Origin of the sequence: Blastococcus sp. MG754426, from assembly GCF_021699055.1 — a bacterium.
In the GTDB taxonomy this organism is placed as follows: domain Bacteria; phylum Actinomycetota; class Actinomycetes; order Mycobacteriales; family Geodermatophilaceae; genus Blastococcus.
In genome coordinates this window covers 1-113,352 of record NZ_SSXC01000001.1, presented here as the reverse complement: position 1 = coordinate 113,352, position 113,352 = coordinate 1, and the positions used below count along the sequence as shown (strand labels likewise).

Here is a 113,352-nt window from a genome sequence, read left to right as displayed (position 1 = left end):
AGCAGGAGCTGGCGGCCGTGGTGCGCGCGCTGCCCGGCCCCGTGGTCGTGCACTGCTGCGCCCCCCGGATGCCGCTGGGGCTGCTCCGCGCCGCGGGTGCGGCCGGGCTCTCGTTCGACCTGGGCCTGGTGCAGGACCTCGACGCGGTGGGGGAGGCGGTGGACGCGGGGGTCCACCTGCTGCCCGGCGTCGTCCCCGGCACGGACGCCGCGCTGCCGGCGCCCCGGGCGACGGCGACGCGGGTGCAGGCGTGGTGGCGCGAGCTCGGCTTCGCGGCCGACCGGCTGCCGGACGCGGTGACGCTGACCCCCGCCTGCGGGCTGGCCGGGGCCACGCCGGCCTACGCCCGCGCCGCGATGCGCCAGGTGCGCGAGGCTGCGAAGTACCTGCTGCCCGGCTGAGGGCGCGCGCACCGACCGGGTGAGCGTCGGGTTGACCGTCGTACCCGCCGGATACCGTTCGACCGTGAGCACCGACGCCGACCTCGTCGAACCGTCCGTCACCCCGGTGGCCGACCGCGAGGACCTCACCGAGGTCCCCGACGACGTGCGGACCCGGCACCGCGACCTCTCCGAGGAGCTGGACCGGTACGCGTTCGCCTACTACGTGCGCGACGAGCCGCTGATCAGCGACGGGCAGTACGACGAGCTGATGGCGCAGCTCAAGGAGATCGAGGCCGCGCACCCGGCGCTGGTCACGCCCGACTCGCCCAGCCAGAAGGTCAACGGTGGCTTCACCGCCACGTTCGCCCCGGTGCAGCACCTGGAGCGGATGCAGAGCCTGGACAACGCCTTCAGCAGCGACGAGCTGTCGGCCTGGGCGGCGCGGGCGGAGCGGGAGGGTGCGGCGGGGGGCAGCTACCTCTGCGAGCTCAAGGTCGACGGCGTGGCCGTGGACCTGGTCTACGAGCAGGGCCGCCTGGTCCGCGCGGCCACCCGGGGTGACGGCGTGACCGGGGAGGACGTGACGGCCAACGTCCGCACGATGCGGGACGTCCCCCAGCAGCTCGCGGGGGAGGACGTGCCCGAGCTGCTCGAGGTCCGCGGCGAGGTCTACTTCCCGGTGGCGGCGTTCGCCGACGTCAACGCGGCGATGGTCGAGCAGGGGCGGCCGCCGTTCGCCAACCCGCGCAACGCCGCGGCCGGCTCCCTGCGGCAGAAGGACCCGAAGGTGACCGCGACACGACCGCTCCGGCTGGTCGTCCACGGGCTGGGGGCGCGCACCGGGTTCGAGCCGCAGCGCCAGTCGGCGGCCTACGAGGGGCTCCGGGCGCTCGGGCTCCCGGTGAGCGACCGCTTCGAGGTGGTGGCCGACCTCGAGGGCGTCTGGGCCTACATCGAGCGCTACCGGGAGCAGCGGCACTCGGTGGAGCACGAGATCGACGGCGTGGTGGTCAAGGTCGACCAGGTGGCGCTGCAGCGGCGGCTGGGGTCGACCTCGCGGGCGCCGCGCTGGGCGATCGCCTTCAAGTACCCGCCGGAGGAGGCGACGACGAAGCTCGTCGACATCCGGGTCAACGTCGGCCGGACGGGCCGGGTCACGCCGTTCGCGTTCATGGAGCCGGTGAAGGTGGCCGGGTCCACGGTGCAGCTGGCCACGTTGCACAACGCCAGCGAGGTCAAGCGCAAGGGCGTGCTCGTCGGGGACACAGTCGTCATCCGCAAGGCCGGTGACGTGATCCCCGAGGTGCTCGGCCCCGTCGTCGCCGCCCGCACCGGTGACGAGCGCGAGTTCGTGATGCCGAGCCACTGCCCCGAGTGCGGTACGGAGCTGCGGCCGGAGAAGGAGGGTGACGCCGACATCCGCTGCCCCAACGCCCGGTCCTGCCCCGCGCAGCTGCGGGAGCGGGTCTTCCACGTGGCGGGGCGCGGCGCGTTCGACATCGAGAACCTCGGCTACGAGGCGGCGATCGCGCTGCTGCAGAGCCGGTTGCTCACCGACGAGGGCGACCTCTTCTTCCTCGACGAGGAGCAGCTGTGCCGCAGTGCCTTCTTCACGAAGAAGGACGGCGCGCTGTCGGCCAACGGGCGCAAGCTCCTCACCAACCTGCAGACCCGCAAGGACGTCCCGCTGTGGCGGGTGCTGGTCGCGCTCTCCATCCGGCACGTGGGGCCGACCGCCGCACAGGCGCTGGCCCGGGACTTCCGCTCGATGGACCGGATCGTGGCCGCGACGGAGGAGGAGCTCGCCGCCGCCGACGGGGTCGGCCCGACGATCGCCCGCTCCGTGCGCGACTGGTTCGGCGTCGACTGGCACCGCGACGTCGTGGAGAAGTGGCGGCAGGCGGGCGTGCGCATGGCCGATGCGGACGAGGACGCGCCACCCGGTCCGCTCACCGGCGTGACCGTCGTCGTGACCGGTTCGCTGCGGGACTTCAGCCGTGACCAGGCCATCGCGGCGATCCAGGAGCGCGGCGGCAAGGTGACCGGGTCGGTGTCGAAGAAGACCGGCTTCGTGGTGGTGGGCGCCGATCCCGGCAGCAAGTACGACAAGGCCGTGCAGGTGAAGGCGCCGATCCTGGACGACGACGGGTTCCGCGTGCTGCTGGAGCAGGGCCCCGACGCCGCCCGCGAGGTCGCGACCATCGGCGACGGCAGCGAGTAGCCCGGCGGGCGGTGGCGGGAGCGGTCCCCGGGTCAGTAGGGCGGCGGAGTGGTGGTCGCGACCAGGCCCGTCGGGGTGGTCACGGTCAGCCGCCCGTCGGGCGCCAGCTCGTACCGCCAGCCCGGTGCCTGGTGCTTCCCCCGGTGGTGGCCGGTGCAGAACCCGACGAGGTTCTCCGCGCTGGTCGGCCCGTCGGGCCAGGGGCGGTCGTGGTCCAGCTCCCCGCCGAGCGGCACGCGCCGGCGGCAGCCGGGGAAGCGGCAGCGGCGGTCGCGGGCGCGGAGGTACCGGTCGAGGGCGGCGCCGGGGCGGTAGCCGTCGGTCGGGCCGGGAGGGCCGAGGCCCGGGCGCCCGCTGAGGTCGTGCGTGCAGCGGGCCGGCGCTCGGCGGCAGGCGGCGTCGTCGCAGCGGGCCAGGCGGCGGAGCTCACGGCTGTCGGTCAGCGCGAGCAGCGCGCCGGTGAGCTCGTCGACCACCGCGATCCGTGGCCGGTCGACCAGCGCCCCGCCGGTGCTGGCATCGAGCAGCGCGGCGAGGGCTGCCCGGCGGGACTCCCCGGCCGCGGCGCAGGCGTCCAGGTCGCTCGGCGCACGGGTGACCCGACCCGAGGGGCTGCGCAGCCACGCGTTCTCGTCGTCGCGGTCGGCGCGCTGGGCGTCGGCCTGTGCCCGCCGGGCGCGACCGATCGCCCGGTCCAGGTCGAGGAGGGCATCTGCGGCAGCTCGCAGAGACCCATGAGCGCCGGCCCAGCGACCGGAGTCGTCGCCGTCACCGTGATCCGTCGCGGGTGCCGGCTCTGCCACGGGCCGGTGGCCAGGTGCTGGTCCGGGATCGGCAGGGCAGTCGCACCGCGGACCGGTGCGGGGGTCGGTGCGGCCGGAGGAGCCGGGACCGGGGTCGGGGCGACCCGACGAACCGGAGCTGAGATCAGGGTGGCGGCCTGATCCCGAGCCGGCATCGGGGTCAGCGGCGGGCGCGGGATCGTCGAAGGCACCGACGCTCTCGAGCCAGGCCACGTAGGGCGCCTCCTCGGCCCACCGCCGGAGCAGCTCGTCCTCCGGTGTGTACTCGGCGCCGCCCCACTCACCCCGGAGAGCACGCGCTTCGACCTCCGCCCACCACCGCTCGTCGGCCTCCCGCCACTCCGTGGGCCAGGTGTCCATCGGCCAGCCGTCGGTGGGGCAGGCGTCACCCGGCCCGGCGGCAAGGCCAGCAGCGGGCGGTCGATCGTCGGCCTCACCGGCAGCGTCCGGGTTCGTGGCAGCCTCCGCCTCGCCATCCGCCGCCGACCCGGGCAGCAGGCCCAGGGCCCGGGCGAGGGCGCGGACGACCTCGGCCGGCACCGGTTCACCGCCGATCTCGCCGGGTTGGTCGCCACCGAGCAGGCTGCGCACCCCGGCCACCACGGTCAGCTGGGCCTGCACGGCGGGGAGGTCGTGCTCCTCCGGCCGCAGCACCAGGTCGAGCAGGCAGTCGGCCATCTTCTGGCCGCGGGTCCGGGAGTCCCCTGGCTCATCGAGCGCGTCGGCGTACCGCCCCAGCGCATCGAGCAGCGCCTGCGCCTCGGGCACCGTCAGGAGTGCGCCGAAGGCGGCCATCCCCTCACGTCGATCCGACCGCACCGAGACGCCCCGCTCCCGCAGTGACGCGGCCAGCCGAGCGGCCTCGTCGCGCGCGTCCCGGGCCAGGCCGAGGCGGCGTGCCCTGGCGCCGAGCTGCGCAGGGGTGGTGACCCGGCCGGACATCCACGCGAGCAGATCGCGCTCGACGGCGGCTCGCCGCGCCGCGTCGGCGATGGTCGCCACCCGCTCCAGCATCGGCCACAGGTGCCCGGGGTGGATCTCGCCGCGCTCCAACGCGTCCAACGTCGCCGGGAGCCGGTGCACCAGCGTGAGCGACCGGGTGAGCAGTTGATCGGCGGCCTGGGCCGAGAGGGAGAGCGCCACCACGAGTTCCTGCGCCGCCCACTCGCTGACCCCGGCCAGCACCTCCGGCCGGGCGGCTCGCCGCGCCTCGCTCATCGCCCCCGGCTGACCGGCCGGCCGGTCAGCCGACGCGGGACGGGTCGCGGCGAACTCGGCCACCGCCCGCGCGCGCCGGGCCGTCTGGCGGGCGATCTCGCGATCAGCCGCCTGCACGGCACCGAGCGGACCGGCCGCCCACCCGGCTGCCGGTGGCACTGCTGCCGACGACTCGCACAAGCCGCAGCGGGGCCCGGCTGCACTCTGCGCCACCCGGTCCGCCACGTGCACCATGTGTTCGATCATACGTTCGAATACCCGTGGCTGCAACATGGGATGAGGGCAAAGATCCAGGTCAGCCGCTCGGGCGCCCGGTTCGGCGGCGAGCGGCCGGACTCAGCCGGGCGGGAGGTGCGCCACCGTCGTCGCGATGCCGGTGAAGTGGGCCAGCCGGAGCAGCTCCGAGCGGCGGAAGGCCGGGCCCCCCGAGCGCCCGAGCACGATCGCCCGGCCGGCCCCGTAGGGCACCGCCATCATCTCGATGGCCATCTCCTGCCACCGCTCGGGCAGCCACGGCTCGTCGCTGGGCAGCAGCCGCGGCCCCGTCAGCGGCAGCCACGGCAGCGTCAGGTGGGCGAAGGAGGGCGCCGCCTCCGACGCGGCGAGCACCGCGCCGTCGGCCAGCGGCGCCGGCTGCCCCGAGTCGTCGAGGATCACCACCCAGCCGCTGTGGAACACCCGCGGCAGCGACTCGGTGAGCAGCGCGGTCGGCGGGCGGTCACCGCGGGCCAGGGCGTCCAGCAGGTCCAGCTCCCGGTGGGTGTCCAGGGGGCCGGCGAAAGGGCGCAGCGACTCCACCTGCACCCCGGGCACCGTCTGCGCGGCGGTGATCAGGCTGTCGGGCAGCCGGTCGCCCGGCAGGTCCACGACGACGTCGTCCACCGCGATGCCGTTGCCGCGCTCGAGCACGTCGAGCGAGACGATGTCGATGCCCGCGAGGCCGAGCGCCGTCGCGACGGCGCCGAGCACACCGGGGCGGTCGGGCAGGACCAGGCGCAGGAGATAGGACACGGTTCCTCCGGGTCGTGGGCCCCATGGCCCCCTTCCGGGGCCCGCCGCGGGCCTGCGGGCGGTGGGGCGAAGGGGGTCCCTGTTCGATCTCCGTCGATCGCGGTCGGGGGGAGCCTCTCACGCTGACCAGGGCCGGTGGGCCGCCACGTAGAGTGGCCCGGTCACGTCCCGGGCGCCAGAGCGGGCCGCCGGGCACTGCCGAACTGGAGTCCCACCGCAGCATGAGCACCCCCTCCCCGAAGGGCCAACTGACCCGCGACGAGGTGGCCCACCTGGCGCACCTGTCCCGGCTCGCGGTGAGCGACGAGGAGCTCGACCTCTTCGCCGGCCAGCTCGCCGCCGTGCTGGACGCCGTCGCGCAGGTCGGCAAGGCCGACGTCGCCGACGTCCCGCCCACCACGCACGCGGTGCCGATGACCAACGTCATGCGTCCCGACGCCGTCCGGCCCAGCCTGCCCCGCGACGTCGTCCTCGACGGCGCGCCGGCCGCGGAGGACGACCGCTTCCGGGTGCCGCGCATCCTGGGGGAGGAGGCGTGAGCGACGTGACCGCCACGGACATCACCACCACCAGTGCCGCCGCGCTCGCCGAGGCGCTGCGGGCCGGTGAGCTCAGCTCGGTCGAGGTGACCCGCGCCTACCTGGACCGCATCCAGGCCGAGGACCCGACCATCGGCGCCTACCTGCACGTCGACGCCGAGGCCGCGCTGCGCGCCGCCGAGCAGGTCGACACCGCCCGCACGAAGGGGGAGGAGCTCGGCCCGCTGGCCGGCGTCCCGCTCGCGCTCAAGGACGTCGTCGTCACCGAGGGCGTGCCCACGACCAGCGGCTCGAAGATCCTCGAGGGCTGGCGGCCGCCGTACGACGCCACCGTGGCCGCCCGGCTGAAGGTCGCCGGCACGGTGCTGCTGGGCAAGACCAACATGGACGAGTTCGCGATGGGCTCCTCCACCGAGAACTCCGCCTACCGCGTCACCCGCAACCCCTGGGACACCGACCGCATCCCCGGTGGGTCCTCCGGCGGCTCGTCGGCCGCGGTCGCCGCCGGGCTCGCCCCGTGGGCCATCGGCACCGACACCGGCGGGTCGATCCGCCAGCCCGCCGCCGTCACCGGCCTGGTCGGGCACAAGCCCACGTACGGGTCGGTCTCCCGCTCCGGGCTCATCGCCTTCTCCTCCAGCCTCGACCAGGCCGGTCCGATGACGCGCACCGTGCTGGACGCCGCGCTGCTGCACGAGGCCGTCGCGGGGCACGACCCGCTCGACTCCACGAGCATCGACGCGCCCGTCCCCGTGCTCGCCGAGGCCGCCCGCCGCGGTGCCGGGGGCGACCTCTCCGGCCTGCGGGTCGGCGTCGTCACCGAGCTCGGCGGCGAGGGCCACACCGACGGGTACGAGCCCGGGGTGCTGGCGCGCGTCGCCGAGGCGGTCGCGCTGCTGGAGGGCATGGGCGCCGAGGTGCGGCAGGTGTCCTGCCCGGCGTTCGACCTGGCCCTGCCGGCCTACTACCTGATCGCTCCGAGCGAGGCGTCGTCCAACCTGGCGCGCTTCGACGGCGTCCGGTACGGCCTGCGGGTCGGCGACGACGGCAGCCGCGACCTCGACGAGGTGATGGCGCTCACCCGCGAGCAGGGCTTCGGCCCCGAGGTGAAGCGCCGGATCATCCTCGGCACCTATGCGCTGTCCAGCGGCTACTACGACGCCTACTACGGGCAGGCGCAGAAGGTCCGCACGCTGATCACCCGCGATTTCACCCGCGCCTGGGACGACGTCGACGTGCTGGTCAGCCCGACCAGCCCCACCGTGGCCTGGCCGATCGGCGCCCGCGTGGACGACCCGATCGCCATGTACGCCGCCGACCTGTGCACGCTGCCGGCCAGCCTCGCGGGCATCCCGGCCATCTCGGTCCCGTGCGGGCTCTCCGAGGGGCTGCCCGTCGGCCTCCAGGTCATGGCCCCGGCGCTGGCCGACGACCGGTGCTACCGCGTCGCGGCCGCGCTGGAGGCCGCGCAGGACGCCGCCCGCGGGCACGCCCTGCTCGACGCGATCGGGGGCCGGGCGTGAACGGCCCGCTCAAGGCGGCCTGGGCGCTCACCGCGTTCGTCATCGTCGCCGGCGTCGTCGGCTGGGCCGTCACCGGCCGGGCCGTCTTCGCCGTGTTCCTGGTCCTCGGCGTGCTGACCGCCGTCGGCGCCGTGGTGACCGGCCGCCAGCAGCAGGGCCCGGCCGTTCCCAAGGAGGACGACCCCTCATGACCGACACCCTCGTGGACCTCGACGAGGTCCTGACCCGCTACGAGCCGGTCATCGGCCTGGAGACCCACGTCGAGCTGGGCACCGCGTCGAAGATGTTCTGCGGCTGCTCGACGACGTTCGGCGCCGAGCCCAACACCCAGACCTGCCCGGTCTGCCTGGGCCTGCCGGGTTCGCTGCCGGTGGTCAACGCCGCCGCCATCGAGTCGACGATCCGCATCGGCCTGGCGCTCGGCTGCCGGATCGCGTCGTGGTCGCGCTTCGCCCGGAAGAACTACTTCTACCCGGACATCCCCAAGGGCTTCCAGACCAGCCAGTACGACGAGCCGCTCTGCACCGCCGGTCACCTGGACGTCGAGGTCGACGGCGAGACCTACCGCGTCGAGATCGAGCGGGTGCACATCGAGGAGGACACCGGCAAGAACCTCCACGTCGGTGGTGCCACCGGCCGCATCCACGGCGCCGACCACTCCCTCGTCGACTACAACCGCGCCGGGATCCCGCTGGTCGAGATCGTCACCCGCCCCATCCCGGGCACCGGGGCGAAGGCGCCCGAGGTCGCGAAGGCCTACGTCACCGAGCTGCGCGAGATCCTGCTCGCGCTCGGCGTCTCCGAGGTCCGCATGGAGCAGGGCAACCTGCGCAGCGACGTCAACACCTCGCTGGCACCGATCGGCAGCCTCGAGTGGGGCACCCGCACGGAGACCAAGAACGTCAACTCGCTGCGCTCGGTGGAGCGCGCGGTGCGCTACGAGATGCGCCGGCAGGCCGCCGTCCTGGACGCCGGCGAGCGCGTGGTGCAGGAGACCCGGCACTTCCACGAGGACACCGGCTCGACGTCGGAGGGCCGCAGCAAGGAGGAGGCCACCGACTACCGGTACTTCCCCGAGCCCGACCTCGTGCCGATCGCGCCCGACGAGGAGTGGATCGAGAAGCTCCGGGCCGCGCTGCCCGAGCTGCCGGCCGCCCGCCGCGCCCGGCTGCAGGAGGAGTGGGGTCTCTCCGCCACCGAGATGGCGTGGATCGTCAACGCGGGTGCGCTCGGCCTGGTCAGCGAGACCGTCGCCGCCGGTGCCACCCCCGCCGACGCGCGCAAGTGGTGGCTGGGCGAGCTCGCCCGGCGGGCGAACGACTCCGGCGTGGAGCTCGCGGAGCTGCCGGTCACCCCGCGGCAGGTCGCCGAGCTGGCGGGCCTCGTGCAGGCCGGCACGGTCAACGACCAGCTGGCCCGCCAGGCGCTGGACGGCGTGCTCGCCGGCGAGGGCGACCCCGCGGCGGTCGTGGAGTCGCGCGGCCTCGCGGTCATGGGCGAGTCCGACGAGCTGGTCGCCGCCGTCGACGCCGCGATCGAGGGGAACCCCGACGTCGCCGAGAAGGTGCGCGGCGGCAAGGTGCAGGCGATCGGGGCGCTCGTCGGCGCGGTCATGAAGACCACCCGGGGCAAGGCCGACGCCGCCACCGTGAAGCGGATGCTGGAGGAGCGGCTGATCGGCTCCTAGCCTCCCGGGCGTGGAGCTGCCCCAGGTCGAGCTGCGCCCGCTGGAGCGCGCGGACCTGCCGCTGCTGGCGCGGTGGCTGGCCGAACCGCTGGTCCGGCGCTGGTGGAACGACGACCCCGCCGAGGTGGCGGCGCAGTACGGCCCGAGCATCGACGGCGACGACCCCACCGCCGTGTACCTCGGCGTGCACGCCGGTGAGCCGTTCGGCTTCGTCCAGGTCTACCGCTTCGACGACGAGCCCGGGTCGCTGGCCGAGCTGAGCGCGGTGTGCCCGGTACCACCCGGGGCGCTGGGCATCGACTACCTGGTGGGGGAGCCGTCCGCGCGCGGCCGGGGCCTCGGCGCCGCGATGATCGCGGCGGCCGTGGCCCGCGGCTTCGCCGACCACCCGGACGCCACCGATGTGCTGGTGCCGGTCGTCACGGCCAACGAGGCCTCCTGGCGGGCGCTGCGGCGGGCGGGCGCCACCTGGTACGCCGACGGCGAGATGGCCCCGGACAACCCGGTCGACTCGCGGCAGCACGTCGTCCACCGGTTCGTGCGCTGACCCCTAGAGCGGGGAGTTCGGCTGGCCGCCCGGCGGACGGATCCGCAGCACCTTGTCGTCGTCCTCGGCGGGGGAGCCGGCGCCGTCGCGGTTCGACGTCGTCACCCAGAGCGCCCCTTCGGCGTCGAGGACGACGGTGCGCAGCCGGCCGTACCGGTCGGCGAGCACCTCGTCCACGGCGCCGTCGAGCGGGACGCCGTTCTCGTCCAGGGTGACGACGTGCACCCGCTGCCCGTCGAGGGCGCCCAGGAAGACGGTGCCGTTGGCCACCGCGCAGCCGCCCAGGCCGCCTTCCGCGGCCGGGACGGTGACGAGGGGGACGCCCGGGCCGTCCTGCTGGACGAGGTCCACCTCGTCGGGCCCCTGGCGGGCCTCGTCGGCGGCGAGCAGCCGGTCCCCGTCCTGGCAGAGCGCCGTCACGTCCCGGTAGCCCCAGCTGTGCACCGGGGTGAGGCTCTGCACCGGGCGGCCGAAGACGTCGATGCGCAGCACCTTGCCGGCCAGCGACCCCGGGTCCGCCGCGAGCGCCGTGTCCCCGGTGTCACCGGTGCCGACGTAGAGGTGCCCGTCGGCGCCGGTCAGCAGCGCGCCGCCGTTGCCCGTCTCCCCGCGGGGGATGCCGGTGAGCACGGGGTTCGGCGTCCCCCCGATCGGGAACCGCACCACCCGGTTGTCGGTCGCGGTCGTGATGTAGGCGAAGAGCAGCCCGTCCTCGAGGAAGGTGGGCGAGAGCGCCAGCCCCAGGAGGCCGCCGTCGCCGCTGGTGTCCACCCCCGGCACGGTCATGAGCTCCACGGCGGGGGACCGGTCGGGGAAGACCTGCAGGAGCCGGCCGGTCTCCCGCTCGCCGACCACGGCCGAGCCGTCGGGCAGCAGCACCAGGCCGGTGGGCACGTCGAGCCCGGTGGCGACGACGTTCGGGTCGCCCTCCTCCTCGCCGGAGCCGGGCTGCGCCGGCTCCGCTGGGGGCGGGAGGGTGGCCGTGGGCGGGCCCACCTGCGGCGGCGGACCCTCGGGCAGCGGGCGGAAGGGGCCGGCGGGCTCGTAGCCGCCACCGCCGCAGCCGGCCAGCAGGAGGCCGGCGAGCAGGGCGGCGGCCGCGCGCGGTGCGCTCCGCGCCCTCGTCGGCCTCACCCGGCCCAGGGTACGTGCGGCCGGGGTGCGCGCGCGGGCGCGCCGCTGGCTAGCGTGGGGCGGTGACGACCCTGGAGCTTGCGCCGGACGAGACGCTGCACGTGCTGGTCCCCTCGCGCCGGCTGGCCGAGGCGGTGGAGGAGCTGTCGCCGCGGGTGCGGGCGCACCGGGTGGTGCCGGCGGAGGGGCCGCCGCGGGGCGAGCCGGCGCAGGCGCAGGTGTGGGTGGCCGGCGGTGGCTCGGCACCGCCGCCGGAGGGCTTCCTGGACGCGCTGCCCCGGCTGCGGCTGGTGCAGCTGACCAGCGCCGGCGCCGAGGGCTTCGCCGGGCGGATGCCCGACGGCGTCGTGCTGTGCAACGCCCGCGGCGCGCACACCCCCGCCACCGCCGAGTGGGTCGTGGCGGCGACGCTCGCCGCCCAGCGCGGGCTGCCGTCCTTCGTCCGCGAGCACGACGCCGGCCGGTGGTCGTTCGCCACGCACCGCTCGCTGGTCGGTGCCCGGGTGCTGGTCGTCGGCGCCGGCGACATCGCGGCGACGGTGGGCCGCATGCTCGCCGGTTTCGACGTGCGGCTCACCTACGTCGCGCGCCGCCCGCGCGAGGGCGTGCGCACCGTGGCCGAGCTGCCGGAGCTGCTGCCCGAGGCCGACGTCGTCGTCCTGCTGGTTCCCCTGACCGCCGAGACCACCGGCATGGTCGACGCCGGGTTCCTCGCCGCGATGCCCGACGGCGCCCTCCTGGTCAACGCCGCCCGCGGACCGGTCGTCGACACCGGGGCGCTGCTGGACGAGCTCACCTCGGGTCGCCTGCGCGCGGCCGTCGACGTCACCGACCCCGAACCCCTGCCGGAGGCCCACCCGCTCTGGCGCGCGCCGAACCTGCTGCTCACGCCGCACATCGGCGGGGAGGTGCCGGCGACGCGGGAGCGGGCTACGGCCGCGGTCACCGAGCAGATCGGCCGCATCCTGGCGGGGCAGCCGCTGACGAACGTCGTCGACGCCTACTGATCCGCCGGGCGGGCCGTGGGGTCGGCGAGGCGCCCGCCCGAGGCGGCGGCCAGACCGGGCAGGTCGCGCACCCGGAGCACCGGCAGCCGCACCTCGGTGGCACCGGTGGTCACCAGCCACAGCTCCCCGCGCTCGCCGAGGCGGAGGCCGGAGAGCTCGGACCACGTCACGGTGCGGGAGCCCAGCAGCGACCGGGCGGTGATGCCGTGCTCGCCGACGTCCACCCCGGCCCGCAGCACCCACGCGGCCACCGCGGCGGGGACGAGCAGCAGCAGGAGCGTCCACGCGCTGACCAGGGCCGTGGGCAGGACGCAGAGCGCCAGGATGACGACGGGCAGCAGCGCGCTCCGGCTCATCCGGAAGCGGGCGGGAGGGGTCACGGAGGGCGATCCTCCCACCCGGGCGCCACGGCCTGTCGGGGAACGGGCCTACCATCCCCGCTCGTGACGATCGGCGAGGACCTCATCCCCGGAAACGAGCCCGCGGGCGCGACCCACAGCCCGCTCAAGCCCCGCAGCCACGAGGTGACCGACGGCCTGGCGAAGGCCCCGGCGCGCGCGATGCTGCGGGCGGTCGGCATGGGGGACGAGGACTTCGCCAAGCCGCAGATCGGCGTCGCGTCCTCCTGGAACGAGATCACCCCCTGCAACCTGTCGCTGGACCGGCTGGCCAAGCGGGCCAAGGAGGGCGTGCACGCCGCCGGCGGGTTCCCGCTGGAGTTCGGCACCATCTCGGTCTCCGACGGCATCTCCATGGGGCACGAGGGCATGCGGGCCTCGCTGGTCTCCCGCGAGGTGATCGCCGACTCGGTGGAGACGGTCATGTTCGCCGAGCGGCTGGACGGCTCGGTGCTGCTGGCCGGCTGCGACAAGTCGCTGCCCGGCATGCTCATGGCCGCCGCTCGGCTGGACCTGGCCAGCGTGTTCCTCTACTCGGGCTCCACCCTGCCGGGCAAGCTCGGTGACCGCGACCTGACGATCATCGACGTCTTCGAGGGCGTCGGCGCGTGCGCCCGCGGGCTCATCACCCAGGACGAGCTGGACGCGATCGAGAAGGCCGCCTGCCCGGGCATGGGCTCGTGCGGCGGCATGTACACCGCCAACACCATGGCCAGCGTCGCGGAGGCGATCGGCATGGCGCTGCCCGGCAGCGCCGCGCCGCCGGCCCCCGACAGCCGGCGCGACGCGTACGCGGTCGCCTCGGGCGAGGCGGTGGTCAACCTGCTGCGCAAGGGCATCACCGCCCGCCAGATCATGACCAAGGAGGCGTTCGAGAACGCCATCACCGTCGTCATGGCGCTGGGCGGCTCGACGAACGCCGTCCTGCACCTGCTGGCGATCGCGCACGAGGCGCAGGTCGACCTCACCCTCGACGACTTCAACCGCATCGGTGACCGCACGCCGCACCTGGCCGACGTGAAGCCCTTCGGCAAGTACGTCATGACCGACGTCGACCGGGTCGGCGGCGTGCCGGTCGTGCTGCGCGCGCTGCTCGATGCCGGGCTGCTGCACGGCGACACCCTGACCGTGACCGGCAAGACGATGGCCGAGAACCTGGCCGAGATCGCCCCGCCGGACCTCGACGGCACGATCGTGCACGCGATGAACGACCCGATCCACCGCACCGGCGGGCTGAGCATCCTGCGCGGCTCGCTGGCGCCCGAGGGTGCCGTGGTGAAGTCGGCCGGCTTCGACGCCGACGTGTTCGAGGGCACAGCACGGGTGTTCGACGGCGAGCAGGGTGCCATGGACGCCGTCACCGACGGCACCCTGCAGCCCGGCGACGTCGTGGTCATCCGCTACGAGGGCCCGCGGGGCGGGCCCGGGATGCGGGAGATGCTCGCGGTCACCGGCGCGATCAAGGGCGCCGGCCTCGGCAAGGACGTCCTGCTGCTCACCGACGGCCGGTTCTCCGGCGGCACGACCGGCCTGTGCATCGGCCACGTGGCCCCCGAGGCGACCGACGGTGGCCCGATCGCCTTCGTGCGCGACGGCGACCGGATCCGGCTGGACCTGACCACGCGCACCCTCGACCTGCTGGTCGACGCCGACGAGCTGGCCCGCCGCGCGGAGGGGTGGGAGCCGCTCCCGCCGCGCTACACCACCGGCGTGCTCGGCAAGTACGCCAAGCTGGTCGGGTCCGCGGCGCAGGGCGCCATCTGCGGCTGACCCACCCGATCGGGTGAGGCCGGGGCGGCGGGGGTTCCACCGCCCCGGCCCTGGTGCCGACCACGGGGTCGTGGACCTGGGCGCACAGCGACGGGACGACGGAGCTGCGGCCCGGACCGTCCCGCCGTCCGTCGTCGCCCCGTTCGCCGCCCCGCCGCGCACCGCCTCGCCGGGCGCGATGCCACCGGCCGCCTCGGCGGCGGAGCGACGGGAGTCCCGGTTCCTCCACGTCGTCCTCGCCGTCCTGGCGGTCGCGGGGGCGGTCGTGGGGCCCGCCCTCGGTTCCGCGGCCGGCGAGGGGACCCTCAGCGTGCTGCTGGCGGTCGGTGCCCTGGCCACCGCGGTCGTCGTGGCGCGGCACGCCTCCCGGCTGGACCGCGCCGCGCGGCGGCCGTGGTGGGCCATGACGGCGGTCGCCGTGCTGCTCGCGGTGGGTCGGCTGTCCAGCGTGGTGGACGGTCCGGCGGGCACGGCCGAGCACGCCGCACAGGTGCTGGCGCTGCCCCTGGCGCTCGCGGCCTGCTGGCTGCTCCTCCCGCCGCGCAGCGACCGGGCCGGCGTGCGGGAGCTGCTCGACGGCGCCATCGTGGTGGTCGCGGGGCTGCTGCTCGCCGGGCTCGTGCTGTCGCGGTCGGGTTCCCCCAGCGGCGGCGGGTTCGTCGGGGTCCTGCAGGCGATGGGCTACCCCGCCGGTGCCGCGCTGCTCTGCGCGGGCGCGCTCATGACCGTCTCCCGCGCGCCGGCGTCCCGCCGCGCGCCGGCGGTGTGGCTGCTGGTCTCGATGCTGGCGGCCTCGGTCGCGACCGTCGTGGCCGCGCTCAGCCGGGTGCTGGGCGAGGCCCCGTCCGACCTGCTCGTCAGCCTCGCCTGGGCAGCCATGCTGGCGGCGGCGGTCCAGGCCGTCGACTCCGACCGCGGGTACCACAGCGAGCCCGGCCGGGAGACCGACGGCCTGCCGCTGTTCGGGCTGGCCGTCAGCCACGCGACCGCCTACGGCGTCGCGGGCGTGGTCATCTGGCTGCTCGGCACCGGGCACTCCTTCACGACGCCGGAGCAGGCGGCGATCGGGCTGCTGGTCCTCTGCACCTCGCTGCGCAGCCTCGTCTGGGTCGTCGACGGCGGCCGGCTCACCCGCCGGCTCCAGCGGGCCGAGGCCTACTTCCGCGCACTGGCCGCCAGCGCCGAGGACGTCACCGTGGTGCTGGACGGCGACGGCCGGGTGCACTGGGTGTCGGGCGCGGTCGACGGCCAGCTCGGCTGGTCCGAGCGCGAGCTCACCGGCCGCCGGCTGGCCGACCTGGTCGAGGCCGGCGACCGCGCGGTGCTGGAGGACGTGCTGCGCGGGAGCGTCCCCTCGGAGCCCGGCGCGCTGCCGCCGACCGTGCGCATGGTCACCGGCAGCGGCGACCGGCGCGACGTCGAGCTCTCCGGCGCCGCCCGCGCCGGGGTGCCCGGGAGCGCCCTGCGGTCGGGGCTCGTGCTGCACCTGCGCGACGTCACGGCGCACCGCTCCACCCAGCGGGAGCTGGAGCGCATGGCCTGGACCGACTTCCTCACGGGGCTGCCCAACCGGGCCCGGTTCCTCGCCGCGCTCGAGGCAGCGCGCGACCGGGCCGCCCACGGCCGGCCGAGCTGCGTGCTGCTGGTCGACCTCGACGGCTTCAAGGCCGTCAACGACGTCGCCGGGCACGACGCCGGTGACGAGCTGCTGACCCAGGTCGCCGACCAGCTGCGCGCCGGCGCCCGCGAGCAGGACCTCGTCGCCCGGCTGGGCGGCGACGAGTTCGCCCTCCTGGTGCCGGGCGGGCTCGAGGAGGCCACCGGGCTGGCCGAGCGCCTCGTGGTGGCCCTGGACCGACCGTTCCGGGCGACCTCGCCCGACGGGCAGGGCGCCGGTCCGCGGTTCGCCGTCTCCGGGAGCATCGGCCTGGCCGAGGTCGACCCCGCCGCCGACGCGCCGGCCACCGTCCGGCAGGCCGACCTGGCCCTGCGCGCGGCGAAGGCCGCGGGCAAGCGCTGCGTGCGCTCCTCGGGGGAGGCCGTCGACGCGGCGGTGGGCCGGCGCACCCGGCTGGCCCGGGACCTGCCCGCGGCGATCGCCGAGGGCCAGCTCCGCGTGCTGTACCAGCCCGTCGTCGGCGTGCACGACCGCCGCGTGCTGGGGCTGGAGGCGCTGGTGCGCTGGGAGCACCCGCTCCTGGGCACCGTGCCGCCGGACGAGTTCATCCCGCTGGCGGAGGAGGACGGCCTGATCGTGCCCCTCCAGCGCTGGGTGCTCCGGGTGGCGACCGAGCACGCGGCGGTGCTCCTCGCCGACGGCTGGGACGTGCAGACCGGCGTCAACGTCTCGCCCCGCCACCTCCAGGCCGGCTGCCTCGCCCCGGACGTCGCGGCCGCGCTCACCGCGGCGCGGCTGCCCGCCGGCAAGCTGATCCTGGAGATCACCGAGTCGGTGCTGCTGGATGCGCACGAGGGCGCGCTCGGCGACCTGCGGACGCTGCGCGGCATGGGCGTCGTGCTCTCCCTGGACGACTTCGGACGCGGCTGGTCCTCGCTGGCGTACCTGGCCCGGCTGCCGGTGCAGATCCTCAAGATGGACCGGGAGTTCGTGGCCGGCATCGACACCGACCCGCGCGGCCGCGCCCTGGTCGCCGGCGTCGTCGAGCTCGGCCGGGCCCTCGGCATGGACGTCGTCGCCGAGGGCGTGGAGACCGAGGCCCAGCTCGCCGAGCTGCAGGCCATGGACTGCCGCTACCTGCAGGGCTACCTCTTCGCGCGGCCGATGCCCTTCGGCGAGCTGCGCGCGCTGCTGGCCGGCTTCGACGAGTCGGTGCTGGACGTCACGGCACCGGACACGTCGAAAATGGAATCGGGTGTCCACGTGGTGGGACGGGACGGTTGACGCGGGGCGGGCCGCGGGCGCACAGTGTCCCCGTGCCTCGCACCTGCATGCTCGCCGACGCCCGCACCCGCGGCGTCCTCGTACTCGCCTAGCGCGTCCGGTCACCGACCGACGCGCTGACCCTTCGTGCCCGCGGCACGAGGGGTTTTTTGTTGGCCGTGACCTGCCGCACAGCGAGCACGTCGTCCGTCGCACCAGCCCGTACCACGCCGCCAGGCACAGGAGATCCGCGCGATGACCAGCACCCCCCACGAGGCCCCCGGCTCCGAGGCCGCCACCCGCGAGGCCGCCGCGGCGCTGACCGGCGTCGAGACGACCGCCCGCTCCGTGGCCGAGGCCGCCGCCCAGCCGGTGGCCGGCATCACCGGCGCGCAGAGCCTCGTGCGCTCGCTCGAGGCGGTCGGCGTCGACGTGGTCTTCGGCATCCCCGGCGGGGCCATCCTGCCGGCGTACGACCCGCTCTTCGACTCGCAGGTGCGCCACGTGCTGGTCCGCCACGAGCAGGGCGCCGGCCACGCCGCCACCGGCTACGCCCAGGCCACCGGCCGGGTCGGCGTCTGCATGGCGACCTCGGGCCCGGGCGCGACCAACCTGGTCACCCCGCTGGCCGACGCCTACATGGACTCGGTCCCGGTCGTGGCGATCACCGGGCAGGTGCCCAGCGCCGCCATCGGGACCGACGCCTTCCAGGAGGCCGACATCCGCGGCATCACGATGCCGATCACCAAGCACAACTTCCTGGTGACCGACGCCGAGGAGATCCCGCAGCGGATCGCCGAGGCCTTCCACCTGGCCGCGACCGGCCGCCCCGGCCCCGTCCTGGTCGACATCCCCAAGGACGTGCTGCAGGCGACCACCGACTTCGCCTGGCCGCCGCGGCTGGACCTGCCCGGCTACAAGCCGACCACCCGCCCGCACGGCAAGCAGGTCCGCGAGGCGGCGGCGCTGATCGCCGGGGCCCGCCGACCGGTCCTCTACGTCGGCGGCGGCGTGCTCAAGGCGCGGGCGACCGAGGAGCTGGCCGCGCTCGCCGCGCTGACCGGCGCCCCGGTCGTCACCACCCTCATGGCCCGCGGCGCGTTCCCCGACAGCAGCCCGCAGCACCTGGGCATGCCCGGCATGCACGGCACGGTGGCGGCGGTGACCGCGCTGCAGAAGGCGGATCTGATCGTCGCGCTGGGCGCGCGGTTCGACGACCGGGTGACCGGTCAGCTCTCCAGCTTCGCCCCCGAGGCGTCGGTGGTCCACGCCGACATCGACCCGGCCGAGATCGGCAAGAACCGCAAGGCCGACGTGCCGATCGTCGGCGACGCGAAGGAGACCATCGCCCAGCTGGTCGAGGCGCTGCGCGCCGAGCACGAGGCCGGCCGCACCCCGGATCTCGACGCCTGGTGGGCCCAGCTGGACGACTGGCGCCGGCGCTACCCGCTCGGCTACGACTGGCCCGAGGACGGCGCGCTGTCCCCGCAGTACGTCATCGAGCGGCTGGGCGCGATCGCCGGGCCCGACGCGATCTACACCTCCGGCGTCGGCCAGCACCAGATGTGGGCCGCGCAGTTCATCTCCTACGAGAAGCCCGGCACCTGGCTCAACAGCGGCGGGCTGGGCACGATGGGCTATGCCGTCCCGGCCGCGATGGGCGCCAAGTACGGCTGCCCGGAGACGACCGTGTGGGCCATCGACGGCGACGGCTGCTTCCAGATGACCAACCAGGAGCTGGCCACCTGCGCCATCGAGGGGATCCCGGTCAAGGTCGCCGTCATCAACAACGGCAACCTCGGCATGGTCCGGCAGTGGCAGACCCTGTTCTACGAGGGCCGCTACTCCAACACCAAGCTGCACGCCCGCAATGCCGACGGCACCCCGAAGCCGGTGCGCATCCCCGACTTCGTCGCGCTGGCCGAGGCCCTGGGCTGCGTGGGGCTGCGGTGCGAGACCAAGGAGGGGGTGGACGCGGTCATCCAGAAGGCGATGGAGATCGACGACGCCCCGGTGGTCATCGACTTCGTCGTCGGGGCCGACGCCCAGGTGTGGCCGATGGTGGCCGCGGGGGCGAGCAACGACGACATCCTGGCCGCGCGCGACCTGCGCCCGGTCTTCGGCGACGGGCAGGTGTGAATCGGATGAGCAGGCACACGCTCTCGGTGCTGGTCGAGAACAAGTCCGGTGTGCTGGCCCGCGTCTCGGCGCTGTTCAGCCGCCGCGGGTTCAACATCGAGTCCCTCGCCGTCGGGCCGACCGAGAACCCCGACCTCTCCCGCATGACGATCGTCGTCGACGCGGAGAGCCAGCCGCTCGAGCAGATCACCAAGCAGCTGAACAAGCTCGTCGAGATCATCAAGATCGTCGAGCTGGACGGCGGGGCCGCCGTGCAGCGCGAGCTGCTGCTGGTGAAGGTCCGCGCGCCGATGGCCGAGCGCACCCAGGTCCTGCAGACCGCCGAGCTGTTCCGCGCCCGCGTCGTCGACGTCAACCCGGACACCGTGACGCTCGAGGCCACGGGCACCCCCGACAAGCTCCAGGCGCTGCTGGCGGTGCTCGCGCCGCTGGGGATCAAGGAGATGGCCCAGTCCGGCACCGTCGCCCTGGGGCGGGGCCCGCGCGCCATGTCCGGCGCCGGTACCTTGCGCCCGGTCGAGCGCACCGCCTAGTCCGCACCACCCCATTCGGGCGGTTTGTGCACAAACCGTCGCACCGAACGAAGGAGAGCACCACAGCATGGCCGCCGAGATCTTCTACGACGACGACGCCGACCTCTCGATCATCCAGGGGCGCACCGTCGCCGTCCTGGGCTACGGCAGCCAGGGGCACGCCCACGCGCTGTCGCTGCGCGACTCGGGCGTCGACGTCCGCGTCGGCCTGCCGGAGGGCAGCAAGAGCCGGGCCAAGGCGGAGGCCGAGGGGCTGCGGGTCGTCACGCCGGCCGAGGCGGCCGCCGAGGCCGACCTGATCATGATCCTGGCCCCGGACCACGTGCAGCGGCACCTGTACGCCGAGTCGGTCGAGCCCAACCTGCAGGACGGCGACGCGCTGTTCTTCGGGCACGGCTTCAACATCCGCTTCGGCTACATCAAGCCCCCGGCCGGCGTGGACGTCGCGATGGTCGCCCCCAAGGGCCCGGGCCACCTCGTGCGCCGCGAGTTCGAGAACGGCAAGGGCGTGCCCTGCCTCGTCGCGGTGGAGCAGGACGCCAGCGGCAGCGCCCTCCAGCTCGCGCTCTCCTACGCGAAGGCCATCGGCGGTGCCCGCGCCGGCGTGATCAGGACGACCTTCGCCGAGGAGACCGAGACCGACCTCTTCGGCGAGCAGGCGGTGCTCTGCGGTGGCGCGAGCGCGCTGATCACCGCCGGGTTCGAGACCCTCACCGAGGCCGGCTACCAGCCCGAGGTCGCCTACTTCGAGTGCTTGCACGAGCTGAAGCTGATCGTCGACCTCATGTACGAGGGCGGCATCGCCAAGCAGCGCTGGTCGGTGTCCGACACCGCCGAGTACGGCGACTACACCTCCGGCCCGAAGGTCATCGACGCCCGCGTCAAGGAGTCGATGAAGGAGGTCCTCGGCGCGATCAAGGACGGCTCGTGGGCCGCGGCGTTCATCGCCGACCAGGACGCCGGGGCGCCGGACTTCAAGCGCCGCCGGGCCGAGGCCGAGGCGCACCCGATCGAGGAGACCGGGCGCAAGCTGCGCGGCCTGATGAGCTGGGTGTCGGCGTCCGACGACTACACCGGCACCGCCGCCCGCAACTGAACGACGACGGCCCCCGCTGCCCGGGGCAGCGGGGGCCGTCGTGCGTCCGGCGGGAGGTCAGACGGACTGACCGCGCGCGGCGAAGTACTGCCGGGACTGCTCGGTGCGCAGCAGGACGACGACGAGGATCGGCAGCACGAAGCCCAGCAGGCCGGTGAAGACGAAGCCCTCGTCCTGGACCAGGCCCCAGAGCAGGTACAGCAGCTGCAGGGCGATGGACGCGTAGCTGCCGAGCAGCAGCAGCCGCGGTTCCTGCCCCCGCAGCACCTGGATGCCACCGATCAGCAGGACGACGGCCGACGCGAAGGACAGCAGCGCCAGGAGGCCGAGCAGGGCGTCGATCTCGAAGACGGCACCGATGGCGAAGAGGGTGAGCAGCCCACCGAGCGTGCCGAGGCCGCCGATCACCACACCGATGACCGCCGCCGCGGTGACCTGGCCCGGGCGCTGACCGCCCGGCGCCTGGCCGTAGCCGGCGGGCGCGTTCGGGTAGCCGTACCCCTGCCCGTACTGCTGGGGCGGCTGCTGCTGGCCGTACCCGGGGCCCGGCTGCTGGCCCGGTGGCGGCCCCCAGCCCGGCTGGCCCTGCGGCGAGCCGCCCTGCGGACGGTCGGGATCGGGACCGGTGGGGCTGGACATGGCGGTTCCTCCTGCTCGGGTCCCCCGTCGCGACCGACGGGGACGGTTGGTAGTGATGGTCACACCGGAGCCGGGCCGGAGCAGCCCCGAGGAGGACCGGCCGGCCGGAACCACCCGGTTCAGCGACCGGTGCGGCGGTACCGGTGGGCGGCGAAGAACTGGGTGGCCGGCCGCAGGGACAGCAGGACGACGATCGCCAGGGCCGCCAGCCAGAACAGCAGGTTCACCACGACGTCCCCGGAGGTGCCGTCGACGAGGCTGCCGAGCAGGCCGATGGTCGTGAAGGCGAGCGCGATCGAGCCGCCGACGAGCAGCAGCACCCGGCTGCGGCCGGTCAGCGCCCAGACCGAGCCCCACACCATGACGACCGTCCAGGCCAGGGCCAGCACGCCGACGGCGATCAGCGCACCACCGACGGCGCCGCTGACCGCGCCGAAGCCGGGGATCTCCTCGTCCAGGCCGCCGCCGGCGCCGCTGGCGGCCGCCCCGAACACCAGGAGGAAGAAGGTCACCAGCAGCCCGATGGCGCCGTAGACGAAGCCCAGCACGGCCGCCGTGATCACCCCGCCCGGCTTCGCCGGCACCCCGGGGTCGGCGTACCCGCCGTACGCGCCGTACGGCTGGGGCTGCTGCTGCCCGTAGGGGGAGGGGGCTCCGTACTGCTGGCCGTACTGGGGCTGGCCGTAGCCCTGCTGGCCGTAGCCCTGCTGGCCGTACTGGCCGTACGGCTGCTCCCCGTACCGGGGCTGGCCGTACTGCTGCTGCTCGTAGGAGGGCTGGCCGTGCTCCTGACCGCTCCCGCCGCCGTACGGCTGGGACTCGGAACGACGCTGGTCGTCGGACTGGCTCACTGTTCTCCTCCGTCGGGGCCGGTCTGCGCCGGCGACACGGTCAGGATGTCGGTGCCGCCGAGCGGGAGCAAGGACCGCCGCGGCAGCCGGGACGCGGTGCCGGCAGGGCCTTCCGCCGGGGCGTCGCCAGCCCGGGCGGCAGGCCCGGGCCCCCTCTGACCTAGTGTCCCTTCCCATGCGCCTGGCAGTGATCCCCGGAGACGGCATCGGGCCCGAGGTCGTGGCGGAGGGGCTCAAGGTCCTCCGCGCGGTCGCCCCCGACCTGGAGACGACGCCCTACGACCTGGGCGCCGCGCGCTGGCAGCGCACCGGTGAGCTCCTGCCGGACACGGTGCTCGACGAGCTCCGGCAGCACGACGCCATCCTCCTCGGCGCCATCGGCGACCCCGGCGTCCCGCCGGGCATCCTCGAGCGCGGGCTCCTGCTCCGGCTCCGCTTCGAGCTCGACCACCACGTCAACCTGCGTCCCGCGAAGCTGTTCGACGGCGTCCGCAGCCCGCTGGCCGACGCCGGCCCGATCGACATGCTCTGCGTCCGCGAGGGCACCGAGGGGCCCTACGTCGGCAACGGCGGGGTGCTGCGCAAGGACACCCCGCAGGAGGTCGCGACCGAGGTCAGCCTCAACACCGCCTTCGGCGTGGAGCGCGTGGTCCGCTACGCGTTCGAGCGCGCCGTCGCCCGCCCGCGCAAGCACCTGACCCTGATCCACAAGACCAACGTGCTCACCCACGCCGGTGGGCTCTGGTCGCGGATCGTGGAGGAGGTGTCGGTCGAGTTCCCGGAGGTCACCGTCGCCTACCAGCACGTCGACGCCGCCTCGATGTTCTTCATCACCGACCCGGCTCGCTACGACGTCATCGTCACCGACAACCTGTTCGGCGACATCGTCACCGACGTCGCCGCCGCGGTGACCGGTGGCATCGGGCTGGCGGCGAGCGGCAACCTGGACGCCTCGGGCACCAACCCGAGCATGTTCGAGCCGGTGCACGGGTCGGCTCCCGACATCGCCGGCCGGGGCATCGCCGACCCGACGGCCACCGTCCTGTCGGTGGGGCTGCTGCTCGAGCACCTGGGCCGCACGGAGCAGGCCCGCAAGGTCGACGCCGCCGTCGCCTTCGACCTGTCCACGCGGGACCCGCGGGCGGCGATCCGCACGGCGGAGGTCGGCGACCGGCTCACCGCGCTCGCCGGCGGCTGAGCCACCCGGGCGGAGCACGGGTGCGCCAGGTCGCCCCCGGGCGCCGGTCAGCCCGGGAGCTCGCCGTCCGCGGGGTGCACGGGCCTCCGGCCTCGTGGGGTCACCCCCGGATTCTCGCCGGCGGGCCGGCGCCGATCCCGCCGATCCGCGGCCCCGGGCTGGGGCCTGGTGTCGCAGCAGTGGTTTACTCCTCCGTGATGAGCACCACCGGCCGGATCATCATCGCCTAGCGCGCAGTCACCTCCCCGACTGCGCGCAGACCTCCCGTACCCGGGGGGTCTTTTTCGTGTTCGGGCCGACACCACCGCCCCGGGAGACCCCATGACCAGCACCGACTTCCACGTCTTCGACACCACGCTGCGCGACGGCGCCCAGCGCGAGGGCATCAGCTACTCGGTCGCCGACAAGCTCGCGGTGGCCCGGCTGCTGGACGAGATCGGGGTCGGCTTCATCGAGGGCGGGTGGCCCGGCGCCCTGCCGAAGGACACCGAGTTCTTCGCCCGGGCGCGCACCGAGCTGCAGCTCAAGCACGCGCAGCTCGTGGCGTTCGGCGCGACGCGCAAGGCCGGCGTCGCCGTCGAGGACGACCTGCAGGTGCGCGCGCTGCTGGACGCCGGGACGCCGGTCGTCTGCCTGGTCGCCAAGTCCGACGTCCGGCACGTGCGCGAGGCCCTGCGCACGACGCTGGAGGAGAACCTGGCGATGGTGGCCGACACCGTCGCCTTCCTGGTGGCGCAGGGCCGGCGGGTATTCCTCGACTGCGAGCACTTCTTCGACGGGTACGCGGCCGACCGCGACTACGGGGTGCGGGTGCTGCAGGCGGCGTTCGACGCCGGGGCCGAGGTCGGCGTCCTGTGCGACACCAACGGCGGCATGCTGCCGATGGGCGTCGGACGCGTGGTGGCCGATGTCGCGTCCCGCGTGGACGGGAAGCTCGGCATCCACTGCCAGGACGACACCGGGTGCGCCGTCGCGAACACCCTGGCCGCGGTCGAGGCGGGCGTCACCCACGTGCAAGGGACGGCGAACGGCTACGGCGAGCGGGCCGGCAACGCCGACACCTTCGCGCTGATCGCCAACCTGGTCACCAAGATGGGCATCCCCGCCGTGCCCGCCGAGTGCCTCCCGGAGCTGCAGCGGGTGAGCCATGCGATCGCCGAGCTGGCCAACATCGCCCCCGACGACCACCAGCCCTTCGTGGGCGCCTCGGCGTTCGCGCACAAGGCCGGCCTGCACGCCAGCGCGATCAAGGTGAGCCCCGAGCTGTACAACCACCTCGACCCGGCCGTCGTCGGCAACGACATGCGCATCCTGGTCACCGAGATGGCCGGCCGGGCCTCGGTCGAGCTCAAGGGGCGGGAGCTGGGCGTGGACCTCGCCGGCCAGTCGGACGCGATCGGCCGGGTGGTCGACCAGGTGAAGGTGCTCGAGGCCGACGGCTGGTCGTTCGAGGCCGCGGACGCCTCCTTCGAGCTGCTGCTGCGCGGGCAGCTGCCGGAGGCGCCGCCGCCGCTGTTCCAGCTGGAGAGCTACCGCACCTCCGTCGAGCACTGGGGCAACGGCGTCGTCGTCAGCGAGGCGACGGTCAAGGTGCACGTCGACGGCGAACGGATCATCACCACCGGTGAGGGCAACGGCCCGGTGAACGCTCTCGACAACGCGCTCCGCCAGGCGCTGGTGCACCGCTACCCGCAGCTGGCCGACGTCTCGCTGGCCGACTACAAGGTGCGCATCCTCGGCTGGAAGGGCGGCACCAGCGCGACCACCCGCGTGCTCATCGACACCACCGACGGGGTGGGGGAGTGGACCACCGTGGGGGTCCACGCCAACATCGTCGAGGCCTCGTGGCACGCCCTGGTGGACGCGTTCACCTACGCGGTGCTGCGCCGTCCCCAGCCGTAGCGGCCGTCCTCAGCCGTAGCGGGCGACGAAGTTCGCCAGCAACCGGCCGGGCGCGGTCACCACCGCGGGGGTCAGCCGGGCGATGACCGTCTCGACCTCGCTGGGCGCGAAGTACCCGGCGTGCTGGTAGATGCGCACCCGGGCGACGATCGCGGCGACGTCGAGCTCGGGGTGGAACTGGGTGGCGTAGACGTTCTGCTTCACCTTGAACATCTGCACCGGGCAGGTCGCCGAGGAGGCCAGCAGCACCGCGGTCGGCGGCAGCACGCGGCAGGCCTCCTTGTGGCCGACGAACGCGGTGAAGCGGTCGGGCACCCCGGCGAGCAGCGGGTCCGCCCGGCCCGCCGGGGTCAGGCCCACCTCGACCGCCGACACCGGCTCGCCGAACGTCCGGTCGACGACGCCGCCCTGGTGGGTGCCCAGGGTCCCGATGCCGTAGCAGGCGCCGAAGAAGGCCAGGTCCCGGTCGACGACCTCGTCGAGCAGGCCGGCGACGTCGCGCTCGACCCGCACCTGGACGGCGGACTTCTCCGCGTCCGACGAGTTGAACGGACCCCCGCCGAGGAAGACCCCGGCGTAGTCGTCGAGGTCCAGCGGCGGCAGCGGCCCGGCCTCCATCCGGATGCGGTGCAGCCGGCCGGCGGGCAGGGCGGTGCAGCGCAGGAACGACGCGTGCTCCTCGTCCGCCGCCTCGTCCTCCGGGCGCGAGGACAGCAGCAGGAACGGCTTCACCCGGTCAGCGCGGCTGGATCTCGCCCATCGGACCCCAGCCGGAGACCTCGGGTGCGTCGACGTAGATGATCTGCGGCTGGGCGGACACCAGGTCCGGGGCCTGCTCGACGAACCGCTTGAAGGCGTCGGTGGCCACGTGGGCGGCGCCCGCGTCGGAGTCCCGGAAGCCCTCCACGCAGACGAAGGTGCCCGGCTCCTCGAGGCTGCGCGACCACTCGAAGAAGAGCGAGCCCTCCTCGGCGTTCACCGCGCGGGCGTAGTCGGTGGCCAGCGCGGTCCACTCGTCGGCGCGCTCGGGACGGACGGGGAACTTCACGACGATGAGGATCACCGGGACATTGTCGGCCTCCGGCCGGAGCCGCGGCCAGTTGCCGTCCCCCGGCTACGCCGGATCGAGCCGGGTGCGCAGCAGGCAGAACTCGTTGCCCTCGGGGTCGGCCAGGACGTGCCAGGTCGCGTCCTCGGCCTGGCCGACGTCGGCCGGGGTCGCGCCGAGGTCGAGCAGCCGCCGCAGCTCGGCGTCCTGGTCGCGGTCGGTGGGGCTGACGTCGATGTGCAGGCGCACCTTGCCCGGCGTCGGGTCGCCGACCGGTACGAAGACCAGCGTGGGGGCGGGCCCGCCGAAGCCGTCCTCCGGGCCGATCTCGACGGCGCCGTCGTCCTCCCGCCCCACGACCGGGTAGCCGAGCACCGCCGCCCAGAAGGCGGCGAGGGACTCGGGGTCCCGGCTGTCCACGACGAGCTCGCTGAACCGGCAGGCCATGGGTGCACGGTAGGCGGGAAGGGGCGCGGCTAACCTCGGCTCGTGCGCATCGTCCGTTTCGCCAGTCCTCAGGGCATGTCCTTCGGCGTCCTCGACGGAGACGGCCAGGTGGCCCAGATCGAGGGCCACCCCTTCGGCCAGATCTCCTTCACCGGCGCCCGGTTCGCCCAGGCCGACATCCGGCTGCTCTCGCCGATCCTGCCGAGCAAGGTGGTGTGCGTCGGCAAGAACTACGCCGAGCACGTGAAGGAGATGGGTACCGGGGACGCGCCGGGGGAGCCGCTGCTGTTCCTCAAGCCCTCCACCTCGGTCATCGGTCCCGGGGACGCCATCCGCATCCCGCCGGGCAGCACCAACGTCCACCACGAGGTCGAGCTGGCCGTGGTGATCGGCGCCCGCGGGGCCCGCAACGTCACCCCCGAGCAGGCGCTGGGCAGCGTCTTCGGCTGGACGATCGCCAACGACGTCACCGAGCGGGACATGCAGCGGAGCGACGGCCAGTGGACCCGCGCCAAGGGCTTCGACTCCTTCTGCCCCCTCGGCCCGTGGATCGAGACCGACCTGGCCGGCATCGGCCTGGACGCCGGTGACCTGGAGATCACCTGCGACGTCGACGGCGAGCGCCGCCAGAGCGGCCGCACCAGCCAGCTGCTCTTCGGCGTCCCGACGCTGATCTCCTACATCTCGCAGGTGATGACCCTGCTGCCCGGCGACGTCGTGCTGACCGGCACGCCGTCGGGCGTCGGCCCGATCCGCCCCGGCCAGACCGTCTCCTGCTCGGTGCAGGGGCTGGGCACGCTGACCAACACGGTGACGGCGGCCGACGCCGTCTCGACCGCCGGTGGCGCCCGGTGACCGTGCGCACCCGCTTCTGCCCGTCGCCGACCGGGCTGGTCCACGTCGGGCTGATCCGCACCGCCCTGTTCAACTGGGCGCACGCCCGCCACCACGGCGGCACCTTCGTCTTCCGCATCGAGGACACCGACGCCGCCCGCGACTCCGAGGAGTCCTACCGGCACCTGCTGGACAGCCTGCGCTGGCTGGGCCTGGACTGGGACGAGGGACCCGAGGTGGGCGGCCCGCACGGCCCGTACCGGCAGTCGGAGCGGCACGAGGTCTACCGCGAGGTGGCCGCCACGCTGCTCGAGTCCGGGCACGCCTACGAGTCCTTCTCGACCAACGAGGAGGTCGACGCCCGGCGGCGGGCGGCCGGCCAGGACCCCAAGCTCGGCTACGACAACCACGACCGGTTCCTCACCGAGGCGCAGAAGGCGGCGTTCCGGGACGAGGGCCGCCAGCCGGTGCTGCGCCTGCGCATGCCCGACGAGGACCTCACCTGGACCGACCTGGTGCGCGGCGAGGTGCGCTTCGCCGCCGGCGCGGTGCCCGACTTCGTGCTGGTGCGCGGCAACGGCGTCCCGCTCTACCCCTTCGTGAACCCCGTCGACGACGCCCTCATGGGCATCACCGACGTGCTCCGCGGCGAGGACCTGCTGCCCTCCACCCCCCGGCAGCTGGCGCTGTACGCGGCGCTCACCGACATCGGCGTCGCCCAGGGCACCCCGCGCTTCGGCCACCTGCCCCTGGTGACCGGCGAGGGCACCAAGAAGCTGTCCAAGCGCGACCCCACGTCGAACCTGGACGTCTACCGGGAGCGCGGCTTCCTGCCCGAGGGGCTGGTCAACTACCTGGCGCTCCTGGGCTGGTCGATCGCCGACGACCGGGACATCTTCTCGGTGGCCGAGATGGTGGAGGCCTTCGACGTCACGAAGGTCAACGCGAACGCGGCGCGGTTCGACCTGAAGAAGGCCGAGGCGATCAACGCGACCCACCTGCGGGCGCTGCCGGTCGAGGAGTTCACCGCCCGCGTGGTGCCGCACCTGGCCGCCGCCGGCCTGGTCGCCGAGCCGCCCACCGCCGAGCAGGAGGCGGTGCTGCGCGCCATCGCGCCGCTGGCGCAGGAGCGCATGGTGGTGCTCTCCGAGGCCGTCGGGCTGCTGGGCTTCCTGTTCGTCGACGAGGTCGAGATCGACCCCGCCGCCGCCCAGAAGCAGCTCGCCGGCGACTCCGCCGTGGAGGTGCTGGACGCCGCGGCGGCCGCGCTGGGCGCGCTGCCGGAGTGGACCACGCCGGCCATCGAGCAGGCGCTCAAGGAGTCGCTCGTCGAGGGGCTGGGCCGCAAGCCGCGGCAGGCGTTCGGGCCCGTCCGCGTCGCCGTCAGCGGGCGCACGGTGTCCCCGCCGCTGTACGAGTCGATGGAGCTGCTGGGCCGGGAGCGGACGCTCGCCCGGCTGGCCGCGGCCCGCGCGGTGGCGTCGGAGGGATGAGCTCCCCGGCGGGCGGCGGGGGACCGGCCGACGAGCCCTACGCGGGGCCGCCGCCCACGCTGCGGCCGGTGCCGGGGCGCTTCCCGGTGCCGCCGTGGCCGCAGGCCCCGGGCCCGTACCCGCCCGCGGCGTGGCCCTCCGCGCCGTACCCGCCCGCGCCGTGGGCGCCCGCGCCGTGGGCGCCCGGGCCGGCGCCGTCCCCGCCGGTGCCGCCGGCCGGGTGGGCACTGCCGCCGGGGACGCCGCCGCACGACGAGCCGACGTCGTTCCTGCACGCCATGCGGTCCCGCGACTGGGCCTGGTGGCGGCCGTTGCTGGGGTTGCTCCTGCTCGGGGTGGTCTTCCTCGTGGCCGGGGCGCTGCTCGGCGTGCTCGGCATCCTGACCGGGATCAGCCCCGACCTCGCCCTCATCGAGCTCACCGATCCGGGCACGCTGCTGGTCACCAACGCGACCCTGGCCGTGGGCATCCCGGTGGTGTGGCTGGCCTGGGCGGTGGCGCACGGCATGCGCCCGGGCTGGTCGTCGTCGGTGCTGGCCAGGTTCCGGTGGCGGCTGCTGCCCCGGCTGACCGTGCTGGCGCTGCTGTCGATCGGCGTCGTCATCGGGCTGTCGGTGCTCGTGGCCGTCACCGCGGGGGAGGTGGAGGTCACCGGGCCGGTCCCCTCGTGGGGCTGGTTGCTCGCCGTCGTCCTGCTCACCACGCCGCTGCAGTCGGCGGCCGAGGAGTACCTGTTCCGCGGCTACCTCAGCCAGGCGATCGCCGGCTGGATCCGCGCGCCCCGCACCGGCGCGGTGGTGGCCGCGGTGGTGACCGGCGCGCTCTTCTCGCTGGCGCACCTGCCGCCGGACCTCGCCACCTTCCTGGACCGGTTCGCCTTCGCCCTCGCCGCCTCGGCGGTGGTGTGGCTGACCGGCGGCATCGAGGCGGCCGTGGTCCTGCACGCGGTCAACAACGTGGTGCTGTTCCTGCTCGTCGCCCTGCTGGGGGACGCGGTGACCACCGACGTGGTCCCCGCCGGGCTCGCGCCCGTGTCGCTCGCGCTCACCGCGGCCGGGTTCGGCGGTTTCGTGCTGCTGGTGGCCCGGTGGCGGCGGTCGGCGCGGCCGGAGCTGCGGACCCCGGCCCTGGACCTGCGGCCCCCGCCCGGGCCGGCGCCCGCGCGCTGACCCGCCGTCGGGGGGTGGTGCGACCCGCCCCCGGGACGTCGGGTACAGTTCTTCACGGCACCGCGAGGTGCTACCCATGGGGTATGGGGTAATTGGCAGCCCGACGGTTTCTGGTTCCGTTAGTCTAGGTTCGAGTCCTGGTACCCCAGCGAGGAAGCCTGGTTCCTCTTGCACCACCCAGCACGGCCCCGTCGTCTAGCGGCCCAGGACGCCGCCCTCTCACGGCGGTAGCGAGGGTTCGAATCCCTTCGGGGCTACGCGACCGAGAGCCCCCGACCACTGGTCGGGGGCTCTCGCCGTCCCGGGACCCCCGCTGCGAGCCCCGCCGGCGGGCATGGCAAGATGTTCCGCGCACGGCCCCGTCGTCTAGCGGCCTAGGACGCCGCCCTCTCACGGCGGTAGCGAGGGTTCGAATCCCTTCGGGGCTACGCGATCGAGAGCCCCCGACCAGCGGTCGGGGGCTCTCGCCGTTCCAGCTGTCGGCGGAAGGCGGTCGCACGGTGTTCCGGACGAGGCGTGCCCTGGCCGACGGCCGGGAGATCCTCTACTTCGACGCCGAGCCCGTGCAGCGCGACGCCCGGGACGGCCGGGACCTGCCCGCCGTCGCCACCCGCTCGCAGCTCCGGTTCGACCCGCTGCTGGGCGAGTGGGTCGTCGTCGCCGCGCACCGGCAGGCCCGTACCGTGCTGCCGCCGGCGGACGAGTGCCCGCTGTGCCCCACCCGGCCGGGCCGGGCCACCGAGGTGCCCGAGGGCGACTACCAGGTGGTCGTCCTGGAGAACCGCTTCCCCTCCCTGGCCGCGGACGTCGACCGGGACCTGCCGGCCGCGGCTCCCGGCACCCCGCTGGCGGAGCTGCGGCCGGGGCTGGGCCGCTGCGAGGTCGTCTGCTTCACCAGCGACCACGACCGCGCGTTCGCCGAGCTCGGCCCCGACCGCGCCCGGCTGGTCGTCGACGTCTGGGCGGACCGCACGGCGGAGCTGTCCGCCCTCGAGGGCGTCGAGCAGGTGTTCTGCTTCGAGAACCACGGCGAGGAGATCGGGGTGACCCTCGGCCACCCCCACGGGCAGGTCTACGCCTACCCCTTCGTGCCGCCGCGCGTGGCGAAGGTGCTCGCCTCGGTGCGCCGGTACCGCGGGGCCACGGGCCGCGACCTGTTCGCCGACGTGCTCGCGGCGGAGCGGAGCGGCCCCCGGGTGGTGGCCGCCGACGAGCACTGGACGGCGTTCGTGCCGGCGGCCGCCCGCTGGCCCTACGAGGTGCAGCTGTTCCCCAACCGCCGGGTGCCCGACCTGCCGGCCCTCGACGACGCCGAGCGGGACGCCCTGGCCGAGGTGTACCTGGACCTCCTGGGCCGCTTCGCCCACCGCTTCGACACCCCGATGCCCTACATCGCCTCGTGGAACCAGGCGCCCGTGCGCGACGGCCGCGGGGAGTGGTGGCTGCACCTCCAGCTGTTCTCGCTGCGCCGGGCGCCGGGGAAGCTGAAGTACCTGGCCGGCTCGGAGTCCGGCATGGGCGCCTTCCTCACCGACACGAACCCCGAGGACGTCGCCCAGCAGTTGCGTGCCGTGGTCCTGCCGTGAACGGTGCCGCCACGGCAGCCGGCGCCTTCGCCCGGCGCTTCGGCTCCGCGCCCGAGGGCGTCTGGGCCGCCCCCGGCCGGGTCAACGTCATCGGGGAGCACACCGACTACAACGGTGGCCACGTGCTGCCGATCGCGCTGCCCCGCACGACGCGCGCCGCCGTCGGCCGGCGCGACGACGGCCGGCTGGTGCTGCGCTCGCTCCAGCACCCGGACGCCGACGCCGACGTCGCCCTCCCCGACCTGCGGCCGGGCACCCCGCCCGGCTGGGCCGGTTACGTGGCCGGGGTGGTGCACCAGGTGGCCGGCTCGGTGCCGGGCGGGCTGAGCATCCTGGTCGACGGCGACGTACCGGAGGGCGCAGGGCTCTCCTCGTCGGCGGCGCTGGCGTGCGCCGTCGCCCTGGCCGTCCGGGACCTGCTGCACCTCGACCTCGCCCCGGGGGACCTGGTGGACGTCGCCCGGCGGGCCGAGAACGACTTCGTCGGCGCCCCCACCGGGATCCTCGACCAGTCGGCGTCGCTGCTGTGCGTGGAAGGGCACGCGCTGCTCCTGGACACCCGCGACCGCAGCAGCGAGCAGGTGCCGTTCGACCTGACCGCCGCCGGCCTGGCGCTGCTCGTCCTCGACACCGGCACGACGCACGACCACGCCGCCTCCGGCTACGGCGACCGGCGCCGCGAGTGCGAGGAGGCGGCCGCCCGGCTGGGCGTCGGACTGCTGCGCGAGGTGCCCGACGTCGCCGCGCTCGACGTCCTCGCCGACGGCAGCGCGGAAGGGGACCGGCTGCACCGCCGCGCCCGGCACGTCCTCACCGAGGAGGACCGCGTGCACCGGGTGGTCTCGGTGCTGCGCTCGGGAGCCGACCCCCGGTCGATCGGCCCGCTGCTCACCGAGGGCCACGCCTCCCTGCGCGAGGACTTCGCCGTCTCGGTGCCCCTGCTGGACGCCTGCGTGGAAGCCGCGGTGGCTGCCGGCGCCCACGGCGCCCGGATGGTGGGTGGCGGGTTCGGCGGCAGCGCGATCGCGCTGGTCGACGCCGGTGCGGTCGACGCCGTCACCGCCGCCGTCGCCGACCGGTTCGCCCGGGAGAGCGCCGCCGCGCCGCGCGTCCTCTCCGCGGTCCCGTCCGCGGGTGCCCGCCGGCTGGCCTGACCGGCGGCCGTGGTGGCGTGGGCTCAGCGTGCGGCGCGGGAGATGGCCGCGGCGGCGTCCAGGACGGCGCCGACGACGTCGGGGCTCGGCCGGCGGCCCAGCCGCTCGACCGGACCGGAGATGGAGACCGCGCCGAGCACCGTGCCGGTGCCGTCGCGGACCGGCGCCGACAGGGAGGCGACGCCGGCCTCGCGCTCGGCCACGCTGTGCGCCCAGCCGCGCCGCCGGACGTCGAGCAGGGTGCGCGCGGTGAAGCTCGCCGAGGGCAGCAGGCGGGTGACCTCGTCGGCCGGCATGAAGGCCAGCAGGGCGTGCGCCGCCGACCCCGCCGTCATGGGCAGCCGCGCGCCGACCGGGACGGTGTCCCGCAGGCCGCTGGTGCGCTCGGCCGCGGCGACGCACACGCGCGTGGCGCCGTCGCGCACGTAGAACTGGGCGCTCTCGCCGGTCGCGTCGCGCAGGGTGACCAGGTGGCGCGCGGCGATCTCGCCGATGTCGGCGGTGCCCCGCCCCAGCTCGGCCAGCGCCGGCCCCGGCGCCCAGCTGCCGCTGTCGGTGCGCCGGACCAGGCGGTGCCCCTCCAGCGCGACGGCCAGCCGGTGGGCCGTCGCCCGGGGCAGGCCGGTGCGTGCGACGAGCTCGGCGAGGGTGGCGGGCTCGTGCGCGACGGCGTGCAGGATCGACACCGCTTTGTCCAGAACCGCGACCGGGTTAGGCTGTCCCACACAGCAATACTCGCATCCCGAAGAGTGAGATCGTCAACTCGGGAGCGACCAGTCACCCGGAGGGGACGAGCCCGTGCCGAAGACCCTGGCCGAGAAGGTCTACGACGCCCATGTCGTGCGCAGCACGCCGGGGGAGCCCGACCTGCTCTACATCGACCTGCACCTCGTGCACGAGGTCACCAGCCCGCAGGCCTTCGACGGCCTCCGGGCAGCCGGGCGCACCGTGCGCCGTCCCGACCTGACGATGGCGACCGAGGACCACAACGTCCCCACGCTCGACATCCTCGCGCCGATCGCCGACCCCGTCAGCCGGGCGCAGGTCGAGGCGCTGCGCCGGAACGCCGCCGAGTTCGGGATCCGGCTGGCCCCCATGGGCGACCGCGACCAGGGCATCGTGCACGTCATCGGCCCGCAGCTGGGGCTCACCCAGCCCGGTATGACCATCGTGTGCGGCGACAGCCACACCTCCACCCACGGCGCCTTCGGGGCGCTCGCGTTCGGCATCGGCACCAGCGAGGTCGAGCACGTGCTGGCCACCCAGACGCTGCCGCAGTACCGCCCCAAGCAGATGGCGGTCACCGTCGAGGGCGAGCTGGCGCCCGGGGTCTCGGCGAAGGACATCATCCTGGCCGTCATCGCGCAGATCGGCACCAACGGCGCCGCCGGCCACGTCATCGAGTACCGCGGCAGCGCCATCGAGGCGCTGTCGATGGAGGCCCGCATGACGATCTGCAACATGTCCATCGAGGCCGGTGCCCGCGCCGGGCTGATCGCCCCCGACCGCACCACCTTCGAGTTCCTCCGGGGCCGTCCGCACGCGCCGGAGGGCGCCGAGTGGGAGGCCGCGGTGGAGCACTGGTCGACGCTGCGCACCGACGAGGGCGCGGTCTTCGACACCGAGGTCGTGCTGGACGCCTCCACCCTCACCCCGTTCGTCACCTGGGGCACCAACCCCGGCCAGGGCCTGCCGATCAGCGGGCGGGTGCCCGACCCGGCGGAGATGGCCGACGAGGGGGAGCGGCGGGCCGCCGAGCAGGCGCTGGCCTACATGGGGCTGACCCCGGGCACCCCGCTCACCGAGATCGAGGTCGACACCGTCTTCCTGGGTTCCTGCACCAACGGGCGGATCGAGGACCTGCGCGTCGCCGCCGAGATGCTGCGCGGGAAGAAGATCGACCCCGGCACCCGCATGCTCGTCGTCCCCGGCTCGGTCGGCGTGAAGAACCAGGCCGAGGCCGAGGGGCTGGACCGGGTCTTCGTCGAGGCCGGGGCGGAGTGGCGCGGCGCCGGCTGCTCGATGTGCCTGGGCATGAACCCCGACCAGCTCAAGCCGGGGGAGCGCTCCGCCTCCACCAGCAACCGCAACTTCCAGGGCCGGCAGGGCAAGGGCGGGCGCACCCACCTGGTCTCGCCGTCGGTGGCCGCCGCCACCGCGCTCACCGGCCGCCTGACCGCCCCCGCCGACCTGATCGGAGCCTGACCCGTGGACGCCTTCACCACCCACACCGGCACCGTCGCCCCGCTGCGCCGCAGCGCGGTCGACACCGACCAGATCATCCCGGCCGAGTACCTCAAGCGGATCACCCGCACCGGGTTCGAGGACGGTCTCTTCGTCGCCTGGCGCACCAACGAGCCGGACTTCGTGCTGAACAAGCCGGAGTTCGCCGACGCCTCGATCCTCGTCGCCGGGCCCGACTTCGGCACCGGCTCCTCCCGCGAGCACGCCGTCTGGGCGCTGATGGACGGCGGCTTCCGCGTGGTCATCAGCTCGCGGTTCGCCGACATCTTCAAGAACAACTCGACCAAGGCCGGGCTGCTCACCGTCGTCCTGCCGCAGGCCGAGGTGGAGGCGTTGTGGGCCGCCGCCGAGGCCGATCCGACCACCCAGGTGACCGTCGACCTGGTGGCCAAGCAGATCACCTACGGCGACACCACGGTGCCGTTCGAGGCCGACGACTACACCCGCTGGCGCCTGCTCGAGGGGCTCGACGACGTCGGCCTCACCGAGCGGCACCTGGCCGACGTCGAGGCGTACGAGGCGCGGCGCCCCGCCTGGCTGCCGACGGCCCTCCCCGCCCGCCCGGCCTAGGAGCCCGTAGGCACAGGAAGCTCTTCCTGCGGATCGGGCCCCGGAGTCGCGGGTGAGGCTGCCCGTGCCTCACCAGGGGTCTCGGCGAGAGGCCTCAGCGGGGGGCGTCGGGGTCGGGCTCGAAGTCGCGGTAGTAGTCGGCCGCCAGCGCACCGGACCGCCCGCCCAGGGCCCAGACGCTGCCCTTGGCGGCCGGCGGCGGCAGGCCGGGGACGCCGTGGCCGTGCACCCCGAGCGCCTGCAGCAGCGACGGGATGGCCCCGCCCTGGCTGCACACCACGGAGACCCCCGCGTCCGGGCCGGCGCCGAGCAGCCGCTCGAGCGCGGTGAGCGCCGCCTGCGGGTCCTCGGCGAAGCACTCCTCGCCGAACTCCGGTCGCTCGCGCACGTCCAGGCCGAGCCGCTCCGCCAGGGGCTCCACCGTCGAGCGGCAGCGCAGCGGCGGTGCCGACGCCACCGCGCCCGGGGAGAAGAGCGGCAGCGCGCCGGCCAGCCGCTGCGCCTGGCGCAGCCCCTTGGTGTCCAGCGGGCGCAGGTCGTCGGGGCCGTCGAACTCCTGCTTGCTCCCCGCGCGGCCGTGGCGCACCAGCAGGACGGCCACCTCTCGCGGGACGTCGGTGCGGGCGGCGTCGGCGACCACCAGCCGGTCGTGGTCGTGGGTCAGCTGCGCGCCGGCGTCGCCGGGGGGGAGCCAGCGCAGCTCGTCGACCTCGTCGTTGGGTACGAAGCTGCCGCCCACGCAGCGCATCGCCCAGTAGTCGACCCGCTTGGGCGCCCCGTCGACGGCGTAGCGGGTGGTCGGGCAGCGGCGCCCGGCGACCACCTCCAGCCCCGTCTCCTCGAGCACCTCCCGGCAGGCCGCCTGCAGGGGGTGCTCGCCGGCGTCGAGCTTGCCCTTGGGCAGCGACCAGTCGTCGTAGCGGGCGCGGTGCACCACGGCGACCTCGATCCCGCCGCCGTCGGCCGGGCGCCAGACCACGCCGCCCGCGGCGACGACGGTGCGGCGCTCAGCCGGCGAGCTCATGGGCCCTCCGCATCAGCGCGGCCTGGTGGTCCCGGCCCGCCAGCCGCTCCCAGCTCCCGTCGCTGCGCAGCTCCCAGCAGCGGACCCCGGGAGCCATCGCCGGCTCGAGCGCCTCGCGCAGCTGGGTGCGGGCCGCCTCGTCGCAGACGCGGAGCAGCACCTCCACGCGGCGGTCGAGGTTGCGGTGCATGAGGTCCGAGCTCCCGATCCACCACTCCGGGTCCCCGCCGTTGTGGAAGGACATGACCCGCGAGTGCTCCAGGAAGCGGCCGACGATCGAGCGCACGCGGATGGTCTCCGACAGACCGGGCACCCCGGGCCGGAGCGCGCAGATGCCGCGGACGAACAGCTCGACCGGGACGCCCGCGCGCGAGGCCTCGTAGAGCGCGTCGATGAGCCGCTCGTCGACGATCGAGTTCGCCTTGATGCGGATGCCCGACGGCCGGCCCTCGGCGGCGTGGCGGGCCTCGCGGCGGATCTTCTCGATCAGCCCGGTGCGGATGCCGTGCGGCGCCACCAGGAGCGTGCGGTAGTTGGTCTGCCGCGAGTAGCCGGTGAGCACGTTGAACAGGTCGGTGAGGTCCGCGCCCACCCGGGGGTCGGCGGTGAGGATGCCCAGGTCCTCGTAGATGCGGGCGGTCTTGGGGTTGTAGTTGCCCGTGCCGATGTGGCAGTACCGGCGGATGACGCCCTGCTCCCGGCGCACCACCAGGGCGGTCTTGCAGTGGGTCTTGAGCCCGACCAGGCCGTAGACGACGTGGCAGCCGGCGCGCTCGAGCGAGCGGGCCCAGCTGATGTTGGCCTCCTCGTCGAAGCGTGCCTTGATCTCGACGAGCACGACCACCTGCTTGCCGGCCTCGGCCGCCTCGATGAGCGCGTTGACGATCGGCGAGTCCCCGGAGGTGCGGTACAGCGTCTGCTTGATCGCCAGCACGTGCGGGTCGGCCGCCGCCTGCTCGATGAACCGCTGCACGCTCGTGGCGAACGAGTGGTAGGGGTGGTGCACCAGGACGTCGCCCTCGCGGAGGGTGGCGAAGACGCTCTTGGGCGTCTCGCCCTCGGACAGCCGCGGGTGCGTCGCCGGCACGAACGGCTCGTCCTTGAGCTCGGGCCGGTCGAGGTCGTAGAGCGCCATGAGCGAGGCGAGGTCCAGCAGGCCGGGCACGTGGACGACGTCGTCGGGGGAGACCTCCAGCTCGGAGACGAGCACCTCGAGGATCCGCGGGTCCATCGGCTCGGCCACCTCGAGCCGGACGGCCGGGCCGAAGCGGCGCCGGGCGAGCTCGCGCTCCAGCGCCTGCAGCAGGTCCTCGTCGCGGTCCTCCTCGACCTCGAGGTCGGCGTTGCGGGTGACCCGGAAGAAGTGGTGGTCGATGACCTCCAGCCCGGGGAAGAGCTGGGCGAGGTGGGCGGCGATGAGGTCCTCGAGCGGCAGGAAGGTGGCGGTGGAGTCGGCCGACTCCACCGCGACGAACCGCGGCACGTTGTTGGGCACCTTGAGCCGGGCGAAGCGCGGGGCCCCCGTGTCGGGGTCGCGCACCGACACCGCCAGGTTCAGCGAGAGCCCGCTGATGTAGGGGAAGGGGTGGGCGGGGTCGACCGCCAGCGGGGTGAGCACGGGGAACACCTGGTCGCGGAAGTAGTCCCGCAACCGGCGGGTGTCCTCGTCGGCGAGGTCCTCCCAGTGCACGATCCGGATGCCGGACTCCTCCAGGCGCGGCAGCACGTCCTTGTTGAAGACGTCGGAGTGGCGCTGCACCAGCTCCTGGGTGCGCGCGGTGACCAGCTCCAGCTGCTCGCGGATGGTCAGCCCGTCGGGGGAGCGGACCGTGAGCCCGGTGCTCTGGCGGCGCTTCAGGCCGGCGATGCGGACCATGTAGAACTCGTCGAGGTTGCTGGCGAAGATGGCGAGGAACTTGACGCGCTCCAGCAGCGGCAGCGAGTCGTCCTCGGCCAGCTCGAGGACGCGGGCGTTGAAGTCCAGCCAGGACAGCTCGCGGTTCAGGTAGCGGTCGGCGGGCAGGGGATCGGTCCGGGGAGCGCTCTCTTCGGCCACGCCCTCATCGTGCCGCACCCACCCGGCTCGCGAGCGATGGCGAGCTGCGCACCAGCCCGGTCGTGCGCGGCCCGGCACCGAGCCCGAGCGCGGCCCGCAGGTCGCCGGGGACGTCGACGTCGCGCCGCAGCCCGGGCCACGCGCCGGTCAGCGGGACCGCGCCCCCGGCCTCGTGGGCGCCGGCCGAGCCGCGCCCGAACCGCGGGTGCAGCGGCACGCCGGCGGCTGTCAGCAGCGTGGTGCCCGTCCCCTGCGCGTCGGCCACGAAGCAGCGGGGGGCCGTCTCGGCGGCCGCCAGCGCCTCGGCCAGCTCCTCGGGGCGCAGCGCGGGCAGGTCGGAGGAGAGGGCGGCCACGTGCGTGCTCCCGGTGGACCCCGCGCCGTGCTCCAGCGCCGGGTTCAGGCCGCGGTCGGGCTCGTCGGCCACCGTGGTGGCGCCGAGCCCGCGCACCAGGTCCGCGGACGCCGGCTCGTCGGTGACGACGACGACCGACCCCACCCGGGCGCAGGCCAGCGCGGCGGCGACCGTGTCGGCGAGCAGGGCCAGGACCAGGGCGCCGTGGTCGCCGTCCGGGCCGGCGGTGAGCGGGCGCAGCCGCGTCTTGGCCGCCGCGAGCCGCTTCGCCGGGACGACGACCGACCACCTGGACACGGCACCACAATGTCAGCACCCGGGAGGCGCGCAGGCCCCGGACCGGACCCGGTGGTCCGGGCCGGGCCGGGCGGGTCGATCATGGGCTGGCTCACAGCAGAGGGAGGCGGGTCGGTGACGGAGGAGACGTCCGCGCGCGGTGCGGCCGCCGGCGGGGGACCGGGCGCCCGGCCCGAGGGCAGGTGGCGCACCCGGGGGCACATCCCGTTCCCCCTGTGGCTGTGCATCGTGGTCGTGTACCCGGTGGCGTCCCTGCTGTTCCGGCTGCGTTACCGCCACCTCGAGCGCATCCCCGTGCGCGGACCGGTGCTGCTCGTGGCCAACCACGTGTCGGTGCTCGACCCGCTGGCCTGCGCCCGCCTGGTGTTCGACCGCGGGCGCATCCCGCACTTCCTCGCCAAGGAGACCGTGTTCAAGGGCCTGGCCGGCACGATCCTGCGGGCGGCGGGGCAGATCCCGGTGGCCCGGTACTCCTCGACGGCCCGGGGCTCGCTCGACGCGGCTCGGGCCGACCTGCAGGCCGGCAACCTCGTGGTGATCTACCCCGAGGGCTCGGTGACGCGGGACCCGGCGTGGTGGCCCATGCAGGCCCGCACCGGGGCAGCGCACCTGGCGCTCACCACCGACGCGGTCGTCGTCCCCGTGGCCCAGTGGGGCCCGCAGCGGGTGCACGACTACCACACCAAGAAGCTGCACCTGCGGCTGCGCACGCCCACCGACTACCTGGTCGGCGAGCCGATCGACCTCTCGGCCCTGCGCGCCGAGGTCCGTGCCGGCCGGCCGCTGGACACCCCTCTGCTGCGGGAGACGACCGACCTGATGATGACCCGGGTGCGCCACCAGCTGGCCGAGCTGCGGGGCGAGCCAGCTCCCGCCGCCGTCCACCCCGGACCGGGCCACCCGCGCCGCGACGGCATCGCGGGGAGCGCGGCGTGACGCGGGCGGCGGTTCTCGGCGCCGGCTCCTGGGGCACCACCTTCGCCAAGGTGCTCGCCGACGCCGGCTGCGAGGTCCGGCTGCACGCGCGCCGGCCCGAGCTGGTGCACGCCATCGGCGAGCGGCGCGAGAACCCCGACTACCTGCCCGGCGTGCGGCTGCCCGACCGGCTGCGGGCGACCGCCGACCCCGCCGAGGCGCTGGCGGACGCCGAGCTGGTCGTGCTGGCGGTCCCCTCGCAGTCGCTGCGCGGCAACCTGACGGCGTGGCGGGAGCTGCTGCCGCCGGACGCCACGCTGCTGTCGCTGATGAAGGGCATCGAGCTCGGCACGACCAAGCGGATGAGCGAGGTGATCTGCGAGGTCACCGGCGCCCACCCCAGCCGGGTGGCGGCGCTCTCCGGGCCGAACCTGGCCCGGGAGATCGCCGAGGAGCAGCCGGCGGCCACCGTGATCGCGTGCGCGGACAGCGGCCGCGGCACGCAGCTGCAGACGTCGTGCCACACCCGCTACTTCCGGCCCTACACGAACCCCGACATCGTCGGCTGCGAGCTGGGCGGCGCGGTGAAGAACGTGATCGCGCTGGCGGCCGGCATCGCCGAGGGGCTGGGGTTCGGGGACAACACCCGGGCCTCGCTGATCACCCGCGGGCTGGCCGAGACCGCCCGGCTGGGGCTCGCGCTGGGGGCCGAGCTGACCACCTTCGCGGGGCTGGCCGGCCTGGGCGACCTGGTGGCCACCTGCAGCTCGCCGCTGTCGCGCAACCGCACCTTCGGCGAGAAGCTCGGCCGCGGCATGAGCGTCGAGGAGGTGCAGCAGAGCACCCGGCAGACCGCGGAGGGCGTGAAGAGCTGCCGCTCGGTGCTCGACCTCGCGCGGGCGCACGGCGTCGACGTGCCGATCACCGAGGCCGTCGTGCGGGTCTGCCACGAGGGGGAGGCGCCGGCGCAGATGGTGCGCGAGATCATGTCGCGGGAGGCCAAGCCCGAGTGATGGAGTAACCGGTCGTGGACAGCGGGTGGGGCGACGGGACCAGGTCGGTGCGGGCGGGGGAGGACCCGGCGGTGCCCGGGGCGCCGCTGCGGCCCTCACCGGTGTTCGCGGCCCCCTTCCACCTCGGCGACCAGCCCCCGCGGGCCGGCGGTGCCGACGCCTACGCGCGGACCGAGCAGCCCACCCTGCGGCACTTCGAGGACGCCGTCGGCGAGCTCGACGGCGGCCGCTGCCTCTCCTTCGCCACCGGCATGGCGGCGCTGACCGCCGCCGTCCTGGCCTGCGTCCGCAGCGGGGACCGAGTCGTCCTCCCCTCGGACGGCTACTACGCCACCCGCATGCTGGCCGCGCAGGAGCTGACCCGGTTCGGCGTCGAGGTGCAGTACGTGCCGACGCCGGAGATCGAGCAGCTCGCGGCCGGGGGCGGGCTCGCCGGCGCCCGGATGGTGCTGCTCGAGACGCCCAGCAACCCCCAGCTCGACGTCTGCGACATCGCGGCCGTCGCCGCGGCCGCGCACGCCGCGGGCGCCCTGGTGGCGGTCGACAACACCACCGCCACCCCGCTCGGCCAGCGGCCGCTGGCGCTGGGCGCCGACCTCACCGTCGGCAGCGACACCAAGGCGCTCACCGGGCACAGCGACCTGCTGCTCGGGCACGTGTCGGTCACCGACGACGAGCTCCACGCGGCGGTGAAGGGCTTCCGCGACCGCACCGGCAGCACGCCGGGCCCGTTCGAGGCCTGGCTGGGGCACCGCTCGATGAGCACGCTGGACCTGCGGCTGGCCCGCCAGGCGGAGAACGCGGCGGCGGTGGCCGAGCTGCTCGCCGGGCACCCCGCCGTCACCGGGCTGCGCTGGCCGTGGCGGCCGGAGGACCCGTCGTTCGCCCTGGCCTCCCGGCAGATGCTCCGCCCGAACGGCGTGGTCTCCGCCGAGCTGCCCGACGAGGCCGCCGTCTCCCGGTTGCTGGGCGCCAGCCGGCTGTGGGCCGCGGCGACCAGCTTCGGCGGCGTGCACAGCACGATCGACCGGCGGGCGCAGTGGGGTGGCGACGCCGTGCCCGGGGGTTTCGTGCGGTTCTCCTGCGGCATCGAGGACACCGCGGACCTGGTCGCCGACCTAGCCCGCGCGCTGGACGCCGTCGGCTGACGCGGGCCGGCGGCGGGCGCCGGCCACGGTGAGCCAGATGCTCATGCCGAAGTAGTAGGCCAGGTAGACCATGCTCACGGCGACGACCAGCGGGTGCGGGTCGGGGTACTGGACGATCAGCACGGCGAAGGCGACGAGCCAGACCGCCGCCAGCCCCAGGTTCAGCCCGCGCAGCAGCTTGGTGCGCGACGGGTAGACGTACTTGACCGGCACGAACACCAGGACGGTGAGGACGGCGAGCGTCACGCCGACGCCCGTGGGGCCGACGTCGAGGACGATCGCGTAGAACGCCGCCACGTTCCAGTAGCTGGGGAAGCCGAGGAAGTAGTGGTCCTCGGTCTTCGCGTCCACCCGGCAGAACTGGTAGCAGGAGGCGAGCAGCGGCAGCGCGGCCAGCACCCAGCCGAGCGCGCCGCCGGGCATCCGGTCGGTCGTCCAGAGCAGCACGACGGGCGCGAAGACGTAGGTCAGGTAGTCGACGATGTCGTCCATCCGGGCGCCGTCGAACCAGGGGATCGTCTCCTTGACCCGGAACCTCCGGGCCAGCATCCCGTCGGTCCCGTCGATGAACAGGGTCGCGAGGATCAGCCACAGCGCGGTCTCCACCGCGCCGTCGAAGGCGGCCAGGACGATGAGCAGGCCGAGCACCGAGCCGCTGGCGGTGTACAGGTGCACCGCGGCGCCGGCCAGGCGCAGCCCCAGGGGGTGCCGGGGCCCGTCGGTGGTGCGCGCGGCCCCGGGAGCGGTCTGGTGGGCTGGGTCGTCGTGCACGGCGACGAGGCTGCCACACCCGGGCCGCCCCGGCGGACCGGCGCGTGCGCCGGCGACGCGGCGGGGGCCGCGGCCGGCCCTCGGTTAGGGTCGCGTCGATGAGCGGACAGCGGGGCAGGGTGCGGGTGGCGGTCGTCTTCGGCGGGCGCAGCGAGGAGCACGCCATCTCCTGCATCTCGGCCGGGAGCGTGATGGCCGCGCTGGACCCCGAGCGCTACGAGGTGGTGCCCGTCGGCATCGCCAAGGACGGCCGCTGGGTGCTGCCCGACCCCGGCCAGCAGCTCGCCCTCACCGGCGGCGCGCTGCCCGAGGTCACCGGCGGCACGGCGGTCTCCCTGGTCGGCGACCCCGAGGCCCGCGGGCTGGCCGTCCTCGAGCCCGGTGCGGCGGTCGGTCGGGCGCTCACCGAGGTCGACGTCGTCTTCCCGGTGCTGCACGGGGCCTTCGGCGAGGACGGCACGGTCCAGGGCCTGCTGGAGATGACCGGGCTGCCCTACGTGGGCTCCGGGGTGTTCGCCAGCGCCGCCTCCATGGACAAGGAGTTCACCAAGAAGCTCCTCGCCGCCGCCGGCCTGCCGCAGGGCGACCACGTCGTGCTGCGCGACGAGCACGGCGCGGTGTGCGCGGACGCCGACCTCCTCGGCGAGGCCGGGCGCGAGCGGCTGGGCCTGCCGGTCTTCGTCAAGCCCGCCCGCGCCGGCTCCAGCATCGGCATCAGCAAGGTCACCGACTGGGCGCAGTTCCCGGCCGCCGTGGCCGCGGCCGCGGCGGTCGACCCGAAGGTGATCGTGGAGGCCGCCGTCCCCGGCCGGGAGATCGAGTGCGGCGTGCTGGCCGCGCGCGGCCCGGGCCTGCCGGAGGCCAGCCTGCCCGCCGAGATCCGGCTGCGGCCCGGCGTGGACTGGTACGACTTCGCCGCGAAGTACCTCGACGACGCCGCCGAGTTCGACATCCCGGCCGACCTCACCCCCGAGCAGCTCGCCGCGGTGCAGGACACCGCGCGCCGCGCCTACCTGGCGCTGGACTGCCGGGGCCTGGCCCGCGTCGACTTCTTCCTCTCCACGGGGCCGGACGGCGCCGACCGGCTGGTGGTCAACGAGGTGAACACGATGCCGGGGTTCACCCCGATCTCGATGTTCGCCCGCATGTGGGGCGCCAGCGGGGTGGGGTTCGCCGAGCTCGTGGACCGCCTGGTGAGCGGGGCGCTCGCCGGCGGCGCACGGCCGGGCCGGTGACCGCCGGGCGACCGGGCCGTGGCGGAGCCGCCACCGGGTCCCGGGTCGCCCCGGCGGTCCTCCTGACCGCCTGCCTGCTCACCGCCTGCGGGCGCGCGGTCGACGGCGTCCCCACCGCCGCCCCGCCCTCGGACCGGCCCTCCTCGCCGCAGGAGCTGGAGGAGCTCGTCGTCCGGGACGTGCCCTCGGGCCTGCCGCGGCTGCCCGACGACGAGCTGGAGCCGCCGGCCGGCGCCAAGCGGCTGGAGGACGTCGCCGCCTACGCGCCCGACCCGGAGCGCGAGCTCGCGGTGCTCGACGACTACGGCTACCGCTACGGGTGGGAGCGCTTCTGGGGGCGGGAGTCCGGCCCGATGACCGGCGTCTTCGTCGACCAGTTCGAGCAGCGGGCAGGCGCCGGCGCCTACGCCGAGGCCCTGGCCCGCAACGACGCCGAGCTCTACGGCGGCGTGCTGAGCGTGGACCCGCCCGAGCTGCCCGCGAACTGCCGGCTGCTCACCGTGGACACCCCCGTGCCGGACGCCGGGCTGGTCGACCCCGCGGCGTTCGCGTGGTGCTGGCACGGCGTGTTCAGCGTGTCGGTGACCGCCGTCGCCGGGTCGGTCCCCGACGCGGTGCGGGAGGTCGACGCCGTCCTCGAGGAGCAGCTGGCGCTGCTGCCCCCGGCGTGAGCGCGCGCGGGCGCTCAGGGGCCGGGGGCCGGCTCCTGGTAGGGGAGGGCCTCGGCCAGCGGCACGGTCAGCGCCGTCACCGGGGCGCTGTCGACGCCGGCGGGCAGCCGCACCTCGACGTAGACCGGGCGGTCGACCGCCGTCCACACCGTCGCGTCCGGATCACTGGTGTCGACGTGCCACTGCACGCCGTTGATCTGGATGGCCGACGCCTCGACGGTCCAGCCGGCCGGCCGCTCCACGCCGCAGGTGAGCACGACCGGCGGCTCCCCCCAGGCGTAGACGTTGGCGCGCTCGGAGCGCACCCGGCGGGAGGGCTCCCCGGCCAGCTCCAGCGGCAGGTTGCCCATCAGCGCGGTGCAGGCCTGCTCGGCCTCGGGGCCGAGCTCGGGGCTGTCCAGGTCGAGCGTCGGCAGGTCCTCGGGGCGGACCGGGGTGATCCCGTCGACGGCGGCCGGCCCCTCGGCCTCCGGGGCGGGCTCCTCCCCGCCGCGCAGGTTGACCAGCACGACCAGCGCGATCACCACCGGGAGGGTGACCGCCGTGATCAGGATCGCGGCCCGGCGCAGCGGGTCCACGGGGCGAGCGCTCAGATGTTGACGACCGGGCAGGTCAGCGTCCGGGTGATCCCGTCGACCGACTGCACCCGGGCGACCACGAGGCGGCCGAGCTCGTCGACGGTGTCGGCCTCGGCGCGCACGATCACGTCGTACGGGCCGGTGACGTCCTCGGCCTTGGTGACACCGCTGATCTCGCTGATCGTCTTGGCGACCTGGGCGGCCTTGCCGACTTCGGTCTGGATGAGGATGTAGGCGTGGACCACGGGAGATCCTTCCTCCGGCAACAGTGCCGAGACGTCGTCCCCGCCGGCTGGCGGACTCGTCGGCAACCTACCGCAGCGACTGGAGAGCATCGATGAGCCGACCCCGCCCCCTGGTCCCACGCGGCGATCCGGCCGACAGCGTGCGGGTCGTCGGGGAGTTCGGCGTCATCGCCCGCGTGCTGGCCCGGTCGGGCACCGCGGCGGCCGCCGACGTCGGCCCCGGCGACGACGCCGCCGTGGTGCGCACCCCCGACCGGCGGGTCGTCGCCACCACCGACGTGCTCGTGGAGGGGCGGCACTTCCGGCGGGACTGGTCCTCGGCCGAGGACATCGGGCACAAGGCGGCCGCGGCGAACCTGGCCGACGTCGCGGCGATGGGCGCCCGCACGACGGCGCTCGTGGTGGGGCTGGCCTGCCCGCCGGACACGCCCACCAGCTGGCTGGAGGGGGTCGCCACCGGCCTGGCCGACGAGTGCGCACCCCAGGGGGCCGCCGTGGTGGGCGGGGACACCGTGGCCGCCGCCCCCGGCAGCACCGCCGTCGTCCTGTCGGTCACCGCCCTGGGCGACCTGGCCGGCCGGGCGCCCGTCCTGCGGTCGGGCGCACGGCCCGGCGACGTCGTCGCGCTGGCGGGGCGGCTGGGGTGGTCGGCGGCCGGGCTGGCGGTGCTGCGTCGCGGGTTCAGCAGCCCGCTGGCCGTGGTGTCGGCGCACCGGCGCCCGACGCCGCCGTACGCGGCGGGGCAGGTGGCGGCCGACGCGGGCGCCACCGCGATGTGCGACGTGAGCGACGGGCTGCTCGCCGACGCCGGGCACATCGCGGAGGCCAGCGGCGTCGTGCTCGACCTGGACCGGGCGGCGCTGGCGCAGGCGTGCCTGGAGCCGGTCGGCCCGCTGCAGCAGGTGGGCTCCGCGCTCGGGGTGGACCCGATGGCGTGGGTGCTCACCGGCGGGGAGGACCACGCGCTGCTGGCGACCTTCCCGCGCAAGGTCCGGCTGCCCGAGGGCTGGACGCCGGTCGGGCTGGTCCGGCCGGGGAAGCGGGGGCCCGCGGTGCGGGTCGACGGCGTGGACGCCGCGGACGCGCTGGCGGCCGTGGGAGCGGAGAGGGCGGGGCATGTGCACTTCGGCTGAGCAGGTGCTGCGGGACGGCGCGGTGGTCCGGCTCAGGGCGCTGCCCTACGAGGACCCCCTGGCGCAGCTGCTCGTCGAGCAGGTGCAGCAGGAGTACGTGGTGCGCTACGGCGGCCGCGACGAGGCCGTCGTCGACCCGGCGGAGTTCCGGCCGCCGGCCGGGCTGTTCCTGGTCGCCGAGGTGGCGGGGGAGCCGGCCGGCTGCGGCGCGTGGCGGGCGTACCCGCCGGGGGGCGCGGAGATCAAGCGGGTCTACGTGGCGCCGGGGTTCCGCCGGCGAGGGCTGGCGCAGGTGCTGATGGCGGAGCTGGAGGCCTCGGCCGCCCGTGCCGGGCACCGTTCCGTGGTGCTCAACACCGGGCAGCGGCAGCCCGAGGCGGTCGCGCTGTACCGGGAGCTGGGCTACGCGCCCGTGCCGGGCTACGGGGTGTACGCGTGCTCGCCGGAGGCCGTGTTCCTCGGCAAGGAGCTGCCGGTGCTCGAGGAGGAGCCGACGTGGGCGTCGTGACGATCTCGGCCCCCTACGGCGCCGCGGGGGCCGAGGTGGCGCCGGCGGTCGCCCAGCGGCTGGGGCTGCCCTTCCACGACCGGGCGATCCCCGCCCAGGTGGCCGGGCGGCTCGGCGTGCCGGTCGAGGAGGCCGAGGCCAACGACGAGACGGTGGTGCGCGGGCTGTGGCGGCTGGTGGCGTCGCTGGGCACCATGCCCGACCCGGTGGGCGGGGTGGTGCCGGGGGCGCCGCTGCCCGACACCCGGGCCTACCGGGAGCAGACCGAGCGGGTCCTCGCCGAGATCGCGACCGGTGACGGCGGCGTGGTTCTCGGCCGGGCCGCGATGGTCGTGCTGGCCGACCGCGCCGACGCGCTGCACGTCCGGCTGGACGGGCCGCGGGAGCGGCGGCTGGCCGCGGCGGTGGCCCGGTCGTGGCGCCCGCGCGAGGAGGTGGCGCGGGAGCTGGCGGCCAACGACCGGGCGCGCGAGGCCTACGTGCGGCACTTCTACCGCCGCGACCCGGCCGACCCCCGCCTCTACCACCTGGTCGTGGACGCGACGGCGTTCCCGGTGGAGACCGTCGTCGACCTCGTGGTGACCGCCGCGCGCGGGCGGGGCATCGGGCGCTGACCGCACGCGAGGAGCCCCGGAGGTCGGTGACCTCCGGGGCTCTCGTGACGAGATGGAACGGCCCCGTCCAGAGGCTCACCGCGAGCTCGCGAGCGGTGAGAGGGACGGGGTCCTCTTTCAGGCGCGGACGACCTTGCCGGCGCGGATGCACGAGGTGCACGCGTTGATCCGGCGACGGTTGCCGGGGGCGATCAGCGCCCGCACGGACTGGATGTTCGGGTTCCAACGGCGCGGCGTGCGGCGGTGCGAGTGCGACACCGACATACCGAAACCGGGGCCCTTGCCACACACATCGCAGTTGGCAGCCACGGTTGATCACTCCCAGAAGATTCGTTCGCAGACGGCGGGGCAAGGCAGCACCCGCATCAAGACCGTCCAGCAGTCTAACCGCTCCGCGGGTGCGGTGCCGCAGCGCCCTCCGGACCGCGGTCCGCGGCTCGCGCAGCCCGGTGGTGTCGGTGCCCGTGGGTAGCCTGCTCCCGTGCTGACGGCGCTGGACGACGCCGCGGTCGGACAGTGGTGCCGGGCCGCGGTCGAGGCGCTGTCCGACTTCCGGGCGCGGCTCGACGACCTCAACGTCTTCCCGGTCCCCGACGGTGACACGGGCACCAACCTGCTGCTCACCGCCGAGGGCGCCCTGGCGGCGCTGGACCAGGCGCCGCCGGGCGAGCCCACCTGGGCGGTCGTGGCGCGCGGCGCGGTCCTGTCGGCGCGCGGCAACTCCGGCACGATCCTGGCCCAGCTGCTCCGCGGGCTGGCCGACCAGCTCGCCGGCCAGCCCCCGGCCGACGGGCCGGTGCTGGCCGCCGCGATGCGCAAGGCCGCCGAGGGCGCCTACACCGCTGTCGCCGACCCCGAGGAGGGCACCTTCCTCACCGTCGCCCGGGCCGCGGGGGAGGCCGCCGTCGCCGCCGTCGACGAGGGACGCACGGCGCTGGCCGACGTCGTCGGGGCCGCGGCCGACGGCGCCCACCGGGCCCTGGAGGGCACCCCCGACCAGCTCGCCGCGCTGCGCGAGGCCGGGGTGGTCGACGCCGGGGGCGCCGGGCTCTCCCTGGTCCTGGACGCCCTCGTCCGCACGGTCACCGGTGTGCAGCCGGTGCGCCCTGCACTGGCCCGCCGCGCGCACGCCCCGCACGACCACGTGCACGCCCCGCACCAGCCGCCGCCGGGGCCGGGCAGCGAGGTGCAGTACCTGCTCGCCGACGCCGACGAGGCCTCTGTCGCCCGCCTGCACGAGCGGCTGGCCGCGCTCGGCGACAGCCTCGTCGTCGTCGGGGTGGACACGCCCACCGGCCGCGAGTGGAACGTCCACGTGCACGTCGCCGACGTCGGCGCCGCCATCGAGGCGGGCATCGAGGCCGGCCGCCCGCACCGCATCACGGTCACCCCGCTGGCCCCCGTGCCCCCGGCGGCGCCGGCCCCGGGGGTCCGCGCGGTCGTCGCGGCGGTGCACAGCGAGGGCCTGGCCGAGCTGTTCCGCGCCGAGGGCGCCCGCGTCGTCGTCTGCGAGCCCGGCGGCATCACCGAGGACGACCTGTACGAGGAGATCGTCGCCGCCGGCGCCCAGGAGGTCGTCGTCCTCCCGAACGACGCCGGCCTGCACGCCGTCGCCTCCCGGGCGGCGGAGCGGGCGCGCGAGGCCGGCCGGGAGATCGGGGTGGTGCCCACCCGCTCGCCGGTGCAGGGGCTGGCGGCCCTCGCCGTCGGCGATCCGCAGCGCCGCTTCGGCGACGACGTGATCGCCATGGCCGAGGCCGCTGCCGCCACCCGGTGGGCCGAGCTCGCCGTCGCGGACCAGGAGGCGCTGACCAGCGCCGGTCTCTGCCGGCCCGGCGACGTGCTGGGCTCCGCCGAGGGCGACGTCGTCGTGATCGGCGCGGAGCACGCCGCCGTCGCCTGCGACCTGCTCGACCGGTTGCTGTCCGCGGGCGGGGAGATGGCCACGCTCGTCGTCGGCCCCGACGAGGCGCTCGGCGACGCGGTGTGCGCGCACCTGTCGTCGGCGCACCCCACCGTGGAGGTGGTGCGCTACGGCGGCGGCCCCGGGTCGCTGCCGCTGCAGATCGGGGTCGAGTGACATGGCGGTGACGCTGGAGACCCCGCTGGCGAAGGTGCTGGGGCCCAAGACCGCCACCGGCATGGCCGAGTCGCTCGGCCTGCACACGGTGCGCCACCTGCTGCGCCACTACCCCCGCCGCTACGCCCGGCGCGGCGAGATGGCCCGGCTCGACGACCTGCAGCCCGGCGACCGGGTGACGGTGCTCGCCCAGGTGAGGAACGTGAGCACCCGGCCCATGCGCCAGCGCCGGGGCACCCTCACCGAGGTCACCGTCGGCGACGGCGCCAGCACCATGAAGCTGGTCTTCTTCAGCCACCGGCACGCGCGCCTGGCGCCCGGGGTGTGGGGCATGTTCGCCGGCACCGTCGGCACCTACCAGGGCAAGCTGCAGTTCACCCACCCCGACATGCACCTGCTCAGCGGCGACGACGATGACGACGACTGGGCCCGCGAGCTGGTGCCGATCTACCCGGCGAGCAAGGACGTCTCCAGCTGGGTGATCCAGAAGTCGGTGAAGCTGCTGCTGGGCGGTGCGGGCAACCTGGCCGACCTGGTCACCGACCCGCTGCCGGAGGAGATCCGCACCCGGCACGGCCTGCTGTCGCTGCCGGCGGCGCTCCTGGACATCCACCGCCCCACCACCGCCCAGGACGTCGAGCGCGCCGAGCACCGGCTGAAGTGGGACGAGGCGCTCACCCTGCAGCTCACCCTCGCCGCCCGCCGCCGGGCCGCCGCCCTGGAGCCCGGCACCGCGCGCCCGCGGAAGCCGGGGGGGCTGCTCGACGCCGTGGACGCCGCGCTGCCGTTCGCGCTCACCGACGGCCAGCGTGCGGTGGGGGAGGAGCTCGCCGCCGAGCTGGACCGCGACCAGCCGATGCACCGCCTCCTGCAGGGCGAGGTCGGCTCGGGCAAGACGGTCGTCGCGCTGCGTGCGATGGCGCAGGTGGTGGACGCCGGCGGCCAGGCCGCCCTGCTCGCGCCCACGGAGGTGCTCGCCGCCCAGCACGCCCGCGGCATCCGCGCCCTGCTCGGCCCGCTCGGCCGCGCCGGGGAGCTCGACGGCGACCCGGCCGGCACCCGGGTCACCCTGCTCACCGGCTCGCTCAAGGCCGCGCCCCGCCGCCAGGCCCGGGCCGAGGTGGCCGAGGGGCGGGCCGGCATCGTCGTCGGCACCCACGCGCTGCTGCAGGAGGGTGTCGACTTCGCCGACCTCGGGCTGGTCGTCGTCGACGAGCAGCACCGGTTCGGCGTGGAGCAGCGGGACGCGCTCCGCGCCAAGGGCAGCCGCCCCCCGCACGTGCTGGTGATGACCGCGACGCCGATCCCGCGGACGGTCGCGATGACCGTCTACGGCGACCTCGAGGTCTCCACGCTCCGGCAGCTGCCCAGCGGGCGCGGGGGTGTGGCCAGCTCGGTGGTGCCGGTCGTGGAGAAGCCCGGCTGGCTGGACCGCGCCTGGGAGCGGCTCCGCGAGGAGGTCGCCGCCGGCCGGCAGGCCTACGTCGTCTGCCCCCGCATCGGCGACGTGCCCGGGGACGAGCCGGAGGACGCCGACGGCGCGCCGCCGGAGGACGAGGGCCGCAGCGACCGGCGGCCCCCGCTCGCCGTCCTCGACGTCGCCGAGGCGCTGCGCGCCGGCCCGCTGGCCGGCCTGCGCCTGGACGTCCTGCACGGGCGGATGACCCCCGAGGAGAAGGACGGCGTGATGCGCGCCTTCGCCGACGGCGCGACCGACGTGCTGGTGGCCACCACGGTGGTCGAGGTCGGGGTCGACGTGCCCAACGCCACCGTCATGGTGGTCATGGACGCCGACCGGTTCGGCGTGAGCCAGCTGCACCAGCTGCGCGGACGCGTCGCCCGCGGCAAGCACGCCGGGCTGTGCCTGCTGGTGAGCGAGGCCCCGACCTCCTCGCCGACCGGGCAGCGGCTGGCCGCGGTCGCCGCCACCTCCGACGGCTTCGAGCTGGCCCGCCTGGACCTGGAGACCCGGCGGGAGGGCGACGTCCTCGGCGCCGCGCAGTCCGGCCGGCGCTCGGGCATCAAGCTGCTGTCGCTGCTGGAGGACGAGGAGCTGATCGCCGAGGCGCGGGCGGAGGCGACGGCGTTGCTGGCCACCGAGCGCGGTCTGGCCGACCACCCGGGGCTCGCCGCCGAGGTCGCGGCCCTGGCCAGCGACGAGCGCGCCGAGTGGCTGGAGAAGGCGTGACGCGGATCATCGCGGGGCTCGCGGGCGGCCGTCGGCTGCAGGTCCCCTCCACCGGCGTCCGGCCGACCGGGGACAAGGCCCGCGGGGCGCTGTTCAACTCGCTGGGCTCGCTCGTCGACCTCGAGGGGGCCGCGGTGCTGGACCTCTACGCCGGGTCCGGCGCGCTCGGGCTGGAGGCGCTCTCCCGCGGCGCGGCCACCGCTGTCTTCGTCGAGTCCGGCCCGAGGGTGCTGCCGGTCCTGCGGGCCAACCTGGCGGCCGTCGGGCTGCCCGGCGGGCGGGTCGTGGCCGGCTCCGTGCCCGCGGTCGCCGCCGGGCCCGCGCCGCAGGCGTTCGACGTCGTCCTCGCCGACCCGCCGTACGAGACGCCCGCGGAGGAGGTCCACGAGGTGCTCGGGGCGCTGGTCGCGGGGGAGTGGCTGGCCCCCGGCGGCGTCGTCGTGGTCGAGCGGCCCAGCCGGGAGCGCACGTGGGCCTGGCCGACACCCCTGGAAGGTCTGCGCGAGCGGCGCTACGGCGAGGCCGTGCTCCGGTACGGTCGGCGTCCGTGAGACGTGCCGTCTGCCCAGGTTCCTTCGACCCGGTGACCAACGGGCACGTCGACGTCATCAACCGGGCCGCCGGGCTGTACGACGAGCTGGTCGTCGCCGTGCTGGTGAACCCGGGCAAGGCGGGGCTGTTCTCCGTCGCGGAGCGCATGGAGCTGATCCGGGAGGCCGTCGCCGACCTGCCCAACGTGCGCGTCGACAGCTTCCAGGGCCTGCTCGTCGACTACTGCCGCAGCCAGGACATCCCGGTCATCGTCAAGGGCCTGCGCGCGGTCAGCGACTTCGAGTACGAGCTGCAGATGGCGCAGATGAACCGCGAGCTGGCCGCCATCGAGACGCTCTTCGTGCCCACCGCCCCGCAGGTCGGTCACCTCTCCTCCAGCCTGGTCAAGCAGATCGCCGGCTTCGGCGGCGACGTCTCGCGGCTGGTGCCCAAGGTCGTCGACGACCGGCTGCGCGAACGGGCCCGCGAGGGGCGGTCGTGACCCGGCCCGGGCGCGGCCACACCACCGAGGTCGTCTACCGCCTCTACGAGACCGTCGACGAGCTGACCACGGTCATCGAGAACGCCCGCAGCGTGCCGATGTCGAGCTCCTGCATGGTGCCCCGGGACCACGTGCTCGACCTGCTCGACGACCTGCGCGAGTCGCTGCCCGAGGACGTGCAGGCCGCCGGCGCGATCGTCGAGCAGCGCACCGAGATCCTGCAGCAGGCCCAGGCCGAGGCCGAGCGGCTCACCGGCCGCACCAGGGCGGAGAGCGAGCAGCTGCTCGTCCAGGCCCGGCGGCAGCGCGACGAGATCATCGGCACGGCCCGGCGGCAGCGCGACGAGCTGCTGGCCCAGGCCCGGGCCGACGCCGAGCAGATCCTGGTCGACGCCGAGGCCGAGGCCCAGGCGCTGGTCGCCGAGGGGCAGCAGCACCGGGCCGCGCTCGTCGCCGACGGCCAGGCCGAGCACGAGCGGCTGATCACCGAGACCGAGGTCTACCGCACCGCCGTCACCCGGGCCGACGAGCTCGGCGAGCAGTCCCACGCCGAGGCCGCGCAGATGCGGGCCGAGGTCGACGAGTACGTGGACACCCGGCTGGCCGAGTTCGGGGCGGCACTGGAGCGCATGCTGCGCTCGGTGGACAAGGCCCGCAGCAACCTGCGGGACGGCTGAGACCTTCCGCACGGTGGGGCCCCGGAGAGGATCGGGTAGTCTCGACCACCGGTCCGGCCGTCGGCGTCCCGCCCGGCTGACCACCCCTCCCGCACCCGACCGCGAGTACCGACATGCCTGCTGCTCCCCGGAACCACCCCGGCGCTGCGTCCCCCGAGGACCGGCGCCCCTCGACCAACCCCTGGAAGGTCGACCTCCGGGAGCTGGGCCGGCGCCCGGGCAGCCTGCACGAGCTCGACCGGACGGCGCCGGCGCCCGAGGGCTGGGGCCTGGAGCTCATCCGGGTCCCCGGCGGCGCCGAGGTCCACCTGCGGCTCCGGCTGGAGTCGGTCATGGAGGGCGTGCTGGTCTCCGGCGACCTGGAGGTGCCGGTCGTCGGCTCCTGCGCCCGCTGCCTCGAGCCGCTCGAGGACACGCTGGCGCTCGACGTCCAGGAGCTGTACGCCTACGCGGGCAGCACCACCGAGGCCACCAGCGAGGAGGACGAGGTGCGCCGGGTCGAGGGTGACTTCCTCGACCTCGAGCCGCTGGCGCGGGACACCATCGTGCTGAGCCTCCCGCTCTCGCCGGTGTGCACCGAGGACTGCGGCGGCCTGTGCGTCGGCTGCGGTCAGCGGATCGACGACCTGCCCGAGGACCACACCCACGAGGTGACCGACCCCCGCTGGGCGGCCCTCGCGGAGCGATTCGCTTCCTCGCCGGGCACCCCCGGCGAATCCACCACCCCAGAGGAGAACTGACGTGGCCGTTCCGAAGCGGAAGATGTCGCGGGCCAACACCCGCATGCGCCGGTCGCAGTGGAAGGCCACCGCGCCGACCCTGTCGCCGTGCCCGAACCGCGCCTGCGGCGAGCTCAAGCCGCCGCACCAGGCGTGCCCGACCTGCGGGCAGTACGACGGCCGCCAGGTCCTCTCGGTCTGACCTGCCGCACCGCCATGGGGACGACGGCCGCCGCTCCGCATCCTGACCGGGATGCCGCGGACGGCCGCGTCCCGGCGGCGCCCCCGGGCGGGCCGGAGCACGCCGAGCGGGCCGCCACCTGGCTGTTCGACGCCCTCGGTGTCGCGCTGCCGGGCGGGCTGCTGCCGCTGGCGCTGACCCACCGGTCGTTCGCCTACGAGAACGGTGGCCTGCCGACCAACGAGCGCCTGGAGTTCCTCGGCGACTCCGTGCTCGGTCTGGTCGTCACCGACGAGCTCTACCGCAGCCAGCCGGACCTCCCCGAGGGCCAGCTGGCCAAGCTGCGTGCCTCCGTGGTGAACATGACCTCGCTGGCCGGCGTCGCCCGGCGCCTCGGGGAGGACGGGCTGGGCCCGCACCTGCTGCTGGGCCGCGGCGAGGAGACCACCGGCGGCCGCGAGAAGGACTCGATCCTCGCCGACGCGCTCGAGGCCCTCATCGGTGCGCTGCACCTGGGCTGCGGGCTGGACACCGCCGCGGCGATCGTGCACCGGCTGTTCGACCCGCTGCTGGCCGAGGCGGCCACGCGCGGCGCCGGCCTGGACTGGAAGACCAGCCTGCAGGAGCTCGGCGCGGCGCAGGGGCTCGGTGCACCGGTCTACCAGGTGGACGACGAGGGGCCCGACCACGCCAAGACGTTCCGCGCCGACGTGCTGCTCGCCGGCACCGTCCGCGGCACCGGCACGGGGCGCACCAAGAAGGCCGCCGAGCAGGAGGCCGCCGAGGCCGCCTGGCGCGCGCTGTCGGAGGAGTAGACCCGTGCCCGAGCTGCCCGAGGTCGAGGTGGTGCGCCGGGGGCTGGAGCAGTGGGTGGCCGGGCGCACCGTCGCCGCCGTCGAGGTGCACCACCCGCGGGCGGTGCGCCGCCACCTGGAGGGCGCCGACCACTTCGTGGAGGCGCTCACCGGCCGCACGCTCACCGCCGCGCACCGCCGCGGCAAGTACCTGTGGCTGCCGCTGGCCGAGCCCGACGGGTCGCCGTCGGGGCGCGCGCTGGTCGGGCACCTGGGGATGAGCGGCCAGCTGCTCGTCGAGAAGCCGTCGGCCCCCGACGAGACCCACCTGCGCGCCCGGTTCACCTTCACCGACCGCGGCCGGGAGCTGCGCTTCGTCGACCAGCGCACGTTCGGCGGCCTGGCGGTGGAGGAGGCGGACGGCGACGACGTGCCGGGGCGGCTGGCGCACATCGCGATCGACCCGCTGGACGAGTCGTTCGACGTCGACGCGTTCACCGCGGCGCTGCGCCGGCGCCGCACCGAGGTCAAGCGGGCGCTGCTGGACCAGACGCTCATCGGCGGGGTGGGCAACATCTACGCCGACGAGGCGCTGTGGCGGGCCCGCCTGCACGGCTCCCGCCCCACCGACCGGCTCACCCGGGCGCAGGTGGCCGACCTGCTCGACGGCGTCCGCGACGTCCTGGGGGAGGCGCTCGCGCAGGGCGGCACCTCCTTCGACTCCCTCTACGTCGACGTCAACGGGCAGAGCGGGTACTTCTCCCGCTTCCTCGCGGTCTACGGGCAGGAGGACCGGCCGTGCCCCCGCTGCGGCACGCCGATCCGCCGCGAGTCGTTCATGAACCGCTCCAGCTACAGCTGCCCCACCTGCCAGCCCCGGCCGAGAGCGCGGCGCGCGTGACCGTCCGCGTGGAGGTGCTGGTCTCCGGCCGCGTCCAGGGCGTCGGGTACCGGTACTTCGTGCGCGGGCTCGCGCAGCGGGCCGGGCTCTCCGGGGTCGCGCGCAACCTCCCCGACGGGCGGGTCGAGGTGGTCGCCGAGGGGCCCGAGGCGGCGGTGCGCGAACTCGTCGCCGCGCTCGACGGCCCGGACGCCCCGGGCCGGGTGACCGGCGTCGACGTCCGCTCCGCACCCCCGCAGGGGCTGGAGGGCTTCACCACGGCGTGACGAAGACGACATCCCCCCGACACGGGAGCCTCACCCCGGCGCCGTTGACCTGCGTGTCGGGGGCTGTCACCCTGGGAACATCCAGCCCGCGCCGACCGCGCACCGGGGCGCCGGGCACACCCTCTCGCTCTCGAAAGGCCGTCACAGCCATGGCCAAGGCCCTGTTCGGTTCGGTCGTCACCCCCGTGGAACTCCGGGTAGCCGAGGAGAACGCCGCCCTGCGGGCCCGGGTGCAGCGGCTCGAGCAGGAGCTCGCCGAGCTGCGCGCCCAGCGCGACGCCGCCATCGCCCACGAGCTGCTCTCCCTGGCGGGCGACACCGCCGAGCCCGCGCTCGCCTGAGGCGGGACCCCGGGGCCTCGAACGGGCCGGTCACAGGCGCACCACCGGCCTCGCAGGCCCCCGGCAACCCGGGATCCCGGGCTAGAGTGCTGACCTCGTGCACCTCTCCAGCCTGACGCTCAAGGGCTTCAAGTCCTTCGCGTCCGCCACCACGCTCCGGCTGGAGCCCGGCATCACCGCCGTCGTCGGCCCCAACGGGTCGGGCAAGTCCAACGTCGTCGACGCCATCTCCTGGGTCCTCGGCGAGCAGGGCGCCAAGAGCCTGCGCGGCGGCAAGATGGAGGACGTCATCTTCGCCGGCACCGCCGGGCGCCCGGCGCTCGGCCGGGCCGAGGTGACGCTCACCATCGACAACGCCGACGGCGCGCTGCCGATCGAGTACACCGAGGTGTCGATCACCCGCCGCATGTACCGCTCCGGCGAGAGCGAGTACGAGATCAACGGCGACAAGGTGCGCCTGCTCGACGTCCAGGAGCTGCTCAGCGACTCCGGCATCGGCCGCGAGATGCACGTCATCGTCGGGCAGGGGCAGCTCGACGCCGTCCTCTCCGGCCGCCCCGAGGACCGCCGCGCCTTCATCGAGGAGGCCGCCGGCGTCCTCAAGCACCGCAAGCGCAAGGAGAAGGCGCTCCGCAAGCTCGACGGGATGCAGGCCAACCTCGACCGGCTGGCCGACCTCACCGCCGAGCTGCGCCGCCAGCTCAAGCCGCTGGGCCGGCAGGCCGAGGTCGCCCGCCGCGCCGCCGGCGTGCAGGCCGACCTGCGCGACGCCCGGCTGCGGCTGCTCGCCGACGACCTCGTCCAGCTCCGCGACGCCCTCGACCGGGACGTCGCCGACGAGACCGCGGCCCGGCAGCGGCGCGCCGTGGTGGAGCGCGAGCTCTCCGCCGTCTCCCGGCGGGAGGGCGAGCTGGAGAGCGAGCTCGCCGCGAGCGCCCCGCGGCTGCAGGCCGCCTCGGACACCTGGTACCGGCTCTCCGCGCTGGGGGAGCGGTTCCGCAGCGTCGCCCAGCTCGCCGCCGAGCGGCACCGGCACCTCTCCGCCGCGGCCCCCTCGGCTGCGCCCGGTCGCGACCCCGACCAGCTCGACGCCGAGGCCCACCGCGTCGCCTCGACCGAGGCGGAGCTCGCCGCGGGCCTGCAGGCCGAGCGGGAGCGGCTCGCTGCGGTCGTCGCCGGCCGGGCGGAGCTGGAGACCGCGCTGGCTGCCGCCGAGAAGGCCTGGGTCGCCGCTGCCCGGGCGCTCGCCGACCGCCGCGAGGGGCTGGCCCGGCTCTCCGGCAAGGTGGCGGCCGCGCGGTCCCGGGTGCACGCCGGGGAGGCCGAGATCGAGCGGCTCACCGTCGCCGCCGCCGAGGCGGCCGACCGCGCCCGGGCCGCCGACGAGCGGCTGGCCGACCGGCGCGGGCAGGTCGCCGACCAGGAGGACACCGACCTCGCGCTGGTCGCCGCGCACGAGGACGCCGTCGCCGCGCACACCGCCGCGGCCCGCCGGGTCACCGAGCTGGCCGAGGCCGAGCGGGCCGCCGAGCGCGACCGCGCCTCCTGGCAGGCCCGCCGCGACGCCCTCGCCCTCGGGCTCACCCCCGCCGACGGCGCGGCCGCGGTGCTCGGGGCGGGCCTGGCGGGCGTGCTCGGCCCGGTCACCGAGCAGCTCGCCGTGACCCCCGGCGACGAGGTCGCCGTGGCCGCCGCGCTGGGCGGGATGTCCGATGCCGTCGTCGTCGCCGGGGTCGCCGAGGCCGCCGCGGCGCTGCAGCACCTCACCCGCACCGACGGCGGGCGCGCCGGACTGCTGGTCACCGGGGGGGTGCCGCCGGTGCCGCGGGACGGCTGGCCCGAGCTGCCGGGCGGCGCCCGCTGGGCGCTGGACGCGGTGCAGGCGCCCGAGGCGCTGCGCCCGGCGCTGGCCCGCGCGCTCGAGCGCGTCGCGCTGGTGGCCGACCTGGACGCGGCGGTCGCGCTCGTGCGCACCCACCCCCGGGTCCGGGCGGTCACCGCCACCGGCGACCTCCTCGGCGCGGACTGGGCCCTGGGCGGCCAGACCGATGCGCCGTCGAACCTGGAGCTGCGGGCCCGCGTGGACGAGGCGGCCACCGAGCTCGCGGCCGCGACGGAGCGGGCGGCCGCGCTCGCCGAGGAGCTGGCCGCGGCCCGCGAGACGGCCCGCGCGCGCTCGGCCGACGTCGACACCGCGCTGGCCGCCCGGCAGGCCGCCGACCGCTCCCGCTCGGCGGTCGCCGCGCAGCTGGCCGAGCTCGGTGCCGCGGCGCGCTCGGCCGCCTCGGAGGCAGAGCGCTCGCTGGCCGCGCGAGTGCGGGCCGAGCAGGCGCTGGAGCAGGCGCAGACCTCGCTGACCGGGCTCGAGCAGCAGCTCGCCGAGGCGGAGGCCGCGCCCGTGGAGGAGGAGCCGCCGACCGAGGAGCGCGACCGGCTGCGCGCCGAGGTGGCCGCCGCCCGGCAGGCCGAGACGGAGGCGCGCCTCGCCGTCCGCACCGCCGAGGAGCGGGCCCGCGCCCTGCAGGGACGAGCCGAATCGCTCCGCCGGCAGGCCCGGCAGGAACGGGCGGCCCGGGAGCGGGCCGCGGCGGCCCGGGTGGCGCGCGAGCGCGGGGCCGCGGTGGCCGACCGGGTGCGGCACGACGCGGGGGTCGCGCTCGCCGCCCTCGAGCACTCCCTGGTGCGCGCGGCCGCGGAGCGGGATGCGCTGACGTCGTCGCGCAGCGGCGCGGAGGCCGAGCTGCTGGAGGTGCGCAGCCGGGTGCGCGCGGCCACCGCGGAGCTCGACCGGCTCACCGACGAGGTGCACCGCGACGAGGTGGCCCGCACCGAGCAGCGCTACCGCATCGAGTCGCTGGAGACCCGGGCGGCCGAGGAGTTCGGCGTCGACCTGCCCACGCTCATCGGCGAGTACGGGCCCGCCGCCCCGGTGCCGCCCCCGCCGCAGCAGGTGGCCGAGGCCGAGGCCAAGGGCGAGCCGGCACCGGACCCGGTGCCCTACGACCGCGCCGTCCAGGAGCGGCGGGTGGCCCGCGCCGAGCGGGACCTCGCCACGCTGGGCAAGGTCAACCCGCTGGCGCTGGAGGAGTTCGCGGCGCTGGAGGAGCGGCACACCTTCCTCGCCACCCAGCTCGAGGACCTCAAGACCACCCGCAAGGACCTGCTCACCGTCGTCCGCGAGGTGGACGGCCGCATCCACGACGTCTTCGCCGCGGCGTTCGCCGACGTGGCGCGGGAGTTCGAGCAGGTCTTCGCCACCCTGTTCCCGGGCGGCTCGGGGCGGCTGGTGCTCACCGACCCGGAGGACATGCTGACCACCGGCGTCGAGGTGGAGGCGCGGCCGCCGGGCAAGAAGGTGAAGCGGCTGTCGCTGCTCTCGGGCGGGGAGCGGTCGCTGACGGCGGTCGCGATGCTGGTGGCGATCTTCCGCGCCCGGCCCTCGCCGTTCTACGTGCTCGACGAGGTCGAGGCGGCGCTGGACGACGTCAACCTCGGCCGGCTGCTGGTGCTCGTGGAGCAGCTCCGGTCGACGTCGCAGCTGATCATCATCACGCACCAGAAGCGGACGATGGAGATCGCCGACGCGCTCTACGGGGTGAGCATGCGCGGGGACGGCATCACCGGCGTCATCAGCCAGCGCCTGCGCGAGCTCGAGACCGCCTGACCCCCCCGAGGGTTGAGGCGGGGACGGCGGGTGCCGGGTTCCTCAGACGCCGGAGCGGACCTCGAGGTCGACGACGACGGGGAGGTGGTCGGAGGCGCCCCCGGCGTCGAGGACGTGGGCCCCGGCGACGGCGACCCCCGCTGAGACCCACACCTGGTCGATGCGCCGGTGCGGCGACCGCGCCGGGTGGGTGTGGCCGGCGTCGGACTGCCAGAACCGCCAGCCCGACTGGTCGTCCCGGGCCCGGGCCAGCCGCCAGGCGTCGGTGAACCGCCGCCGCAGCGCGTCCAGTTCCGGGGCGTCGGGCGCGGTGTTGAAGTCACCGACCAGCACGCCGGTCTCCATGGAGTCGGTGTGCAGCGCGGCCAGCGCCTCGACCTGCGCCCGCCGCTCGTCCGCCGAGCGGGTGGTGAGGTGGGTCGCGGTCACCCACAGCGCCCCGCCGTCGAGCTCGACCATCGTGCGCAGCGCGCTGCGCGGCTCGCCGCTGCCGGGCAGCCGGTGCACGTCGCTGATCAGGATCGGCAGCCGCGAGAGCAGCGCGTTGCCGTACTGCCGAGGCGGCTGGTCACCCGGCCGCCGCTCGTCGATCGCCGGGCCCCAGGCCAGCTGCATGTCCAGCGCCCGGGAGAGCAGCAGCGCCTGGTCGACGTCCTCGCTGCGCGGGCCGAAGTGCCGGTCGACCTCCTGCAGGCAGATGACGTCGGCGTCCACCGAGGCCAGCAGCCTGGCCAGCCGGGGGAGGTCGTGGCGCGCGTCGGTACCCACGCCGTGGTGGGTGTTGAAGGTGACCAGGCGGACCGGGATCGGCGGCTGGTCGGGACCGGGGGCCGGCTTGCTCACCTCCTCACCCTCTCAGGCGCTCGACAACGGCGCGTCCACGACCTGGCTCAGCGTGGTGGCGCCCCGCTCGCTCACCGACAGGACGAAACGCGCCTCGCGGCCGTCGAGCACCAGCTCGCCGATCTGGTTGCCGAAGTAGGGCCCGGCCTGCTTCTCCCACTCCAGGCCGGCGGGCTCGGCGCCGACCCACCGGGCGAGCGCCTCCATCAGCCGCCGGGCGCGCCGGCTCCAGCCGATCCGGAACGCCACCTTGATCGGGTGCGGCGCCTGGTTGTGCAGCGGGGAGACGGTGAGCTGGTGCACGCGCGAGGCGAGCCCGCCGGGCTCCACGACCTCGGCCGCGTAGGCGTGGTGGACATCGCCGGAGAGGACCAGCGCGGTCGCCGGGGGCCGGCCGTGCTCGCCGCGCGCGACCGACAGCAGCGCCCGGCCCAGCCGGTCGAAGGAGTGCCCGAACGCCGCCCAGTGCTCGAGGTCGGCCAGCTGGCGCACCTGCTCGGCCAGCCGACCGCGCCAGCGGCCGTGGTGGCGGAGGTTCAGCGTGGCGTTCCACCGCTCGAGCGCGTCGACGGCGTGCGGCAGCAGCCACGGCAGCGAGGTGCCGACGACGAGGTGCTCCACCCCGTCCCGCGCGGCCTGCCGCATCGCTGCCTCGACCCAGTCGAACTCGTCGTCGTCCAGCATCCGGCGGCCGGTCTCCTCCAGCACCCGCCCGGCACGGCTGTCGACCACGACCAGCCGCGCGTCGCCCCAGTGCCGCACGAAGCTCCACCGCACGCTCGCCGGGTCGGCGTCGGCGCGCACGGCCATCTCGCGCAGGATCGGCTCGGCGTCGGCCGGGGTGTCCCCGGAGGCGTCCACCAGGTCCTGGACGGCGCGCCAGGCCTTGTTCTCGGCCAGCTCCTGCGGGCTGAGGTTGCCCAGGTGCTGGTAGACCCAGTAGCTGATCAGCCCGCCGGTGATCCGGCCGGACCACCACGGCTCGTCCTGCATCGTCCGCCGCCAGGCCGCCGAGGTGTTCCAGTCGTCGATCATCTCGTGGTCGTCGAAGATCATCGAGGACGGGATCGTCGAGAGCAGCCAGCGCACCTCCGGGTCCCGCCAGGACTCGAGGTAGAGGTGGGTGTACTCCTCGAAGTCCGCGACCTGCGCCTCCGGCACCCGGGCCCGCTGCCCGCGGTCCCGGCGGCGGGCCAGCCGGCCGCGGGTGCGCTCGGTGAGCTCGTCGGCGTAGACCTGGTCGCCGAGGAGCACCAGCGCATCGGGCCACTCCTCCTCCGGCCGGGCGGCGAGCTGCCGGGCGTACAGGTCGAGCGCGTCGGGCGGGATGCCCTCGGACTCCTCCACGGTGCGGGCGCTGGCGTACCGGCACGAGCCGAAGGCCAGCCGGAACGGGCCGGGCCGCCCGGGGGTGCGGATGCGGCTGGGCGGGAAGCCCGAGCCCGCCTGCGGCCAGACGAGGGTGTCGTCGAGCCGCACCTCGTAGGGCGTGGTGCTGCCCGGCGCGAGGTCCTCCACCAGCACCAGCGCGAAGTGGTGGCCGCCCACGGTGAAGGTGCGCGCCCGCCGCCCCAGGACGTCGACCTCGCACGGGCGGTCGGTCTCCACCCACACGGTGGCCGAGACGGGGTCCACGTGCCGCAGCAGGGGGCCCAGCACGAGGGCGGGGGAGGACGGAGCGGGCGGCGGCATGGGCACAGCCTGGCGCATCCACCCCCGCGTGCGGGGACCCGCCGTCCCGGAGGTGCTCCGGGGGCCGGTGCTGGGAGACTCGCGGCATGGAATTCGTGCTGATCGCGATCGCGATCCTGGTCGTGGCGCTGATCCTCGGGGTCAGCCTCCTCGTCGGCCGCGGCAGGCGGACCACGCGTCTCGACGACGACGCCGTCAGCGGCACGACGCTCACCCGGCCGCGGCCCCCCGCACCCCCGGCGGAGCCACCGCGGCCCACGGGCGCCACCGCCTCGGGCCAGGGCCTGCAGGACCAGCCCGACGCGGTCGTCCCCGACGCGCCGCCCACGGTCGAGCTGCCCCCGGCCGAGCCCGAGCCGGGGCTGGTGTTCGACCAGCCGGCCCCCTCGGCCGGCCGGCTGGTGCGGCTGCGCTCGCGGCTGGCCCGGTCGCAGTCCTCGCTCGGCCGCGGCCTGCTCACCGTGCTCGCCCGCGAGAAGCTGACCGAGGACGACTGGGAGGAGATCGAGGAGACCCTGCTCGCCGCCGACGTCGGCGTCTCCGCGACGACCCAGATCGTCGAGCGGCTGCGCACCCAGTCGATGGTGCTGGCCACCGCGTCGGGCGCCGAGCTGCGCGACCTCCTCGTCGACAACCTCACCGCCGTCCTGGGCCCGGACCTCGACCGGACCCTGGGCACCTCCCGGTACGAGGGCCGGCCCGGCGTGGTGCTGGTGGTGGGCGTCAACGGCGCCGGCAAGACGACCACCGTCGGCAAGCTCGCGCGCGTGCTCGTCGGCGACGGCAAGAGCGTCGTCCTGGGTGCGGCCGACACGTTCCGCGCCGCCGCCGCCGACCAGCTGGAGACCTGGGGCGAGCGGGTGGGCGTGCTCACCGTCCGCGGCCGCGAGGGCGGCGACCCGGCGGCGGTGGCGTTCGAGGCGGTGCGCACCGGCGTCGAGGCGGAGGTGGACACCGTCGTCGTCGACACCGCCGGCCGGCTGCACACCAAGTCGGGGCTCATGGACGAGCTGGGCAAGGTGAAGCGGGTCGTGGAGAAGCAGTCGCCGGTCACCGAGGTGCTGCTGGTGCTCGACGCCACCACCGGCCAGAACGGCGTCGTGCAGGCCCGCGTGTTCACCGAGGCGGTCGAGGTCACCGGTGTCGTGCTCACCAAGCTCGACGGCACCGCCAAGGGCGGCATCGTCGTCCGGGTGCAGCAGGAGCTGGGCATCCCGGTGAAGCTGATCGGGCTGGGGGAGGGCCCCGACGACCTCGCGCCGTTCGAGCCGCGGGTGTTCGCCGAGGGGCTGGTCGGCGAGGGGTGATCCCCGCGATCGGTGGGTGAGGGAGGGCTCCGGGCGGGCGCGCAACACGGATGCAACGTGACGGCGGGACACGCGGCGAGGAGTTCACGCCCGTGAAACGCGGCGCCGACATCGCCGGAAACACGCGCCCGGCACGGTGAACACCGCGTCGCCCCTCCCGCACGGAGGGCCCGAGCCCACCGATCCGGCCGCCCGGCCGACGACCCGACACAGGAGGTTGCCGTGGTCAACACCGGCGACACCGCCTGGATCCTCACCAGCGCGGCGCTCGTGCTGCTGATGACGCCAGGCCTCGCGCTCTTCTACGGCGGCATGGTCCGCGCGAAGAGCGTCCTCAACATGATGATGATGAGCTTCGGGGCGCTGGCGCTGATCAGCGTCCTCTGGGTGCTCTACGGCTACTCCATCGCCTTCGGAGACAGCGTCGGCGGCGCCGGCCTGCTCGGCGACCCGCTGGAGTACTTCGGGCTGAACGGCCTGATGGAGGACGCCACCAGCGAGGCCGGCGGCCTGCCCGTCATGGCCTTCGTCGGCTTCCAGGCCGTCTTCGCGATCATCACCGTCGCGCTGATCTCCGGCGCCATCGCCGACCGCGCCAAGTTCGGCGCGTGGATGGTCTTCGCCGGCATCTGGGCCACCATCGTGTACTTCCCCGTCGCCCACTGGGTCTTCGCCTTCGACGGCGACGACGTCATCGGCGGCTGGATCGCCAACGACCTGGCGGCGCTCGACTTCGCCGGCGGCACCGCCGTCCACATCAACGCCGGTGCGGCCGGCCTGGCGCTGGCCCTGGTGCTCGGCAAGCGGCGCGGGTTCGGCCGCGAGGCCATGCGCCCGCACAACCTGCCGCTGGTGATGATCGGTGCCGGGCTGCTGTGGTTCGGCTGGTTCGGCTTCAACGCCGGCTCCGCGCTGGCCGCGAACAACACCGCCGCGGTGGCCTGGGTCAACACCCTCGTCGCCACGGGTGCCGCCATCCTCGGCTGGCTCCTCGTGGAGAAGGTGCGCGACGGTCACTCCACGTCGCTGGGCGCCGCCTCCGGCGTCGTCGCCGGCCTGGTGGCCATCACCCCGGCCTGCAACGCGGTCTCGCCGATCGGCGCGATCATCATCGGCGTCGTCGCCGGTGCGCTCTGCGCCCTGGCCGTGGGCCTGAAGTACACGCTGGGCTACGACGACTCGCTCGACGTCGTCGGTGTCCACCTCGTCGGCGGCCTCTGGGGCACCATCGCCATCGGTTTCCTCGGTACGGCGGCCGCTCCGTCCGGCGTCGACGGCCTCTTCTACGGTGGTGGCGTCGACCAGCTCTGGCGTCAGGTCGTCGGTGCCCTCGCCGTCCTGGCGTTCTCCTTCGTCGTCACCCTGCTGATCGGCTTCGTGATCCAGAAGACGATGGGCTTCCGCATCGCGGAGGACGACGAGGTCGCAGGTATCGACACCGTCGTGCACGCGGAGTCCGGCTACGACTTCGCGTCGCTCGGCAGCAGTGGTTCCACCGCCCCGCTGGCCGGCCAGGCGCGTGCCGAGGCCCGCAACACCGAGAGGACACTGGCATGAAGCTGGTCACCGCGATCGTCAAGCCGTTCAAGCTGGACGACGTCAAGAACGCCCTCGAGCTGATCGGCATCGCCGGGCTCACCGTCAGCGAGGTCCAGGGCTTCGGCCGCCAGCGCGGCCACACCGAGGTCTACCGCGGCGCGGAGTACCAGGTGGACTTCGTGCCCAAGGTCCGCATCGAGGTGGTCGTCAGCGAGCTGGACGCCGCCCGGGTCGTGGACGCCGTCGTCGAGGCGGCCTCCACCGGCCAGATCGGGGACGGGAAGGTGTGGGTCACCACGATCGACGAGATCGTGCGGGTCCGCACCGGGGAGCGCGGCGACGACGCCCTGTAGGCGAGCGCTCCGCGCGTAGCTCAACGGCGTCGGCCGGGGTGGTGGGGTGGCCCGCCCCCCGGCCGGCGCCTTTCCATCCGGGCCGTACCGAGGGGGAGTCGTGCTGGACACCGAGGCGCTGGAGGAGCTGCCCCGCGCGGAGCGGGTCGAGGCCCTGGACGCGTGGCTCGCCGGGCTGCTGGCGGACGCCGTGGGGGGTACCCCGCCCGCCCGCGCCCGGCGCGGGGGGCCGCCGCCCCGAACGGGCACCGACGGCCTCGCGCTCGTCGCCGTCGGCAGCCTCGGCCGCCGGGAGCTGCCGCCGCACGGCGACCTGGACCTGGTGCTGGTGCACGAGGACCGGCCGGAGGTCGCCGCCGTCGCCGACGCGCTCTGGTACCCCGTCTGGGACGCCGGCCTGCGGCTGGACCACTCGGTGCGGTCGGTCGCCGAGGCGGTCGGTGTCGCCTCGACCGACGTGAAGGCCGGGCTCGGGCTCCTGGACGCGCGGCTGGTCGCCGGTGACGCGGCGCTCGCCGCCCGGCTGCGCACGGCGACGCTGGCCAGCTGGCGCCAGCACGCCGCCCGGCTGCTGCCCCAGCTGCGCGACCTGCGCCGGGACCGCGCCCGCCGGCTCGGCGAGCTCGCCTTCCTGCTCGAGCCCGACCTCAAGGAGGCCTACGGCGGCCTGCGCGAGGGGCAGGTGCTGCGCGCGGCCGCCGCCGCCCAGCTCGCCGACGAGCCCGCCGCCGAGGTCGAGCAGGCCTACGGATTCCTCCTGGACGTGCGCGACGAGCTGCGCCGGCGGTCCGGGCGGGCGGCCGACGTCCTGGTGCGCCAGGAGCAGCGGGCGATCGCCGCTGCGCTGGGGCTTGCCGACGAGGACGCGCTGCTGCGCGAGGTCAGCCTGGCCGGCCGGCGGCTGGCCTTCGTCGCCGACGAGACCTGGCGGCGGGTGGAGGCCGGGCTGGTCCGCCGCCCCCGCGGCCGTTACCGCCGGGTGCGCCGCGAGCCGCTGGCCGAGGGCGTCGTCCGGCAGGGGGACGAGGTGGTCCTCGCGCGGGACGCCCGCCCCGCCGCCGATCCGGGGCTGGTGCTGCGGGCCGCGGCGGCCGCGGCGCGGGCCGACCTGCTGCTCTCGCCGTACACGCTCAAGGTGCTGGCGGTGCACAGCCCGCCGATGCCCGAGCCGTGGCCGGCCGAGGCGCGGTGGTCCTTCCTGCGCGTGCTGGCCAGCGGCCGGTCCGCGGTGCCGGTGCTGGAGCAGCTGGACCAGGAGGGCCTGCTGGCCCGGCTGCTGCCGGAGTGGGACCGGGTCCGCTCGCTGCCGCAGCGGCATCCGTGGCACCGGTTCACCGTCGACCGGCACCTCGTCGAGGCCGCCGCGGCCGCTTCCGAGCTGACCCGCGACGTCGACCGGCCCGACCTGCTGCTGGTGGCCTCGCTGCTGCACGACATCGGCAAGGGCTGGCCCGGCGACCACAGCGTGGTGGGGGAGCCGATCGCGGCCGCGATCGGCGCGCGGATGGGCTTCGCCGAGGCCGACGTCGCGACGCTGGGCACCCTGGTGCGCCACCACCTGCTCCTCCCGGCGACGGCGACCCGGCGGGACATCGACGACCCGGCCACCATCGAGCGGGTGGCCGCCACCATCGGGCGCGACCCCTCGGTGCTCCAGCTGCTGCACGCGCTGGCCCAGGCCGACGGCGCGGCGACGAGCGCGTCGGCGTGGTCGCCGTGGAAGGCGCACCTGGTGGCGGCGCTGGTCGCCCGGGTGCAGGCCGAGCTCGGCGGCACCCCGCTGCCGGCGCCCGAACCCGTGCTGCACCCGGCGCCCCGCGCCCAGGCGACGGTGCAGGTGCCCGGGCTCCCGGGTGCGACGCGGGGCGTGACCGTCGCGATCGAGGAGGTGGCCGACGGGCAGCAGGTCACGATCGGCGCCCCCGACCGGCCCGGCCTGCTCAGCACCTGCGCCGGCGTGCTCGCGCTCAACCAGCTCGACGTGCGGGCGGCGAAGATGACCGTGGCCGACGGGTACGCGACCGGCGTGTACTCGGTGCGCCCGCGGTTCGGCCGGGCGCCGGTGCCCGAGATCCTGGCCGACGGCGTGCGGGCCGCGCTCGAGGGCACGCTCCGGCTGGCCGAGCGGCTGCGCCAGCGGGAGGCCGACTACCGCGAGGAGGCCCGGTCGGCGCCGCCGCGCATCTCCTGGCACAACCACGAGGTGAGCGGTCGCGCCACCGGCATCGTCGAGGTGCGGGCGGGGGACCGGGCGGGGTTGCTCTACCGGCTGACCGCAGCGATCGCGGCGGAGGGGCTCGACGTCACGTCGGCCCGCATCGAGACCTTGGGGGGCGACGCGGTCGACTGCTTCTACGTCGCCAACCCCTCGGGCTCCCCGGTGGACCAGGGGCAGCGCGAGCGGGTGGATGCCGCGCTCGTCGCGGCCACCCGTGGCCCGGCGGTGGCCGTGGGGACCGACACGCCGTCCTGAGCTACCCGGTTCTGTCGGAGGTCCGTGCGACGGTCGGCGTGGATCGGGACGGACCGGTCCCACCGGCCGAGAGGAGCCTGCTCGTGGACAGCCGCCACTGGCCCTGCCCGTCCTGCGGGGACGACCGCGACTTCGTGCAGCCGCCGTGCGCCGACGGCCACACCGAGGACGGTGGCGAGTGCCCCGAGTGGGCGTGCGCCGACTGCGGCGCGGCGCTGGTGGTCGGCGACGTGCTCGCCGGTGCCACCGGCACGGGGGCCCGCCGCGCCGCCTGACGGCCGTCAGCGGACGGTGAGCGCCACCCGGCCGGAGCGGGCGAGCGCCCCGTCGTCGACGAAGGCGATCCACCCGCCGCGCAGCAGCACCGTCTCGATCAGCTCGTCGACGACGTCGTCGACCACGTCCGGGTGCTCGACGTCGTCGGCCGGGGTGAGGAAGTCGCCGTCGGGGCTGAGCCGGGCGGCGTGGGTGAAGCCCTCCTCGACGGCGAGCATCTCCGGGCGTTCCCGCCGCGCGGCCAGCCAGCAGGCGTCGATGCCCTCCACCACGGCGTGCCGCGACCGCCGCCGGTCCAGGTGCTCCAGCGCCTCGTCCTGCCGGGAGCGGAGGTAGGCCTCGAGCACCTCCCTGATCCGGGGCACGAGGGCGGTCACGGGGGCCCGGGTGAGGTTCGCGTCCACCGTGCCGGCCAGGCGGGCGGTGTTCCGGGACTGCCGGCGGAACCGCCCGACGACCCGTTCGGCGCCCACCAGCACCAGCGGCGCGGGGTGCAGCCGCAGGTAGGTGCCCAGCGCCTCGTCCACCCGGCGGAGGAACGCGTCGAGCGGCGCGGTCTCCGCGGTGAGGGGGAACGAGGTGCGCGGCGGCGGGCGCAGGTCGTCGGCCACCCCCACCACGAGGCGGGCCTCGGCCTCGCTCAGCAGCAGGACGACGTGCTGGGGTGTCCGGTGCAGGGCGCGCACGAGGTCGCGGGTGGCGAAGGTGCGGTCGACCACCACGCGGTCGGGGACGGGTACCGGGAGCCGGACCACCTCGCGCAGGTGCGGGCTGACGTAGAGGGCGATCGCGGACCCGGTCGCCTGCCGCGCGACGCCGGCGACCACCTCGTCGAGGGCCGCCCTCAGCAGGTGGGGGTCGGGTGTGCCGTCCCCCGCCAGGCGCCCAGCGGCGTCGTCGACCAACCGGCGGAGCCGCCGCAGGTCGGTGTCGGTCATGCGGGGCGCCGGCGTGGTCGAGGCCAGGACGCTGATGCAGGGATCCGCGCGGACCGACTGGAGCAGGAGCACCTGGCCGGGGGAGGGCCAGGTCACGCGGGCGGCGGGCGTGGGGGCCAGTGACGGCACGGGCGTCTCCCGGGCTGCGGCGAGGTCTCCCCCGGTCCCGGTGGGACCGGCCGTGCCCGGGCCGAGGCCGGGACTGACGGGCAGCGGCTGCGTCCTGCGCGTCGGGTACTCCCCTCGCACGAAGTACGGTATGCGAAATCAAATGCGCATGGCAAGGGAGCGGTGATGGGCGCATGCGTGAGGTCCCGGACGTGACGGGTGGCGGGGCGGGGTGGACCTTCCTGTCCAACCACGGGCACGTGCTCGTCAGCCTGGCCGCCGACCCCGACGTCCGGATGCGGGACGTCGCGGCCCGGGTCGGCATCACCGAGCGGGCCGTCCAGATGATCGTCGGCGACCTCGAGCGCGCCGGGTACGTGGTCCGGGAGCGGATCGGCCGGCGCAACCGCTACACCGTGGTGGGGCACGGGCGGTTCCGCCACGACCTGGAGCGGCACGTCCGGATCGGCGACTTCCTGGCGCTCGTCCTGGACGGCGCGGGCGGCGAGGGGGCCGGGCACCGCCCCTGAGCCCGGCGCTCCCATCGACCCGCCGGGTACGGCTCACCCACCCCCGCACGCCTCGCGGTGGCGGCCGCCCGGCCACCGGGTGGATACGCTGGGGGTCAGGAGGCGCGAGGGCCCGGCACGGCCGGGCCCGTCGCCGTGTCGCCGGTCGTCGGGCCGGCGGGCCGCGCCACGAGCTCTGACGAGGACGTGCTGTGTTCGAGACCCTCTCCGACCGCCTCGACAAGGTCTTCACCGGCCTGCGGGGCAAGGGTCGGCTCTCCGACGCCGACATCGACGCGACGGCGCGCGAGATCCGCATCGCGCTGCTCGAGGCCGACGTCGCGCTGCCGGCGGTGCGGGCCTTCATCACCGCCGTCAAGGAGCGCGCCCGCGGGGCGGAGGTCTCCCAGGCGCTCAACCCGGCGCAGCAGGTCATCAAGATCGTCAACGAGGAGCTCATCCAGATCCTCGGTGGCGAGACCCGTCGCATCCGGCTGGCCAAGACCTCGCCGACGGTCATCATGCTGGCCGGTCTGCAGGGTGCCGGTAAGACCACCCTCGCCGGGAAGCTCGGCCGCTGGCTGAAGTCGCAGGGGCACACGCCGCTGCTGGTGGCCGCCGACCTGCAGCGCCCGAACGCGGTCAACCAGCTGTCGATCGTGGCCGGCCAGGCCGGCGTCGACGTCTTCGCGCCCGAGCCGGGCAACGGCGTCGGCGACCCGGTGCAGGTGGCCCGCGACTCCATCGACCACGCCCGCCGCACCATGCACGACGTCGTCGTCGTCGACACCGCCGGCCGGCTGGGCATCGACGCCGAGCTGATGCAGCAGGCGGCCGACATCCGCGACGCCGTGCGGCCCGACGAGACGCTGTTCGTCGTCGACGCGATGATCGGCCAGGACGCGGTCACCACCGCGCAGGCCTTCCAGGAGGGCGTCGGCTTCTCCGGCGTCGTCCTCACCAAGCTCGACGGCGACGCCCGCGGTGGTGCCGCGCTCTCGGTGCGCTACGTGACCGGCCAGCCGATCATGTTCGCCTCCACCGGCGAGAAGCTCAGCGACTTCGACGTCTTCCACCCCGAGCGGATGGCCTCGCGCATCCTCGGCATGGGCGACGTGCTCAGCCTCATCGAGCAGGCGGAGCGGACGTTCGACGCCGAGCAGGCCGAGCGGATGGCCGGCAAGCTCGCCGCCCGCGAGGGCTTCACCCTCGAGGACTTCCTCGAGCAGATGATGGCCATCCGCAAGATGGGCCCCATCGCCAACCTGCTCGGCATGCTCCCGGGCGCGGGGCAGATGAAGGAGCAGCTCAAGCAGGTCGACGACCGCGACCTGGACCGCACCGCGGCGATCATCCAGTCGATGACCCCCGCGGAGCGGGCCAACTCGAAGATCATCAACGCGTCGCGGCGGGTGCGCATCGCCAACGGCTCCGGCGTGACCGTCACCGAGGTCAACGGCCTGCTGGAGCGCTTCGCCCAGGCCCAGAAGATGATGGGCCAGATGGCCGGCAGCATGGGCCTGCCCGGCATGGGCCCCATGTCGAAGAAGGCCCGCGGCCGGCAGATGCAGGCGCAGTCCAAGAAGGGCAAGGGGAAGAAGGGCAAGGGCAAGGGTGGCCCGGCCCGCCGTCCTGCCGGCGCCCCCGGTCTGCCCCCGGGCGCGGGGTTCCCGGGCGGCGCCAACCCCTTCGGCGGCGCCGGCATGCCGGGCCTGCCGCCGGGCCAGGGCCTGCCCGACCTCACCAAGCTGAACTTCGACCAGTTCAAGGACGGCAACGGGCGGTGAGCGCCCCCGCCCTGCACCTCTCCGGTGTGGTGCTGCCCGAGGGGGAGCACCGCGACGTCTGGGTCCGTGACGGGCGGTTCACCTTCGAGCCGGTCCCGGGCGCGGAGACGGTCAGCCGCGGCGGCTGGCTGCTGCCCGGCCTGGTCGACGCGCACTGCCACGTCGGCATCGCCCGCGGCGGCGGGCACGTCGAGGACCTCGCCCACGCGCGCCAGCAGGCGCTGACCGAGCGGGACGCCGGGGTGCTGGCGCTGCGCGACTGCGGCTCGCCCGTCGACACCCGGGAGCTGGACGGCGACCCCGAGCTGCCGACGATCATCCGGGCCGGGCGGCACATCGCCCGCACCCGCCGGTACATCCCCGGGCTCGGCGTCGAGATCGAGCCCGAGGACCTGGTCGAGCAGACCCGCGTGCAGGCCCGCCGCGGCGACGGCTGGGTGAAGCTCGTCGGCGACTGGATCGACCGCTCGGTCGGCGACCTGGCGCCCGAGTGGCCGGCCGACGTCGTCGCCGCGGCGATCGCCGCCGCGCACGAGGAGGGTGCCCGGGTCACCGCGCACACCTTCGGCACCGACGCGCTGCCCGCGCTGATCGAGGCCGGCATCGACTGCATCGAGCACGGCACGGGGCTCACCGAGGAGCTCATCGGCGAGATGGCCCGCCGCGGGACCGCCGTCGTCCCCACGCTGGTCAACGTGGAGAACTTCCCGGGCTTCGCCGCGGCGGGGGAGAAGAAGTTCCCGAGCTACGCCAGCACGATGCGGCGGCTGTACGCGAACTCGGGCGCCGTCGTGCGGGCCGCGTTCGAGGCGGGCGTCCCGGTGTACGCGGGCACCGACGCCGGCGGCGGCATCGACCACGGCGTCATCGCCGACGAGATCCGGGCGCTGTGCCAGGCGGGCCTCCCGGCCGAGGCGGCGCTGGCCGCCGGCTCGTGGCGGGCGCGGGAGTGGCTGGGCCTGCGCGGCATCGAGGAGGGGGCGACGGCCGACGTCGTCGTCTACGAGACCGATCCGCGCGCCGACCTCGACGCGCTGCAGCGACCGCAGCGCACCGTCCTGCGCGGCCGCGTCGTCGCCTGAGGGCCGCCCCTCAGTTGATGCAGCCGGTGTCGGCGGCGGTGCGGGCGCCCTCGCCCTCGGCCGGTGCCGACGGCGGCTGGGCGGTCACGGCCTGGCCGATGCCGTTGAAGTCCGCGCCCAGGACCAGCTGCACGGTGCCCGGCGCGGCGTCGTCGACGAGCCGGACGACGGCGCCGGGGACGACGGCGGCCAGCGCGGCGGCCAGCGCCTCGTCGCCCGCGGCGTGCCGGATCTCGGTCTGCTCGTAGCCGGAGCTGTCGGCGTTGCCGGTGGAGACGACGGGGAAGCCACCCTCCTCGAGCTCGGCCTGCGCGTCGGCCGCCAGGCCGCTCGTGCCCGATCCGTTGAAGACCGCGACCGGGACGTCGGCGGGGTCGGCGGCCTCCGGCGGCACCGCTTCCTCGGCGGGGGCCTCCTCGGGCTCGGACGAGAGCTCGGCGAAGAAGCGCTCGAGCGTCGCCTCGTCCTCCAGCCGGACGATCGAGGCGGCACCCTCCCGGTCGATCCCGAGGTTGGGCACGGTCTGGAACTCGATGCTGCCCGTGGTCACCGACTGCATCTGCTCGGCGAGCCGCAGCAGGTCCAGGTCCTCGTCCACCGTGAGCGACTCCGCGGCGGCCTGCACGAGCTCGCGCTGCTTGCCGAGGTCGAGCAGCACGTCCTGGGAGAGCATCTTGCGCAGCACGCCGGCGATGAACACCTGCTGGCGGACGATGCGGTCGAAGTCACCTCCTGGGAGGCCGTGCCGCTGGCGGACGAACTTCAGCGCGTCGGCGCCGCTGATCGTCTGCGGGCCGGCCGGGAAGTACGCACCGGACCACTCGCGGTCGTCGACGGCGTCGCAGAGGTTCACCTCGACGCCGCCCACGACGCTGGAGAGCTCGAAGAAGCCCAGCAGGTCCACCTCGGCGTAGTGGTCGATCTGCAGCCCGGTGAGCCGGCTGATCGTCCGGACCAGCAGCTGCGCCCCGGCCGCCTCGCGGGCGGCCTCGCTCCGGGCGTCGGCGTCGGTGTAGCCGTAGGCGTAGGCGGCGTTGAGCTTGTCCTCGCCGTAGCCCGGGATCTCCACCCAGGAGTCGCGCGGGAACGAGACGAACGAGGCACGCGACCCGTCGGCGGGCACGTGCACCAGGATGATCGTGTCGGTGTTGATGCCGGAGTCGGTGCCGGCCTGGAGCTCGGCCAGCTGCTCCTCGGTGAGGTTGCTGCGGCTGTCGTTGCCGACCAGCAGCAGGTTCATCGCCTCGCCGTCGCCGTCGTTGCCCTCGGTGGGGATGGCGTCGGTGCGGTTCACCGTCGCGTCGGCGACCTGGCCGAGGTACCAGCCCCAGCCCGAGCCCGCGAGCAGCAGCACCGACAGCAGCCCGGCGACCACACGGCTGCCGGTCACGAGCCGGCGGCGGCCGCCCTGCTCCCGCAGCCCGGCCGCGCTGGACCCGGTCCGGGGACGCGGGCGACCGCCGGCGCGGGGGTCCAGGCGCGGGGGGAGCGGCCGGGCGCCCTGCTGGTCGCGGTCTCGGCCCACTGGTTCCTCGCTCACGCCGGTCGGCCCCGCGACGGGGGCGTGGATGCGCCTCTGACCGGCCCGATCGTAGCCAGGTCGGCCCGCCCGGGGAGCGTCCGCGAGGTGCCGACCGGGCACCGGCGCTGTTGACTGGGCGCATGGTCACCCCGATCCCGGAGCCCGACCGCCCGCTCGACCCCGGCGAGCCCGTGCCCGACGACCCGGGCGAGCTCTCGCCGGACACGCCCGACACGCTGCCGCCCGCGCCGGTCGAGCCCTCGCCCGACGACCCCGGTGGCGACCCGGGCGGGGTCCCCGAACCGGCCTGATCAGGAGGGCGGGGCCAGGTCCAGGGTCACCCGCGTCCCGGCCGGCGAGGACGACACGTGCAGCCGTCCGCCGGAGGCCTCGGCCGTCCGCCGGGCGATGTCGAGGCCGAGCCCGGTGGAGCCGCCGCCGCTGCGCCCGCGGGCGAGCAGCTCCGCGGCGTCCAGCCCCGGTCCACCGTCGGCGACCGTGACCAGCGCCCCGCCGCCCTCCCGCACCCGGACCTCCACGCCCACGGGGGTGCCTTCGGGCGTGTGCTGGAAGACGTTGCCCAGCAGCGCGTCGACGGCGGCCGCGAGGTCGTCGGCGGGCACCCGCACCGGGAGCGCCCCGGAACTCCCGGTGAACCGGAGGGCGCGTCCCTCGTCCTCGGCGAGCACCGACCAGAAGGCGACCCGGTCGGTCACCACCGTGGAGGCGTCGCAGCCCGTACCGAGCCCTTCCCGCAGCGGGCGGCGGGCCTCGGCGATCACCGCGTCCACGGTGCGGCCCAGCGCGTCGACGTCGTCCCGGATCCGGGCGCGCTCGGCCGCGGGGAGCCCCTCCGCATCCAGCCGCAGGGCGGTCAGCGGTGTGCGCAGCCGGTGCGCCAGGTCGGCCGCGGCCTCGCGCTCGGCCAGCAGGAGCTCGCCGATCCGGTCGGCCAGCCGGTTCACCGCCTCGCCCACCTCGCGCACCTCCGGCGGGCCTGCGACGGTGGCGCGCGCGGTCAGGTCGCCGCCGCCGAGCCGGTGCGCGGTGGACGCCAGATCGGTCACCGGGCGGGTGAGCGAGCGGGCCAACCGGTCCGCGACCACGAGCGCCAGCCCGAGCAGCGCGATGCCCAGCCCGGTCAGCACCGCCCAGGTGCGGGCGACGCCCGCCCGCAGCTGCTCGGAGGGCACGAGCACCTCGATGACCGCCGTCCCGTCGGGACGGTCCACCGGCTGGACCAGGCGCGTCCCCGCAGCCGACTCGTCGACCACCGGGCTGGCGGGCGGGCTCGTCGTGCTGCCCGGCTCGCCGAGCCAGGTGGTCCCGTCGGTCCAGAGCACCCCCAGCCGTGTCGCCCCGGTCAACCCCGCCAGGTCCGCGGCGACCCGGTCCCGGTCCTCGAGACCCACCGACGGCAGCAGGAACTGCAGCTGCGCCTGACCCGCGTCCAGGGCCCGCGCCTCGGCGACCCGGGCGACCAGCGACGCGGCGGGGAGGAGGAAGGCGAGCAGGACCACCGAGGTCGTCGCGGCCACCAGCAGGGTGATGCGGCCCCTCACGGCTCGGGCTCGGTCAGGCGGACGCCGACGCCGCGGACCGTCTGCAGCATCCGCGCACCCTCGGCACCCAGCTTGCGGCGGAGCCAGGACAGGTGGACGTCGACGGTCTTGTCCGGACCGCCGTAGGGCAGCTGCCACACCTCCGCGAGCAGCTCCCGTCTCGGGACGACCGCGCCCGCCCGCGCCGCCAGGTACGCCAGCAGGTCGAACTCCCTCGGGGCCAGCTCGACCGCCCGGCCGGCGTAGCTGACCCGGCGGCCCCGCGGGTCGACGGTCAGGTCCCCGATCCTGAGCTCGGTCTCCTCCCGGTCTGCCGCGCCGCTCCGGCGGAGCACCGCGCGGATGCGGGCGTCGAGCTGGTCGGCGCTGTACGGCTTGCGGACGTAGTCGTCCGCCCCGGCATCGAGGACCCGCACGATGCTCCCGTCGTCGTCCCGCGCCGTCGCCACGATCACCGGGACGGACGACACCGCACGGAGCATCCGCAGCAGCTCCCCGCCGTCGAGATCGGGGAGGCCGAGGTCGAGCACGACCAGGTCCGGGCGGCCGTCGACGGCCTGGCGCAGCCCGTCCAGCGCCGTACCGGCCGAGCTGACCGCGTGCCCCCGGTCGCGCAGCGCCCGGATGAGCGCCGAGCGGATGCGCTCGTCGTCCTCGACGACCAGGAGTTGCGGCACGCTGCGGACGCTAGCGTTCCCGCCGTCCCCCGGAGGGAGATCGATCCCCTCCCTTGACGTCGTCTTGGGGTGGTCTTAACCCGCTCCGCCGGAGGGTCTGACCCATGACACGAACCAGCATGAGACGACCGGTCCTCCTCGGCGCCGCCTGGACCGCCTCGGCGGCTGCAGCGATCGGTCTGGGTTTCCTCGCGGTGTCCCTCGTGGACGCCTCGGCGTCCCCGGGCACGTCGCCCGTCGCGGCCACCACGTCGTCCTCGACCGCGCCGGAGCGCACGGGATCCGCACCGGACGGGTCCCCGCCCGAGCCGCTCGCGTCCCCGGCCTCGGCGACCGGTGAGTACGCGACGTCCGGCGGCACCGTGTTCGCCGACTGCAGCAGCGGCACGCCCGTCCTGGCGGGCGTGCCCGCGCCTGGCTGGTGGGTGGATCCCTCCGACGACGTGGGGAAGATGGAGTTCGAGAACGACGACGACGACATCGACGTGCACGTCGCCTGCATCGACGGCGCACCCCGTTTCGCCCTGGACGACTCGGCGTTCCGGTCGCCGTCCGCGTCCCCCTCCCGTTCCGCGGCCACGCCCAGCCCGACGTCCGGGTGGGACGACTCCGACGGGCGGTCCGGTGACGGTCACGGCTCCGACGACTGACCGCTCCCGGGACCGGCGGGGGACGGGCCCCGCCGGTCCTGGGAGACTCCTGTCGTGCTGCTGCGGATGTCGACCCTGTTCCTGCGGACCCTCCGGGACGACCCGGCCGACGCCGAGGTCGCCAGCCACCGGTTGCTCGCGCGGGCCGGCTACATCCGGCGGGCCGCCCCCGGTGGGTTCACCTGGCTGCCGCTGGGCTTCCGCGTCTTCCGCAACGTCGAGCGCATCATCCGCGAGGAGATGGACGCGATGGGCGCGCAGGAGGTGCACTTCCCCGCGCTGCTGCCCAAGGAGCCCTACGAGGCCACCGGCCGCTGGACCGAGTACGGCGACAACCTCTTCCGGCTGAAGGACCGCCGCGGGGTGGACCACCTGCTCGGCCCCACGCACGAGGAGATGTTCACGCTCCTGGTGAAGGACCTGTACTCGTCCTACAAGGACCTGCCGCTCTCGCTGTACCAGATCCAGACCAAGTTCCGGGACGAGGCGCGGCCCCGGGCCGGCCTGCTGCGCGGCCGCGAGTTCACGATGAAGGACAGCTACTCCTTCGACGTCGACGACGCCGGGCTGGACAAGTCCTACGCCGCGCACCGCGACGCCTACATCAGGATCTTCGACCGGCTGGGCCTCGAGTACGCCATCGTCTCGGCGATGTCGGGGGCCATGGGCGGCTCGAAGAGCGAGGAGTTCCTGCACCCGACCGAGATCGGCGAGGACACCTTCGTCCGGTCGGCCGGCGGCTACGCGGCCAACGTCGAGGCGGTCACCACCGTCGTCCCCGACGACATCCCGCTCGAGGGCCTGCCCGAGGCGCACGTCGAGGACACCCCCGACACCCCGACCATCGAGACGCTGGTCGCCGCCGCGCAGGAGATGTTCCCCGAGGAGGGCTACACCGCGGCCTCGACGCTGAAGAACGTCGTCGTCCTGCTGGTGCACCCCGACGGCACCCGCGAGCCGCTGGTCATCGGCATCCCCGGCGACCGCGAGGTCGACCTCAAGCGGCTGGAGGCCCAGGTGGCCCCGGCCGAGGTCGAGCCGTTCGCCGACTTCGACGAGCACCCGGCGCTGGTCAAGGGCTACATCGGCCCGCAGGCGCTCGGCAGCGGGAGCCGGTCGGGGATCCGCTACCTGGTCGACCCGCGCCTGGTCACCGGCACCCGCTGGATCACCGGCGCCAACGAGCCCGGCAAGCACGTGTTCGACCTGGTCGCCGGCCGCGACTTCACCTGGGACGGCGTCATCGAGGCCGCCGAGGTGCTCGCCGGCGACCCCGCGCCCGACGGCTCGGGCCCGCTGGAGCTCGCCCGCGGCGTGGAGATCGGCCACATCTTCCAGCTCGGCCGCAAGTACGCCGAGGCGCTGGAGCTGAAGGTCCTCGACGAGAACGGCAAGCTCGTCACGGTCACGATGGGCTCCTACGGCATCGGTGTCTCCCGCGCGGTGGCCGCGATCGCCGAGTCCACCCACGACGAGCTGGGCCTGGTCTGGCCCCGCGAGGTCGCCCCGGCCGACGTCCACGTCGTCGCCACCGGCAAGGACGCCGCCGTCTTCGAGGCCGCCGACGCGCTGGCCCGTGAGCTCGTGGACGCGGGCCTCACGGTGCTCTACGACGACCGGCCGAAGGTCTCGCCCGGGGTGAAGTTCAAGGACGCCGAGCTGCTCGGCATGCCGACGATCGTCACCGTGGGCCGCGGCCTGGCCGAGGGCGTGATCGAGGTGCGCGACCGGGCCACCGGCGAGCGCGAGGAGGTCCCCGTGGCCGACGCCGCCGCCCGCGTGGTGGCCGCCGTCCGGAGGTAGCCTTCCGGCCCCGTCCAGAGGCTCGCGTCCGAGCTCGCGAGGCCGGGAGGAGGTCGGGGTCCTTCTTCTGGCATCATGGTCGGTCGAACACGGCGTCGGCGGCCCTCTCACCGGTGACGTGCGTGTCCCTGGCTCCGCCCCGGCGTACCCCCACACGTCGCTCCGGCGAGCACCCGAAAACGCGTTCGAGGAGAACACCACACACCGTGGCCACCAAGATCAAGCTCATGCGCCTGGGCAAGATGCGCGCCCCGTACTACCGCATCGTCGTCGCCGACGCCCGCACCAAGCGGGACGGTCGCTCGATCGAGACGATCGGCAAGTACCACCCGAAGGAGGAGCCCTCCTTCATCGAGGTCGACAGCGAGCGGGCGCAGTACTGGCTGGGTGTCGGCGCGCAGCCGACCGAGGCCGTCGCCGCCATCTTCCGCGTGACCGGTGACTGGCAGAAGTTCAAGGGCGAGCCGGCCCCGGCCCCCATGAAGGTCGCTGCCCCGAAGCCGGACAAGAAGGCCCTCTACGAGGAGGCCGTCCGGGCGGGCATGGACGAGCCGGCCGCCGGCGCCACCACCCCGAAGAAGAAGGCCGCCCCGAAGGCCGACGCCCCCGCGGCGGACGCCGCCGAGGCTGCTCCGGCCGAGACGCCGGCCGAGTAAGACGTGCTCGAAGAAGCGCTCGAGCACCTGGTCAGGGGCATCGTCGACAACCCCGACGACGTCACCGTCGACCTGCTCACCAACCGCCGCGGCAAGACCCTCGAGGTCCGGGTGCACCCGGACGACCTCGGCAAGGTCATCGGTCGGGGCGGGCGCACCGCCAAGGCGCTGCGCCAGGTGATGACCGGGGTCGGCGGACGGGGCCTGCGGGTCGACGTCGTCGACACCGACGGGCGCTGAGCACCGGCTCCTTTGAGCACGCAGGACGAATACACCGACACCGTGGTGGTCGGCCGCATCGGCCGGCCCCACGGTGTCCGTGGTCTGGCCACCGTCGAGGTCCGCACCGACGACCCGGAGGGGCGCTTCGCCCCCGGGGCGGTGCTCCTGACCGACCCGGCCGACCGCGGCCCGCTGACCGTCGTCGACCGGCGGTGGCACAGCGGCACGCTGCTGCTCCAGCTCGCCGGGCCCGGCGGCGGCGTCTACGACGTCCGCGAGGCCGTCGACGAGCTGCGCAACACCCTCCTGCTCGTCCGGGTCGCCGACCTGCCCGAGCTCGACGACCCCGAGTCCTACTACGACCACCAGCTCGTCGGGCTGGCCGCCCGGCTCCCCGACGGGACTGTGCTGGGCGAGGTCACCGCGGTGCGCCACGAGGCGCAGGACCTGCTGGTCGTCCGCAGGGTCGAGGGCGGGGACGCGCTGGTCCCGTTCGTGACGGCGATCGTGCCGACCGTCGACGTCGCCGGCGGCTTCGTCGTGGTCGACCCGCCCGAGGGGCTGCTCGACCTGTGAGCTTCCGGATCGACGTCGTCACGATCTTCCCGGAGTACCTGGCGCCGCTGCGCCAGTCGCTGCTGGGCAAGGCCATCGAGCGGGGCCTGGTCACCGTCGGTGTCCACGACCTGCGCCAGTGGACCGACGACGTGCACCGCACCGTCGACGACGCCCCCTACGGCGGCGGCCCGGGCATGGTGATGAAGCCCGAGCCGTGGGGCCGCGCGCTCGACGCCGTCCGCCCGCCCGGCACGCGGCTGGTGGTCCCGACCCCCGCCGGGCGCCCGTTCACCCACGCGATGGCGGTGGAGTGGGCGGCCGAGCCGGGGCTGGTCTTCGCCTGCGGCCGCTACGAGGGCATCGACCAGCGCGTCGCCGACTGGGCCGCCGAGGCGGGCCCGGTCTCCGAGGTCTCCATCGGCGACTACGTGCTCGCCGGCGGTGAGTCCGCCGTGCTCGTGATGACCGAGGCCGTCACCCGGCTTCTCCCCGGGGTGCTCGGCAACCGGGAGTCCGCCGAGCTCGACTCGCACGCCGACGGGCTGCTCGAGGGCCCCTCGTACACGCGGCCGGCGAACTGGCGGGGCCACGAGGTGCCGCCGGTGCTGCTGTCGGGCGACCACGCGGCCATCGCGCGCTGGCGGCGGGCAGAGTCGCTGCGCCGGACCGCCGCCCGCCGTCCCGACCTGCTGGCCGCCCTGCCCGAGGACGCCCTCACCGACGCGGAGCGGGCGGCGCTGGCCGGTGGCTGACCGGCCCGTGCAGCGGACGACGGCGCGCGTCGTCGTCCTGGACCCCGACGGCCGGGTGCTGCTGCTCGGCGCCCGCCTGCCCGACTCGTCCGTGCCGCCCGGCGAGGTGCTGTTCTGGTACACGCCCGGCGGGGGGGTGGAGGACGGCGAGACGCTGCGCGCGGCCGCCGTCCGGGAGCTCGCCGAGGAGATCGGGCTGCACGTCGGGCCGGCCGCGCTGGAGGGCCCGGTGTGGCTGCGCCGGCACGTCGGACCTTTCGGCGCGCAGGTCTTCGACACCCGCGAGACCTTCTTCGTGCTTCGCGACGTCGTCCACGACGTGGTCCCCGGGGCGCTCACCGAGCTCGAGGTCCTCGCCGACGAGCCGCACCGGTGGTGGACGACGGCCGAGCTCGCGACCCGCGACGCCTTCGTCCCGGCCGACCTCGCCGCGCTGGTGGCGGAGCTGCGGGCGGGGCCGTGGACGGGGCCGCCGCGCATCGTCGGCTGACGGTGTGGCACAGTAGAGAGTCGCTGCTGACCGACGGCCGGGCTGTCGGGAGCTCCGCACCGGAGCCGCAGCTCCCCGGAACGGACAGCCGGGGCAAGCCGCTGTCCGGACCGAGAACGAGCCACCTGAGACTGAGGACTGCCGAGATGAACACCCTGGACGCACTCGACGCCGACTCGTTGCGCGACGACATCCCCTCGTTCCGCCCGGGTGACACCGTCAAGGTGCACGTCCGCGTCATCGAGGGCAACCGCTCGCGCATCCAGGTCTTCCAGGGCGTCGTCATCCGCCGTCAGGGCGGCGGCATCCGCGAGACCTTCACCGTGCGCAAGGTCAGCTTCGGTGTCGGGGTCGAGCGCACCTTCCCGGTGCACACCCCCGTCGTCGAGAAGATCGAGGTGCTGACCCGCGGTGACGTGCGCCGCGCCAAGCTCTACTACCTCCGCGAGCTGCGCGGCAAGGCCGCCAAGATCAAGGAGAAGCGCGAGACCGTCGCGCGCTGACCTCTCCGCGAGGACACGTCCCCGGCCGGCTCGACCGGCTGGAACCCGGCGGGCCCCCCGCGCCGTACGCTGGCTCCTGATGAGCAGCGACCGGCCCGGGGGGCCCGCCGACGTCGTCCCGGGTGAGCCCGACGAGCCCGACGACAGCACGGGAGCCGCGCCGGCGGCCGACGCTGCCCGCCGCCGCAGGGGTGGCGCGAAGAAGGGCTCCCTGCTGCGCGAGCTGCCGGTCCTGCTGCTGATCGCGTTCGTGCTCGCCCTGGTCGTCAAGACCTTCTTCGTGCAGGCGTTCTTCATCCCGTCCGGCTCGATGGAGCAGACGCTGCACGGCTGCACCGGTTGCACAGGTGACCGGGTGCTGGTCAACAAGGTGCCCTACTGGTTCGGCGAGCCCGAGCCCGGCGACATCGTGGTGTTCCGGGGCCCCGACACGTGGACGCCGGAGATCGCGGTCGACGACCCGGACAACTGGTTCACCGGCGCGCTGCTGTGGCTCGGCCGCACGATCGGGGTGGCGCCGCCGAGCGAGGACGACTTCGTCAAGCGCGTCATCGCCACCGAGGGGCAGACCGTCCAGTGCTGCGACGTCGAGGGCCGGGTCACCGTCGACGGCGAGCCGCTGGACGAGCCCTACATCCACGAGGACTCGCCGATCGAGAGCCGGCCGTTCGGTCCGGTGACGGTGCCCGAGGGCCGGCTGTGGGTCATGGGTGACCACCGGTCGGCGTCGGCGGACTCGCGCTCCCACGTGGGCGACCAGTACGCGGGCACCATCGCCGTCGACGACGTCATCGGCAAGGCTGCGGTCATCGTCTGGCCGCTGGACCGGTTCGGGCTGCTGGACTCACCCGACATCCAGGGCCTGGAGGCCAGCGGGACGGTGCCGCCGGTCGCGCCCGTGGGAGCGGCCGGTGCGGTGGCGGTGCTGCCCTGGGCGGTCGGGCTGGCGGGAGCGGTGCCGCTCACCGCCTGGCGCCGGGTGCGGAGGAACCCGCCGCCGCGGTGACCACGGGCCGTTACGGGTGTGATCGGCGCATGCACACGGAATGGCCTCGAGAACTGATCGAAGAAATGCTGGAAAAGCATTCAAGCAACCGTTTCACCCTTCCGATGGACTGATTGCACGTTCCCGGAAGTGAAACGGAGTCAGTTGTGTCTGCACCCATGGCGAGCACCGCGCGCGGCATCACCCGCGTGCTCCTCCTCGCCGACGCGCCCGTCCTGCGCCGGGGGCTGGTGAGCATGATCAACGAGACGGCCGGCATGCAGGCGGTCGGCACCCCCGGCGAGCTGCGGCGGGCCCTCACGCTGGTCGAGTCCGCCCGCCCCGACGCCGTCGTGGTGGAGCTGGGCTCCGGCCGTGCGGCCACGCTGAACGTCTGCCGCGACCTGCGGCGCCGCTTCCCGCGGGTCACGATCGTCGCGCTGGCCACCTCGGAGGACCCGGCGGTGGTCAACGAGGCGCTGGCCGCCGGAATCCGCGGCTACCTGATGATCAACACCTCGCCGACGCTGCTCGGCTGGGCCGTCCTCGCCGCCCGTGCCGGGCGCACCGTGGTCGACCCGCAGATCCGCCGGGTGGAGCCCTCCGCGGTGCCCGCGGCCAAGCCGTTCACCCCCGAGGTCCCGCTGACCCGCCGCGAGCAGGACGTGCTCGACGAGCTGCTCCAGGGCCAGTCCAACCGCCAGATCGGCTGCAACCTGTTCATCAGCGAGGACACCGTCAAGTCCCACGTGAAGGCGATCCTGCGCAAGCTGGGTGCCCGCGACCGGGCGCACGCGGTGTCGCTGGTCCTGTCCAACCGCACCCCGGGCTGCAGCTGCGGCGCGCACCCGGAACCGGTCGGCTCGCCCGAGGCGACCGCCGACGTCTGACCCGGTCATCCCCGGGCCCCCAGGCCGGTCCCCCTGCCCGGGGAGCCGGCCTGCGAGGCGTCCGGGGGGTGGTCGCGGGACCGGCGCGCCGTCGTACTGTCGTGCCGCGATGCCCGCTCGTCCCACCTCCACCCGATCCGCGCCGGCGGTCCCTGCCCGGCGCGGCGTCGCCGACGACCGGCCCGATGCGCTCTGGGACATGGAGCGCGCGCTGCGCCGGCGCGGGTTCTCGGCGATCGCCGGGGCCGACGAGGCCGGCCGGGGCGCCTGCGCCGGGCCGCTGGTCGCCGCGGCCTGCATCCTGCCCGCGGGGCGCCGTGGCCGCGTCCCGGGACTGGCCGACTCGAAGCTGCTCACCGCGGCCGCGCGGGAGCGGGCCTACGACGAGATCGTCGACCGCGCGGTCTCGTGGTCGGTCGTCGTCCTGCCGGTGGAGGACCTCGACGCCCGCGGCATGCACGTCACCAACATCGAGGCGCTGCGCCGCGCGGTCTGCGCGCTCGACCCCGGCCCGGACTACGTGCTGACCGACGGCTTCCCCGTGCCCGGGCTGGCCCGTCCGGGGCTGGCCGTGTGGAAGGGCGACCGGGTGGCCGCCTGCGTGGCCGCCGCCTCGGTGCTGGCCAAGGTGACGCGGGACCGCCTCATGCTGGAGCTGCACGCGCGCTGGCCGGAGTACGACTTCGCGGGGCACAAGGGCTACATCACCGACGTGCACACCGCGGCGCTGGAGCGCCACGGCCCGTGCCCCGCGCACCGGATGCGGTTCGTGAACGTCCGGAGCGCCCGTGACGCGCACGCCGCGCGGACCACCCACCTGACCGGTTCGGGCCCCATGGTCGATGATGGGACCATGCGCCCTGCGTCCCGAGCCCTGACGAGCACCGAGGACCGATGAGCACCGAGGACCTCGAGAAGTACGAGACCGAGATGGAGCTGCAGCTCTATCGCGAGTACCGGGACATCGTCCGGCAGTTCACCTACGTGGTGGAGACCGAGCGCCGGTTCTACCTGGCCAACTCCGTGGACCTGCAGGTGCGCGAGGCCGGGGGAGAGGTCTTCTTCGAGCTCAAGCTCTCCGACGCCTGGGTGTGGGACATGTACCGGCCCGCCCGGTTCGTGCGCAACGTGCGGGTGCTGACCTTCAAGGACGTCAACGTCGAGGAGCTCGACAAGCCCGACCTCGAGCTGCCGGACGGCCCCCGCCTCCCGTAGCCGTCCACACCCCTCCGCGCCTTTCCACAGACTCCCGCCGGGGCTGGGCCCGCCCGGCCGGGAGCGGCACGGTCGGGGGGTGCCTCCCACCACCGACCTCGGCGCCCGCGGTGAACGCATCGCCGTCGCCCACCTGACCGACGCCGGCCTGCGCGTGCTGGACCGCAACTGGCGCTGCCGCGAGGGCGAGCTCGACCTCGTCGCGCGCGAGGGCGACGCCCTGGTCTTCTGCGAGGTGAAGACGCGGCGTGGCACCGGCTACGGCCACCCGGTGGAGGCGGTGACGCCGGCGAAGCGGCGCCGGATCCGGGTGCTGGCGCAGCGCTGGCTGGCCGCGCACGACGAGCACGCGCCCCAGGTGCGCTTCGACGTCGTGGGCGTGCTCGTCCACCCGGACCGCCCGGCGGTCGTCACGCACCTGCGGGGGGCGTTCTCGTGACGCTCGCCCGCACGTGGTCGGTCGGCCTCGCCGGGGTCCGCGGGGCCATGGTGGAGGTGGAGGTCGACATCGCCGCCGGGCTCCCCGGGGTGGCGCTGGTCGGGCTGCCCGACGCCGTGGTGCGCCAGTCGGTCGACCGGGTGCGTGCCGCGATCGCCAACGCCGGCGGCGAGTTCCCCGTCCGCCGGGTCACCATCGGGCTGTCGCCGGCGTCGATGCCCAAGCAGGGCAGCGGCTTCGACCTCGCCCTGGCCGCGGCCGTGCTCGCCGCCGCCGGGGCGGTGCCCGAGGCGGCCGTCGACCGGCTGGTGCTGCTGGGCGAGCTCGGGCTGGACGGCTCGGTGCGGGCGATCCGCGGCGTCCTGCCCGCCGTGCTCGCCGCCGCGCGGGCCGGGCACGGGCAGGTCGTGGTCCCGGCGGCGAACGCGGCCGAGGCCGCCCTGGTCGACCGGGTCGAGGTGCTCGCCGTCGCCACCCTGGCCGAGCTGGTCGCCCACCTGCAGGGCGCCGAGCGGCTGGTGCCGCACGTCCGCGGTGCGCAGCCCGCGCAGCCGCCCGTCCCGGACCTCGGGGACGTCGTCGGGCAGGCCGCGGGCCGCCGGGCGGTGGAGATCGCCGCCGCCGGTGGGCACCACCTCCACCTCGCCGGGCCGCCCGGGGCCGGGAAGACGATGCTCGCCGAGCGGCTGCCCGGGCTGCTGCCGCCCCTGGACGAGGAGGCGGCGCTCGAGGTCACCGCCATCCACTCCATCGCGGGCACCCTGCCGCCGGAGGCGCCGCTGGTCACCCGGCCGACCTTCGAGGCGCCGCACCACTCGGCGACGATGGCGGCGCTGATCGGTGGCGGCTCGGGCCAGATCCGGCCCGGCGCGCTCTGCCGGGCCCACCGTGGCGTGCTCTTCCTGGACGAGGCGCCGGAGTTCCCGCGGGCGGTGCTCGACACGCTCCGCCAGCCGCTGGAACGCGGCCAGGTCACCATCCAGCGGGCCGCCGGTGCCGCCACGTTCCCGTGCCGGGCGCAGCTGGTGCTGGCCGCGAACCCCTGCCCGTGCGCGACCGCCGCGGGCGACACCGCCTGCACCTGCAGCCCGCTGGAGCGGCGGCGCTACCAGGCCCGCCTGTCCGGGCCGCTGCTGGACCGCGTGGACCTGCGGGTCGAGCTGCCGCCGGTCACCCGGGCGGCCTGGCTGGACGGCCTCCCGGCGCCGGAGTCCACCGCCGTCGTCGCCGCCCGGGTCGCGCGGGCACGGGCGGTGGCGCGGGCGCGGCTGGCCGGTACGGGCCTGCAGCTCAACAGCGAGGTGCCCGGCCGCCTGCTGCGCGACCGGTTCGCCGTCCCGCGGGCGTCGCTGCGGCTGGCCGAGCGGGCGCTGGAGCGGGGGTCGATCTCGGTGCGCGGGTTCGACCGGGTGGTGCGGGTGGCGTGGACGGTGGCGGACCTGGCCGGCCGGGCCGTGCCGTCCGCGGACGACGTCGCCGAGGCCCTCGGCATGCGGCTGCAGCGGGCCGCGGCGTGACCACCCTCGAGGAAGACCTGGAGGACGCCGCCGCGGCGCCGCCGGAGGCCGGCGTGGTGCACCCGGGGCTGCGCCGGGCGCGGGCCTGGCTCAGCCGGGCGGTGGAGCCGGGCACGGTCGACCTCTGGCGCTGGGTCGAGGACGTCGGCCCGGTCGAGGCGGTGCGGCGGCTGCGGGCGGGGAACGCGCCGTCCGGCACCCGGTCGCTGGTCGGCGCGCGGGCGGAGGAGGACGCCACCCTCGCCGACCTGCGCCGCGCCGAGCGGTGCGGTGCCCGGCTCGTCGTGCCCGAGGACGACGAGTGGCCCGCCTACGCGCTGCACGCGCTGACGGTCGCGGTCGCCGAGGAGCCGGTCGACCGGAAGGACCAGACCGACCGCACCCGGGCGCTGGTGCCGCCGGTGGCGCTGTGGGTCCGCGGCGCCGCCCGGCTCGACGTGCTCACGGAGCGCTCGGTCGCCGTGGTGGGTGCCCGCGCCTCCAGCGCCTACGGCGAGCACGTGGCCGGGGAGCTGGGGCACCAGCTCGGCGAGCGGGGCTGGACCGTCGTCTCCGGCGGCGCCTTCGGCATCGACGGGGCCGCCCACCGCGGGGCGCTGGCCGCCGGGGCGCCCACGGTCGCGGTGCTCTCCTGCGGTGTCGACCGCCCCTACCCGGCCGGCAACGGTGCCCTGTTCCACCGGATCGCCGAGGACGGCCTGCTGGTGAGCGAGTGGCCACCGGGCTGCGCCCCCCTGCGGCACCGCTTCCTCGTCCGCAACCGCCTCATCGCGGCGCTGACGCGGGGGACGGTCGTCGTGGAGGCGGCGGCCCGTTCGGGTGCCCAGGCCACGGCGCACCGCGCGCAGAAGCTCGGCCGCCCCGTGATGGTGGTGCCCGGGCCGGTGACCAGCGCGTTGTCGGTGGGCTGCCACGAGCTGCTGCGCGACGAGCACGTCGGGGCCGTCCTGGTGACCTCCGCCGCCCACGTCGTCGAGGCGGTCGGCCGCCTCGGCGAGGACCTCGCCCCGCCGGTGGAGCGCCCGGACTCGCCGCGGGACGGGCTCTCCGACGTCGCCGTCCGCGTGCTCGACGCCTGCCCGGTGCGCACCGGCGTCGGCCCCGAGCGGCTGGCCCGGGGCGCGGGCTGCGACGTGCTGGACGTGCTCCGGGTGCTGCCCGCCCTGGAGCTCGCCCAGCTCGTCGAGTGGACCGGCACCGGCTGGCGGCTGGCCCCGCCGCCGAAGCCGCCCGGCGCGGCGCCTTGACCGGCGGCGGGAGCCGACGGACCGTGCCCCCGTGGCCACCCCCAGCACCGACGAGGTCCGCGCCGGGCTGCCGCCCGCGCTGGCCGAGGCGCTGGCCGGCTTCGAGGAGCACCTGACCGGGCAGCGCGACCTGTCGGCGAACACCGTCCGCAGCTACGTCGGGGACGTGGCCCGGCTGCTGGACCACCTCGCCCGGCGCAGCGGCACCCAGCCGCACGACCTCGACCTCGCCGCCCTGCGCAGCTGGCTGGCCCAGGGGCGCACCCGCGGGCACAGCCGGTCGACCACCGCCCGGCACGCCTCCGCGGCGCGGTCGTTCACCGCCTGGCTGCGCCGGGCCGGCCTCACCCCCGAGGACGTCGGCCAGCGGCTGGTCAGCCCGAAGGCGCACCGCACCCTGCCCGACGTTCTGGCGCCCGAGCAGGCGCGGGCCCTGGTGGAGAGCGCTGCGGGGGCCGAGGAGCCGGTGCAGCTCCGGGACGCGGTCGTGCTGGAGCTGCTCTACGCCAGCGGGATCCGGGTCAGCGAGCTCGTCGGCCTGGACGTCGACGACGTCGACCGCGGGCGGCGGCTGCTGCGCGTCCTGGGCAAGGGGCGCAAGGAGCGCAGCGTCCCCTACGGCCTGCCCGCCGAGCGGGCGCTGGAGGCCTGGCTCACCCGCGGGCGGCCGGCCCTGGCCAGGCCGGGTTCGGGGCCCGCGCTGCTGCTCGGCCTGCGGGGCGGCCGGCTCGACGCCCGCGAGGCCCGCCGCACGGTGCACGCCGCGACGGCCGGCGTCCCGGGAGCGCCCGACATCGGCCCGCACGGGCTCCGGCACTCCGCTGCGACGCACGTCCTGGAGGGCGGCGCGGACCTGCGTTCCGTCCAGGAACTGCTCGGTCACGCTAGCCTCGCGACGACACAGATCTACACGCACGTGACGGTCGAGCGGCTCCGTGCGGTCCACGCCCAGGCGCACCCCCGTGCCTGAGGCGTGCGGCCGGGTGGCGGGGCCTGCAGCGGCAGTCAGGACCACGCGGGACCACGGACGGTGCCCGCGCAGCACGACCGAGGAGCGCGACCGTGTCTGAGGCAACCATCCACCGCATCGGCGAGTCCGGCGAGGACGCCGATGCCGTGCTGGCCGACCTGTGGGCGCGGTACGTCGAGGTCCGGGACCCCGGCCTGCGCGACCGGCTGATCCTGCACTACGCGCCGCTGGTGAAGTACGTCGCCGGCCGGGTGGGCAGCGGCCTGCCCGCGCACGTGGAGCAGGCCGACCTGATCTCCTACGGCACCTTCGGGCTCATCGACGCCATCACCCGCTTCGAGCCCACCCGCGAGGTGAAGTTCGAGAGCTACGCGATGGCCCGCATCCGCGGCGCGATCATCGACGAGCTGCGCAACACCGACTGGATCCCGCGGTCGGTCCGCGTCAAGGCGCGCGCCTTCGAGCGCACCGTCGCCGAGCTGGAGAGCACGCTGCACCGGACGCCGACCGACGAAGAGGTCGCCGCCGCGATGGACATGGACGTCGAGGACATCCGCAAGTTCCTCGGGCAGCTCTCCCTGGTGAACGTCGTCGCCCTGGACGAGCTGCTCACCGACGACGAGGGCGGCTCCCCGCGCCTCGGCGACACCCTGCAGGACCCCAGCGCGCTCGACCCGCAGGCGATGGCCGAGCACGGCGAGGCGCGGCAGCTGCTGGCGCGGGCCGTCGAGCAGCTGCCCGAGCGGGAGAAGGTCGTCGTCTCGCTCTACTACTTCGAGGGCCTCACCCTCGCCGACATCGGCCGGGTGCTCGGGGTGACCGAGAGCCGGATCTGCCAGCTGCACACCAAGGCCGTCCTGCACCTGCGCACCAAGCTCGCCGACATCGCCTGACCTCCCACCGCCCGCCTCGTCGGGGGGTGGCGTGCTCAGCCGGTGGGTCCGCCGTCCGGGAGCGGCCCCAGCAGCGGCTGCGTCCCGGGCGGGTTCCGGTGGCCCTCCTGCCAGGGCAGCCGGCCGGTGGAGTCCGGCCAGATGAGCTGCAGCGCGTCCACCGTGCCGTGGAGCTCCTCCACCACGGTGAGGCGGTCGGACTCCTCGACGCGGAGGAACACCACGGGGGAGTCCTCGTCGGTCAGCGCCGTCGTCGCGGTGCCCGGCGCGAAGCGGGCGCCGGCGCGGACCGCCTCGCCCACCAGGTTGAGGTACTTCTCCGCGGCCGGGAAGGGGAGCCCCACCACGATGATCTCGGGGTGCTCCCACGCGGCGAGCCCCACCGTGTAGGAGTAGCGCGGCTCGCCGGGGGTGCCGCCCCCGTGCAGCACCGCCCAGCCGAAGGTGTCGATCACCCGGCGCAGGTCGCCGAGCACCTGGTCGGGGTCCTGCCCAGCCTCCGCCGGCTGGTCCGCGGCCGGCTCCACGCCGGCCGCGGGGGCGCCGCTGGGCTCGACGGCACCGCCGGACCCGACCTCTCCGCTGGGCCGGTCATCGATCGGCGCCGCGCCGGTGGGCTCACCGGAGACCGGCTTCGCGGCTCGCTTGCGTCGGAATCGCACACCGCGACGGTAGCGCCGGAGGGCCGAGCCGCCCGGCATCCACACCCACCCGGTGCGTACGTGCGGTCACCGATCGATCACCGGGTGTCGTCCATCGTCACCACCCAGGGGGAGCAGCCGCACACGCGGCAGCCGGAGCAGCGACAAGGGGTCCAGGTAGACCTCGCCCCTGCGTGCGCCCCAGTGCAGGCAGGCCGCGACCGGGCAGCCGTCGTGGCCCGGATCCAGCACGCCCAGCGGCTCGCCGCGGGCGACCGGGCGCCCCGCACCCACCGACGGCCTGACCGGTTCGTACGTCGTCCGCAGACCGCCCGCGTGCTCCACGCTCACCACCGGGCGTCCCGCGACCATCCCGGCGAAGACGACGACCCCGTCGCCGGCCGCCAGCACGGGCGAGCCGGGTGCCGCCGCCAGGTCGACCCCGCGGTGCCCCGGCCCGTACCGGTGCGGAGGTGGCTCGAACGGGCGGGTCACCACCGGCTCGCCGGGCAGCGGGGCGCTCCAGGGCACCTCCGGCGGCGGCGCAGGGGTGCTGACCGGCGCCGCCGCCGCGGGGGCGACGCCGGTCAGCACCGCCAGGAGGAGGAGCAGGGCGACCAGCGGACGGGGCATCCCCCGATGCTCGGGGCAGATCGTGCCGAGCGAGGGGGGCGGCCGGGAGGTGTGGACGCCCGCGCGGGCTGTGGGCGGCCGGCGGGACGGGGTCCTCTCGGCGACGCGTATGCTGTCCGGTGCGGCCCGTGCGAGCGGGTCGACTTCGCGCGTCCTCTTCCCGCCGGTCGGCGGGGCAGTCGCCACCTCGGTCCCGGCCCAGCCGGGTGAGTGGCGCCGCAGGACGCCAGGGCGGTGCACCACCCGGTGCCCGCGACAACCGGAATGCGCGCGGCCCCGGTCGCGCGCGAGAAGCAGAGAGGCTGCGATATGGCAGTCGTCAGCATGAAGCAGCTGCTCGACAGCGGCGTCCACTTCGGGCACCAGACCCGTCGCTGGAACCCGAAGATGAAGCGCTTCATCTTCACCGAGCGCAACGGCATCTACATCATCGACCTGCAGCAGACGCTCGGGTACATCGACTCGGCCTACGAGTTCGTCAAGCAGACCGTGGCCCACGGCGGCTCGATCCTGTTCGTCGGCACCAAGCGCCAGGCGCAGGAGGTCGTCGCCGAGCAGGCGACCCGCGTGGGCATGCCCTACGTCAACCAGCGCTGGCTGGGCGGCATGCTCACCAACTTCCAGACCGTCCACAAGCGGCTCCAGCGCCTCAAGGAGCTCGAGGACATGGAGCAGACCGGCGTGCTGGTCAGCCTCTCCAAGAAGGAGCAGCTGGTCCTCAGCCGCGAGAAGGCCAAGCTCGAGCGCAGCCTCGGTGGTATCCGCGACATGCAGAAGGTGCCCAGCGCCATCTGGATCGTGGACACCAAGAAGGAGCACATCGCCGTCGGCGAGGCCCGCAAGCTGAACATCCCGGTCGTCGCGATCCTCGACACCAACTGCGACCCCGACGAGGTCGACTACAAGATCCCGGGCAACGACGACGCGATCCGCAGCATCACCGTGCTGACCCGGGTCATCGCCGACGCCGTCGCCGAGGGCCTCATGGCCCGCTCGGCCGCGCAGGCCAACGCCGGCCGCGAGGACGGCGGCGAGCCCGCCGTCGGAGCCGGCGAGCCGCTGGCCGACTGGGAGCGCGAGCTGCTGACCGGCGGCACCGCCGAGGAGCAGGCCGCCGCGACCCCGCTGCCCGAGACCCCGGCCCAGCCGGCCGACGTCACGGCGAACGAGGTCGCCCCGGTCGAGGGCGTGCCCGCCACGGGCAGCACGGAGACCGGCACCCAGGGCGCCCAGAACGCGTAAGGACCCCCTCGCCCCCCGCCGCTGGCGCGTTCGCGGCGGGGCCCTGCGAGGGGCCTTCCAGGCCCACCCACGCATCAGTACTTCTGAGGAGAAGGAACATGGCTGAGTTCACCGCAGCCGACGTCAAGCGTCTCCGCGACGCCACCGGCGCCGGCATGATGGACTGCAAGAAGGCCCTGACCGAGGCCGACGGCGACTACGACAAGGCCGTCGAGCTGCTCCGCGTCAAGGGCGCCAAGGACGTCGGCAAGCGCCTCGAGCGCTCGACGACCAACGGTGTCGTCGTCAGCAAGGACGGCGCCCTGCTCGAGCTCGACTGCGAGACGGACTTCGTCGCCAAGAACGCCGACTTCGTGGCGCTGGCCGAGCGGCTGGTCGAGATCGGCCTGCACAGCAAGCCGGCCGACGCCGAGGCGCTGCTGGCCACCGAGGACAACGGCCGGACCGTCGCCGCGCTGATCGAGGCCGAGTCGGCCCGCATCGGCGAGAAGCTGGTCCTCAGCCGGTTCGTCGCGTTCGAGGGCACCACCGCCACCTACCTGCACAAGCGGGCCACCGACCTGCCGCCGGCCATCGGTGTCGCCGTGCAGTACTCCGGTGGCAGCGAGGACGCCGCCCGCAGCCTGGCGATGCACATCGCCGCCGCGCGGCCGCGCTACCTCACCCGCGACGAGGTCCCGGCCGAGGCGGTCGAGACCGAGCGCCGCGTCGCCGAGCAGACCGCCAAGGAGGAGGGCAAGCCCGAGCAGGCGATCGCCAAGATCGTCGAGGGCCGGGTCAACGCCTACTACAAGGACTTCGTCCTGCTCGAGCAGCCGTCGATCACCGAGCCCAAGCGCACGGTCAAGCAGATCGTCGACGAGGCCGGCCTGACCGTGGAGCGCTTCGCGCGCTTCGAGGTCGGCCAGGCCTGACAGCCGAACGGCCGAGGACCCCGCGTCCCCACGTCCAGCCCCGTCCAGGGGTCGCACCCAGCGTGCGAGGCGTGGGGGAGCGGGGTCCTCTGCTGTCCGGCCGCGGCCCGCGCCCAGCAGGACCCGGCTTCGCCGATGCGGCAGGATCACCCCCCGACAGCCCCCCACCACACCACCCCAGGATGGAACCGTTGACCGACACCACCGCGCCGCTGTCCGCCCCCACCGCCTTCCAGCCGGCCGACGGCGACGGCTACAAGCGCGTGCTGCTCAAGCTCTCCGGTGAGTCCTTCGGCGGCGGCAAGGTCGGTGTCGACGCCGACATCGTCAAGGGCATCGCGGAGCAGCTCGCGGAGGTCGTGGCGCGGGGCACCCAGGTCGCCGTCGTGATGGGGGGTGGCAACTTCTTCCGCGGGGCGGAGCTCTCCCAGGCCGGGATGGACCGCACCAAGGCCGACTACATGGGCATGCTGGGCACGGTCATGAACTGCCTGGCGCTGCAGGACTTCTGCGAGAAGGCCGGGCTGGAGACGCGCGTGCAGTCGGCCATCACGATGGGCCAGGTCGCCGAGCCCTACATCCCGCGCAAGGCCATCCGGCACCTGGAGAAGGGGCGGCTGGTCATCTTCGGCGCGGGGGCGGGGATGCCCTACTTCTCCACGGACACCGTCGCCGCCCAGCGGGCTCTGGAGATCGAGTGCCAGGTGCTGCTCATGGGCAAGAACGGGGTCGACGGCGTCTACGACGACGACCCGCGCACCAACCCCGACGCCGTCATGTACCACGACCTGGACTACGCGACGGTGCTGGCCAAGCAGCTCAAGGTGGCCGACGCCACCGCGATCAGCCTCTGCATGGACAACCGGATGCCGATCGTGGTGTTCGACCTGCTGCGCGACGGCAACATCGCCCGCGCCACCGCAGGTGAGAGGATCGGCACGCTGATCAGCCAGCCGGCCTGAGGCCGGCGGCACCGATCGGGGTACAGACGAGGACGCCGGCGGAACGAGAACCGCCGCAGGAGGGACAACCCGTGATCGACGACACCCTGCTCGACGCCGAGGAGCGCATGGACAAGGCCCTCTCGGTGGCGCGGGAGGACCTGGGCTCGGTCCGCACCGGCCGGGCCACGCCCTCGATGTTCAGCAAGATCATGGTCGACTACTACGGTGCGTACACCCCGGTGCCGCAGATGGCCTCGATCACCGTGCCCGAGGCGCGGATGGCGGTGATCAAGCCCTATGACATGAGCCAGCTGACGGCCATCGAGCGGGCCATCCGCGACAGCGACCTGGGCGTCAACCCGACCAACGACGGGCAGATCCTGCGGGTGGTGTTCCCGCAGCTCACCGAGGAGCGCCGGCGTGACCTGGTGAAGCAGGCCCGCGCCAAGGGCGAGGACGCCAAGGTGGCGATCCGCAACATCCGGCGCCGCGCCAAGGAGGAGCTCGACCGCATCGCCAAGGACGGCGAGGCCGGCGAGGACGACGTGCGCCGCGCGGAGAAGGAGCTGGACGACCTCACCGCGCAGCACGTCGCGCACGTCGACGAGGCGATGAAGAACAAGGAGACCGAGCTGCTCGAGGTCTGATCCCGAGCTCGGCCGCCGCTCCCATGACACCTCCTCCCGCCGACCGTCCCGGCTCCCTGCGCCCGGGGGGACAGCCGTTCCCCCGGGCCGCTGAGCCGCGAGCGGGCGGGCGCCGGCGGGGTGACGACACCGGTCCGGTGCCGGTCGCGGCCTCCCGCCCGCTGCCGCCGCTCCCGTCGCGCGCTCCGGTCCCGGTGCCCGACGAGCGGGCGTCCGACGACCCCGGGAGCGCTGAGCCCGCCGCCCACGACGGGCTGCCCGACGATGCCGCCCCAGCCGGCGACGACGCCCGCACGGCGACGGCGATGCCGCTGCCCGAGGCGGTCGCGCAGCTGCCCACCACGGAGCAGCCGGTGAGCCGGGCCGGTCGGAACCTCCGTGCGGCCATCGGCGTCGGCGTCTCGCTGGTCGCGGTCATCCTGCTGTCGCTGTTCCTCTGGCGCCCGGCGTTCCTCGGCGTGCTCGTCGTGGCGATCCTGGTCGCCGTCGTCGAGCTCACGCGGGCGCTGGGCAAGGGCGGCTTCTCCGCGCCGCTGGTCCCGCTGCTCGTGGGCGCGCTCGCCATGGAGGGGCTGGCCTGGACGCGCGGCCCCACCGGCCTGCTCACCGGCTTCTTCCTCACCGCCCTCGCGGTGCTGCTGTGGCGGCTGGCCGGCGGCCCCGTCGGCTACCGCCGCGACGCCGCCGCCGGCGTGCTCACCGCCCTCTACGTGCCGTTCCTCGCCGGCTTCGCCGTCCTGCTCCTGGTGCCCGACGACGGCGCGGTGCGGGTGACCGCCTTCATCGCCACGGTGATCGCCAGCGACGTGGGCGGCTACGCGGCCGGCGTGCTGTTCGGCAAGCACGCGATGGCGCCGTCCATCAGCCCGAAGAAGTCCTGGGAGGGCATGGCCGGCTCCGTGCTCGCCTGCATGCTCGTGGCCACCCCGATCCTGGTCCTGGGTCTGGACGCACCCTGGTGGGGCGGGCTGATCTTCGGCGCGGCGCTCGCCGTCTCGGCGACCATCGGCGACCTCGCCGAGTCGCTGATCAAGCGGGACCTCGGCATCAAGGACATGGGGGACCTGCTGCCCGGTCACGGCGGGATCATGGACCGGCTGGACTCCCTGCTGCCGTCCGCGGCCGCCGCCTACCTGCTGCTGGCGCTGCTGGCGCCTGCCTAGACCGGCCGGTCGACCGCCCAGGTCGAGCCCAGCCCGGTGAAGCCCCGCCGGGCGTACCAGTGCCGCGGCCAGTCGTCACCGGCGGCCTCCAGCACCACCAGGTCGCAGCCGGCGGCCGCGGCCAGCTCCAGGACACGGGCCAGCACGGCGTCCCCGTACCCGCGCCCGCGGGCACGGGGGTCGGTCATCACCGACTCCACCGCGGCGGTGGCGCCGTCCACCCGCAGCTGTGCGGCGGCCACGACGCGGCCGTCCTCGCGCACCACCACGTCGGTCACCGCGAGCACCCGGTCGTTGAGCTGCTCGCGGCCGATCAGCTGGCGCACCACCGGCTCCAGCCGGTCGCCCAGGCCGGCGAGGTCGCGGCGCCAGCCCCGGTCCCACAGGTCGTGCACCTCGCGCTGGTCGACCACCTCGGCGCGCACCGCCGTCCCCGGCACCGGGAGGTCCGCGGGCCGACCCATGAGGACCAGCTCCTCGGCGTTCCAGCCGCGGCCGGCGAGCTCGGCGGCCACCGATCCGGCACCCGGCCAGGTGAGGAGGGCGGCCAGGTGCGGCCAGCCGGCGTTGCCCCCCACCTCCTCGGCGGCGGCCTCGACGGCCGCGGCGGTCACCGGCCGGGTCAGGACCAGCCGGTTGTTGTCCCGGGAGTGGGGGTGGTCGGGGTCCAGCACGGCCACCCCGCCGGGCACGTCGCCCACCCCGACCGCGCGACGCACCGGGACCGAGGTGTACAGGGCCACCGCGCGGCCGAGCGCGTCCTCGGGCGTGGGCGGCTCGACCGGCGCCGGCGGCCGGTAGGGGATGACCGCCACGACCGACGACGTGGGCAGTGGCCCGTGGAGGTGCGGGAAGAGCGAGCCGGCCGGGTCGTCCGGGTGCCCGGGTTCCCACCGCACCGCGTCCGGGAGCCGCGCGGGGTCGACGACGAGCAGCACCAGGTCGCGCCGGCCGGGGAACAGCCGCTGCGCGGGCAGGTGCACCTGCCCGGGCGCGGAGAGGTGCACGAAGCCCTCGGCCGCGGGGGCGATGGAGCCCGCGCGCAGGGCGGCCCGCCAGGCGGGCGGCTCGACCAGGTGCAGGAGGACGCCGTCGGTCACCCTGCCATCCTCCCTGGGTGCGCGAGGACGAACTGCCCGGCCCCACCGACTGGGGCGCGACGGTCGGCGTCGGCCCGTGGGAGGGGCCGTGGCCGGCCGATCCGCGGTACGACCCGCAGCTGCTCGCCGAGGGCGACCGGCGCAACGTCGTCGACCGCTACCGCTACTGGACCGTCGAGGCGATCGTCGCCGACCTCGACCGGCGCCGGCACCCCTTCCACGTCGCCATCGAGAACTTCGGGCACGACCTCAACATCGGCACGGTGGTCCGCACCGCCAACGCCTTCCTCGCCGCCGAGGTGCACGTGGTGGGCCGGAGGCGGTGGAACCGGCGCGGGGCGATGGTCACCGACCGGTACCAGCACCTGCGCCACCACCCCGACGTCGGCGGGCTGCTCGCCTTCGCGGCGGAGCAGGACCTCGTCGTCGTCGCCGTCGACAACGGCCCCGGCGCCGTGCCGCTGGAGTCCGCCGAGCTGCCGCGGCGCTGCGTGCTGCTGTTCGGCCAGGAGGGGCCGGGGCTGACCGAGGAGGCGCGTGCGGGCGCGGCCATGACGGTCTCCATCGCGCAGTTCGGCTCGACCCGGTCGATCAACGCAGGCGTGGCCGCCGGCATCGCCATGCACGCCTGGGTGCGCCGGCACGCCGACCTCGGCACCCCGGGTCAGTAGCCCTCCAGCGGCGGGTCGGGGTCGATGCCGCGCGCGTGCAGCGCCGCCTCCACCGCCTCGCAGACGGTCCGGACGACGGCGACCCGCGCCCACCGCTTGTCCTCGGCGGGGACGACGTGCCAGGGCGCCACCCCGGTGTGGGTGCGCGCGAGCATCTCCTCGACGGCGGCCTCGTACTCGCCGCGCTTCTCCCGGTTGCGCCAGTCCTCGTCGGTCAGCTTCCAGGCCTTGTACGGGTCCGCCCGGCGGGACTCGAAGCGCCGCAGCTGCTCCTCGGGGGAGACGTGCAGCCAGAACTTCACGAGCACCGTGCCCTCGGCGGCCAGGGAGGTCTCCAGGTCGACGATCTCCTGGTACGCCCGGCGCCAGGCGTCCTCCGGGGCGAACCCCTCCACCCGTTCCACCAGCACCCGGCCGTACCAGGAGCGGTCGAGCACAGCCATGCCGCCCCAGCCCGGCAGCACCGGCCAGAAGCGCCACAGGAAGTGGTGCCGCTTCTCGTCGCGGGTCGGGGCGGCGAACTGGGCCACCCGCACGTGCCGCGGGTCGAGCTCGCCGACCAGCCGCTGGATGGCGCCGCCCTTGCCGGCCGCGTCCCAGCCCTCGAAGAGGACCAGCAGCGGCGGGCCGAGCGCACCGGGCCCGATCTGGCCACCCAGCAGCAGCCGCAGGTGGACCAGGCGCTCCTGCGCGGCGGCGAGCTGCTCCTTCGCCTCCTTCTTGCCCAGTCGGAGGCCCAGGTCGACGTCGTCCAGCCGGCTCATGAGCACCGACACTGCCAGGAAGCCGGCCCGTCCGCGTGAGTTCGCTCTCCGGACCCGGTCCGCCGGGCCGGGGAGTGGGACGATGGGGATGCCATGACTGCCCTGCCCCTGGTCTTCGACGCCCCCCGCCGCGGCAAGCCGCCGCGCCACCTCGCCGACCTCACCCGTGAGGAGGCCCGTGCCGCGGTGGCCGAGCTCGGTCAGCCGGCGTTCCGCGCCGACCAGCTGGCCCGGCACTACTACCGCGGGACCACCGACCCCGCGCAGATGACCGACATCCCGGCCGCCGCCCGCGAGGCGCTGCGCGAGGCGCTGCTGCCCGAGCTGCTCACGGTGGTGCGGCACCAGACCGCCGACAACGGCCGCACCCGCAAGACCCTGTGGCGGCTGCACGACGGGGCGCTCGTGGAGAGCGTCCTCATGCGCTACCCCGACCGCGCCACCGTGTGCATCTCCAGCCAGGCCGGCTGCGGCATGGCGTGCCCCTTCTGCGCGACCGGCCAGGCCGGGCTGACCCGCAACCTCTCCGCCGCCGAGATCATCGGCCAGGCGGTGGCGGCGGCCGCGGCGATGGCCGACGGCGAGGTCGCCGGCGGGCCGGGGCGGCTGTCCAACGTCGTGTTCATGGGCATGGGGGAGCCGCTGGCCAACTACGCCCGCGTGCGGGCCACCCTCGACGCGCTGCTCGGCACCGCCCCCTACGGGCTGGGCCTCTCGCAGCGGTCGGTGACGGTCTCCACCGTGGGACTGGTGCCCGCCATCCGCCGGCTCACAGAGGAGGGGCGCAACGTCACCCTCGCCGTCAGCCTGCACGCGCCGGACGACGAGCTGCGCGACACCCTGGTGCCGATCAACACGCGCTGGAAGGTCGGCGAGGTGATCGAGGCCGCGGACGCCTACGCGCAGCGCACCGGGCGCCGCTACTCGGTGGAGTACGCGCTCATCCGCGACGTGAACGACCAGCCGTTCCGGGCCGACCTGCTCGGGAAGCTGCTGGCGGGCAAGCTCGCGCACGTCAACCTCATCCCGCTGAACCCGACGCCCGGCAGCCCCTGGGACGCCAGCCCGCTGCCTGCTCAGCGGGAGTTCGTCGCCCGCCTGCGGGCCGCCGGGGTCGCGACGACGGTGCGCGACACGCGCGGCCAGGACATCGACGGCGCCTGCGGGCAGCTCGCCGCCGCGGACCGGGTCGAGGGCGTGCCCGCCGTCGCGCTGCCCGCCCCGGCGGTCGAGGCGCCGGTCGCGCTCGGCGCGGAGGCCGACCAGGGGTGAGCGGGGCGCCACCCGACGCGGAGGCCCACGAGCACTCCCACGGCGACGTGTCCGGCGGCTGGCTCCGGGCCGCCGTCTTCGGGGCGATGGACGGGCTCGTGACCAACACCGCCCTGGTCGCCGGGGTCGGTGGCGGGGGCGCCGCCCCGCGGGCCATCGTGCTCGCCGGCGTCGCGAGCCTGGTCGCCGGCGCGATCTCCATGGCGCTGGGCGAGTACACCTCGGTCAAGACGCAGAACGAGCAGCTGGACCTCGAGGTGGAGAAGGAGCGCCGCGAGCTCGAGCGGAACCCCGAGGGTGAGCTCACGGAGCTCGTCGAGATGCTGCGGGTCCGCGGGGTCGACGAGCGGCTCGCCCGCACGGTGGCGGTGCAGCTGTCCCGCGATCCCGAGACGGCCCTGCGGCTGCACGTCGTCGCGGAGATCGGCCTGAGCCCGGAGGACAAGCCCTCACCGCGGGTGGCGGCGGTCTCGTCGTTCCTGACCTTCGGCACCGGCGCCGTGCTGCCGCTGCTGCCCTACCTGCTGGGCGTCCCGGTCCTGTGGGTCGCCCTGCTCAGCGGCGGGCTGGGGCTCCTGCTGGCCGGGGCGCTGTCGTCCCGCTTCACGCCGCGGCCGTGGTGGTACGGCGGCCTGCGCCAGCTCCTGTTCGGTGCAGCAGCGGCCGGGACGACCTACCTGATCGGCGCGGCGATCGGCGTCAGCGTCACCTGAGCCGCGCCGCTGCCCGCTGCACCGTCAGCGGCGCCAGGCGGTCCTCTTGCGGCGCAGGTCCCAGATGAGGACGGCCGCCATCACGCCGGCCAGGCAGAGCAGCCAGATGTCCTCGACCCGGCCCTCGTGGTTGCCGACCAGGTACAGCAGGATCACCCCGGTCGAGAACCAGCCACCGATCTGACCCCACTTGCCGGTCTCGCCGTGCCAGCCCCAGTCCTCGGGCTGCTCGTGCTCGACGGGGTGCTCGCCGGCGCGGACGACGGCCTCTTCACGGCCGGGCTGGTTGACCCGCTGGGTCGACGGGGAGTGCAGTGCCTCGGTCACCCGGCCATTCTGGCAGGAGCCGCCGCGGCGCACGTCCCGAGGTGCCGGATCGGCGGGTCGCCGCCCTGCCCGTGCCCGCGCCGGGGCGCCGGGGGTGGGGTCCGCACCGGGCCGGTTGGCAGGATGCCCGCATGAGCGAGCCGCGCGAGGTCACCGTCCTGGGCTGCACCGGGTCCATCGGCCGGCAGGCGCTGGCGGTCGCCGCGCAGAACCCGGACCGGCTGCGCATCACCGGCCTGGCCGCCGGGGGTGGCGACGTCGCCCTGCTGGCCGAGCAGGCGCTGGCGCTCGGGGTCCGCACCGTCGCCGTCGCGCGGGCCACCGCCGCGCAGGACCTGCAGCTGGCCTTCTACGCCGCGGCGCAGCAGCGCGGCTGGGCCACGGGGGAGTTCGCGCTCCCCGAGATCCTGGCCGGCCCGCGCGCCGCCGAGGAGCTGGCCGCCCGGCCGGCCGACGTCGTCCTCAACGGGATCACCGGCTCGATCGGGCTGGGGCCGACGCTGTCGGCGCTGCGGGCCGGGCGCACCGTCGCCCTGGCGAACAAGGAGTCGCTGGTCGCCGGCGGCGACCTGGTGCTCGCCGCGGCCGCGCCGGGCCAGCTGGTGCCGGTGGACTCCGAGCACTCCGCCCTCGCCCAGTGCCTGCGCGGCGGCTCCCGCGACGAGGTCGCCCGGCTGGTGCTGACGGCCAGCGGGGGGCCCTTCCGCGGGCGCACCGCCGCGGAGCTGGCCGACGTCACCGTCGACGAGGCGCTGGCCCACCCGACCTGGGCGATGGGCCCTGTCGTCACCATCAACTCGGCGACGCTGGTCAACAAGGGGCTCGAGCTGATCGAGGCGCACCTGCTCTTCGGCATCCCGTACGCCGACATCGACGTCGTCGTGCACCCGCAGTCGATCGTGCACTCGATGGTCACCTTCGCCGACGGCGCGACGATCGCCCAGGCCAGCCCGCCGGACATGCGGCTGCCGATCGCCCTGGGGCTGGCCTGGCCCGACCGGCTGCCTCACGTGCAGCCCGCGCTGGACTGGTCGACGGCGAGCACGTGGGAGTTCCTGCCGCTGGACGAGGAGGCGTTCCCGGCCGTCCGCCTGGCCCGCGCGGCCGGCGAGTCGGGGGGCGTGGTGCCCGCGATGTACAACGCGGCGAACGAGGAGGCGGTCGCCGCCTTCACGGCGGGTCGGCTCTCGTTCCCAGGGATCGTCCAGCTCGTCGCGCGTACCCTCGACGCCGCGCCGGACCTCGGCGCCCCCACCTGCGTCGAGGACGTGCTGGCGGCGGAGAAGTGGGCCCGGGAGCACGCCCGGGGCGTCATCGCCGGAGGCTGAGCTGAGCGGATTCCTGCTGACGGTCCTGGGGATCGTCCTGTTCGCCCTCGGCCTGATGCTCTCCATCGCCTTCCACGAGGCCGGGCACTTCTGGTGGGCGCGGAAGTTCGGCATGCGCGTGCCGCAGTTCATGGTCGGCTTCGGGCCGACCGTCTTCTCCCGGCGCCGCGGCGAGACCGAGTACGGCATCAAGGCGGTCCCGCTCGGCGGCTACATCCGCATCGTGGGCATGATCCCGCCGGCCGAGGAGGGCGAGAGCAAGCGCGCCACCCGGATGCGCAGCTTCATCGCCGAGGTCCGCGGCCAGGCGCTCAACGACGTGCTGCCCAGCGACGGCGACCGCGTGTTCTACAAGAAGCCGTGGTGGCAGCGGGTCATCGTGATGTTCGCGGGCCCGTTCCACAACCTGGTGCTCGCCGTCGTCTTCTTCGCCGTCGTGCTGATGGGCTTCGGCATCCCGGAGATCACCACGACGATCCGCCAGGTGCCCGAGTGCGTGCTGCCCGCGGGCGCCGCGAGCGCCGGCGCGGAGGACCCCTGCGCCGTCCCCATCACGCCGGCGGGGGAGCTGTGCGAGGCCGGCGCGGCGGGCTGCGCGCTGCCGGCGCGCAGCCCCGCCGCCCGGGCCGGCCTGCAGCCCGGCGACACCGTGCTGGCGCTCGACGGCGAGCCCGTGCCGCAGGAGACCGACGTGGGCTGGGAGCAGGTGCAGGAGGCGATCCGCGCCAGCGCCGACGAGCCGGTGGTGTTCACCGTCGAGCGCGACGGGGAGCGGCTGGACCTCACCGTGACGCCGATCGAGAACGTCGTCTATGCCGACGAGGAGGGCGAGGCGACCCAGGTGGTCGGCTTCGTCGGCATCAGCCCGCTGCAGCGCGAGGTGCGCCAGTCGGTCACCGAGGTGCCCGGCCACTTCGCGGACATCCTCGTGCGGTCGGTGGACCGCCTGGTGGAGATCCCCGAGCGGGTCCCGCAGCTGTTCCGGGCCGCGTTCCTCGGCGAGGAGCGCGACCCGCTCGGGCCCATCGGCGTGGTCGGCGTCAGCCGCATCTCCGGGGAGGTCTTCGCCCTCGAGCAGCTCTCCCCGGTGCAGAAGATCGGCTACTTCGTGCAGCTGCTGGCCGGGCTGAACCTGGTGCTGTTCCTGTTCAACCTGCTGCCCATCTACCCGCTCGACGGCGGGCACGTCGCCGGCGCGCTGTACGAGAAGGCGCGCGCGACGGTCGCCCGGCTGCGGGGGCGGCCCGACCCCGGGCCCTTCGACATCGCCCGCCTGATGCCGGTGGCCTACGCCGTCGCCGGGCTCTTCCTCGGGTTGTCGCTGCTGCTGCTCATCGCCGACGTCGTCAACCCGGTGCGGCTGGCCGGGTGATCCGGGACGGCCGGGCGGGCGCACCTCACAGCCGCTCCACCGGCGCGGACGCCCGGGCAGGGGATACTGGACCCATGGCGATCCCCGTCGGCCTCGGCATGCCCGCTGCGCCCCCGCCCGTGCTCGCTCCGCGCCGGAAGACCCGGCAGCTGGACGTCGGCGGCGTCGGCGTCGGCAGCGACTTCCCCGTCAGCGTCCAGTCGATGACGACGACGAAGACCGCCGACATCAACGCCACGCTCCAGCAGATCGCCGAGCTCACCGCCTCGGGCTGCCAGATCGTGCGCGTCGCGGTGCCCGACACCGACGACGCCGAGGCGCTGCCGATCATCGCGAGGAAGTCGCAGATCCCGGTGATCGCCGACATCCACTTCCAGCCGCGGTACGTCTTCGCCGCGATCGACGCCGGCTGCGCCGCCGTCCGCGTGAACCCCGGCAACATCAAGAAGTTCGACGACAAGGTCGGGGAGATCGCGAAGGCGGCCAAGGGTGCCGGCATCCCCATCCGCATCGGCGTCAACGCCGGCTCGCTGGACAAGCGGCTGCTCGCCAAGTACGGCAAGGCGACGCCGGAGGCCCTGGTCGAGTCGGCGCTGTGGGAGTGCTCGCTGTTCGAGGAGCACGACTTCCGGGACATCAAGATCTCGGTCAAGCACAACGACCCGGTGGTCATGGTGCGGGCCTACGAACTGCTCGCCGCGCAGTGCGACTACCCGCTGCACCTCGGCGTCACCGAGGCCGGGCCGGCCTTCCAGGGCACGATCAAGTCCGCGGTCGCGTTCGGCGCCCTGCTCAGCAAGGGCATCGGCGACACCATCCGCGTCTCGCTCTCGGCCCCGCCGGCCGAGGAGGTCAAGGTGGGCAACCAGATCCTCGAGTCGCTGAACCTCAAGCAGCGCGGCCTGGAGATCGTCAGCTGCCCCTCGTGCGGGCGCGCGCAGGTCGACGTCTACAAGCTCGCGAACGAGGTCACCGCCGGCCTGGAGGGCATGGAGGTGCCGCTGCGCGTCGCCGTCATGGGCTGCGTCGTCAACGGGCCGGGGGAGGCCCGCGAGGCCGACCTCGGCGTCGCCTCGGGCAACGGCAAGGGTCAGATCTTCGTCAAGGGCGAGGTGATCAAGACCGTGCCCGAGTCGCAGATCGTCGAGACGCTGATCGAGGAGGCCATGCGCATCGCCGGAGAGCACGTCGACGCCGGTGAGCCCTCCGGGCCGCCGGTCGTCACCGTCAGCTGACCCGTGCTCCGTACGCCTGCCGCCCGCGTCCTGGACGAGGCCGACGAGCCGACCGTGCTCCGGCTGCTGGCCACGGACCCGGTCGCGGCCTGCGTCGTCGCCGGCCGGGTGGAGGCGGCGGGCACCGCGGCGGTCTCCCTCGGCGCGCCGCTCTGGGGCATCGGCACCGGCCGCGAGCTCGACGCGGTCTGCCTGGCCGGCGCGAACCTGATCCCGTTCGCCCTGCCCGGCACCGAGCGCGCCGCCGCCGTCGCCTTCGCCGAGCGGGCCCGCCGGGCCGGGCGCCGCTGCTCCACCATCGTGGGTCCCTCCGCCGCCGTGGCGCCGCTGTGGGAGCTGCTCGCCCCGGCGTGGGGGCCGGCGCGCGACCACCGCCCCCGGCAACCGCTGCTGGCGATCGACGGGCCGCCCGCCGTCGCCCCCGAACCGCGGGTGCGGCCGGTGCGCACCGACGAGCTGGACGTCCTGCTCCCGGCCGCGGTGGCGATGTTCACCGAGGAGGTCGGGGTCAGCCCGCTCCGGGTCGACGGCGGCGCCGGCTACCGCGCGCGGGTGGACGAGCTGGTGCGGGCCGGGCAGTCGCTGGCCTGGATCGAGGACGGGCGCGTGCTGTTCAAGGCGGAGATCGGCGCGGTGTGCCGGGCGGCCTGCCAGGTGCAGGGCGTCTGGGTGGCGCCGTCGCTGCGCGGCCGGGGGATCGGCACGGCCTGCACCGCCGCCGTGGTCGAGTACGCCCGCGCGGCCATCGCCCCGGTGGTGAGCCTCTACGTCAACGACTACAACACCCGGGCGCGCGCCTCCTACCGCCGCGTCGGGTTCCGCGAGGTCGGCGAGTACGCCAGCGTCCTGTTCTGAACGGTCGGTGACGTCTGGGAACCTGTGCCGGTGCGCACCCGCCCGACCCCGGCCCTGCTGATCCCCGTCCTGCTCGCCGCGCCGCTGCTGGCCGGCTGCTCGGGCAGCGAGGACGACGTCCGGGCGGCCGCGGAGTCCTTCCTGGCGGACTGGTCGGCCGGTGACCTCGCCGCCGCGGCCGCGGCGACCACCGACCCCGCCGCCGCCACCGCGCTGCTCGAGCAGACGGCCGGGGACCTGCCCGGCGCGGAGCTGGCCGCGGAGGTCGGCGAGGTGGCCGTCGAGGACGACCTCGCCACCGTCGGCTGGACCGCCACCTGGGACCTGGAGGCCGCGCCCGGGTGGGGCTACCAGGGCACCCTGCGGCTGCGCGAGGGCGAGGACGCGTGGGAGGTGGTCGCCGAGCCGGCCCTCGTCCACCCCGAGCTGGGCGAGGGGCAGCGTCTGGTGCTCGACCGGCAGCTGCCGGAACGGGCGCCGATCACCGACGCCTCCGGCGCGCCGCTGTTCACCCCGACCGAGGTGGTCCGGGTCGGCGTCGACCCCGCCCGGGTCACCGACCTGCCGGCGCTGGCGGCGGGGCTCTCGGCCGCGACGGGGATCGCCGCCGAGGAGATCGTCGCCGACGTCGAGGCCGCACCCGAGGGGCAGTTCGTGCCGGTGATCGACCTCCGCCGGCCGCAGTTCGAGCAGATCCGCGCGCAGGTGTTCGACCTGCCCGGCGCCGTCTTCCCGACCGACACCCGGCTGCTGGCCCCCTCACCCCGGTTCGCCGTCGCGCTGCTGGGCCGGGTCGGCCCGGCGACGGCCGAGCTGCTGGAGGAGACCGCGGTCGACGGGGAGCCCCGCTACGCCGCCGGCGACCAGCTCGGGCTCTCCGGGTTGCAGCGCGCCTACCAGGAGCAGCTCAGCGGCACCGCCGGCTTCACCGTCGCGGTGGCCAGCACCGACGAGACCACCGGCGACACCGGCCGCGAGATCGCCGCGGTGCCGCCCGTCGCGGGCGAGCCGGTCCAGACGCCGCTGGTGCCCGCGATCCAGACGGCCGCGGAGACCGCCGTCGCCACCGAGCCCCTGCCCACGCACCTCGTCGTCGTGCGCCCCGGGACCGGCGAGATCCTCGCCGTCGCCTCCAACGAGGCGGCCAACCCCGCCAACGCGCTCACCGGGCAGTTCCCGCCGGGGTCGAGCATGAAGGCGGTGACCGCGACCGCGCTGCTCGGCGACGGCGGCCTGACCCCGCAGACGCCGGTGCCCTGCCCGGCGACGACGGTCGTCGAGGGCCGGGAGTTCGAGAACCAGGACCAGTTCGACCTCGGCACCGTCCCCTTCACCGAGGCCTTCGCGCAGTCCTGCAACACCACGTTCATCCAGCAGGCGCTCGAGCTGCCCGACGCGGCGCTCGCCGACGCGGCCGCCGCCTACGGCCTCGGCACCGACTGGGACCTGCCGGTCGACGTCTTCGGGGGCAGCGTCCCGCGCGACAGCACCGGCACCACCAAGGCGGCGAACGCCATCGGCCAGGGCCGGGTGCTGGTGAGCCCCGCCCAGCTGGCCCTGGTCGCCGCGGGCATCGCCGGCGGGACCCCGGTCGCTCCGGTGGAGGTCGTGGGGGCCGAGGCGGCAGGGCCGGTGCCGGCCGGACCGGCGGCCGCGGTGCTCGACGCGCTCCGCCCGATGATGCGGCAGGTCGTGCTCTCGGGCACCGCGCAGGCGCTGGCCGACCGGGGCGAGGTCCACGGCAAGACCGGCACCGCGGAGTTCGGCACGGCCAGCCCGCCGGAGTCGCACGGCTGGTTCACCGGCTACCAGCTGGGCGGCCCGCAGGGCGACATCGCCTTCGCGACGCTCGTGGAGGCCGGGCAGTCCAGCAGCGCCGCGGTCGCCGTCACCGACGTCTTCCTGGGCGCCCTGGGCTGACGCGCCGTGGCTACCCGGTGGGCAGGCCGGGCAGGGCGCTGGTCACCGGCGTCCGCCCCGCGGCCTCGCGCCAGCCGACGGCCCGCACCTCCGCGGCGCCGAGCTCCGCCACGGCCAGCCCCCGCGTGGTCCGCTCCACCGCCCGGTCCAGCACCCGCACCCAGGCGGCGGTGACGCCCTCCTCCAGCACGACGGCGAGGGCGGCGGCATCCACCGGCGAGAGCACCGGGAAGGGCAGCTCGTAGCCCGCCTCGGGGGCGGCCGGGTCGGCGCCCCGCGCGTCCAGCAGGGTGATCAGCCGGTCGCGCACCTCGCGGTGGGCCGCCTCGGCGGCGGCGGCGGTGCCGCGGTCCTCCGGACCCAGCGCCGCACCCACCGCGCCGTACCCCCACACGGCGGCGTGCTCGGCGGCCAGCGCGGCGTCCAGGGCGGCGTCCTCGGCCGCGGTGCCGGTGGTCTCGTCGTCAGCCATGGCGGCCCTCCGTCATGCCAGTCGTGCCTCGTGGCCGCCCAGGCCGGCGGCGATGGAGCCCAGGAGCGCCGCCCGCGCGCCGGTCTGCCCCAGGGCGGCGTCGGCGTGCGACGAGGCGGCGGCGGCGACCTGCGTGCGCAGCCAGGCCCGGGCGTCCCCGCCCGCCGGTGCGTCCACCGGGGGGGTGGCCGACGGGCTGCTGCCGGGGGCGGCCGCACGCAGCCGATCGAGCTGCTCGCCGGCCTGGTCGGCGAGGACGCCGGCCGCCGCGGCGAGCGAGGGGTCGGCGGCCAACGCGGTCTCGTACGCCCCCACGAGGGTCTCCTGGACGGCGACCTGCGCGGCCAGCTCGGAGGCCTGCGCGCCGGTCACGGTGTCGCGCTCGGCCACGGGAGGCGAGGAGGTGCACCCGGTCGCCGCGACGGCCAGCCCGGCGGCGGAGGCCACCAGCAGGGTCCGGCGGGTCAGCGTCCGCGGGCCGGGACGGGGGGTGGAGGACATCACCCCCATCCTCGCAGCCGGTGGTGCCGGCAGCCGGGCGTTGGCGCGGGCGGGCGCGCCGCGTCACCGTGACGTCGGCCGCACGCCGTCGTCGCCCCGCGGCGGTGCGGTGGGTACCCGGGCGGCCGGGGCCCCACCGCGCCGGGCCGGGGCGCCGGGACGGGCGGTAGCCTGAGCACTTCCCCTCGACACCGGGCCCGGCCAGCGACGCAGGTCCGCGGCGCCGGGCCGCAGAACTGCGCGCACGGCACCGTGCCGCCGACGAGCCTGAGGAGGCCAGCGTGTCCGCCTCTCGCGGAACCCAGCGGAGCGACCCCGCCACCGACCGGCTCACCGGCTGGATCCGGCCGGTCGTCACCGAGGCGGGGTACGACCTCGAGGAGCTCGTCGTCACCCCCGCCGGCCGGCGCAGCGTCGTCCGCGTGGTCGTCGACCGCGACGCCGGCGTCACCCTCGACGACATCGCCGAGGTCAGCCGCGCGGTCTCCGACGTGCTGGACCGCAACGACGACGGCATGGGGCGCACCCCCTACGTGCTGGAGGTGACCAGCCCCGGGGTCGACCGGCCGCTCACCGAGCCGCGCCACTGGCGCCGGAACACCGGGCGGCTGGTCGTGGTGACCGCCGGCCCGGCCGGGTCCACCGAGCAGCTCACCGGGCGGATCACCGCGGTGGAGGAGGACGGTGTGACGCTGGCCGTCGAGGCGAAGGGCAAGCCGGGCGCGAAGAAGCGCCCCCCGCAGCCCCGCCGGCTGCCCTGGGCCGAGCTCGGGGCCGGGCGGGTGCAGGTCGAGTTCGGCCGGGCGGACGAGCCCGGCGACAGCACCGACGACACCGCGGACGACATCGCGGAGCACGACGCCGCCGAGCACGACGACCTGGACCAGGCCGGGCTCGCGGACGACGACGGAGGAGAGAAGTGAACATCGACGTCACCGCGCTGAAGGCGGTGGAGCGGGAGAAGGGCATCCCGGTCGACACGGTCATCGAGGCGCTCGAGACCGCCCTGGTCACCGCCTACCGGCACGCCGACGGCGCGGCCAAGCACGTGCGCGTGCACGTCGACCGGAAGAGCGGCGAGGTCGCCGTGCTCGCGCAGGAGCTCGGCCCCGACGGCGAGGTCGTCCGCGAGTGGGACGACACCCCCTCGGACTTCGGCCGCATCGCCGCCAGCACCGCCAAGCAGGTCATCGTGCAGCGGCTGCGCGACGCCGAGCACGAGCAGACCTTCGGCGAGTACGCCGGCAAGGAAGGCGACATCGTCAGCGGCATCGTGCAGGCCGACCAGCGCCGCAACGCCAGCGGCATCGTGATGATCGACATCGGCAAGGTCGAGGCGGTGCTGCCCTCCGCGGAGCAGGTGCCGGGCGAGTCCTACCCCCACGGGAGCCGGCTGAAGGCCTACGTCGTCACCGTCTCCCGCACCTACCGCGGGCCCCAGGTCACCGTCTCGCGCACCCACCCGAACCTGGTGCGCAAGCTCTTCGCCCTCGAGGTGCCCGAGATCGCCGACGGCAGCGTCGAGATCGTCGCCGTCGCCCGCGAGGCGGGGCACCGGTCGAAGATCGCCGTGCGCACCTCCGTGCCCGGGCTGAACGCCAAGGGCGCCTGCATCGGCCCGATGGGCCAGCGGGTGCGCAACGTCATGAGCGAGCTGCACGGCGAGAAGATCGACATCGTGGACTGGTCGGCCGACCCGGCGTCCTTCGTCGCCTCCGCGCTCAGCCCGGCCCGGGTGTCCAGCGCCGAGCTGGTCGACCCGCAGGCCAAGGCGGTGCGCGTGGTGGTGCCCGACTACCAGCTGTCGCTGGCGATCGGCAAGGAGGGTCAGAACGCCCGCCTCGCCGCCCGGCTGACCGGCTGCCGGATCGACATCCGCAGCGACGCCCAGGACGACGAGGCCGGCTCGACCCCGTCGCCCGGGGTGGGCCGCCCGCCGCTGCGCTCGGGCCTGCCGCCCGCCCCGGGCGGGTCGCGCGCCGGCGCCCCCGGGGCCCGGGGGCAGGCGCCGGCGGGTGGTCCGCGTTCGGCTCCCCGCCGCGCGGAACAACGCGGACCCGCCACGCGCTAGAGTTGCGGATGGCCGAAACGTCGAACCCGGTCCGCACCTGCGTGGGGTGCCGGGAGCGCGCGTCGGTCGACGACCTGCTGCGCGTCGTCGTCGTGGCCGGGGACCTCGTCCCCGACCCGCGTCGGCGGCTCCCCGGTCGAGGTGCCTCGCTGCACCCGACGGCGGAGTGCCTGCGCGCAGCGGAGCGACGCCGGGCCTTCCCGCGGGCGCTGCGCACCAGCGCCCCGGTGGAGGTCGGTCCGCTCCGGGCCCACGTCCTGGGTGTCTCTCCGGAGGCCGCCGGGAGCGGGTCGGGAGCGGGCGGGAGCAGTACCCAGTCGGGCCGGCACCAGGCCGGTCCGCACGTTGACAGGACACCGTCGGATGACTCAGCCGTGAAGTTCTCACGATGACCATGCGCCACTGACGACGAGGTCGAGCGGGCAAGCCGCCGGCCTCACCAAGAGGAGACCCGTGCCAGGCAAAGCCCGCGTACACGAACTCGCCAAGGAGTTCGGTGTCGACAGCAAGACCGTGCTCGCCAAGCTCAAGGAGCAGGGCGAGTTCGTGAAGTCCGCGTCCTCCACCGTCGAGGCCCCCGTGGCCCGGCGGCTGCGTGAGGCGCTCGGCGCCGCCACCGGCGGCGGCAACGACGGGGCAGCCGCCCCGCGTCCGAGCGCGCCCGCGCCGCGTCCGTC

General features: G+C 75.2%; 115 protein-coding genes and 3 tRNA genes (1 of these 118 only partly in view). 88 read left to right on the top strand and 30 right to left on the bottom strand.

Features of this window, described 5'->3' with window-relative positions; translation table 11 throughout:
• Together E9549_RS00590 and ligA are read left to right on the top strand one after the other, a co-directional pair.
• Positions 1-401, top strand: partial view of a methionine synthase gene (locus tag E9549_RS00590; RefSeq protein ID WP_236824630.1) — the 3' end only. The gene continues 610 nt to the left of window position 1, outside the view; the window shows 401 of its 1,011 coding nt (coding positions 611-1,011); its start codon lies beyond the left edge, outside the window; it ends in the stop codon at positions 399-401.
• A 64-nt stretch (positions 402-465) separates the two neighbouring features.
• Positions 466-2,604: an NAD-dependent DNA ligase LigA gene (ligA, locus tag E9549_RS00585; protein WP_236824629.1), complete on the top strand. Its 2,139-nt coding sequence runs from the start codon at positions 466-468 to the stop codon at positions 2,602-2,604.
• A 32-nt stretch (positions 2,605-2,636) separates the two neighbouring features.
• On the opposite strand, the gene E9549_RS00580 is transcribed toward ligA, so the two are convergent.
• Positions 2,637-4,742 (bottom strand): HNH endonuclease signature motif containing protein, encoded by a 2,106-nt coding sequence (locus E9549_RS00580; protein ID WP_236824628.1) that lies wholly within the window; start codon positions 4,740-4,742, stop codon positions 2,637-2,639.
• A gap of 219 nt (positions 4,743-4,961) precedes the next feature.
• Positions 4,962-5,636 carry an ACT domain-containing protein gene (locus tag E9549_RS00575; protein WP_236824627.1) on the bottom strand — a complete coding sequence of 225 codons (675 nt, stop codon included), beginning with the start codon at positions 5,634-5,636 and terminating at the stop codon, positions 4,962-4,964.
• A 221-nt stretch (positions 5,637-5,857) separates the two neighbouring features.
• Between E9549_RS00575 and gatC the strand changes: the two genes are divergently transcribed.
• Genes gatC through E9549_RS00550 form a run of 5 tightly spaced genes read left to right on the top strand, consistent with a single transcriptional unit; the run spans position 5,858 to position 9,932 of the window.
• A complete protein-coding gene (gene gatC, locus E9549_RS00570; RefSeq protein WP_091933348.1) occupies positions 5,858-6,175 on the top strand; it encodes an Asp-tRNA(Asn)/Glu-tRNA(Gln) amidotransferase subunit GatC in 318 nt (105 codons plus the stop codon).
• Positions 6,172-7,698, top strand: a complete 1,527-nt coding sequence (gene gatA, locus E9549_RS00565; RefSeq protein WP_236824626.1) for an Asp-tRNA(Asn)/Glu-tRNA(Gln) amidotransferase subunit GatA — start codon at positions 6,172-6,174, stop codon at positions 7,696-7,698. Before gatC ends, gatA begins: the two co-directional genes overlap by 4 nt.
• A complete protein-coding gene (locus E9549_RS00560) occupies positions 7,695-7,889 on the top strand; it encodes a hypothetical protein (protein WP_236824625.1) in 195 nt (64 codons plus the stop codon). The genes gatA and E9549_RS00560 overlap by 4 nt, the downstream gene beginning before the upstream one ends.
• A complete protein-coding gene (gene gatB, locus E9549_RS00555) occupies positions 7,886-9,385 on the top strand; it encodes an Asp-tRNA(Asn)/Glu-tRNA(Gln) amidotransferase subunit GatB (protein WP_236824624.1) in 1,500 nt (499 codons plus the stop codon). Before E9549_RS00560 ends, gatB begins: the two co-directional genes overlap by 4 nt.
• A gap of 10 nt (positions 9,386-9,395) precedes the next feature.
• The gene (locus E9549_RS00550; protein ID WP_236824623.1) at positions 9,396-9,932 is read left to right on the top strand and encodes a GNAT family N-acetyltransferase; all 537 of its coding nucleotides are present in this window, start codon (positions 9,396-9,398) and stop codon (positions 9,930-9,932) included.
• 3 nt (positions 9,933-9,935) lie between these two features.
• On the opposite strand, the gene E9549_RS00545 is transcribed toward E9549_RS00550, so the two are convergent.
• Positions 9,936-11,066, bottom strand: coding sequence for a sorbosone dehydrogenase family protein (locus E9549_RS00545; RefSeq protein WP_236824622.1), 1,131 nt, complete (start codon positions 11,064-11,066; stop codon positions 9,936-9,938).
• A 62-nt stretch (positions 11,067-11,128) separates the two neighbouring features.
• On the opposite strand from E9549_RS00545, the gene E9549_RS00540 reads away from it, so the two are divergent.
• On the top strand, positions 11,129-12,073 hold the full coding sequence (locus E9549_RS00540; RefSeq protein ID WP_236824621.1) for a 2-hydroxyacid dehydrogenase: 945 nt from the start codon (positions 11,129-11,131) through the stop codon (positions 12,071-12,073).
• Here the strand turns inward: E9549_RS00540 and E9549_RS00535 are convergent.
• On the bottom strand, positions 12,067-12,453 hold the full coding sequence (locus tag E9549_RS00535) for a PH domain-containing protein (protein ID WP_236824620.1): 387 nt from the start codon (positions 12,451-12,453) through the stop codon (positions 12,067-12,069). The genes E9549_RS00540 and E9549_RS00535 overlap by 7 nt on opposite strands.
• Positions 12,454-12,516: 63 nt before the next feature.
• On the opposite strand from E9549_RS00535, the gene ilvD reads away from it, so the two are divergent.
• The 5 genes from ilvD to ilvC all read left to right on the top strand — a co-directional run bounded on the left by ilvD (position 12,517) and on the right by ilvC (position 20,890).
• A complete protein-coding gene (gene ilvD / locus E9549_RS00530) occupies positions 12,517-14,241 on the top strand; it encodes a dihydroxy-acid dehydratase (RefSeq protein WP_236824619.1) in 1,725 nt (574 codons plus the stop codon).
• A gap of 70 nt (positions 14,242-14,311) precedes the next feature.
• A complete protein-coding gene (locus tag E9549_RS00525; protein ID WP_236824618.1) occupies positions 14,312-17,143 on the top strand; it encodes a bifunctional diguanylate cyclase/phosphodiesterase in 2,832 nt (943 codons plus the stop codon).
• Between the two features lie 234 nt (positions 17,144-17,377).
• Positions 17,378-19,261 (top strand): acetolactate synthase large subunit, encoded by a 1,884-nt coding sequence (locus E9549_RS00520; protein WP_236824617.1) that lies wholly within the window; start codon positions 17,378-17,380, stop codon positions 19,259-19,261.
• Between the two features lie 5 nt (positions 19,262-19,266).
• Positions 19,267-19,794, top strand: a complete 528-nt coding sequence (gene ilvN / locus E9549_RS00515; RefSeq protein ID WP_236824616.1) for an acetolactate synthase small subunit — start codon at positions 19,267-19,269, stop codon at positions 19,792-19,794.
• A 67-nt stretch (positions 19,795-19,861) separates the two neighbouring features.
• On the top strand, positions 19,862-20,890 hold the full coding sequence (gene ilvC / locus E9549_RS00510; RefSeq protein ID WP_236824615.1) for a ketol-acid reductoisomerase: 1,029 nt from the start codon (positions 19,862-19,864) through the stop codon (positions 20,888-20,890).
• Between the two features lie 57 nt (positions 20,891-20,947).
• Here the strand turns inward: ilvC and E9549_RS00505 are convergent, their stop codons facing one another.
• On the bottom strand, positions 20,948-21,529 hold the full coding sequence (locus tag E9549_RS00505; RefSeq protein WP_236824614.1) for a hypothetical protein: 582 nt from the start codon (positions 21,527-21,529) through the stop codon (positions 20,948-20,950).
• Positions 21,530-21,648: 119 nt separating this feature from the next.
• Entirely contained in the window at positions 21,649-22,380 is a 732-nt protein-coding gene (locus E9549_RS00500; RefSeq protein WP_236824613.1) for a hypothetical protein, read from the bottom strand.
• 175 nt (positions 22,381-22,555) lie between these two features.
• Here E9549_RS00500 and E9549_RS00495 point away from each other — a divergent pair, with 175 nt between their 5' ends.
• Positions 22,556-23,578 carry a 3-isopropylmalate dehydrogenase gene (locus E9549_RS00495; protein WP_236824612.1) on the top strand — a complete coding sequence of 341 codons (1,023 nt, stop codon included), beginning with the start codon at positions 22,556-22,558 and terminating at the stop codon, positions 23,576-23,578.
• A 321-nt stretch (positions 23,579-23,899) separates the two neighbouring features.
• Positions 23,900-25,480, top strand: coding sequence for a citramalate synthase (cimA, locus tag E9549_RS00490; RefSeq protein WP_236824611.1), 1,581 nt, complete (start codon positions 23,900-23,902; stop codon positions 25,478-25,480).
• A 9-nt stretch (positions 25,481-25,489) separates the two neighbouring features.
• Here cimA and E9549_RS00485 read toward each other — a convergent pair whose 3' ends face one another.
• From E9549_RS00485 to E9549_RS00475, 3 genes are read right to left on the bottom strand one after another with little or no spacing between them, the layout of a single operon-like run.
• A complete protein-coding gene (locus tag E9549_RS00485; RefSeq protein ID WP_236824610.1) occupies positions 25,490-26,212 on the bottom strand; it encodes a glutamine amidotransferase in 723 nt (240 codons plus the stop codon).
• Between the two features lie 4 nt (positions 26,213-26,216).
• The gene (locus tag E9549_RS00480; RefSeq protein WP_236824609.1) at positions 26,217-26,543 is read right to left on the bottom strand and encodes a putative quinol monooxygenase; all 327 of its coding nucleotides are present in this window, start codon (positions 26,541-26,543) and stop codon (positions 26,217-26,219) included.
• A gap of 51 nt (positions 26,544-26,594) precedes the next feature.
• Positions 26,595-26,975, bottom strand: a complete 381-nt coding sequence (locus E9549_RS00475) for a VOC family protein (protein WP_236824608.1) — start codon at positions 26,973-26,975, stop codon at positions 26,595-26,597.
• Between the two features lie 42 nt (positions 26,976-27,017).
• Between E9549_RS00475 and E9549_RS00470 the strand changes: the two genes are divergently transcribed.
• The 8 genes from E9549_RS00470 (at position 27,018) to galK (ending at position 33,211) form a co-directional block, all read left to right on the top strand.
• Complete coding sequence (locus E9549_RS00470; RefSeq protein ID WP_236824607.1) at positions 27,018-27,830, top strand: fumarylacetoacetate hydrolase family protein; 813 nt, start codon at positions 27,018-27,020, stop codon at positions 27,828-27,830.
• On the top strand, positions 27,827-29,302 hold the full coding sequence (gltX, locus tag E9549_RS00465) for a glutamate--tRNA ligase (RefSeq protein ID WP_236824606.1): 1,476 nt from the start codon (positions 27,827-27,829) through the stop codon (positions 29,300-29,302). The genes E9549_RS00470 and gltX overlap by 4 nt, the downstream gene beginning before the upstream one ends.
• On the top strand, positions 29,299-30,471 hold the full coding sequence (locus E9549_RS00460; protein ID WP_236824605.1) for a CPBP family intramembrane glutamic endopeptidase: 1,173 nt from the start codon (positions 29,299-29,301) through the stop codon (positions 30,469-30,471). Before gltX ends, E9549_RS00460 begins: the two co-directional genes overlap by 4 nt.
• 77 nt (positions 30,472-30,548) lie before the next feature.
• A tRNA-Gln gene (locus E9549_RS00455) sits at positions 30,549-30,620 on the top strand.
• Between the two features lie 35 nt (positions 30,621-30,655).
• Positions 30,656-30,728 (top strand) — tRNA-Glu (locus E9549_RS00450).
• A gap of 98 nt (positions 30,729-30,826) precedes the next feature.
• A tRNA-Glu gene (locus E9549_RS00445) sits at positions 30,827-30,899 on the top strand.
• A gap of 72 nt (positions 30,900-30,971) precedes the next feature.
• A complete protein-coding gene (galT, locus tag E9549_RS00440) occupies positions 30,972-32,057 on the top strand; it encodes a galactose-1-phosphate uridylyltransferase (protein WP_236824604.1) in 1,086 nt (361 codons plus the stop codon).
• Positions 32,054-33,211 (top strand): galactokinase, encoded by a 1,158-nt coding sequence (gene galK, locus E9549_RS00435; protein WP_236824603.1) that lies wholly within the window; start codon positions 32,054-32,056, stop codon positions 33,209-33,211. The genes galT and galK overlap by 4 nt, the downstream gene beginning before the upstream one ends.
• Before the next feature lie 23 nt (positions 33,212-33,234).
• Here galK and E9549_RS00430 read toward each other — a convergent pair whose 3' ends face one another.
• Positions 33,235-33,936, bottom strand: coding sequence for an IclR family transcriptional regulator (locus E9549_RS00430; protein WP_236824602.1), 702 nt, complete (start codon positions 33,934-33,936; stop codon positions 33,235-33,237).
• 73 nt (positions 33,937-34,009) lie between these two features.
• Between E9549_RS00430 and leuC the strand changes: the two genes are divergently transcribed.
• Both leuC and leuD read left to right on the top strand, forming a co-directional pair.
• The gene (gene leuC, locus E9549_RS00425; protein ID WP_236824601.1) at positions 34,010-35,416 is read left to right on the top strand and encodes a 3-isopropylmalate dehydratase large subunit; all 1,407 of its coding nucleotides are present in this window, start codon (positions 34,010-34,012) and stop codon (positions 35,414-35,416) included.
• Between the two features lie 3 nt (positions 35,417-35,419).
• Positions 35,420-36,025 (top strand): 3-isopropylmalate dehydratase small subunit, encoded by a 606-nt coding sequence (gene leuD / locus E9549_RS00420; protein WP_236824600.1) that lies wholly within the window; start codon positions 35,420-35,422, stop codon positions 36,023-36,025.
• Positions 36,026-36,119: 94 nt separating this feature from the next.
• Here the strand turns inward: leuD and E9549_RS00415 are convergent, their stop codons facing one another.
• Genes E9549_RS00415 through cofC form a run of 3 tightly spaced genes read right to left on the bottom strand, consistent with a single transcriptional unit; the run spans position 36,120 to position 39,757 of the window.
• Positions 36,120-37,049, bottom strand: coding sequence for a bifunctional NUDIX hydrolase/histidine phosphatase family protein (locus E9549_RS00415; protein WP_236824599.1), 930 nt, complete (start codon positions 37,047-37,049; stop codon positions 36,120-36,122).
• A complete protein-coding gene (locus E9549_RS00410) occupies positions 37,033-39,105 on the bottom strand; it encodes an RNA degradosome polyphosphate kinase (RefSeq protein WP_236824598.1) in 2,073 nt (690 codons plus the stop codon). The genes E9549_RS00415 and E9549_RS00410 overlap by 17 nt, the downstream gene beginning before the upstream one ends.
• A gap of 4 nt (positions 39,106-39,109) precedes the next feature.
• Positions 39,110-39,757 (bottom strand): 2-phospho-L-lactate guanylyltransferase, encoded by a 648-nt coding sequence (gene cofC / locus E9549_RS00405; protein ID WP_236824597.1) that lies wholly within the window; start codon positions 39,755-39,757, stop codon positions 39,110-39,112.
• A 114-nt stretch (positions 39,758-39,871) separates the two neighbouring features.
• Between cofC and E9549_RS00400 the strand changes: the two genes are divergently transcribed.
• From E9549_RS00400 to E9549_RS00390, 3 genes are read left to right on the top strand one after another with little or no spacing between them, the layout of a single operon-like run.
• The gene (locus E9549_RS00400; RefSeq protein ID WP_236824596.1) at positions 39,872-40,693 is read left to right on the top strand and encodes a 1-acyl-sn-glycerol-3-phosphate acyltransferase; all 822 of its coding nucleotides are present in this window, start codon (positions 39,872-39,874) and stop codon (positions 40,691-40,693) included.
• The gene (locus E9549_RS00395; RefSeq protein ID WP_236824595.1) at positions 40,690-41,685 is read left to right on the top strand and encodes an NAD(P)H-dependent glycerol-3-phosphate dehydrogenase; all 996 of its coding nucleotides are present in this window, start codon (positions 40,690-40,692) and stop codon (positions 41,683-41,685) included. Before E9549_RS00400 ends, E9549_RS00395 begins: the two co-directional genes overlap by 4 nt.
• A gap of 14 nt (positions 41,686-41,699) precedes the next feature.
• A complete protein-coding gene (locus tag E9549_RS00390) occupies positions 41,700-42,833 on the top strand; it encodes a cystathionine gamma-lyase (RefSeq protein ID WP_236824594.1) in 1,134 nt (377 codons plus the stop codon).
• Here E9549_RS00390 and E9549_RS00385 read toward each other — a convergent pair.
• Positions 42,804-43,604, bottom strand: a complete 801-nt coding sequence (locus E9549_RS00385; RefSeq protein WP_236824593.1) for a phosphatidylcholine/phosphatidylserine synthase — start codon at positions 43,602-43,604, stop codon at positions 42,804-42,806. The two genes, E9549_RS00390 and E9549_RS00385, sit on opposite strands and share 30 nt — an antisense overlap.
• A gap of 98 nt (positions 43,605-43,702) precedes the next feature.
• On the opposite strand from E9549_RS00385, the gene E9549_RS00380 reads away from it, so the two are divergent.
• Positions 43,703-44,839 (top strand): D-alanine--D-alanine ligase family protein, encoded by a 1,137-nt coding sequence (locus E9549_RS00380; protein WP_236824592.1) that lies wholly within the window; start codon positions 43,703-43,705, stop codon positions 44,837-44,839.
• Entirely contained in the window at positions 44,836-45,510 is a 675-nt protein-coding gene (locus E9549_RS00375; RefSeq protein WP_236824591.1) for a hypothetical protein, read from the top strand. The genes E9549_RS00380 and E9549_RS00375 overlap by 4 nt, the downstream gene beginning before the upstream one ends.
• A gap of 14 nt (positions 45,511-45,524) precedes the next feature.
• Here E9549_RS00375 and E9549_RS00370 read toward each other — a convergent pair whose 3' ends face one another.
• Positions 45,525-46,088 (bottom strand): DUF3515 domain-containing protein, encoded by a 564-nt coding sequence (locus E9549_RS00370; RefSeq protein WP_236824590.1) that lies wholly within the window; start codon positions 46,086-46,088, stop codon positions 45,525-45,527.
• Positions 46,089-46,099: 11 nt separating this feature from the next.
• Entirely contained in the window at positions 46,100-46,333 is a 234-nt protein-coding gene (locus tag E9549_RS00365; RefSeq protein ID WP_236824589.1) for an Lrp/AsnC ligand binding domain-containing protein, read from the bottom strand.
• Positions 46,334-46,425: 92 nt separating this feature from the next.
• Between E9549_RS00365 and E9549_RS00360 the strand changes: the two genes are divergently transcribed.
• From E9549_RS00360 to E9549_RS00350, 3 genes are read left to right on the top strand one after another with little or no spacing between them, the layout of a single operon-like run.
• A complete protein-coding gene (locus E9549_RS00360) occupies positions 46,426-47,466 on the top strand; it encodes a thiamine-phosphate kinase (protein ID WP_236824588.1) in 1,041 nt (346 codons plus the stop codon).
• On the top strand, positions 47,450-47,974 hold the full coding sequence (locus E9549_RS00355; RefSeq protein WP_236824587.1) for a GNAT family N-acetyltransferase: 525 nt from the start codon (positions 47,450-47,452) through the stop codon (positions 47,972-47,974). The genes E9549_RS00360 and E9549_RS00355 overlap by 17 nt, the downstream gene beginning before the upstream one ends.
• A complete protein-coding gene (locus tag E9549_RS00350) occupies positions 47,962-48,588 on the top strand; it encodes an AAA family ATPase (protein ID WP_236824586.1) in 627 nt (208 codons plus the stop codon). The genes E9549_RS00355 and E9549_RS00350 overlap by 13 nt, the downstream gene beginning before the upstream one ends.
• A gap of 117 nt (positions 48,589-48,705) precedes the next feature.
• Here E9549_RS00350 and rpmB read toward each other — a convergent pair whose 3' ends face one another.
• On the bottom strand, positions 48,706-48,897 hold the full coding sequence (rpmB, locus tag E9549_RS00345; protein ID WP_104523111.1) for a 50S ribosomal protein L28: 192 nt from the start codon (positions 48,895-48,897) through the stop codon (positions 48,706-48,708).
• A gap of 172 nt (positions 48,898-49,069) precedes the next feature.
• Here rpmB and E9549_RS00340 point away from each other — a divergent pair, with 172 nt between their 5' ends.
• The 12 genes from E9549_RS00340 to smc all read left to right on the top strand — a co-directional run bounded on the left by E9549_RS00340 (position 49,070) and on the right by smc (position 61,432).
• Positions 49,070-50,668, top strand: a complete 1,599-nt coding sequence (locus tag E9549_RS00340; RefSeq protein ID WP_236824585.1) for a DAK2 domain-containing protein — start codon at positions 49,070-49,072, stop codon at positions 50,666-50,668.
• Between the two features lies 1 nt (position 50,669).
• Positions 50,670-52,856 (top strand): ATP-dependent DNA helicase RecG, encoded by a 2,187-nt coding sequence (recG, locus tag E9549_RS00335; protein WP_236824584.1) that lies wholly within the window; start codon positions 50,670-50,672, stop codon positions 52,854-52,856.
• Complete coding sequence (rsmD, locus tag E9549_RS00330; protein WP_236824583.1) at positions 52,853-53,407, top strand: 16S rRNA (guanine(966)-N(2))-methyltransferase RsmD; 555 nt, start codon at positions 52,853-52,855, stop codon at positions 53,405-53,407. The genes recG and rsmD overlap by 4 nt, the downstream gene beginning before the upstream one ends.
• Positions 53,404-53,889, top strand: a complete 486-nt coding sequence (gene coaD / locus E9549_RS00325) for a pantetheine-phosphate adenylyltransferase (RefSeq protein WP_236824582.1) — start codon at positions 53,404-53,406, stop codon at positions 53,887-53,889. Before rsmD ends, coaD begins: the two co-directional genes overlap by 4 nt.
• The gene (locus E9549_RS00320; protein ID WP_236824581.1) at positions 53,886-54,566 is read left to right on the top strand and encodes a hypothetical protein; all 681 of its coding nucleotides are present in this window, start codon (positions 53,886-53,888) and stop codon (positions 54,564-54,566) included. The genes coaD and E9549_RS00320 overlap by 4 nt, the downstream gene beginning before the upstream one ends.
• A 113-nt stretch (positions 54,567-54,679) precedes the next feature.
• The gene (locus E9549_RS00315; RefSeq protein ID WP_236824580.1) at positions 54,680-55,306 is read left to right on the top strand and encodes a DUF177 domain-containing protein; all 627 of its coding nucleotides are present in this window, start codon (positions 54,680-54,682) and stop codon (positions 55,304-55,306) included.
• Between the two features lies 1 nt (position 55,307).
• Positions 55,308-55,487 carry a 50S ribosomal protein L32 gene (gene rpmF, locus E9549_RS00310; protein ID WP_014377519.1) on the top strand — a complete coding sequence of 60 codons (180 nt, stop codon included), beginning with the start codon at positions 55,308-55,310 and terminating at the stop codon, positions 55,485-55,487.
• Positions 55,488-55,501: 14 nt separating this feature from the next.
• Positions 55,502-56,281, top strand: coding sequence for a ribonuclease III (rnc, locus tag E9549_RS00305; RefSeq protein WP_236824579.1), 780 nt, complete (start codon positions 55,502-55,504; stop codon positions 56,279-56,281).
• 4 nt (positions 56,282-56,285) lie between these two features.
• The gene (gene mutM / locus E9549_RS00300) at positions 56,286-57,161 is read left to right on the top strand and encodes a bifunctional DNA-formamidopyrimidine glycosylase/DNA-(apurinic or apyrimidinic site) lyase (RefSeq protein ID WP_236824578.1); all 876 of its coding nucleotides are present in this window, start codon (positions 56,286-56,288) and stop codon (positions 57,159-57,161) included.
• Positions 57,158-57,427: an acylphosphatase gene (locus E9549_RS00295; protein WP_236824577.1), complete on the top strand. Its 270-nt coding sequence runs from the start codon at positions 57,158-57,160 to the stop codon at positions 57,425-57,427. The genes mutM and E9549_RS00295 overlap by 4 nt, the downstream gene beginning before the upstream one ends.
• Before the next feature lie 149 nt (positions 57,428-57,576).
• Positions 57,577-57,768 carry a hypothetical protein gene (locus E9549_RS00290; RefSeq protein WP_236824576.1) on the top strand — a complete coding sequence of 64 codons (192 nt, stop codon included), beginning with the start codon at positions 57,577-57,579 and terminating at the stop codon, positions 57,766-57,768.
• Positions 57,769-57,865: 97 nt separating this feature from the next.
• Positions 57,866-61,432: a chromosome segregation protein SMC gene (gene smc, locus E9549_RS00285; protein WP_236824575.1), complete on the top strand. Its 3,567-nt coding sequence runs from the start codon at positions 57,866-57,868 to the stop codon at positions 61,430-61,432.
• A 42-nt stretch (positions 61,433-61,474) separates the two neighbouring features.
• Here smc and E9549_RS00280 read toward each other — a convergent pair whose 3' ends face one another.
• Together E9549_RS00280 and E9549_RS00275 are read right to left on the bottom strand one after the other, a co-directional pair.
• Entirely contained in the window at positions 61,475-62,275 is an 801-nt protein-coding gene (locus E9549_RS00280; protein WP_236824574.1) for an endonuclease/exonuclease/phosphatase family protein, read from the bottom strand.
• 12 nt (positions 62,276-62,287) lie between these two features.
• Positions 62,288-63,967 (bottom strand): alkaline phosphatase D family protein, encoded by a 1,680-nt coding sequence (locus E9549_RS00275; RefSeq protein ID WP_236824573.1) that lies wholly within the window; start codon positions 63,965-63,967, stop codon positions 62,288-62,290.
• Between the two features lie 86 nt (positions 63,968-64,053).
• On the opposite strand from E9549_RS00275, the gene ftsY reads away from it, so the two are divergent.
• The 5 genes from ftsY to E9549_RS00250 all read left to right on the top strand — a co-directional run bounded on the left by ftsY (position 64,054) and on the right by E9549_RS00250 (position 69,914).
• On the top strand, positions 64,054-65,274 hold the full coding sequence (ftsY, locus tag E9549_RS00270) for a signal recognition particle-docking protein FtsY (protein ID WP_236824572.1): 1,221 nt from the start codon (positions 64,054-64,056) through the stop codon (positions 65,272-65,274).
• A 222-nt stretch (positions 65,275-65,496) separates the two neighbouring features.
• The gene (locus E9549_RS00265) at positions 65,497-66,831 is read left to right on the top strand and encodes an ammonium transporter (protein WP_236824571.1); all 1,335 of its coding nucleotides are present in this window, start codon (positions 65,497-65,499) and stop codon (positions 66,829-66,831) included.
• Positions 66,828-67,166, top strand: coding sequence for a P-II family nitrogen regulator (locus E9549_RS00260; RefSeq protein ID WP_026856120.1), 339 nt, complete (start codon positions 66,828-66,830; stop codon positions 67,164-67,166). The genes E9549_RS00265 and E9549_RS00260 overlap by 4 nt, the downstream gene beginning before the upstream one ends.
• 100 nt (positions 67,167-67,266) lie before the next feature.
• The gene (locus E9549_RS00255; protein WP_236824570.1) at positions 67,267-69,639 is read left to right on the top strand and encodes a [protein-PII] uridylyltransferase; all 2,373 of its coding nucleotides are present in this window, start codon (positions 67,267-67,269) and stop codon (positions 69,637-69,639) included.
• A gap of 83 nt (positions 69,640-69,722) precedes the next feature.
• Entirely contained in the window at positions 69,723-69,914 is a 192-nt protein-coding gene (locus E9549_RS00250; RefSeq protein ID WP_236824569.1) for a hypothetical protein, read from the top strand.
• A 6-nt stretch (positions 69,915-69,920) separates the two neighbouring features.
• On the opposite strand, the gene E9549_RS00245 is transcribed toward E9549_RS00250, so the two are convergent.
• Positions 69,921-70,982 (bottom strand): hypothetical protein, encoded by a 1,062-nt coding sequence (locus E9549_RS00245; RefSeq protein WP_236824568.1) that lies wholly within the window; start codon positions 70,980-70,982, stop codon positions 69,921-69,923.
• 173 nt (positions 70,983-71,155) lie between these two features.
• On the opposite strand from E9549_RS00245, the gene E9549_RS00240 reads away from it, so the two are divergent.
• The 3 genes from E9549_RS00240 to E9549_RS00230 all read left to right on the top strand — a co-directional run bounded on the left by E9549_RS00240 (position 71,156) and on the right by E9549_RS00230 (position 74,339).
• Positions 71,156-71,491, top strand: coding sequence for a winged helix-turn-helix domain-containing protein (locus E9549_RS00240; RefSeq protein WP_236824567.1), 336 nt, complete (start codon positions 71,156-71,158; stop codon positions 71,489-71,491).
• Positions 71,492-71,682: 191 nt separating this feature from the next.
• Positions 71,683-73,257, top strand: a complete 1,575-nt coding sequence (gene ffh / locus E9549_RS00235) for a signal recognition particle protein (protein ID WP_236824566.1) — start codon at positions 71,683-71,685, stop codon at positions 73,255-73,257.
• Positions 73,254-74,339 (top strand): amidohydrolase family protein, encoded by a 1,086-nt coding sequence (locus E9549_RS00230; RefSeq protein WP_236824565.1) that lies wholly within the window; start codon positions 73,254-73,256, stop codon positions 74,337-74,339. The genes ffh and E9549_RS00230 overlap by 4 nt, the downstream gene beginning before the upstream one ends.
• A 10-nt stretch (positions 74,340-74,349) precedes the next feature.
• Here the strand turns inward: E9549_RS00230 and E9549_RS00225 are convergent, their stop codons facing one another.
• Positions 74,350-75,879: an LCP family protein gene (locus tag E9549_RS00225; protein ID WP_236824564.1), complete on the bottom strand. Its 1,530-nt coding sequence runs from the start codon at positions 75,877-75,879 to the stop codon at positions 74,350-74,352.
• 122 nt (positions 75,880-76,001) lie between these two features.
• Between E9549_RS00225 and E9549_RS00220 the strand changes: the two genes are divergently transcribed.
• Positions 76,002-76,172, top strand: coding sequence for a hypothetical protein (locus E9549_RS00220; protein WP_236824563.1), 171 nt, complete (start codon positions 76,002-76,004; stop codon positions 76,170-76,172).
• Here E9549_RS00220 and E9549_RS23910 read toward each other — a convergent pair whose 3' ends face one another.
• Both E9549_RS23910 and E9549_RS00210 read right to left on the bottom strand, forming a co-directional pair.
• On the bottom strand, positions 76,173-77,423 hold the full coding sequence (locus tag E9549_RS23910) for a HAMP domain-containing sensor histidine kinase (RefSeq protein ID WP_236824562.1): 1,251 nt from the start codon (positions 77,421-77,423) through the stop codon (positions 76,173-76,175).
• A complete protein-coding gene (locus tag E9549_RS00210) occupies positions 77,420-78,100 on the bottom strand; it encodes a response regulator transcription factor (protein ID WP_236824561.1) in 681 nt (226 codons plus the stop codon). Before E9549_RS00210 ends, E9549_RS23910 begins: the two co-directional genes overlap by 4 nt.
• Before the next feature lie 119 nt (positions 78,101-78,219).
• Here E9549_RS00210 and E9549_RS00205 point away from each other — a divergent pair, with 119 nt between their 5' ends.
• The 17 genes from E9549_RS00205 (at position 78,220) to whiG (ending at position 91,890) form a co-directional block, all read left to right on the top strand.
• Positions 78,220-78,750: a hypothetical protein gene (locus tag E9549_RS00205; RefSeq protein WP_236824560.1), complete on the top strand. Its 531-nt coding sequence runs from the start codon at positions 78,220-78,222 to the stop codon at positions 78,748-78,750.
• A gap of 54 nt (positions 78,751-78,804) precedes the next feature.
• On the top strand, positions 78,805-80,553 hold the full coding sequence (locus tag E9549_RS00200; protein WP_236824559.1) for a proline--tRNA ligase: 1,749 nt from the start codon (positions 78,805-78,807) through the stop codon (positions 80,551-80,553).
• A 206-nt stretch (positions 80,554-80,759) separates the two neighbouring features.
• Positions 80,760-81,209, top strand: coding sequence for a 30S ribosomal protein S16 (gene rpsP, locus E9549_RS00195; protein ID WP_236824558.1), 450 nt, complete (start codon positions 80,760-80,762; stop codon positions 81,207-81,209).
• A 3-nt stretch (positions 81,210-81,212) separates the two neighbouring features.
• Positions 81,213-81,449 carry an RNA-binding protein gene (locus E9549_RS00190; RefSeq protein WP_091933685.1) on the top strand — a complete coding sequence of 79 codons (237 nt, stop codon included), beginning with the start codon at positions 81,213-81,215 and terminating at the stop codon, positions 81,447-81,449.
• Between the two features lie 12 nt (positions 81,450-81,461).
• On the top strand, positions 81,462-82,007 hold the full coding sequence (gene rimM, locus E9549_RS00185) for a ribosome maturation factor RimM (RefSeq protein ID WP_236824557.1): 546 nt from the start codon (positions 81,462-81,464) through the stop codon (positions 82,005-82,007).
• Positions 82,004-82,741: a tRNA (guanosine(37)-N1)-methyltransferase TrmD gene (gene trmD, locus E9549_RS00180; protein WP_236824556.1), complete on the top strand. Its 738-nt coding sequence runs from the start codon at positions 82,004-82,006 to the stop codon at positions 82,739-82,741. Before rimM ends, trmD begins: the two co-directional genes overlap by 4 nt.
• Entirely contained in the window at positions 82,734-83,231 is a 498-nt protein-coding gene (locus E9549_RS00175; protein ID WP_236824555.1) for an NUDIX hydrolase, read from the top strand. Before trmD ends, E9549_RS00175 begins: the two co-directional genes overlap by 8 nt.
• A gap of 146 nt (positions 83,232-83,377) precedes the next feature.
• Entirely contained in the window at positions 83,378-83,734 is a 357-nt protein-coding gene (gene rplS / locus E9549_RS00170) for a 50S ribosomal protein L19 (RefSeq protein ID WP_091933693.1), read from the top strand.
• 79 nt (positions 83,735-83,813) lie between these two features.
• Positions 83,814-84,740, top strand: a complete 927-nt coding sequence (gene lepB / locus E9549_RS00165) for a signal peptidase I (protein ID WP_236824554.1) — start codon at positions 83,814-83,816, stop codon at positions 84,738-84,740.
• A gap of 146 nt (positions 84,741-84,886) precedes the next feature.
• The gene (locus tag E9549_RS00160) at positions 84,887-85,609 is read left to right on the top strand and encodes a response regulator transcription factor (protein WP_236824553.1); all 723 of its coding nucleotides are present in this window, start codon (positions 84,887-84,889) and stop codon (positions 85,607-85,609) included.
• 109 nt (positions 85,610-85,718) lie between these two features.
• Positions 85,719-86,507 carry a ribonuclease HII gene (locus E9549_RS00155; protein ID WP_236824552.1) on the top strand — a complete coding sequence of 263 codons (789 nt, stop codon included), beginning with the start codon at positions 85,719-85,721 and terminating at the stop codon, positions 86,505-86,507.
• On the top strand, positions 86,504-86,824 hold the full coding sequence (locus tag E9549_RS00150) for a DUF2469 domain-containing protein (protein ID WP_029432918.1): 321 nt from the start codon (positions 86,504-86,506) through the stop codon (positions 86,822-86,824). The genes E9549_RS00155 and E9549_RS00150 overlap by 4 nt, the downstream gene beginning before the upstream one ends.
• Positions 86,825-86,903: 79 nt before the next feature.
• Positions 86,904-87,263 carry a YraN family protein gene (locus tag E9549_RS00145; protein WP_236824551.1) on the top strand — a complete coding sequence of 120 codons (360 nt, stop codon included), beginning with the start codon at positions 86,904-86,906 and terminating at the stop codon, positions 87,261-87,263.
• On the top strand, positions 87,260-88,780 hold the full coding sequence (locus E9549_RS00140; RefSeq protein ID WP_236824550.1) for a YifB family Mg chelatase-like AAA ATPase: 1,521 nt from the start codon (positions 87,260-87,262) through the stop codon (positions 88,778-88,780). The genes E9549_RS00145 and E9549_RS00140 overlap by 4 nt, the downstream gene beginning before the upstream one ends.
• Positions 88,777-90,027, top strand: coding sequence for a DNA-processing protein DprA (gene dprA / locus E9549_RS00135; RefSeq protein WP_236824549.1), 1,251 nt, complete (start codon positions 88,777-88,779; stop codon positions 90,025-90,027). Before E9549_RS00140 ends, dprA begins: the two co-directional genes overlap by 4 nt.
• Positions 90,028-90,058: 31 nt before the next feature.
• Entirely contained in the window at positions 90,059-90,997 is a 939-nt protein-coding gene (locus E9549_RS00130; RefSeq protein ID WP_236824548.1) for a tyrosine recombinase XerC, read from the top strand.
• Between the two features lie 92 nt (positions 90,998-91,089).
• A complete protein-coding gene (gene whiG, locus E9549_RS00125) occupies positions 91,090-91,890 on the top strand; it encodes an RNA polymerase sigma factor WhiG (RefSeq protein WP_236824547.1) in 801 nt (266 codons plus the stop codon).
• 35 nt (positions 91,891-91,925) lie between these two features.
• Here the strand turns inward: whiG and E9549_RS00120 are convergent, their stop codons facing one another.
• Both E9549_RS00120 and E9549_RS00115 read right to left on the bottom strand, forming a co-directional pair.
• The gene (locus E9549_RS00120; protein WP_236824546.1) at positions 91,926-92,552 is read right to left on the bottom strand and encodes a DUF4262 domain-containing protein; all 627 of its coding nucleotides are present in this window, start codon (positions 92,550-92,552) and stop codon (positions 91,926-91,928) included.
• 66 nt (positions 92,553-92,618) lie between these two features.
• Positions 92,619-93,164, bottom strand: coding sequence for a murein hydrolase activator EnvC (locus tag E9549_RS00115; RefSeq protein WP_236824545.1), 546 nt, complete (start codon positions 93,162-93,164; stop codon positions 92,619-92,621).
• Between the two features lie 309 nt (positions 93,165-93,473).
• Between E9549_RS00115 and rpsB the strand changes: the two genes are divergently transcribed.
• From rpsB to E9549_RS00090, 5 genes are all read left to right on the top strand, one after another.
• Complete coding sequence (rpsB, locus tag E9549_RS00110) at positions 93,474-94,406, top strand: 30S ribosomal protein S2 (RefSeq protein ID WP_236824544.1); 933 nt, start codon at positions 93,474-93,476, stop codon at positions 94,404-94,406.
• A gap of 98 nt (positions 94,407-94,504) precedes the next feature.
• Entirely contained in the window at positions 94,505-95,320 is an 816-nt protein-coding gene (gene tsf / locus E9549_RS00105; protein ID WP_236824543.1) for a translation elongation factor Ts, read from the top strand.
• Between the two features lie 191 nt (positions 95,321-95,511).
• Positions 95,512-96,282 (top strand): UMP kinase, encoded by a 771-nt coding sequence (gene pyrH, locus E9549_RS00100; RefSeq protein WP_255723693.1) that lies wholly within the window; start codon positions 95,512-95,514, stop codon positions 96,280-96,282.
• A gap of 71 nt (positions 96,283-96,353) precedes the next feature.
• Complete coding sequence (gene frr, locus E9549_RS00095; RefSeq protein ID WP_236824542.1) at positions 96,354-96,911, top strand: ribosome recycling factor; 558 nt, start codon at positions 96,354-96,356, stop codon at positions 96,909-96,911.
• A 137-nt stretch (positions 96,912-97,048) separates the two neighbouring features.
• Entirely contained in the window at positions 97,049-98,074 is a 1,026-nt protein-coding gene (locus tag E9549_RS00090) for a phosphatidate cytidylyltransferase (RefSeq protein ID WP_236824541.1), read from the top strand.
• Here E9549_RS00090 and E9549_RS00085 read toward each other — a convergent pair.
• Entirely contained in the window at positions 98,071-99,174 is a 1,104-nt protein-coding gene (locus tag E9549_RS00085) for a GNAT family N-acetyltransferase (RefSeq protein WP_236824540.1), read from the bottom strand. The genes E9549_RS00090 and E9549_RS00085 overlap by 4 nt on opposite strands.
• A gap of 17 nt (positions 99,175-99,191) precedes the next feature.
• Here E9549_RS00085 and E9549_RS00080 point away from each other — a divergent pair, with 17 nt between their 5' ends.
• Complete coding sequence (locus tag E9549_RS00080; RefSeq protein ID WP_236824539.1) at positions 99,192-99,845, top strand: RNA methyltransferase; 654 nt, start codon at positions 99,192-99,194, stop codon at positions 99,843-99,845.
• Here E9549_RS00080 and E9549_RS00075 read toward each other — a convergent pair.
• On the bottom strand, positions 99,839-100,609 hold the full coding sequence (locus tag E9549_RS00075; RefSeq protein ID WP_236824538.1) for a polyphosphate kinase 2 family protein: 771 nt from the start codon (positions 100,607-100,609) through the stop codon (positions 99,839-99,841). The genes E9549_RS00080 and E9549_RS00075 overlap by 7 nt on opposite strands.
• Before the next feature lie 93 nt (positions 100,610-100,702).
• Between E9549_RS00075 and rlmN the strand changes: the two genes are divergently transcribed.
• Both rlmN and E9549_RS00065 read left to right on the top strand, forming a co-directional pair.
• Complete coding sequence (gene rlmN / locus E9549_RS00070) at positions 100,703-101,881, top strand: 23S rRNA (adenine(2503)-C(2))-methyltransferase RlmN (protein WP_236824537.1); 1,179 nt, start codon at positions 100,703-100,705, stop codon at positions 101,879-101,881.
• Positions 101,878-102,594 (top strand): VIT1/CCC1 transporter family protein, encoded by a 717-nt coding sequence (locus tag E9549_RS00065; protein ID WP_236824536.1) that lies wholly within the window; start codon positions 101,878-101,880, stop codon positions 102,592-102,594. Before rlmN ends, E9549_RS00065 begins: the two co-directional genes overlap by 4 nt.
• 24 nt (positions 102,595-102,618) lie before the next feature.
• Here E9549_RS00065 and E9549_RS00060 read toward each other — a convergent pair whose 3' ends face one another.
• Entirely contained in the window at positions 102,619-102,921 is a 303-nt protein-coding gene (locus tag E9549_RS00060; protein WP_236824535.1) for a DUF2631 domain-containing protein, read from the bottom strand.
• A 131-nt stretch (positions 102,922-103,052) separates the two neighbouring features.
• On the opposite strand from E9549_RS00060, the gene dxr reads away from it, so the two are divergent.
• From dxr to E9549_RS00035, 5 genes are all read left to right on the top strand, one after another.
• Positions 103,053-104,249, top strand: a complete 1,197-nt coding sequence (gene dxr / locus E9549_RS00055; RefSeq protein WP_236824534.1) for a 1-deoxy-D-xylulose-5-phosphate reductoisomerase — start codon at positions 103,053-103,055, stop codon at positions 104,247-104,249.
• Position 104,250: 1 nt separating this feature from the next.
• Positions 104,251-105,621: a site-2 protease family protein gene (locus E9549_RS00050; RefSeq protein WP_308191112.1), complete on the top strand. Its 1,371-nt coding sequence runs from the start codon at positions 104,251-104,253 to the stop codon at positions 105,619-105,621.
• Positions 105,622-105,695: 74 nt separating this feature from the next.
• On the top strand, positions 105,696-106,856 hold the full coding sequence (gene ispG / locus E9549_RS00045) for a flavodoxin-dependent (E)-4-hydroxy-3-methylbut-2-enyl-diphosphate synthase (protein WP_255714651.1): 1,161 nt from the start codon (positions 105,696-105,698) through the stop codon (positions 106,854-106,856).
• Positions 106,857-106,859: 3 nt separating this feature from the next.
• A complete protein-coding gene (locus tag E9549_RS00040; protein ID WP_236824532.1) occupies positions 106,860-107,711 on the top strand; it encodes a DUF4081 domain-containing GNAT family N-acetyltransferase in 852 nt (283 codons plus the stop codon).
• Between the two features lie 30 nt (positions 107,712-107,741).
• Positions 107,742-109,631, top strand: coding sequence for a penicillin-binding transpeptidase domain-containing protein (locus E9549_RS00035; protein ID WP_236824531.1), 1,890 nt, complete (start codon positions 107,742-107,744; stop codon positions 109,629-109,631).
• Between the two features lie 10 nt (positions 109,632-109,641).
• On the opposite strand, the gene E9549_RS00030 is transcribed toward E9549_RS00035, so the two are convergent.
• Positions 109,642-110,103, bottom strand: coding sequence for a ferritin-like domain-containing protein (locus E9549_RS00030; protein WP_236824530.1), 462 nt, complete (start codon positions 110,101-110,103; stop codon positions 109,642-109,644).
• Positions 110,104-110,115: 12 nt separating this feature from the next.
• A complete protein-coding gene (locus E9549_RS00025; protein ID WP_236824529.1) occupies positions 110,116-110,604 on the bottom strand; it encodes a hypothetical protein in 489 nt (162 codons plus the stop codon).
• Positions 110,605-110,885: 281 nt separating this feature from the next.
• Here E9549_RS00025 and rimP point away from each other — a divergent pair, with 281 nt between their 5' ends.
• The 4 genes from rimP to E9549_RS00005 all read left to right on the top strand — a co-directional run.
• Positions 110,886-111,527, top strand: a complete 642-nt coding sequence (rimP, locus tag E9549_RS00020; protein WP_236824528.1) for a ribosome maturation factor RimP — start codon at positions 110,886-110,888, stop codon at positions 111,525-111,527.
• The gene (nusA, locus tag E9549_RS00015; protein WP_236824527.1) at positions 111,524-112,675 is read left to right on the top strand and encodes a transcription termination factor NusA; all 1,152 of its coding nucleotides are present in this window, start codon (positions 111,524-111,526) and stop codon (positions 112,673-112,675) included. Before rimP ends, nusA begins: the two co-directional genes overlap by 4 nt.
• A gap of 8 nt (positions 112,676-112,683) precedes the next feature.
• Positions 112,684-113,067 carry a YlxR family protein gene (locus tag E9549_RS00010; protein WP_236824526.1) on the top strand — a complete coding sequence of 128 codons (384 nt, stop codon included), beginning with the start codon at positions 112,684-112,686 and terminating at the stop codon, positions 113,065-113,067.
• A 61-nt stretch (positions 113,068-113,128) separates the two neighbouring features.
• Positions 113,129-113,352 (top strand): translation initiation factor IF-2 N-terminal domain-containing protein (locus E9549_RS00005; RefSeq protein WP_236824525.1); only part of this gene is annotated, 224 nt, incomplete at its 3' end.

Bases quoted from the DNA above. Each gene is read 5' to 3' on its own strand.
- E9549_RS00220 (WP_236824563.1), top strand. From the start codon at position 76,002: ATGGTCACCCCGATCCCGGAGCCCGACCGCCCGCTCGACCCCGGCGAG.
- E9549_RS00240 (WP_236824567.1), top strand. From the start codon at position 71,156: ATGCGTGAGGTCCCGGACGTGACGGGTGGCGGGGCGGGGTGGACCTTC.
- gatC (WP_091933348.1), top strand. From the start codon at position 5,858: ATGAGCACCCCCTCCCCGAAGGGCCAACTGACCCGCGACGAGGTGGCC.
- E9549_RS00475 (WP_236824608.1), bottom strand. From the start codon at position 26,975: ATGGCCTGCCGGTTCAGCGAGCTCGTCGTGGACAGCCGGGACCCCGAG.
- E9549_RS00075 (WP_236824538.1), bottom strand. From the start codon at position 100,609: ATGAGCCGGCTGGACGACGTCGACCTGGGCCTCCGACTGGGCAAGAAG.
- E9549_RS00030 (WP_236824530.1), bottom strand. From the start codon at position 110,103: ATGGCTGACGACGAGACCACCGGCACCGCGGCCGAGGACGCCGCCCTG.
- E9549_RS00520 (WP_236824617.1), top strand. From the start codon at position 17,378: ATGACCAGCACCCCCCACGAGGCCCCCGGCTCCGAGGCCGCCACCCGC.
- E9549_RS00205 (WP_236824560.1), top strand. From the start codon at position 78,220: ATGAGACGACCGGTCCTCCTCGGCGCCGCCTGGACCGCCTCGGCGGCT.
- ilvC (WP_236824615.1), top strand. From the start codon at position 19,862: ATGGCCGCCGAGATCTTCTACGACGACGACGCCGACCTCTCGATCATC.
- ftsY (WP_236824572.1), top strand. From the start codon at position 64,054: ATGGAATTCGTGCTGATCGCGATCGCGATCCTGGTCGTGGCGCTGATC.
- E9549_RS00155 (WP_236824552.1), top strand. From the start codon at position 85,719: ATGCCCGCTCGTCCCACCTCCACCCGATCCGCGCCGGCGGTCCCTGCC.
- rlmN (WP_236824537.1), top strand. From the start codon at position 100,703: ATGACTGCCCTGCCCCTGGTCTTCGACGCCCCCCGCCGCGGCAAGCCG.
- E9549_RS00505 (WP_236824614.1), bottom strand. From the start codon at position 21,529: ATGTCCAGCCCCACCGGTCCCGATCCCGACCGTCCGCAGGGCGGCTCG.
- E9549_RS00360 (WP_236824588.1), top strand. From the start codon at position 46,426: ATGAGCCGACCCCGCCCCCTGGTCCCACGCGGCGATCCGGCCGACAGC.
- recG (WP_236824584.1), top strand. From the start codon at position 50,670: ATGGCGGTGACGCTGGAGACCCCGCTGGCGAAGGTGCTGGGGCCCAAG.
- E9549_RS00290 (WP_236824576.1), top strand. From the start codon at position 57,577: ATGGCCAAGGCCCTGTTCGGTTCGGTCGTCACCCCCGTGGAACTCCGG.
- E9549_RS00260 (WP_026856120.1), top strand. From the start codon at position 66,828: ATGAAGCTGGTCACCGCGATCGTCAAGCCGTTCAAGCTGGACGACGTC.
- ispG (WP_255714651.1), top strand. From the start codon at position 105,696: ATGGCGATCCCCGTCGGCCTCGGCATGCCCGCTGCGCCCCCGCCCGTG.
- E9549_RS00380 (WP_236824592.1), top strand. From the start codon at position 43,703: ATGAGCGGACAGCGGGGCAGGGTGCGGGTGGCGGTCGTCTTCGGCGGG.
- tsf (WP_236824543.1), top strand. From the start codon at position 94,505: ATGGCTGAGTTCACCGCAGCCGACGTCAAGCGTCTCCGCGACGCCACC.
- E9549_RS00355 (WP_236824587.1), top strand. From the start codon at position 47,450: ATGTGCACTTCGGCTGAGCAGGTGCTGCGGGACGGCGCGGTGGTCCGG.
- rpsB (WP_236824544.1), top strand. From the start codon at position 93,474: ATGGCAGTCGTCAGCATGAAGCAGCTGCTCGACAGCGGCGTCCACTTC.
- rnc (WP_236824579.1), top strand. From the start codon at position 55,502: ATGGGGACGACGGCCGCCGCTCCGCATCCTGACCGGGATGCCGCGGAC.
- dxr (WP_236824534.1), top strand. From the start codon at position 103,053: ATGAGCGAGCCGCGCGAGGTCACCGTCCTGGGCTGCACCGGGTCCATC.
- E9549_RS00495 (WP_236824612.1), top strand. From the start codon at position 22,556: ATGCGCCTGGCAGTGATCCCCGGAGACGGCATCGGGCCCGAGGTCGTG.
- E9549_RS00115 (WP_236824545.1), bottom strand. From the start codon at position 93,164: ATGCCCCGTCCGCTGGTCGCCCTGCTCCTCCTCCTGGCGGTGCTGACC.
- E9549_RS00415 (WP_236824599.1), bottom strand. From the start codon at position 37,049: ATGAGCTCGCCGGCTGAGCGCCGCACCGTCGTCGCCGCGGGCGGCGTG.
- ilvN (WP_236824616.1), top strand. From the start codon at position 19,267: ATGAGCAGGCACACGCTCTCGGTGCTGGTCGAGAACAAGTCCGGTGTG.
- E9549_RS00010 (WP_236824526.1), top strand. From the start codon at position 112,684: ATGGCCGAAACGTCGAACCCGGTCCGCACCTGCGTGGGGTGCCGGGAG.
- E9549_RS00025 (WP_236824529.1), bottom strand. From the start codon at position 110,604: ATGTCCTCCACCCCCCGTCCCGGCCCGCGGACGCTGACCCGCCGGACC.
- rplS (WP_091933693.1), top strand. From the start codon at position 83,378: ATGAACACCCTGGACGCACTCGACGCCGACTCGTTGCGCGACGACATC.
- E9549_RS00460 (WP_236824605.1), top strand. From the start codon at position 29,299: ATGAGCTCCCCGGCGGGCGGCGGGGGACCGGCCGACGAGCCCTACGCG.
- E9549_RS00275 (WP_236824573.1), bottom strand. From the start codon at position 63,967: ATGCCGCCGCCCGCTCCGTCCTCCCCCGCCCTCGTGCTGGGCCCCCTG.
- E9549_RS00150 (WP_029432918.1), top strand. From the start codon at position 86,504: ATGAGCACCGAGGACCTCGAGAAGTACGAGACCGAGATGGAGCTGCAG.
- lepB (WP_236824554.1), top strand. From the start codon at position 83,814: ATGAGCAGCGACCGGCCCGGGGGGCCCGCCGACGTCGTCCCGGGTGAG.
- E9549_RS00315 (WP_236824580.1), top strand. From the start codon at position 54,680: ATGCCTGCTGCTCCCCGGAACCACCCCGGCGCTGCGTCCCCCGAGGAC.
- gatB (WP_236824624.1), top strand. From the start codon at position 7,886: ATGACCGACACCCTCGTGGACCTCGACGAGGTCCTGACCCGCTACGAG.
- cimA (WP_236824611.1), top strand. From the start codon at position 23,900: ATGACCAGCACCGACTTCCACGTCTTCGACACCACGCTGCGCGACGGC.